The 112,910-nt window shown below is 68.4% G+C and carries 108 protein-coding genes and 1 tRNA gene; 59 read left to right on the top strand and 50 right to left on the bottom strand.

The window, feature by feature from the left end; translation table 11 throughout:
• The first annotated feature begins 165 nt into the window (after positions 1-165).
• Complete coding sequence (locus QP045_RS08365) at positions 166-945, top strand: SDR family oxidoreductase (protein ID WP_422514524.1); 780 nt, start codon at positions 166-168, stop codon at positions 943-945.
• Between the two features lie 173 nt (positions 946-1,118).
• Here QP045_RS08365 and QP045_RS08360 read toward each other — a convergent pair whose 3' ends face one another.
• Both QP045_RS08360 and QP045_RS08355 read right to left on the bottom strand, forming a co-directional pair.
• Positions 1,119-1,871, bottom strand: coding sequence for a prepilin peptidase (locus QP045_RS08360; protein ID WP_422514523.1), 753 nt, complete (start codon positions 1,869-1,871; stop codon positions 1,119-1,121).
• A gap of 18 nt (positions 1,872-1,889) precedes the next feature.
• A complete protein-coding gene (locus tag QP045_RS08355; RefSeq protein WP_422514522.1) occupies positions 1,890-2,378 on the bottom strand; it encodes an SH3 domain-containing protein in 489 nt (162 codons plus the stop codon).
• Positions 2,379-2,533: 155 nt separating this feature from the next.
• Between QP045_RS08355 and QP045_RS08350 the strand changes: the two genes are divergently transcribed.
• A complete protein-coding gene (locus QP045_RS08350; RefSeq protein WP_422514521.1) occupies positions 2,534-2,728 on the top strand; it encodes a hypothetical protein in 195 nt (64 codons plus the stop codon).
• Between the two features lie 66 nt (positions 2,729-2,794).
• On the opposite strand, the gene QP045_RS08345 is transcribed toward QP045_RS08350, so the two are convergent.
• The 3 genes from QP045_RS08345 to QP045_RS08335 all read right to left on the bottom strand — a co-directional run bounded on the left by QP045_RS08345 (position 2,795) and on the right by QP045_RS08335 (position 6,322).
• Entirely contained in the window at positions 2,795-4,198 is a 1,404-nt protein-coding gene (locus tag QP045_RS08345) for an NAD(P)H-dependent flavin oxidoreductase (protein WP_422514520.1), read from the bottom strand.
• Positions 4,199-4,286: 88 nt separating this feature from the next.
• Positions 4,287-5,426, bottom strand: a complete 1,140-nt coding sequence (locus tag QP045_RS08340; RefSeq protein ID WP_422514519.1) for a glycosyltransferase family 4 protein — start codon at positions 5,424-5,426, stop codon at positions 4,287-4,289.
• Positions 5,427-5,437: 11 nt separating this feature from the next.
• Positions 5,438-6,322 (bottom strand): alpha/beta fold hydrolase, encoded by an 885-nt coding sequence (locus QP045_RS08335; RefSeq protein WP_422514518.1) that lies wholly within the window; start codon positions 6,320-6,322, stop codon positions 5,438-5,440.
• Between the two features lie 18 nt (positions 6,323-6,340).
• On the opposite strand from QP045_RS08335, the gene QP045_RS08330 reads away from it, so the two are divergent.
• The 7 genes from QP045_RS08330 to QP045_RS08300 all read left to right on the top strand — a co-directional run bounded on the left by QP045_RS08330 (position 6,341) and on the right by QP045_RS08300 (position 12,557).
• Complete coding sequence (locus QP045_RS08330; protein ID WP_422514517.1) at positions 6,341-7,741, top strand: protein adenylyltransferase SelO family protein; 1,401 nt, start codon at positions 6,341-6,343, stop codon at positions 7,739-7,741.
• A gap of 84 nt (positions 7,742-7,825) precedes the next feature.
• On the top strand, positions 7,826-8,614 hold the full coding sequence (gene cobA / locus QP045_RS08325; RefSeq protein ID WP_422514516.1) for a uroporphyrinogen-III C-methyltransferase: 789 nt from the start codon (positions 7,826-7,828) through the stop codon (positions 8,612-8,614).
• Positions 8,611-8,907 (top strand): DUF2849 domain-containing protein, encoded by a 297-nt coding sequence (locus tag QP045_RS08320; protein ID WP_422514515.1) that lies wholly within the window; start codon positions 8,611-8,613, stop codon positions 8,905-8,907. Before cobA ends, QP045_RS08320 begins: the two co-directional genes overlap by 4 nt.
• A gap of 60 nt (positions 8,908-8,967) precedes the next feature.
• Complete coding sequence (locus QP045_RS08315) at positions 8,968-10,599, top strand: nitrite/sulfite reductase (RefSeq protein ID WP_422514514.1); 1,632 nt, start codon at positions 8,968-8,970, stop codon at positions 10,597-10,599.
• Complete coding sequence (locus tag QP045_RS08310; protein WP_422514513.1) at positions 10,592-11,050, top strand: DUF934 domain-containing protein; 459 nt, start codon at positions 10,592-10,594, stop codon at positions 11,048-11,050. The genes QP045_RS08315 and QP045_RS08310 overlap by 8 nt, the downstream gene beginning before the upstream one ends.
• Complete coding sequence (locus tag QP045_RS08305; protein WP_422514512.1) at positions 11,043-11,810, top strand: phosphoadenylyl-sulfate reductase; 768 nt, start codon at positions 11,043-11,045, stop codon at positions 11,808-11,810. Before QP045_RS08310 ends, QP045_RS08305 begins: the two co-directional genes overlap by 8 nt.
• Before the next feature lie 462 nt (positions 11,811-12,272).
• Positions 12,273-12,557 (top strand): hypothetical protein, encoded by a 285-nt coding sequence (locus QP045_RS08300; protein WP_422514511.1) that lies wholly within the window; start codon positions 12,273-12,275, stop codon positions 12,555-12,557.
• 59 nt (positions 12,558-12,616) lie between these two features.
• Here QP045_RS08300 and QP045_RS08295 read toward each other — a convergent pair whose 3' ends face one another.
• Both QP045_RS08295 and QP045_RS08290 read right to left on the bottom strand, forming a co-directional pair.
• Positions 12,617-12,982: a DUF3088 domain-containing protein gene (locus QP045_RS08295; RefSeq protein WP_422514510.1), complete on the bottom strand. Its 366-nt coding sequence runs from the start codon at positions 12,980-12,982 to the stop codon at positions 12,617-12,619.
• Positions 12,975-14,489, bottom strand: a complete 1,515-nt coding sequence (locus QP045_RS08290; RefSeq protein ID WP_422514509.1) for a replicative DNA helicase — start codon at positions 14,487-14,489, stop codon at positions 12,975-12,977. Before QP045_RS08290 ends, QP045_RS08295 begins: the two co-directional genes overlap by 8 nt.
• Positions 14,490-14,613: 124 nt before the next feature.
• Between QP045_RS08290 and QP045_RS08285 the strand changes: the two genes are divergently transcribed.
• From QP045_RS08285 to QP045_RS08275, 3 genes are read left to right on the top strand one after another with little or no spacing between them, the layout of a single operon-like run.
• A complete protein-coding gene (locus QP045_RS08285) occupies positions 14,614-15,096 on the top strand; it encodes a UPF0262 family protein (RefSeq protein ID WP_422514508.1) in 483 nt (160 codons plus the stop codon).
• A 9-nt stretch (positions 15,097-15,105) separates the two neighbouring features.
• Positions 15,106-15,780 (top strand): GH25 family lysozyme, encoded by a 675-nt coding sequence (locus QP045_RS08280; protein WP_422514507.1) that lies wholly within the window; start codon positions 15,106-15,108, stop codon positions 15,778-15,780.
• Complete coding sequence (locus QP045_RS08275; protein WP_422514506.1) at positions 15,777-16,217, top strand: cytidine deaminase; 441 nt, start codon at positions 15,777-15,779, stop codon at positions 16,215-16,217. The genes QP045_RS08280 and QP045_RS08275 overlap by 4 nt, the downstream gene beginning before the upstream one ends.
• Positions 16,218-16,270: 53 nt before the next feature.
• On the opposite strand, the gene QP045_RS08270 is transcribed toward QP045_RS08275, so the two are convergent.
• From QP045_RS08270 to QP045_RS08250, 5 genes are all read right to left on the bottom strand, one after another.
• Positions 16,271-17,725, bottom strand: coding sequence for an ATP-binding protein (locus tag QP045_RS08270; protein ID WP_422514505.1), 1,455 nt, complete (start codon positions 17,723-17,725; stop codon positions 16,271-16,273).
• Positions 17,726-17,787: 62 nt separating this feature from the next.
• Positions 17,788-18,669 carry a class A beta-lactamase gene (bla, locus tag QP045_RS08265; RefSeq protein WP_422514504.1) on the bottom strand — a complete coding sequence of 294 codons (882 nt, stop codon included), beginning with the start codon at positions 18,667-18,669 and terminating at the stop codon, positions 17,788-17,790.
• Complete coding sequence (locus tag QP045_RS08260; RefSeq protein WP_422514503.1) at positions 18,669-18,998, bottom strand: 2Fe-2S iron-sulfur cluster-binding protein; 330 nt, start codon at positions 18,996-18,998, stop codon at positions 18,669-18,671. Before QP045_RS08260 ends, bla begins: the two co-directional genes overlap by 1 nt.
• A complete protein-coding gene (locus tag QP045_RS08255) occupies positions 18,995-20,086 on the bottom strand; it encodes a cysteine desulfurase family protein (RefSeq protein ID WP_422514502.1) in 1,092 nt (363 codons plus the stop codon). Before QP045_RS08255 ends, QP045_RS08260 begins: the two co-directional genes overlap by 4 nt.
• Complete coding sequence (locus QP045_RS08250) at positions 20,083-21,138, bottom strand: cysteine desulfurase family protein (RefSeq protein WP_422514501.1); 1,056 nt, start codon at positions 21,136-21,138, stop codon at positions 20,083-20,085. Before QP045_RS08250 ends, QP045_RS08255 begins: the two co-directional genes overlap by 4 nt.
• A gap of 94 nt (positions 21,139-21,232) precedes the next feature.
• Here QP045_RS08250 and QP045_RS08245 point away from each other — a divergent pair, with 94 nt between their 5' ends.
• The 6 genes from QP045_RS08245 (at position 21,233) to QP045_RS08220 (ending at position 28,597) form a co-directional block, all read left to right on the top strand.
• Entirely contained in the window at positions 21,233-21,889 is a 657-nt protein-coding gene (locus tag QP045_RS08245) for an alpha/beta hydrolase (RefSeq protein ID WP_422514500.1), read from the top strand.
• A 76-nt stretch (positions 21,890-21,965) separates the two neighbouring features.
• The gene (locus QP045_RS08240; RefSeq protein WP_422514499.1) at positions 21,966-22,742 is read left to right on the top strand and encodes a hypothetical protein; all 777 of its coding nucleotides are present in this window, start codon (positions 21,966-21,968) and stop codon (positions 22,740-22,742) included.
• Positions 22,743-23,000: 258 nt separating this feature from the next.
• On the top strand, positions 23,001-24,107 hold the full coding sequence (locus QP045_RS08235) for a diguanylate cyclase domain-containing protein (protein WP_422514498.1): 1,107 nt from the start codon (positions 23,001-23,003) through the stop codon (positions 24,105-24,107).
• Positions 24,108-24,429: 322 nt separating this feature from the next.
• Complete coding sequence (locus tag QP045_RS08230; RefSeq protein WP_422514497.1) at positions 24,430-27,669, top strand: autotransporter outer membrane beta-barrel domain-containing protein; 3,240 nt, start codon at positions 24,430-24,432, stop codon at positions 27,667-27,669.
• A gap of 152 nt (positions 27,670-27,821) precedes the next feature.
• A complete protein-coding gene (locus QP045_RS08225; protein WP_422514496.1) occupies positions 27,822-28,208 on the top strand; it encodes a hypothetical protein in 387 nt (128 codons plus the stop codon).
• Between the two features lie 104 nt (positions 28,209-28,312).
• Positions 28,313-28,597: a hypothetical protein gene (locus QP045_RS08220; RefSeq protein ID WP_422514495.1), complete on the top strand. Its 285-nt coding sequence runs from the start codon at positions 28,313-28,315 to the stop codon at positions 28,595-28,597.
• A gap of 63 nt (positions 28,598-28,660) precedes the next feature.
• On the opposite strand, the gene QP045_RS08215 is transcribed toward QP045_RS08220, so the two are convergent.
• On the bottom strand, positions 28,661-29,326 hold the full coding sequence (locus tag QP045_RS08215) for a DUF6624 domain-containing protein (protein WP_422514494.1): 666 nt from the start codon (positions 29,324-29,326) through the stop codon (positions 28,661-28,663).
• A gap of 80 nt (positions 29,327-29,406) precedes the next feature.
• Positions 29,407-30,375, bottom strand: coding sequence for a threonine ammonia-lyase (locus QP045_RS08210; RefSeq protein WP_422514493.1), 969 nt, complete (start codon positions 30,373-30,375; stop codon positions 29,407-29,409).
• A gap of 144 nt (positions 30,376-30,519) precedes the next feature.
• Here QP045_RS08210 and QP045_RS08205 point away from each other — a divergent pair, with 144 nt between their 5' ends.
• The 4 genes from QP045_RS08205 to QP045_RS08190 all read left to right on the top strand — a co-directional run bounded on the left by QP045_RS08205 (position 30,520) and on the right by QP045_RS08190 (position 34,317).
• Entirely contained in the window at positions 30,520-31,749 is a 1,230-nt protein-coding gene (locus tag QP045_RS08205; RefSeq protein ID WP_422514492.1) for a type III PLP-dependent enzyme, read from the top strand.
• 108 nt (positions 31,750-31,857) lie between these two features.
• The gene (locus QP045_RS08200) at positions 31,858-32,916 is read left to right on the top strand and encodes a 1,9-bis(guanidino)-5-aza-nonane synthase (RefSeq protein WP_422514491.1); all 1,059 of its coding nucleotides are present in this window, start codon (positions 31,858-31,860) and stop codon (positions 32,914-32,916) included.
• A 107-nt stretch (positions 32,917-33,023) separates the two neighbouring features.
• Positions 33,024-34,007 carry an alpha/beta hydrolase gene (locus tag QP045_RS08195; protein ID WP_422514490.1) on the top strand — a complete coding sequence of 328 codons (984 nt, stop codon included), beginning with the start codon at positions 33,024-33,026 and terminating at the stop codon, positions 34,005-34,007.
• A 121-nt stretch (positions 34,008-34,128) separates the two neighbouring features.
• Entirely contained in the window at positions 34,129-34,317 is a 189-nt protein-coding gene (locus QP045_RS08190; protein WP_422514489.1) for a PEP-CTERM sorting domain-containing protein, read from the top strand.
• 37 nt (positions 34,318-34,354) lie between these two features.
• Here QP045_RS08190 and QP045_RS08185 read toward each other — a convergent pair whose 3' ends face one another.
• The 12 genes from QP045_RS08185 to QP045_RS08130 form a co-directional block, all read right to left on the bottom strand.
• On the bottom strand, positions 34,355-36,241 hold the full coding sequence (locus QP045_RS08185) for an XrtA/PEP-CTERM system amidotransferase (RefSeq protein ID WP_422514488.1): 1,887 nt from the start codon (positions 36,239-36,241) through the stop codon (positions 34,355-34,357).
• Positions 36,241-37,764 carry an exosortase A gene (xrtA, locus tag QP045_RS08180; RefSeq protein ID WP_422514487.1) on the bottom strand — a complete coding sequence of 508 codons (1,524 nt, stop codon included), beginning with the start codon at positions 37,762-37,764 and terminating at the stop codon, positions 36,241-36,243. Before xrtA ends, QP045_RS08185 begins: the two co-directional genes overlap by 1 nt.
• Positions 37,761-38,945 (bottom strand): TIGR03087 family PEP-CTERM/XrtA system glycosyltransferase, encoded by a 1,185-nt coding sequence (locus QP045_RS08175; protein WP_422514486.1) that lies wholly within the window; start codon positions 38,943-38,945, stop codon positions 37,761-37,763. The genes xrtA and QP045_RS08175 overlap by 4 nt, the downstream gene beginning before the upstream one ends.
• Entirely contained in the window at positions 38,945-40,015 is a 1,071-nt protein-coding gene (locus QP045_RS08170; RefSeq protein WP_422514485.1) for a FemAB family XrtA/PEP-CTERM system-associated protein, read from the bottom strand. Before QP045_RS08170 ends, QP045_RS08175 begins: the two co-directional genes overlap by 1 nt.
• Entirely contained in the window at positions 40,012-40,851 is an 840-nt protein-coding gene (locus QP045_RS08165) for an XrtA system polysaccharide deacetylase (protein ID WP_422514484.1), read from the bottom strand. Before QP045_RS08165 ends, QP045_RS08170 begins: the two co-directional genes overlap by 4 nt.
• 8 nt (positions 40,852-40,859) lie before the next feature.
• The gene (locus QP045_RS08160) at positions 40,860-41,951 is read right to left on the bottom strand and encodes an AAA family ATPase (protein ID WP_422514483.1); all 1,092 of its coding nucleotides are present in this window, start codon (positions 41,949-41,951) and stop codon (positions 40,860-40,862) included.
• Positions 41,952-41,964: 13 nt separating this feature from the next.
• Positions 41,965-43,587: a hypothetical protein gene (locus QP045_RS08155; RefSeq protein WP_422514482.1), complete on the bottom strand. Its 1,623-nt coding sequence runs from the start codon at positions 43,585-43,587 to the stop codon at positions 41,965-41,967.
• Positions 43,584-44,459 (bottom strand): exopolysaccharide biosynthesis protein, encoded by an 876-nt coding sequence (locus QP045_RS08150; protein ID WP_422514481.1) that lies wholly within the window; start codon positions 44,457-44,459, stop codon positions 43,584-43,586. Before QP045_RS08150 ends, QP045_RS08155 begins: the two co-directional genes overlap by 4 nt.
• 10 nt (positions 44,460-44,469) lie before the next feature.
• Positions 44,470-45,999, bottom strand: coding sequence for an XrtA system polysaccharide chain length determinant (locus tag QP045_RS08145; RefSeq protein ID WP_422514480.1), 1,530 nt, complete (start codon positions 45,997-45,999; stop codon positions 44,470-44,472).
• Between the two features lie 12 nt (positions 46,000-46,011).
• Positions 46,012-46,626 carry an XrtA/PEP-CTERM system exopolysaccharide export protein gene (locus QP045_RS08140; protein ID WP_422514479.1) on the bottom strand — a complete coding sequence of 205 codons (615 nt, stop codon included), beginning with the start codon at positions 46,624-46,626 and terminating at the stop codon, positions 46,012-46,014.
• A 212-nt stretch (positions 46,627-46,838) separates the two neighbouring features.
• Positions 46,839-48,086 (bottom strand): pyridoxal-dependent decarboxylase, exosortase A system-associated, encoded by a 1,248-nt coding sequence (locus QP045_RS08135; protein ID WP_422514478.1) that lies wholly within the window; start codon positions 48,084-48,086, stop codon positions 46,839-46,841.
• On the bottom strand, positions 48,083-49,618 hold the full coding sequence (locus tag QP045_RS08130) for an acyl-CoA ligase (AMP-forming), exosortase A system-associated (RefSeq protein ID WP_422514477.1): 1,536 nt from the start codon (positions 49,616-49,618) through the stop codon (positions 48,083-48,085). The genes QP045_RS08135 and QP045_RS08130 overlap by 4 nt, the downstream gene beginning before the upstream one ends.
• Before the next feature lie 115 nt (positions 49,619-49,733).
• Here QP045_RS08130 and QP045_RS08125 point away from each other — a divergent pair, with 115 nt between their 5' ends.
• The 3 genes from QP045_RS08125 to QP045_RS08115 are packed head-to-tail and all read left to right on the top strand — an operon-like array spanning position 49,734 to position 51,450.
• A complete protein-coding gene (locus QP045_RS08125) occupies positions 49,734-50,006 on the top strand; it encodes an acyl carrier protein (RefSeq protein ID WP_422514476.1) in 273 nt (90 codons plus the stop codon).
• Positions 50,003-50,671, top strand: coding sequence for a hypothetical protein (locus QP045_RS08120; RefSeq protein WP_422514475.1), 669 nt, complete (start codon positions 50,003-50,005; stop codon positions 50,669-50,671). The genes QP045_RS08125 and QP045_RS08120 overlap by 4 nt, the downstream gene beginning before the upstream one ends.
• Positions 50,656-51,450, top strand: coding sequence for a hydrolase 1, exosortase A system-associated (locus QP045_RS08115; RefSeq protein WP_422514474.1), 795 nt, complete (start codon positions 50,656-50,658; stop codon positions 51,448-51,450). The genes QP045_RS08120 and QP045_RS08115 overlap by 16 nt, the downstream gene beginning before the upstream one ends.
• Positions 51,451-51,468: 18 nt before the next feature.
• On the opposite strand, the gene trxB is transcribed toward QP045_RS08115, so the two are convergent.
• The gene (gene trxB / locus QP045_RS08110) at positions 51,469-52,437 is read right to left on the bottom strand and encodes a thioredoxin-disulfide reductase (protein ID WP_422514473.1); all 969 of its coding nucleotides are present in this window, start codon (positions 52,435-52,437) and stop codon (positions 51,469-51,471) included.
• Between the two features lie 159 nt (positions 52,438-52,596).
• Here trxB and QP045_RS08105 point away from each other — a divergent pair, with 159 nt between their 5' ends.
• From QP045_RS08105 to QP045_RS08055, 11 genes are all read left to right on the top strand, one after another.
• Positions 52,597-53,235: a peptidylprolyl isomerase gene (locus QP045_RS08105; protein ID WP_422514472.1), complete on the top strand. Its 639-nt coding sequence runs from the start codon at positions 52,597-52,599 to the stop codon at positions 53,233-53,235.
• A gap of 216 nt (positions 53,236-53,451) precedes the next feature.
• Positions 53,452-55,992 carry a TonB-dependent receptor gene (locus tag QP045_RS08100; protein WP_422514626.1) on the top strand — a complete coding sequence of 847 codons (2,541 nt, stop codon included), beginning with the start codon at positions 53,452-53,454 and terminating at the stop codon, positions 55,990-55,992.
• 118 nt (positions 55,993-56,110) lie between these two features.
• The gene (locus tag QP045_RS08095; protein ID WP_422514471.1) at positions 56,111-56,872 is read left to right on the top strand and encodes a sulfite exporter TauE/SafE family protein; all 762 of its coding nucleotides are present in this window, start codon (positions 56,111-56,113) and stop codon (positions 56,870-56,872) included.
• Between the two features lie 85 nt (positions 56,873-56,957).
• Entirely contained in the window at positions 56,958-57,680 is a 723-nt protein-coding gene (locus QP045_RS08090; protein WP_422514470.1) for a sugar phosphate nucleotidyltransferase, read from the top strand.
• Positions 57,680-58,804: a hypothetical protein gene (locus tag QP045_RS08085; RefSeq protein ID WP_422514469.1), complete on the top strand. Its 1,125-nt coding sequence runs from the start codon at positions 57,680-57,682 to the stop codon at positions 58,802-58,804. The genes QP045_RS08090 and QP045_RS08085 overlap by 1 nt, the downstream gene beginning before the upstream one ends.
• Positions 58,805-58,850: 46 nt before the next feature.
• Positions 58,851-59,981, top strand: coding sequence for a CDP-alcohol phosphatidyltransferase family protein (locus QP045_RS08080; RefSeq protein WP_422514468.1), 1,131 nt, complete (start codon positions 58,851-58,853; stop codon positions 59,979-59,981).
• On the top strand, positions 59,885-61,321 hold the full coding sequence (locus QP045_RS08075; RefSeq protein ID WP_422514467.1) for a lipopolysaccharide biosynthesis protein: 1,437 nt from the start codon (positions 59,885-59,887) through the stop codon (positions 61,319-61,321). The genes QP045_RS08080 and QP045_RS08075 overlap by 97 nt, the downstream gene beginning before the upstream one ends.
• A 90-nt stretch (positions 61,322-61,411) precedes the next feature.
• The gene (locus tag QP045_RS08070) at positions 61,412-61,888 is read left to right on the top strand and encodes a DUF2141 domain-containing protein (RefSeq protein ID WP_422514466.1); all 477 of its coding nucleotides are present in this window, start codon (positions 61,412-61,414) and stop codon (positions 61,886-61,888) included.
• Between the two features lie 186 nt (positions 61,889-62,074).
• A complete protein-coding gene (locus tag QP045_RS08065) occupies positions 62,075-63,061 on the top strand; it encodes a diacylglycerol/lipid kinase family protein (protein ID WP_422514465.1) in 987 nt (328 codons plus the stop codon).
• A complete protein-coding gene (locus QP045_RS08060; protein WP_422514464.1) occupies positions 63,061-63,978 on the top strand; it encodes a hypothetical protein in 918 nt (305 codons plus the stop codon). The genes QP045_RS08065 and QP045_RS08060 overlap by 1 nt, the downstream gene beginning before the upstream one ends.
• A complete protein-coding gene (locus QP045_RS08055; RefSeq protein ID WP_422514463.1) occupies positions 63,975-64,718 on the top strand; it encodes a nucleotidyltransferase family protein in 744 nt (247 codons plus the stop codon). Before QP045_RS08060 ends, QP045_RS08055 begins: the two co-directional genes overlap by 4 nt.
• Here QP045_RS08055 and QP045_RS08050 read toward each other — a convergent pair.
• The gene (locus tag QP045_RS08050) at positions 64,715-65,752 is read right to left on the bottom strand and encodes a glycosyltransferase family 2 protein (RefSeq protein WP_422514462.1); all 1,038 of its coding nucleotides are present in this window, start codon (positions 65,750-65,752) and stop codon (positions 64,715-64,717) included. The two genes, QP045_RS08055 and QP045_RS08050, sit on opposite strands and share 4 nt — an antisense overlap.
• 76 nt (positions 65,753-65,828) lie before the next feature.
• Between QP045_RS08050 and QP045_RS08045 the strand changes: the two genes are divergently transcribed.
• Entirely contained in the window at positions 65,829-67,655 is a 1,827-nt protein-coding gene (locus QP045_RS08045; protein WP_422514461.1) for a cation:proton antiporter, read from the top strand.
• Complete coding sequence (locus tag QP045_RS08040) at positions 67,652-68,269, top strand: OmpA family protein (protein WP_422514460.1); 618 nt, start codon at positions 67,652-67,654, stop codon at positions 68,267-68,269. The genes QP045_RS08045 and QP045_RS08040 overlap by 4 nt, the downstream gene beginning before the upstream one ends.
• Positions 68,270-68,279: 10 nt before the next feature.
• Here the strand turns inward: QP045_RS08040 and QP045_RS08035 are convergent, their stop codons facing one another.
• The 3 genes from QP045_RS08035 to QP045_RS08025 are packed head-to-tail and all read right to left on the bottom strand — an operon-like array spanning position 68,280 to position 69,916.
• Positions 68,280-68,768, bottom strand: coding sequence for a GAF domain-containing protein (locus QP045_RS08035; protein WP_422514459.1), 489 nt, complete (start codon positions 68,766-68,768; stop codon positions 68,280-68,282).
• 24 nt (positions 68,769-68,792) lie between these two features.
• Positions 68,793-69,218, bottom strand: coding sequence for an alternative ribosome rescue aminoacyl-tRNA hydrolase ArfB (arfB, locus tag QP045_RS08030; protein ID WP_422514458.1), 426 nt, complete (start codon positions 69,216-69,218; stop codon positions 68,793-68,795).
• A 47-nt stretch (positions 69,219-69,265) separates the two neighbouring features.
• The gene (locus QP045_RS08025; protein WP_422514457.1) at positions 69,266-69,916 is read right to left on the bottom strand and encodes an RluA family pseudouridine synthase; all 651 of its coding nucleotides are present in this window, start codon (positions 69,914-69,916) and stop codon (positions 69,266-69,268) included.
• Positions 69,917-70,004: 88 nt separating this feature from the next.
• Here QP045_RS08025 and QP045_RS08020 point away from each other — a divergent pair, with 88 nt between their 5' ends.
• Positions 70,005-70,889 carry a M15 family metallopeptidase gene (locus QP045_RS08020; RefSeq protein WP_422514456.1) on the top strand — a complete coding sequence of 295 codons (885 nt, stop codon included), beginning with the start codon at positions 70,005-70,007 and terminating at the stop codon, positions 70,887-70,889.
• A 34-nt stretch (positions 70,890-70,923) separates the two neighbouring features.
• Here the strand turns inward: QP045_RS08020 and wrbA are convergent, their stop codons facing one another.
• A complete protein-coding gene (gene wrbA / locus QP045_RS08015; protein WP_422514455.1) occupies positions 70,924-71,526 on the bottom strand; it encodes an NAD(P)H:quinone oxidoreductase in 603 nt (200 codons plus the stop codon).
• Between the two features lie 288 nt (positions 71,527-71,814).
• Here wrbA and QP045_RS08010 point away from each other — a divergent pair, with 288 nt between their 5' ends.
• Together QP045_RS08010 and ctrA are read left to right on the top strand one after the other, a co-directional pair.
• Positions 71,815-72,723, top strand: a complete 909-nt coding sequence (locus tag QP045_RS08010; RefSeq protein ID WP_422514454.1) for a LysR family transcriptional regulator — start codon at positions 71,815-71,817, stop codon at positions 72,721-72,723.
• Positions 72,724-72,846: 123 nt separating this feature from the next.
• Complete coding sequence (gene ctrA / locus QP045_RS08005) at positions 72,847-73,548, top strand: response regulator transcription factor CtrA (protein ID WP_422514453.1); 702 nt, start codon at positions 72,847-72,849, stop codon at positions 73,546-73,548.
• A gap of 72 nt (positions 73,549-73,620) precedes the next feature.
• On the opposite strand, the gene QP045_RS08000 is transcribed toward ctrA, so the two are convergent.
• Positions 73,621-73,857, bottom strand: a complete 237-nt coding sequence (locus QP045_RS08000) for a hypothetical protein (RefSeq protein WP_422514452.1) — start codon at positions 73,855-73,857, stop codon at positions 73,621-73,623.
• 118 nt (positions 73,858-73,975) lie between these two features.
• Between QP045_RS08000 and QP045_RS07995 the strand changes: the two genes are divergently transcribed.
• The 6 genes from QP045_RS07995 to QP045_RS07970 all read left to right on the top strand — a co-directional run bounded on the left by QP045_RS07995 (position 73,976) and on the right by QP045_RS07970 (position 80,153).
• On the top strand, positions 73,976-75,793 hold the full coding sequence (locus QP045_RS07995) for an ABCB family ABC transporter ATP-binding protein/permease (protein WP_422514451.1): 1,818 nt from the start codon (positions 73,976-73,978) through the stop codon (positions 75,791-75,793).
• A gap of 91 nt (positions 75,794-75,884) precedes the next feature.
• Positions 75,885-76,538: a peptidylprolyl isomerase gene (locus QP045_RS07990; RefSeq protein WP_422514450.1), complete on the top strand. Its 654-nt coding sequence runs from the start codon at positions 75,885-75,887 to the stop codon at positions 76,536-76,538.
• A gap of 32 nt (positions 76,539-76,570) precedes the next feature.
• Positions 76,571-77,608, top strand: coding sequence for a tRNA preQ1(34) S-adenosylmethionine ribosyltransferase-isomerase QueA (gene queA, locus QP045_RS07985; protein WP_422514449.1), 1,038 nt, complete (start codon positions 76,571-76,573; stop codon positions 77,606-77,608).
• Positions 77,605-78,462 (top strand): HpcH/HpaI aldolase/citrate lyase family protein, encoded by an 858-nt coding sequence (locus QP045_RS07980; protein WP_422514448.1) that lies wholly within the window; start codon positions 77,605-77,607, stop codon positions 78,460-78,462. Before queA ends, QP045_RS07980 begins: the two co-directional genes overlap by 4 nt.
• A 109-nt stretch (positions 78,463-78,571) precedes the next feature.
• The gene (locus tag QP045_RS07975) at positions 78,572-79,912 is read left to right on the top strand and encodes a sugar porter family MFS transporter (protein ID WP_422514447.1); all 1,341 of its coding nucleotides are present in this window, start codon (positions 78,572-78,574) and stop codon (positions 79,910-79,912) included.
• 167 nt (positions 79,913-80,079) lie between these two features.
• Positions 80,080-80,153, top strand: a tRNA-Gly gene (locus tag QP045_RS07970).
• Positions 80,154-80,239: 86 nt separating this feature from the next.
• Here the strand turns inward: QP045_RS07970 and QP045_RS07965 are convergent.
• The 5 genes from QP045_RS07965 to QP045_RS07945 form a co-directional block, all read right to left on the bottom strand.
• Positions 80,240-81,808 carry an alginate export family protein gene (locus tag QP045_RS07965; RefSeq protein WP_422514446.1) on the bottom strand — a complete coding sequence of 523 codons (1,569 nt, stop codon included), beginning with the start codon at positions 81,806-81,808 and terminating at the stop codon, positions 80,240-80,242.
• A gap of 70 nt (positions 81,809-81,878) precedes the next feature.
• Positions 81,879-83,237, bottom strand: coding sequence for an amidohydrolase family protein (locus QP045_RS07960; RefSeq protein ID WP_422514445.1), 1,359 nt, complete (start codon positions 83,235-83,237; stop codon positions 81,879-81,881).
• 71 nt (positions 83,238-83,308) lie between these two features.
• The gene (locus tag QP045_RS07955) at positions 83,309-83,872 is read right to left on the bottom strand and encodes a hypothetical protein (RefSeq protein WP_422514444.1); all 564 of its coding nucleotides are present in this window, start codon (positions 83,870-83,872) and stop codon (positions 83,309-83,311) included.
• Between the two features lie 120 nt (positions 83,873-83,992).
• Positions 83,993-84,148 (bottom strand): hypothetical protein, encoded by a 156-nt coding sequence (locus tag QP045_RS07950; RefSeq protein WP_422514443.1) that lies wholly within the window; start codon positions 84,146-84,148, stop codon positions 83,993-83,995.
• Positions 84,149-84,331: 183 nt separating this feature from the next.
• Positions 84,332-84,478 carry a hypothetical protein gene (locus QP045_RS07945; RefSeq protein ID WP_422514442.1) on the bottom strand — a complete coding sequence of 49 codons (147 nt, stop codon included), beginning with the start codon at positions 84,476-84,478 and terminating at the stop codon, positions 84,332-84,334.
• A 343-nt stretch (positions 84,479-84,821) separates the two neighbouring features.
• Between QP045_RS07945 and QP045_RS07940 the strand changes: the two genes are divergently transcribed.
• Together QP045_RS07940 and QP045_RS07935 are read left to right on the top strand one after the other, a co-directional pair.
• Positions 84,822-85,403, top strand: a complete 582-nt coding sequence (locus QP045_RS07940; RefSeq protein WP_422514441.1) for a hypothetical protein — start codon at positions 84,822-84,824, stop codon at positions 85,401-85,403.
• The gene (locus tag QP045_RS07935) at positions 85,394-86,770 is read left to right on the top strand and encodes an energy transducer TonB (RefSeq protein ID WP_422514440.1); all 1,377 of its coding nucleotides are present in this window, start codon (positions 85,394-85,396) and stop codon (positions 86,768-86,770) included. The genes QP045_RS07940 and QP045_RS07935 overlap by 10 nt, the downstream gene beginning before the upstream one ends.
• A 46-nt stretch (positions 86,771-86,816) precedes the next feature.
• On the opposite strand, the gene QP045_RS07930 is transcribed toward QP045_RS07935, so the two are convergent.
• Entirely contained in the window at positions 86,817-87,572 is a 756-nt protein-coding gene (locus tag QP045_RS07930) for a competence/damage-inducible protein A (RefSeq protein WP_422514439.1), read from the bottom strand.
• A 63-nt stretch (positions 87,573-87,635) separates the two neighbouring features.
• On the opposite strand from QP045_RS07930, the gene map reads away from it, so the two are divergent.
• Together map and QP045_RS07920 are read left to right on the top strand one after the other, a co-directional pair.
• On the top strand, positions 87,636-88,463 hold the full coding sequence (map, locus tag QP045_RS07925; RefSeq protein WP_422514438.1) for a type I methionyl aminopeptidase: 828 nt from the start codon (positions 87,636-87,638) through the stop codon (positions 88,461-88,463).
• 181 nt (positions 88,464-88,644) lie between these two features.
• Positions 88,645-89,214 (top strand): GNAT family N-acetyltransferase, encoded by a 570-nt coding sequence (locus tag QP045_RS07920; RefSeq protein ID WP_422514437.1) that lies wholly within the window; start codon positions 88,645-88,647, stop codon positions 89,212-89,214.
• A 21-nt stretch (positions 89,215-89,235) separates the two neighbouring features.
• Here QP045_RS07920 and QP045_RS07915 read toward each other — a convergent pair whose 3' ends face one another.
• The 3 genes from QP045_RS07915 to QP045_RS07905 form a co-directional block, all read right to left on the bottom strand.
• Complete coding sequence (locus tag QP045_RS07915) at positions 89,236-90,570, bottom strand: ATP-binding protein (protein ID WP_422514625.1); 1,335 nt, start codon at positions 90,568-90,570, stop codon at positions 89,236-89,238.
• 5 nt (positions 90,571-90,575) lie between these two features.
• The gene (locus QP045_RS07910; protein WP_422514436.1) at positions 90,576-91,286 is read right to left on the bottom strand and encodes a response regulator transcription factor; all 711 of its coding nucleotides are present in this window, start codon (positions 91,284-91,286) and stop codon (positions 90,576-90,578) included.
• A gap of 116 nt (positions 91,287-91,402) precedes the next feature.
• Positions 91,403-93,073: an MFS transporter gene (locus QP045_RS07905; protein WP_422514435.1), complete on the bottom strand. Its 1,671-nt coding sequence runs from the start codon at positions 93,071-93,073 to the stop codon at positions 91,403-91,405.
• Positions 93,074-93,419: 346 nt separating this feature from the next.
• Here QP045_RS07905 and acs point away from each other — a divergent pair, with 346 nt between their 5' ends.
• On the top strand, positions 93,420-95,378 hold the full coding sequence (gene acs / locus QP045_RS07900) for an acetate--CoA ligase (RefSeq protein WP_422514434.1): 1,959 nt from the start codon (positions 93,420-93,422) through the stop codon (positions 95,376-95,378).
• Positions 95,379-95,430: 52 nt separating this feature from the next.
• Here the strand turns inward: acs and QP045_RS07895 are convergent, their stop codons facing one another.
• Both QP045_RS07895 and QP045_RS07890 read right to left on the bottom strand, forming a co-directional pair.
• Complete coding sequence (locus tag QP045_RS07895) at positions 95,431-95,946, bottom strand: hypothetical protein (RefSeq protein WP_422514433.1); 516 nt, start codon at positions 95,944-95,946, stop codon at positions 95,431-95,433.
• Between the two features lie 84 nt (positions 95,947-96,030).
• A complete protein-coding gene (locus QP045_RS07890; protein WP_422514432.1) occupies positions 96,031-97,167 on the bottom strand; it encodes a TonB family protein in 1,137 nt (378 codons plus the stop codon).
• A 311-nt stretch (positions 97,168-97,478) separates the two neighbouring features.
• Between QP045_RS07890 and QP045_RS07885 the strand changes: the two genes are divergently transcribed.
• Positions 97,479-97,817 (top strand): P-II family nitrogen regulator, encoded by a 339-nt coding sequence (locus tag QP045_RS07885; RefSeq protein ID WP_422514431.1) that lies wholly within the window; start codon positions 97,479-97,481, stop codon positions 97,815-97,817.
• 100 nt (positions 97,818-97,917) lie between these two features.
• A complete protein-coding gene (gene glnA, locus QP045_RS07880; RefSeq protein WP_422514430.1) occupies positions 97,918-99,330 on the top strand; it encodes a type I glutamate--ammonia ligase in 1,413 nt (470 codons plus the stop codon).
• A gap of 96 nt (positions 99,331-99,426) precedes the next feature.
• On the opposite strand, the gene QP045_RS07875 is transcribed toward glnA, so the two are convergent.
• From QP045_RS07875 to QP045_RS07865, 3 genes are all read right to left on the bottom strand, one after another.
• The gene (locus QP045_RS07875; protein ID WP_422514429.1) at positions 99,427-101,202 is read right to left on the bottom strand and encodes an SLC13 family permease; all 1,776 of its coding nucleotides are present in this window, start codon (positions 101,200-101,202) and stop codon (positions 99,427-99,429) included.
• A 65-nt stretch (positions 101,203-101,267) separates the two neighbouring features.
• Complete coding sequence (locus QP045_RS07870; RefSeq protein WP_422514428.1) at positions 101,268-105,440, bottom strand: translocation/assembly module TamB domain-containing protein; 4,173 nt, start codon at positions 105,438-105,440, stop codon at positions 101,268-101,270.
• Positions 105,437-107,407 (bottom strand): autotransporter assembly complex protein TamA, encoded by a 1,971-nt coding sequence (locus QP045_RS07865; protein WP_422514427.1) that lies wholly within the window; start codon positions 107,405-107,407, stop codon positions 105,437-105,439. Before QP045_RS07865 ends, QP045_RS07870 begins: the two co-directional genes overlap by 4 nt.
• Before the next feature lie 147 nt (positions 107,408-107,554).
• Between QP045_RS07865 and QP045_RS07860 the strand changes: the two genes are divergently transcribed.
• Positions 107,555-107,731, top strand: a complete 177-nt coding sequence (locus QP045_RS07860; protein ID WP_422514426.1) for a hypothetical protein — start codon at positions 107,555-107,557, stop codon at positions 107,729-107,731.
• Positions 107,732-107,734: 3 nt separating this feature from the next.
• On the opposite strand, the gene QP045_RS07855 is transcribed toward QP045_RS07860, so the two are convergent.
• Entirely contained in the window at positions 107,735-108,352 is a 618-nt protein-coding gene (locus QP045_RS07855; RefSeq protein ID WP_422514425.1) for a S24 family peptidase, read from the bottom strand.
• Positions 108,353-108,442: 90 nt separating this feature from the next.
• Here QP045_RS07855 and QP045_RS07850 point away from each other — a divergent pair, with 90 nt between their 5' ends.
• A complete protein-coding gene (locus tag QP045_RS07850; protein WP_422514424.1) occupies positions 108,443-108,625 on the top strand; it encodes a hypothetical protein in 183 nt (60 codons plus the stop codon).
• Entirely contained in the window at positions 108,622-108,936 is a 315-nt protein-coding gene (locus QP045_RS07845; RefSeq protein WP_422514423.1) for a hypothetical protein, read from the top strand. Before QP045_RS07850 ends, QP045_RS07845 begins: the two co-directional genes overlap by 4 nt.
• A gap of 3 nt (positions 108,937-108,939) precedes the next feature.
• Here QP045_RS07845 and QP045_RS07840 read toward each other — a convergent pair whose 3' ends face one another.
• Both QP045_RS07840 and QP045_RS07835 read right to left on the bottom strand, forming a co-directional pair.
• Complete coding sequence (locus QP045_RS07840; RefSeq protein ID WP_422514422.1) at positions 108,940-109,767, bottom strand: hypothetical protein; 828 nt, start codon at positions 109,765-109,767, stop codon at positions 108,940-108,942.
• A complete protein-coding gene (locus QP045_RS07835; protein WP_422514421.1) occupies positions 109,737-110,975 on the bottom strand; it encodes a TIGR04063 family PEP-CTERM/XrtA system glycosyltransferase in 1,239 nt (412 codons plus the stop codon). Before QP045_RS07835 ends, QP045_RS07840 begins: the two co-directional genes overlap by 31 nt.
• 87 nt (positions 110,976-111,062) lie before the next feature.
• On the opposite strand from QP045_RS07835, the gene QP045_RS07830 reads away from it, so the two are divergent.
• Complete coding sequence (locus QP045_RS07830) at positions 111,063-111,209, top strand: hypothetical protein (protein ID WP_422514420.1); 147 nt, start codon at positions 111,063-111,065, stop codon at positions 111,207-111,209.
• The gene (locus tag QP045_RS07825) at positions 111,202-112,578 is read left to right on the top strand and encodes a putative O-glycosylation ligase, exosortase A system-associated (RefSeq protein ID WP_422514419.1); all 1,377 of its coding nucleotides are present in this window, start codon (positions 111,202-111,204) and stop codon (positions 112,576-112,578) included. The genes QP045_RS07830 and QP045_RS07825 overlap by 8 nt, the downstream gene beginning before the upstream one ends.
• Positions 112,579-112,910 lie beyond the last annotated feature (332 nt).

Here is a 112,910-nt window from a genome sequence, read left to right as displayed (position 1 = left end):
TGTTCTTGAGATCGATCGAATAGCGAGAATTGCAGTTCACGCCGCGCTGCCGTAGGACCGTCACGTTCTCGGGAGCTTCACGAAATGATCCAGCGTCACCGCTAAAGCGGAAAGGCATAGGCCAGCGGAGTGATCCGCAGTCTGAACTCTGGTTTCGAGAACATCATGCGAAGACTGAACGACAAGACGTGCGTCGTCACTGGCGCAGCGCGTGGCATCGGCCGCGCCATTGCCGCCCGTTTCCATGACGAAGGCGCCATCGTCATCGTTACCGACATAGACGAAGCGGCAGGGGCGGCTACTGCGGCCGAGATCGGGTGCCGGTTCGAACCGCTCGACGTGCGCGAGGAAGACCATTGGTCGCGGTTGGCCGGCGTCGTTCCGGTGGCCGACGTGGTGGTGAACAATGCCGGCGTCACCGGTTTCGAAGACGGCATGGCGCCCCACGACCCGGAACACGCCAGCCTTGCAGACTGGCGCGAGGTCCACCGCGTCAACCTCGACGGCACGTTCCTGGGCTGTCGTTATGCGATCGGCGCGATGAAGCGCGCGGGAACAGGCTCGATCATCAACATATCGTCGCGGTCGGGACTGGTCGGGATTCCCGGCGCGGCGGCCTATGCTTCGTCCAAGGCGGCGATCCGCAACCACAGCAAGACGGTCGCGCTCTACTGTGCGCAGCAGGGCTGGAAGATACGCTGCAACTCGATCCACCCCGCCGCCATCCTGACACCGATCTGGGAGCCGATGCTGGGCGACGGTCCGGACCGGAATGCCAAGATGCAGGCACTTGTCGCGGACACGCCGTTGAAGCGTTTCGGAATGCCTGGGGAAGTCGCGGCCGTGGCGGCGATGCTGGCTTCGGACGAAGCGACCTATGTCACCGGGACGGAGATCAACATCGACGGCGGTCTGCTTGCCGGCTCTGCCGCGTCACCTGGCTGACGAGTGTGGTGGGCGTGGCCGATCACGCCCTCCCCCCTTTCCGAAGACGGCCCCGTAGCGGGACAGACGCGTTCCCGGAATCCATTGCCGATTGCTCTTTGCGAAACCGTCGCTCGGAGATGAAGGAACAGGAATGATTGCGCTGAGCGATCGGCTGCCTTCGCGGCCAGGCCTCACGCGCTGGCCTGTGCGAGCAGCCACAGGAGGAAGGCGGCTGGTGCGAGGAGGGTGCCGAGCGGGAGGCGGTCGGTTGCGGTCAGCGGGCGCCTGCGGAAGCGGCTGGCGATCACCGCCGCCAGCCCAATGAGGCAGGCGAGGAGCAGCGCCTGGGGAAGCGCGTGCCAGCCGAGCCACAGGCCGATCGCGCCGAACAGCTTGGGGTCCCCGCCTCCCAGACCCACGCGTCCGCGCAGGCGGTGGTAGAGGGTGGCGACGAGCCATAGGGCGGCAAAACCCGCGACCCCGCCGATGAGCCGGTCGGTGAGCGGCGGCGCGAGACCCAGGAGCCCGCCGAGGAGCCCCAAGAGGGCGAGTGTCGCCGTCAGCGGATCGGGGAGCCAGAAGGCGCGCAGGTCGATCGCGGCGAGCGTCAGCAGCAGCCAGCCGAACACGGCGCCCGCGACACCCGCCCAGCCCGGCGCGACCAGGCCGCTCGCGACGCCGATCGCGAGCGCCAGCAGCTCGACGACGAGGTGGCTGGGGGCGATGCGGGCGGCGCAGCTGCGACAGCGACCGCGCTGGATGACATAGCTCAGCACAGGCACCAGCTCGATCGCGCGCAGCGTGCGGCCGCAGCCGTCACAGGCGGAGCGGCCGGCGAGGCTCGACCGCCCCTCCGGCCAGCGGATCGCCAGCGTGGCGATGAAGCTGCCGAAAACCAGCCCGAGCAGCCCCAGCGCGCCGGGCCAGATCCAGGGATCAACCACGAGCGGTTCCCCCGGGCGCTACATGTCCTCGCCGGGATCGACTCCCCACAGGCGCGCCTGTTCGACATAGCCGCCGCGGCCGCGCACATCGAAATAGCACCAGCCCGACGAGCAGCGGCTGAGCCGGCCGACGACGCCGGCAGCCGCGCGCCATTCGACCCGGGCGGCGCTGTTGGGCGCCGAGCGCAACTCGACCAGGCCGCCGTTCACATAGCCGGTGCGCTGATCGGAAAGCAGGCCGACCTGCATCCACCCCTGGGTGCCGTCGGGATCCTCGACCTTGCGCCAGTCCTGATAGATGTCGACGACCTTGATCGGCAGGTCGGCGCGGCGGAAGGTCCAGCTGACCGGGTAGTTCTTCCCCGGGCCGGTGCGCATCCGCGCCTCCCCCGCCGCGATCGAGGCGTAATAGGGCGGCTTGCGCTTTTGCGCGGCCGCTTCGCCGGCGGGAAGTACCGCGGCCGCCAGCACTGCCGCTCCGCCTAGCCAAACCACCGAATGCCGCATGCGTCGTCCTCTGTTGTCCCCCGCGGGGCACCGTATCGCGTTCGGCCCCTCCCCTTCAACCGCCGCGCGCAGCCGGATCGCGATCCCCCGCCGAGGGGAACCGCACCTCGCCTGGTGCTTTGGTTGGGTATCCAACCCCGAACGGAGACGATGTCGTGAAGAAGTTGCTTACGCCTGCCCTGCTCCTGGCCTGCGCCGTGCCGCTGAGCGCCTGTTCCACCCTGACCGGCGCCGGGATCGGCGCGGCGAGCGGTGCCGGCGTGGCAGCCGCGACGAACGGCAATGTGGAAAAGGGTGCCGCCGTCGGCGGCGTCGGCGGGGCGGTGGTCGGCACGGTCGTCGGCGACTGAGCCGGCAGACCCTGCACCGCCCGGCAAAAGGGGCACGGTCGCCACTGGCGCCGTGCCCTTTTTGGATCAGTCGCCGGTGAGGATGCGGTCGACCAGCTGCTTCACGGTCGGCACGAAGCCGTTCGAGTAGAACGGGTCGCGCTTGAAGTTATAGGCCGCGTGGCCGGCGAACATCAGGTTGTTGTCGACCGGACCGCCATGGGCGATGTCCTGAAGCGTCTTCTGGATGCAGAAGCTGCGCGGATCGGCGAGACGGCCGGTGGAGTTGGTCTCCGTATCCGCCCAGGACGAGAAGCTGCACTGGCTGAGGCAGCCCATGCAATCCGCCTGATCCTTGCGGATCATCTGCTTTTCCTCGGGCGTCACGAACACCAGCGTGTTGTCCGGCGTCTTGAGCGCGTCGGTGAAGCCGGCGCCGAACCATTCGCGGGCGCGCAGCAGGTCGTTGCGCGTGACCCAGAAGTTCTTGCCCTTCACGCCGACGTCGAGCTGGAACGCGTGGTCCCCGGCCTCTTGCATGGTGAAGGCGATCTGGCGCTCGGAGCGTGCCTCGAGGCTGCGCAGGAACGGCGTGCGCACGGCCGACGAATAGAAGCCGGTCGGCGAGAAGCGATGGAGGAGCACGTCGCCCTCCTCGATCTGCATCAGGCGCTGCTTCCACTCTTCCGGGATCGGGCTTTCCTGCGTGAGCAGCGGCCGTGTCCCGAACTGGAACGCGATCTTGCCCAGTTCCGGATTATCGATCCAGTCGCTCCAGTCGCGCAGGTACCAGACGCCGCCCGCCATCACGATCGGCACGTCGTCGGAAATGCCGCCCTCGCGCATGGTGTCGCGCAGCGCCTTCACGCGCGGATAGGGATCCTGCGGTGCGAGCGGATCCTCGGCATTGGACAGGCCATTGTGGCCGCCGGCGAGCCAGGGATCTTCATACACGACCGCGGCGAGCCACTCGGCGGCCTTGGAATAGGCGCGCTTCCACAGGGCGCGGAACGCACGACCCGAGCTTACGATCGGCAGGTAATGGACGTTGTAGGAAGCCGCGATCTCGCTGAGCTTGTACGGCATGCCAGCGCCGCAGGTCACGCCCGCGACCATGCCGCGGGTACGGTCCAGCACGCCGTTGAGGATGCGCTGCGCACCGCCCATTTCCCACAGCACGTTGATGTTGATGGCGCCCTGGCCGCCCGAGATCTCCCAGGCGCGCTCGACCTGCTGGACGGCGCCTTCGATCGCGTACTGGATCAGCTCCTCATGCCGCTCGCGGCGCGTCAGTGCGTGATAGACCTGCGGGATGATCTTGCCCTCGGCGTCATAGCTGTCGGCGTTGACCGCGGACACCGTGCCGATGCCCCCGGCTGCCGCCCATGCGCCCGCCGATGCGTGATTGGTGGCGGCAACGCCCTTCCCTCCTTCGACCAGCGGCCAGACCTCGCGGCCGTTGTAGCTGATGGGGGACAGACCTTTGAACAAACCAACCTCCGATTGATGCCCGACGAACCGGCTGGGCGGACCCGTGATGGGGCGCCTTTACTAACCAATCCCGCCGCATGCGAGGAAATTACGAACGCAGCAATAGCGCGCCCGGCTTGCCCATGGCCTGTTCGTACAGCGCGGCATAGGCGGCAATCATCTTGTCCTCGTCGAACAACGCGCGGGCGCGCGCCTGGTTCGCGGCCCCCACCCGGCCGCGCGCGGCGAAGTCCTGGGCGAGGACCTGCAGGCGATCGCGCAGGTGCACTTCGTGGCGGTCGATGCCCATGTACGGGGCGTTCTCCTCGGACACCATCTGCGGGATGTCGCCGATCGGGGGCGCGACCACCGGCAGGCCGGCGGCCATCGCCTCCATCACCGAGATCGGCTGCTGCTCGCTGCGCGACGAGAGGGCGAAGATGTCGAACAGGCCCATGTAGCGGTGCGGCTCCGGCAGGAAGCCCGGCAGGTGGACGCGGTCCTCGATCCCCATCGCCTCTGCCGCGTCGAGAATCGCCTGGCGCTCCGGCCCTTCGCCGACGAGCACGAGCTGCACGTCCTCGACGATGCCGCCGACCGCGCGCACCAGCAGCGGCAGGTCCTTTACCTCGCGGAAGCCGGCGAGCGAGCCGATCACGACCTCCCCTGTCTTGCGCCGGAAGCCCGGGATGGCGTCGGGCGCGCAGCCCTGCGCATATTTGGCGACCGGGATGCCGTTGCCGATGCGGTGGACGCGCCCGCGCGGCTGGCGCCAGGTGTTGAGCGCGATCTCCTCCAGCACGTGCGAGGGCACCACCAGCGCATGGGCGGCGCCGAGCGCGAAGCGGCGGTAGATGTTGCGTACCGGGCTGAGGCGGGCGGATTCGTCCTCGTTGAAGCCGTCCTCGTGGTGGACGACGGGCGGCGCGCCCTTGCCGAACACGCGGCGCGCCATCACCCCGTCGATGGCGCCCCAGTTATAGGTAAGCACCAGGTCGAAACGGGACGCATAGCGGGCGATCGCCTCGAACCGCTTGACCGACGGGTTGCCGGTGAGCGGCGGCGGGTTCTGCGCGATCTCGTAGCGGATGCCCTTGGCGATCCAATCGCGCGCGCCGGTCTGGTCCGGCACGCCCGAGACGATGGTGTGGACGGCGCGGTCGCCCCACGCGTTCATCAGCCGGACGGCGCGCTGCTCCTTGCCGCCAGGCGCGAAGCTGGAATGGAGATGGAGGATACGGACGGGCATCGGGGGGACCTTCAGGCGAAGCGGGCGAGCAGCCGGTCGACGGCGGCGGCCGCCACCGGCTCCTCCAGCGTCGGCGCGTGGCCGGTGTTCGGAACGGTGACGAGTTCGGCGCCCGGCAGCCGCTGGACCATGCGCTCGGCGACCTCGGCTGAGAGAATGTCGGACCGATCGCCGCGCACCACCGTCACCGGCTTTCCGGCGAGCGCATCGAGGGCGGGCCACATGTCGGGAGCGGCTTCGTTGCCGGGCACGCGGAAGGGCTCGGCGATCTTCATGTCGTAATCGAGCAGGATTCGGCCGGAGCTGTTGAGGCGGTAGAGGCGCTTGGCCATCACCAGCCAGTCGGCCACGCCATAGCCGGGATAGGTCTCGCCATGCGCCTCTGCCACGGCGCGGGCGGCATGCATCCAGGTGGGGTGCCACATCTGGCGGCCGACATAGCTGCGGATGCGGCCGAGGCCGGCTGGCGTGATCTCCGGCCCGATGTCGTTGAGGAGCGCACCCGCGATGCGATCGCGCTGGCTGGCGGCAAGCAGCATCGCGAGGATGCCGCCCATCGAGGTGCCGATCACGATCACCGGCCCGACCCCGAGCTGCGCCAGCAGCGCGTCGAGGTCCTGCAGGTAGGTGAGCGGGACATAGGTCATGGGGTCGCGGGCATAGGCGCTTTCGCCGCGGCCGCGCATTTCCGGTACCACCAGCCGCCAGTCGCCCGCCAGGCGCGCGGCCAGCCCCTCGAAATCGCGGGCGTTGCGGGTGAGGCCGTGGAGGCAGAGGATCGGCGGCCGGTCGTCCCGCCCGGCATAATCCCGATAGTGCAGCCGTAGCCCGTCGCTGGACCACCAGAAGTCATCCTGCCAGGCGCCGGCACGGGGCGGGTTGCGTCTGTCGGTCATCGCTCCCCATATCGCCGTATGGCCATTTCGTCGCAACCCAGTCTCTCGCAGCCCTTGTCCGGCACTTCCTACACGGCCGAACAGGCGATCCTCGAGCTGGGAGCGGAATTCTACGATCCGGTCGCGGCCGCCGATTTTCCCAAGACGATCCTGCGCTTCCGCAACGATCGCGCGGCCGGATCGGTGGGGCTGGACGGCCTGAACGACGAGGCCTGGCTTGCGCATTTCGGGCGGTTCGAGCCGCTTCCCCGGAACCTCCAGACGCCGCTGGCGCTGCGCTATCACGGGCACCAGTTCCGGACGTACAACCCGGACCTTGGCGACGGGCGCGGGTTTCTGTTCGCACAGCTGCGCGACGATCAGGGCCGGCTGATGGACCTGGGCACCAAAGGATCGGGCCAGACGCCGTGGAGCCGGTTCGGCGACGGGCGCCTGACCCTGAAGGGCGCGGTGCGCGAGATCCTGGCGACCGAGATGCTGGAGGCGCTGGGCGTCGAGACCAGCCGCACCTTCTCCGTCATCGAGACGGGCGAGGAACTGACCCGCGGCGACGAGCCCTCCCCCACCCGGTCGGCGGTGATGGTGCGGCTGAGCCACGGCCATATCCGCATCGGCACGTTCCAGCGGCTCGCCTATCACCAGGACTCGGAGTCGATGGAGCGGCTGGTCGGCTATGTGCTGCGCCACTTCTATGGCGAGGAGCCGGGCGAGGACGGGCCGGTGCGGCTGCTCGACCTTGTGGTAAGCCGCACCGCGCGGCTCGCCGGGCAGTATATGGCCGCAGGATTCGTCCATGGCGTGCTCAACACCGACAACATCAACGTGACCGGCGAAAGCTTCGACTATGGTCCGTGGCGCTTTGCCCAGACCTGGGACCCGGGGTTCACGGCGGCCTATTTCGACCATGCCGGGCTCTATGCGTTCGGGCGGCAGCCAGAGGCGATCTATTGGGATGCGATGCAGCTGGCGGTGGCGCTGCGCACCTTGGTCGATTCCGAGCCGCTGATCGCCGTGCTCGAGCAGTTCGCGCCGCGTTACCAGGAGGCGGTGCGCGCGGCGATGCTGTGGCGCCTGGGCGTGGTGCCGCGCGGAGAGGCCGAGGATCGCACTTTGGTGGGGCAGATGGAGCTGGCCCTGCGCGAGACGAGCGCGCCGGTCGACGCCTTTTTCCACGATGCGTTCGGCGGCACGCTGCCGGACCAGCCGCTCTATGGCGAGGCGTTCGCCGCGGTCCGCGAGGCGCTCGACGGCTATGCCCCGCGCAAGCCGCGCGACCATCCGCATTGGGAGGACGCGCCCTGCAAGCTTTCCATCGAGGAGGTGGAGGCGATCTGGGCACCGATCGCGAGCGACGACGACTGGTCGGCTCTCCACGCCAAGGTCGCCCAGATCCGGACACTGGGCGACGCGCTGCGCTGAAGCGGGGCTGCCAAAGTTTCGCTTCGGTGTCGCGAAGCAAGCGTGGCGTTGCTGCTTTGCGCGGGAGAGGCCATCTCCTGCGCCATGGCGACACTTCTAGATCCTCACGCGCGCGGGCGCGTTATTCTGGTCGGTGCGGGTCCGGGGGACCCGGGCCTGCTCACCGTTCGGGCCGTAGAGGCGTTGAAGAGCGCTGATGTTGTGGTGCACGACGGGCTGGTCGACGAGCGCGTGCTCGCGATCGCGCCGGCCGCCGCGCAGCGCATCTCGGTCGCCAAGCGGCGGTCGCGCCACACGCTGCCGCAGGAATCGATCAACACCCTGATCATCGCGCATGTGAAGACGGGCGCCATCGTCGTTCGCCTGAAGGGCGGCGACCCCTTCATCTTCGGGCGCGGCGGCGAGGAAGTCGAGGCGGTGCGCGCCGCGGGGCTTCCGGTCGAAGTGATCCCGGGCGTTTCGGCAGCGCTGGGCTGTGCGGCGGGCGCGATGCTGCCGCTCACCCACCGCGACTGGTCTTCGGCGGTGAGCTTCGTCGCCGGCCAGTGCAAGGGGCTGACCGACCAGGACTGGTCCGGGCTTGCCGGCAAGGGACGCACGCTGGTGATCTACATGGGCGTGGCGACGGCCGAGGCGATCGCGGACAAGCTGATGGCGGACGGCGTCGCCCCGGACATGCCGGTGGCGGTACTGGAGCGCGGCACGCTTCCGGGTGCGCGGGCGCTGCGCACGCTGCTCGCCGACCTTGGCCCGATGGTCGGGCGCGAGCAGGTGCAGAGCCCGGCGGTGATCGTGGTGGGCGATGTCGTCCAGCTGGCGGATGCAGAGGACAAGCTGGGCGCCTGGGCGACCGCAGCGGAGGCAATGGCGTGAAGATCCTGACGGGCAATGATCTGGCGAGCGGCGACGTGGTGTGGTGGACCGGCAGCGGCTGGTCCCGGCACCTGGCGGACGCGGTCGACGTCGGCAGCAACGGCGAGGCGATCGCCCATGTCGAGGAAGCCGCGCTGCGCGTGAACGTGCCCTATGTGATCGACGCCGAGGCGACCGCCGAGGGGCCCCGCCCCGCCCATATCAAGGACCGCATCCGGGCGCTGGGCCCGACGGTGCGGCCCGACCTGACGCTGAAGCCCGCCGATCCGAACGCCGGAAGCTGGGTAATCTGAACGACCGCCGCTGCGCCATCCGGCGCGCGATCCCGGCTGCTGCCGGTGTAAGAGGGTAGCATGTACAAGTACGACGAATATGACCGCTCCATCGTCGAGAGCCGGATCGCCGAATTCAGCGACCAGGTCGCGCGGCGCCTGTCGGGCCAGATCACCGAGGACCAGTTCAAGCCGCTGCGGCTGATGAACGGGCTCTACCTGCAGCTGCACGCCTATATGCTGCGCGTCGCCGTCCCCTATGGCACGATGGACAGCCGCCAGATGCGGATGCTGGGCCATATCGCGCGGACCTATGATCGCGGTTACGGCCACTTCACCACGCGCCAGAACCTGCAGTTCAACTGGATCAAGCTGGAGGATACGCCCGCGATCCTGCGCGAGCTGGCGACGGTCGAGATGCATGCCATCCAGACCAGCGGCAATTGCATCCGCAACATCTCGTCCGACCAATATGCCGGCGCCGCCGCCGACGAGGTGACGGACCCGCGCCCCTGGGCGGAGCTGCTGCGCCAGTGGTCGACCTTCCACCCCGAGTTCACCTACCTTCCGCGCAAGTTCAAGATCGCGGTGATCGCGGCCGACGAGGATCGCGCGGCGATGCGGCTGCACGACATCGGGCTGCAGATCATCGAGCGCGACGGCAGGCTGGGCGCGGCGGTCTATGTCGGCGGCGGCATGGGACGGACGCCGATGATCGCCTCGCTGATCCGCGACTTCGTGCCGTTCGAGGACTTCGTCAGCTATCTGGAAGCATGCCTGCGCGTCTACAATCGCTATGGCCGGCGCGACAACATCTACAAGGCGCGGATCAAGATCCTGCTCCACGAGATCGGGGCCGACGAATATCGCCGCCAGGTCGAGGAAGAGTTCGTGGCGGTAAAGGCGCTGGGGATCGATCCGCCGCAGGCCGAGTTCGACCGCATCGCCGCCCATTTCGCGCCGCCGCCGTTCGAGGAGGGCCTGTCGGACGCGCTCGATCGCAGCGACCCCGATTTCGCGGTGTGGCTGGACCAGAACGTCAAGCCGCACAAGCAGCCGGGCTATGCGATCGTCAACATCAGCCTGAAGCCGACCAAGGGCATTCCGGGCGACGCATCGGCGGACCAGATCGACCGCATGGCCGAGCTTGCCGAGCGCTACAGCTTTGACGAGCTGCGCGTGACCCATGCCCAGAACATCGTGCTGCCGCATGTCCGCAAGGCGGACCTGTGCGCGGTGTGGCAGCAGCTGGTCGAAGCCGGGCTTGCGGAGGCGAACCTGGACCTGATCGGCGACATCATCGCCTGCCCGGGGCTCGATTATTGCAGCCTTGCCAATGCGCGCTCGATCCCGCTGGCGCAAAAGATCGCGGGACGCTTTGCCGACCCCGACCGGCAGCGCGACCTGGGCGAGCTGAAGCTCAAGATCTCCGGCTGCATCAACGCGTGCGGCCACCATCATGCCGGGCACATCGGCATCCTGGGCGTGGACCGGAAGGGCACGGAGAATTTCCAGCTGCTCCTGGGCGGATCGGGTGCCGAGGACGTGAGCCTGGGCAAGATCACGGGCCCGGGCTTTTCCGAAGACGGGGTGGTCGACGCGATCGAGCGTGTGACCGACCGCTATCTTGCCGAACGGCAGGAGGGCGAGCGCTTCGTCGACACATACCGGCGCATCGGCATGGAGCCGTTCAAGGAGGCGATCTATGGCTGAGCTGACCACCAACCCGGCCGAGGCCGACGCGAGCTTCCTGCGGTTTCGCGACGATGCGCCGCATGACGAGCCGGCGGTGACGCTGGATGCGTTCCTGGGCCAGTCCAACGCCACCGCCGTTCGGCTGGAGGCAGGTGACGATGCGCGGGCGCTGCTGCCCTTTCTGGACCGGATCGCGCTGGTCGAGGTGAGCTTTCCCAAGTTTCGCGACGGTCGCGGCTATTCCTCGGCACGGATCCTGCGGGAAGCCGGATATGAAGGCGAGTTGCGGGCGCAGGGCGATGTGCTGGTCGACCAGCTGCTGCCGATGCGGCGCTGCGGGTTCGACAGCTTCGCGCCGGAGGCCCCGATCGACCGGGCGACGGCCGAGGCGGCGCTGAGCCGGTACGCGCACTTCTACCAGCGGGCGGCCGACCCGGTGCAACCGGTGTGGAAGCTCCGTCATGGGTAATGCGGCCCTGCGCGCGATCGACCGGCTCGACCTGACGCCCCGCTTCACGCTGGTGGATGCGGCGCGGCTGAACGAGCGGTTCCGCGGCGTCGACACGCAGGAGATGCTGCGGGTGGCGCTGGGCGAAGGGCTGCTGGGCGAAGTGGCGGTAGTGTCCTCGTTCGGGGCGGAATCGGCGGCGCTGCTGCACCTGGTGGCGAGCGTCGACCGGTCGGTGCCGGTGCTGTTCCTGGACACGGGCAAGCATTTTCCCGAGACGATCGCCTATCGGGACGAGCTCGTGCGCTTCCTGGGGCTGACCGACCTGCGCATCGTGCTGCCCGACGCCGAGCGGCTGGCGGCGCGCGACGAGAGCGGGTTGCGCTGGTCCTATGATCCGGACGGCTGCTGCGAGATCCGCAAGGTCGAGCCGCTGGTGCGTGGCCTCGCCGGGTTCGACGCGAGCTTTACCGGGCGCAAGGCGTTCCAGGCGGCGACGCGCGCGAACCTGCCGCGCTTCGAGCTCGACGGCGACCGGCTGAAGGTGAACCCGCTCATCACCTGGTCCAAGGAAGAGCTGGACGCCTATTTCACCACGCACGACCTGCCGGTGAACCCGCTGGTGGCGATGGGATATCCGTCTATCGGCTGCCAGCCGTGCACCAACAAGGTGGCGCCGGGCGAAGACCCGCGCTCTGGCCGCTGGAGCGGCTGGAACAAGACCGAATGCGGGATCCACACGCCCATTCCCGACGGCGACCCCAACCAGCCCGTCTTCTGACCGGCGCGGCTGCGGCCGCCCTCTCTCCCGACATGGCCCTCAGTGCTCCCGCGGAAGCGGGGCGCTGAGGGCGTTCGCGTATCGCGGTTCGACGCGCGCTGAGCCGGCGCGGCTGTGTGCAAGCCTGTGGATAAGTTGTTGGCAGGCGGTGGATCGCGCGTTGATGGGGCGTGGATCAGCGGTGGGTTTCGTGCGCAAAGGCACGTTGGCAGCGCGTGGAGAAGCTGTGCAGAGGCCTGTGGATAACCTGTTTGCAAGTTGTGGATCGGCTGTGCGCAAGACGTGCAAGGAACCGTGCAGCGATCCGTGGATGGTCGCCGCACAAGCTGTGGATAAGTTGTCGACGACCGGCCGCTGCTGCAGGTCCGGCAGACGAGCCGGTTGCGGACGGGGGCGCAGAGGCGCATCCTTCGTCAGAGACTTCTGAGGGTGTGGCGAGGCGTGCGGCGGGACTGGCGAGGCTTGGGGTGCGCTGCCCTGATCGGCGCCGCGGTCGCGTTTCCGGCGGGCGTCATGCTCGCCGGGCGTGAGCCGGTTGCGGAACGAGCGGCCCCCACTCCGGGGAGCGGCGGTTGGGGTGCTCCGCCGGGAGCACGGAACCCCTATTCGCCCGGCCTCTCGAAGGACCCGTACATCCTCGACCAGCAACGCAGGATGGTAGAGGCGCTGGAGGCGCAGTGCCGTGACCGGGGCGTGCTGTGCGCGCAGGCCCGACAGGCTCGAGACCGGTTCGATCGGTCGAACTAAAGGAACGCTTCAGTCCCTCGCGGCGAACCCGCAACGAGGGACTGTTCTCCCGCGGCCGGTTACGGGTGGCGGCGGGGGATACCGTGGCGGGCGGCGAGCGCCTCAAGGATGGCGTCGCGGGTGTCGGCGAAGCGCAGGCCGTTGGCCTCTCCGGTGGCGAGCGCGGCCGGTGCATCCTCGGCCAGGATCAGCAGGGGAAGCGACTGGTGCGCCTCCCCCACCAGGGCGACCACCCGCTCGCGCGGGCGGGCCCAGGCGACGTGCTCGACGTCGAGCCGCTCCCGCAACTGTGGATAGGCCGCGAGCACCCCTTCGAGGACGATGCAGTCGAAGCAGAAATAATGGGCGTCTGGATAGGCCGGGTCGGTGGTCGCCGGATCGATCAGGATCAGGCGGTCGCGCGTGCCCTGCCCTGCCTCACTCATTGTCGAAGCTGCCATAACCCTCGCCGACATAGTCGCTGAAGCGCGTGATCGTCGGCTCGAACTTCATCGTGACCTTGCCGGTGGCGCCGTGACGCTGTTTGGCGATAATGAGTTCGGCGAGGCCATAGACGCGCTCCATCTCCACCGCCCATTTGGCGTGATCCTCGAACACGCGGGCGTCGTCGCCGTCGCGCGGGCGCTTGGGCTCCTTGGCCGCGACGTAATAATCCTCGCGGTACACGAACCAGACCATGTCGGCGTCCTGCTCGATCGAGCCGGATTCGCGAAGATCCGAGAGCTGCGGCCGCTTGTCCTCGCGCTGCTCCACCGCACGGCTGAGCTGCGACAGCGCGATCACCGGCACGCCGATGTCCTTGGCGAGCGTCTTGAGGCCGCGGCTGATCTCGGAGATTTCGTTCACGCGGTTGTCGGAACGGCCGGTGCCCTGCAGCAGCTGGAGATAGTCGACCACCACCAGGCCGAGCTGGTCATCGAGGCGGCGGTGAAGGCGGCGGACGCGGGTGTGCAGGCCGCTGATCGAGAGGCCGGCGGTGTCGTCGATGTAGAGCGGCAGCGATTCGAGGTCGGCGGCGGCGTCCGCCAGCTTCACGAACTCCGCCTTGCTGATCTTGCCCATGCGCAGTGCTTCGGAGCTGATGCCGGACTGTTCGGCGAGCACGCGGGTGGCGAGCTGGTCGGCCGACATTTCGAGGCTGAAGAAAGCGACCTTGGCGCCGACCGACTTGCCCTTTTCCACGCCGGCGCGCTGGTCGTCCATGAAGCGGCGCGCAGCGTTGAACGCGATGTTGGTGGCAAGCGAGGTCTTGCCCATGCCGGGACGGCCCGCGAGGATGATCAAGTCGGAATGGTGGAGACCACCGATCCGCGAGTTGATGCTGTTGAGGCCGGTGGTGACGCCCGAAAGGCCGCCGCCCGAGTTGAGCGCGCGATCGGCCATCGCGACGGCCATGGTCGTCGCCTGGGCAAAGCTCTTGACCGTATTGGCGGTCGTCCCCTCGGCCGCAACGCGGAACAGCGCCTCTTCGGCCTGCTCGATCTGCTTGCGCGGGTCGATCGCCTGGCTGGTGTCGAGCGCGTTTTCGACCAGTGTCGTGCCGACCGTGATCAGCGCGCGCAGCTGGGCGAGGTCGTAGATCTGCTCGGCGAACTGCTTGGCGCCGAGCAGGCCCGCGCCGCTGCCGGTCAGCTGGGCGAGGTAGCCCGGCCCGCCCAGTTCGCGCATGCCGGTGTCGTCCTCGAACAACGGGCGCAGCGTCACCGGGTTGGCGAGCATGTTCTGGCGGCGCACGTCGCGGATCTTTTCAAAGATGCGGGCGTGGACGGGTTCGAAGAAGTGATCCGGCTCGAGTCGCTCGACGACGTCGTCGGCAAGCCGGTTGTCGATCATCATCGCGCCCAGGAGCGCCGCTTCGGCCTCCACGTTCTGGGGAAGGCGCGCAGCCGGGGACGGAGCGGACGAACCGCCGATTTGTGCAAGTGTGGCCATGGGCCGCTTTTCCCAGACGCGAGGGCCAAGCTCAAGCGAGACACGCGAAACATCTGTGGACAGACGCGTTTCACCGGCTTGCCCGTTGCCAACGCGCGCCAAACAGCTAAGCGCTGCCTCCACCATGGCCGATCCACGGATCATCGACGTCTCGCTCGACGAGCGCACCATTCTCTGGCGCAACGCGGACGTCGAGCAGGAACGGCGAATCGCGATCTATGACCTGTTGGAGGGCAATTACTTCGCGCCCCAGCGGGTACATCCCGACGGCTATGCCGGACCGTACCGGGTGCGATTGCGCGTGGAGGACGGGCGGCTGGCGATCGACATCCGGCGTGCCGACGACACGCCGCTGGAGACGCTGGTGCTGGGCCTTGCCCGGTTCCGACGGCCGATCCGCGACTATTTCGCCATCTGCGACAGCTATTACCAGGCGATCCGCCAGGCGACGCCCCAGCAGATCGAAACCATCGACATGGCGCGACGCGCCACCCACAACGACGCGGCGGAGCTGCTGATCGAGCGGCTCAAGGGCAAGATCGAGATCGACTTCGATACGGCCCGCCGCCTCTTCACGCTTATCTGCGTGTTGCACATCAGAGGTTGAATTCAGGGAATGCGGGTTTTCAAGGCGGTGCTGGCCATCGCGGCGGCGCTGTGCCTCGCGGGGGTTGCGGGCTGGCATTATGCGACCGACTGGCGCCCTTCCACCGGCGAATACCCGATCCAGGGCATCGACGTGTCGGAGGAGACGGGGCCCGTCGACTGGCTGACGGCGCGCGCCCGCGGGGTCGATTTCGCCTATGCCCGCGCGATCCGCGCCGGAACGCGTCGTGACCGCCTGTTCCAGTCCAACTGGGCGGCGCTGGGCGAAGCGGGCATCCGCCGCGGGGTGATCCACCAGTTCTCGCTGTGCCGGTCGGCCGAGGCGCAGGCGGACGCGTTCATCACCTTTGTGCCGCGCTTCCTCGACGCGCTGCCGGCGGTGGTGGAACTGGACTTCGACGAGGGCTGCGCGCGGCGTCCGGAACGCGCCGAGCTGCTGGGTTCGATCCAGGCGTTCCTGAAGGTGGTGGAGCACCACACGGGATCGCCGATGCTGCTCAAGATCTCCGAACCGTTCGAGAAGCAGTATCAGGTGAGCGGCGCGGTCGCGCGGCCGCTGTGGGCCACGCAGGACTTCTTCGAGCCCCTGTATCTGGCACGTCCGTGGCGGATGTGGCAGGCGAGCACCATCCGGCGGATCGACGGCGTCGACCGCCCCGTCCATTGGAATGTCGTAGCACCATGACCGATACCCAGGCCCTGATCGCGGCGGCCCGCGCCGCAGCGCGCAACGCCCACGCCCCCTATTCGCGCTTTGCGGTGGGTGCGGCGCTGCGCATGACCGATGGCAGCATCATCACCGGCGCCAATTTCGAGAATGCGAGCTACGGCCTGTCGCTGTGCGCGGAGACGGTCGCCGTCGCCACCGCCAGCGCGCAGGGCCGGCTGGCCGAGATCGCCGAAGTGGCGGTGATCGGCGGGATGATGGCGGACGGCGTGCCGACCGGGGACAAGCCGGTGCGGCCGTGCGGACGCTGCCGCCAGGTACTGAACGAGGCGGCGCAGATCGGGCGCCGCGACCTCACGGTCTTCTGTGCAGGTGCCGAGGGCGATGCGGTCGAGGAGCACCGGCTGTCGGAACTGCTGCCCCACGCGTTCGGACCGGCCGACCTGGGGCTGTAGGGCCGCACCGCCGCCTGCCCCCGGCCTTCGCGGGGTAGCAAAGCGGCGGCTGGCTAGGCGGCGACTTCCGAGGCTTCGGTCGTCCAGCCGAGGTGCGGCAGGGTGATCGAGCGGCGGCCGGACAGGTCGGTGCGGCACACGAACAGGTCGCGGCTCTCGATATAGGCGACCAGCCGCTTCACCCGGCCCATCGAGCTGGTGCCATAGGTGCGGGCGATTTCCTCGTCGCTGGGACAGGGCTCCCCCGCGCGGGCGGCGCGGGCGATCAGCAGGAACGGCCCAAGCATGTCGTCGGGCAGCGAGGCGGCGAGCTGGAGCGCGTCGCTCCACTCCACTTCGGGCGATTCGAAGATGCCGGCGCGCGCGCACGACAGGCGGCGGGTGAACGCCGGCAGGTCAAGCGGCGGCCGCGACAGCCCCGCCATGCGACAGCGCACGCCGAAGTCCTGGTAGAGCATCGCCGCCGGACGCTGATGCGCGTCATCGTCGGACAGGATCACGCGCAGCACGTCGGCGATAATCGTGTCGGTTTCCTCCTCCGAACGCTCGGGCAGCGCCGGGGTCGCGAGCGGGCCGCTCGGACGCTCGATCGCTGCCATCACCTCTTCGGGAGGCGGCGCCGGCCGCGCGGGCATCGGCAGCGGCAGCATTTCCTCGACCGGAGCCAGCAGCAGGTCCTTGATGCCGGCGACATGCCCGGACGGGAGCGGCGTCAGCTTGGGGCTGCCGCTGCGCGCCGACGTCTCGACCGTACCGATCCGCACCGCCACCGGCCGCCGCGAGACGGCCGGGCCGAGCGCCAGGAAGGTGCCGCGCTGGAGATCGCGGATCTGTTCGGCCTGGCGGCGCTCCATGCCGAGCAGGTCGGCTGCGCGGGCCATGTCGATATCGAGGAAGGTGCGGCCCATCAGGAAGTTCGACGCCTCTGCCGCCACGTTCTTGGCAAGCTTGGCGAGGCGCTGGGTGGCGATCACCCCGGCCAGGCCACGCTTGCGGCCGCGGCACATGAGGTTGGTCATCGCCGAGAGCGACGCGCGGCGCACCTCCTCGGCGACTTCGCCACCGGTGGTCGGGGCGAACAGCTGCGCCTCGTCCACCACGACCAGCGCGGGATACCAATGCTCGCGCGGCGCATCGAACAAGGCGGACAGGAAGGCCGCGGCGCAGCGCATCTGCCCCTCTGCCTCCAGCCCTTCCAGGCTGAGCACGACGGAGGCGCGATGCTCCCGCGCGCGAGTCGCGAACTTCGCCACTTCCCGTTCGCTGTGGTCGACCGCATCGATGACGATATGGCCATAGGCAGCGGACAGGGTGACGAAGTCCCCTTCCGGATCAATGACGACCTGCTGGACGTGGCGTGCGCTGCGTTCGAGCAGGCGGCGCAGCAGGTGCGACTTGCCCGAGCCCGAATTGCCCTGAACCAGCAGGCGGGTGGCGAGAAGTTCTTCGAGATCAATCGGAACCGGCTTGCCGGCCGGATCGGTTCCCATGTCGACGGCAACGGTCATGCGGGGCGTTTGGACGATGGCAGCCCCCCCCGGCAAGGGGGAAGCGTCCTGTCGCCGCAAGTTCAGGCGAACAGCTGTCCCACAAGCGCCCCGACCGCGGCGATCGCCTGGTCCGCCTTGTCCGGCGCGATGCCGGGCGCATCCAGGTAGCAGGCGATCAGGATCGGCTTGCGGTTTGGCGGCCAGGCGATGGCGATGTCATTGGCCTGTCCCTTGCCGCTGGTGCCGGTCTTGTCGCCGACTCGCCACGTCTTGGGGAGGCCGGCGCGCAGGCGGGCGTCGCCGGTGCGGCAGCCGATCATCCAGTCGATGAGCTGCTGGCGCGACGCGGGCTGGAGCACATTGCCGGTGAGGAGCGCCGTCAGCTGGGTCGTCATCGCCATGGGCGTGGTGGTGTCGCGCACCTCGCCCGGCGTGTACTCGTTGAGCTCCGGCTCCACGCGATCGAGGCGGCTGATGTCGTCGCCGGCCGAGCGCATGAACCGCGTGAGCCCCGAGGGGCCGCCCAGCTGCGGCAGCAGGAGATTGGCGGCGGCGTTGTCGCTCCACTCGACCGCGGCGGCACAGAGTTCGGCGAGCGTCATCTGCCCACGCGGCAGGTTCTTGGCCACCACCGGCGCATAGTCGAGGAGATCGCCCTGGGTGAAGCGGATCGGGCGCTGGAGATCGAGCTCCCCGCGGTCGGCGCGCGCCAGGATGGCGGCGGCGAGCGGCACCTTGAACGTCGAGCAGAAGGGATAGCGCGCAAGCGGATCGAGCCACAGGCGACGTCCGCTGCCGGTGTCGAACACCGAGACGCCGAGACGCCCGCCCGTGCCCTTCGCGATCTCCGCAAGCGGATCGGGCGCAGCGGTGGCGGCCCAGGCGGACCCGCCCAGCGCCTCAACCCAGGCGGGCAGCAGCATGGCGGCCGCAGCGCCCGCGACGAATTCCCGCCGACGCATCAACGCCGCCGCGCGTCGGACTGCTGGCCGGGCATGCGGACGGTGAACCCGTCGAGCGCGTCGGTCAGCGTGATCTGGCAGGCAAGCCGGCTGGTGCGGGTCGCGCCGGGCGCGAAATCGAGCATGTCTTCCTCTTCCTCGGACGGCGGCGGCAGCAGCTCGGCAAACTCGGGCGCGACGATGACGTGGCAGGTCGAACAAGCCATCTGCCCATCGCACGTCCCCTCCAGCGGCTGGCCATAGGCCTGGGCCAGGTCGAGCAGCCGGTCGCCGGCGGCGCCGGTCGCTTCCTCGACCGTGCCGTCGACCCCGATGAAGCGCACGATCATGCCGCCACCTTCTGCGCGCGCGCTGCCGCGTCGATACGGTTGATGGCGGTCACCAATTCCTCCTCAGTCGTCGTGCGGCCGAAGCCGATGCGGATGCTCGAGCGCGCCTCCGCGTCCGAAAGGCCGATCGCGCGGAGCACATGGCTCGTCCGGCCCGACCCGCTCGCACAGGCGGAGCCCGCGGAAAAGGCGATGTCGCGCAGATCGCTCATCAGCCGCGCCACGTCGAGCCCCGGGCGCCGCAGGTTGAGGTTGCCGCGATAGCGTTGCTCGGTGGCGCCGTTGACCAGCCAGTCCGGACCAAGCGCGGCGAGCGCTGCTCCGGCGAGCTGGGCGACATGGGCGGTATCCTCTGCATTCCGCGCGGCGGCGAGCCTGACGGCGACACCGAAGCCGGCGCAGAGCGCGGGAGAGAGGGTGCCAGAGCGCCCCGGCGCCTCCTGCCCGCCCCCGTGCAGCAGCGGCGCAAGCGTGGCGCCGTCGCGCACCCACAGCGCGCCGATCCCCTTGGGGCCGTGGATCTTGTGGGCGGAGACGGCGATGAAGTCGCAACCCTCGGGGATCGGCACCCGGCCATAGCCCTGCACCGCATCGCAGAGGAAGCGCGCGCCGGCAGCATGGGCGAGCGCGGCGAGTTCGGCGATCGGCTGGATCACGCCGATCTCGTTGTTGACGAGCATCGCCGCGACCAGGCCGGTGCCGGGCCGGATGGCCCGCGCCGCCTCGTCCAGGTCCACGCGGCCGTTGCTGCCGACCGGCAGGATGGTGACCGGGCGGCCCTTGCGCGCTTCGGCAGCCACGGTGTCGAGCACGGCGGCATGTTCGGTCGCGAGCGTCACGATCGGGCCTTCGGTACCCTGGATCGCCCAGTTGAGCGCCTCGGTCGCGCCGGAGGTGAAGGCGACGCGGCCGCCCTGCGGCAGCAGTGCGGCCACCTGATCGCGCGCGACCTCGACCGCGGCGCGGGCGGCGCGGCCCTCGCGATGCGGCGAATGCGGGTTGGCGTGCTGGCGCTCCAGCCAGGGGAGCATGGCCGCGAGCGCTTCCGGGGCGAGCGGCGTCGTTGCCTGATAGTCGAGATAGCTCATGCGGCGCGGCTGCGGGCTTCGCGGGCGATCGCGGTCCAGGCCTCGGCGAACCGGCGGACGTCCTCGCCACGGGTGTTCCAGCCGAAGCTGACGCGCACCACTTCGCGGGCAGCGCGGGCGTACCAGCCCATCGCCTCCAGCACATGGCTGGGCTTGAGGCTGCCGGATGAGCAGGCACTGCCGGCGGAGACCCCGATGCCGCCGCCGTCGAAGCGGATCAGCTGCGCCGCCGAGGCGACCCCGGGCATGCGGTAGGCGGCGATGGTCGGGATACGCGGCGCGGCGGCGGCGACCACCTCCCCACCCTCGGCCAGGATCGCGGCGTCCAGCATCGCGCGCCACTCGGCGGCGTCCTCGATCCAGTCGCGCGGAGCCTCCAGAGCGGCGGCGAAACCCAGGACGCCCGGCAGATTCTCGGTCCCGCCGCGATAGCCCTGTTCCTGCCCGCCGCTGGGTTCGAGCGTCGCGAAATCGCGCACCAGCAGCGCGCCGATGCCGGGGGGGCCGCCGAGCTTGTGCGCCGACACCGCGATCAGGTCGGCGTCGGGCAGCGGGAGCTTGCCGGCGGACTGGGCGCAGTCGGCGAACAACAAGTCGCCGGCGGCGCGGATCGCGTCGCCGATGCGGTCGAGCGGTTGGAGCACGCCCGTTTCGGAATTGGCGGCCTGGATCGCAAAGAGCCGGCGCTCGCCCGAAGGCTCGGGCAGCGTCACGCGCCCGGAAGCATCGACCGGCAGCCGCTCCGCGTCCCCGGCGGCGCGCAGCACCGCATCATGTTCGGTCGGCGAGACGGCGATGCGCACGCCCTTGGCGCGGCCGAGCGCGAGGGCGATCGCCTCGCTCGCGCCGCTGGTGAGGATCACCTCGTGCTTCCAGCCGAGGGCTGCGGCGATGCGGGCGCGGGCGTCCTCCAGCGCGCGGCGGGCGGCGCGCCCTTCCGCATGCGGGGACGAGGGATTCGCCCAACGCGCCATACCGTCCGCGACCGCGGCAATCGCCTCCGGTCGCATCGGGGTTGTCGCAGCATGATCCAGGTAGAGTCGTTCAGCCAAGAATCGTTCCGATTGCGCGGGTAAGGTCCCCGCCTATATAGCGCCCAGCTTGCTGCGCCCAACCGCGCGCCCCATTTCTCTCGGCAGGAAGCCCATGCCCGAAGTCATCTTTCCCGGCCCTGAAGGGCGTCTCGAAGGTCGTTTTGCTCCCGCCCCGCGCCCGCGCGCACCCGTGGCGATGATCCTGCACCCGCATCCGTCCTCGGGCGGCACGATGAACAACCGCATCGTGCAGGAGCTCTACAAGACCTTCCAGCGCCGCGGTTTTGCGACCCTGCGCTTCAATTTCCGCGGCGTCGGCAAGAGCCAGGGCACGTTCGACAACGGGATCGGCGAACTGTCCGACGCCGCCTCGGCGCTTGACTGGGTGCAGAGCTTCCACCCGGAAGCGCAGACGACCTGGGTGGCCGGATTCGGCTTTGGCGCGTGGATCGCGATGCAGCTGCTGATGCGCCGCCCGGAGATTCGCGGCTTCATCTCGATCGCGCCACCGGCCAATATGTTCGACTTCACCTTCCTGGCACCGTGCCCGTCGTCGGGCATCATCATCCAGGGCGAAGCGGACGAGGTGGTAACGCCGGCCGCGACGCAGAAGCTGGTCGACAAGCTGCGTACGCAAAAGCACATCACCATCCACCATGACGTGATCCCGGGCGCCAACCACTTCTTCGAGCACGAGATGCCCGAGCTGATGGGCAGCGTGGACCGCTATCTCGACATGCGGCTCGACCCGAACTCGCCGATCCGCTGACCAACCGCGCCCGGGGCCCAGCCTCCGGGCGCGAAGACATTGCGGCGCCGACAGCCGCGGTGTAGGCGCGCCTGCAATGCGCGCGGCGTCCGATCCCATCTCGTCGTACCGCGCGTCCCGCCGGCCCCGGACCATCGCGATGGCGCTGGCGGTCGGGATCAACGTCCTGATCCTGATCATGCTGCTGACGCTGGCACCCAAGCTGATGCCGCCGCCGCCCAAGGTAGCGCCCCCCGTCTTCGACATCACCCCCGATCCGTCCCGGACGCAGTCCGCGGGCGACCCGGAGGTCGCCAAGACCGGCGGCGGCGCGGCGGCGCGCAGCCGCCCCAAGGACACGCTGAAGGCGCCCCCGCCCCCGCCCAGCGCGCCTCCGGCGGTGCAGCCCACGCCCAACATGCTGGTGATCAGCCGCGAGGACTTTGCCGCGTCCGACATCGGCGCGATCCGCTCCCAGCGCGGCGAGGAAGTTGCCGACAGCGGCAGTGCGGGCGATGGCGGCGACGGTGCCGACAGCGGATCGGCCTATGGTCCGGGTGACGGACCGGGCGGCGAGCGCCTGTACCGGGCCGAATGGTATCGGCGCCCGACCGACCGCGAGCTGAGCACGTACCTGCCGGCACAGGGCGTGCCGGCCGGGGCCTGGGCCGAGATCGCGTGCCGTACCATCGCGGACAACCGGGTGGAGGATTGCCGCGAGCTGGCGGACTATCCGCGGGGATCGCGCCTGGCCGGTTCGATTCGGCAGGCCGCCTGGCAGTTCCGGGTCCGCCCGCCGCGTATCGGCGGAAAGCCTGTGATCGGTGCATGGGTGCGCATCCGCATCGACTTCACCGAACGGAAACGGGACTAGCGCCAGACCGGCCAAGGCGACGGCCCCGCGCGCGGTGACGACGCGTGGACCCTGCCTCGCGGAATGATGATCTTCGTCAAATCCTGCGTCCGGAACCTTGTGTTAACAGGGCCAGGCTATAGGAGAAGACACGATGCACCGGGGGGTGCACAGGTTGCGAGCCTTTCTATGAGTGCACGATCCGGCTTCGGGGGAGAGTTTCCCCGGTGGTCATTAACGCGTTGGTTAATCGAGCCCGGCGGCGAAGTCCCCGACAGCATGCGCAGAACACTTCTGCACAGCCTCTATGCCAGCCTGCCGATATTTGCCGGCGGGGTGCTCAACACCATTGCAGTCTCTGCGCTGGTTGCAGTCCGCATGCAGTCCACCGCCGCCTTTATCTGGGTGGCGATGGAAGTGTTGCTTGCCGCGGCCAGACTGCCGGCGCTGATGCTTGGCCGCAGGGCGATTGCGCGAGGTCGGCGGGGGCCGACTGATCTCTACATCCTGCTGGCGGTGCTCTGGGCGGCGAGCGTGGGCTATGGGACGTTCATGTGCGTCGCCAGCGGGGACTGGATCGCCGCGACGCTCGCCTGCCTGTCGGCCGCGGCGATGGTGGGCGGGATCTGCTTCCGCAATTTCGGCGCGCCGCGACTGGTCGCGGTGATGATCGGCCTCAGCCTGGGGCCGTGCGCAGTGGCGGCCGCCCTGTCGGGCGAGGCCATCCTGCTGCTCGTGATGTTCCAGATCCCCTTCTATCTCGTCAGCATGAGTGCGGGCGCCTTCCAGATCAACCGGCTGCTGCTGCGCACGATGCATGCCGAGATGATCAACGACCACAACGCGCGGCACGACCCGCTGACGGGCGTGCTCAACCGGGGCGGACTTGCCCGCTGGGCAGAGGAGCGCGCCGGTCGGAGCGCGGGACGCCTGGCCGTGTTCTACCTCGACCTGGACTGGTTCAAGAGCATCAATGACACGCTCGGCCACAAGGCCGGCGACGCGGTGCTGGTGGCGGTCGCCGAACGCCTGCAGGCGATCGCCGAGGGGCCCGCAGAAGTCGCGCGGATCGGCGGCGACGAGTTCGTCCTGCTGATGGAGGATATCGACCCCGACGAGGCACAGCGGCTGAAGGAGCGCATCTGCAACGCGATCGCCGGCCGGGGCTATTTCGTCGCCGGCGAGCGGGTCCATGTGGGCGCCAGCATCGGCATCGCGCTGTCGGAGGATCATGGCAACAACCTGGCCGAGCTTCTGGAAGCGGCGGACATGGCCCTGCACCGCGCCAAGGCAGACGGCCGCACCGCGCCGGACGGCAGCGAGGACCGAAGGCAGCGTCTGACCGCGGCGGTGGGCGAGGAGATGCCGACGGCGGCGGTGGACTAGGCTCGCCTATGTCTTCCTCCGATCAACGAGCGGCAGCTAACCACCCGCAGTGCGACGCACCGAGCCGGCAAAGCGGCCCCATGCAAGATCCTCGTGCCCGCAGACAACATCTTCGTACTTGGGAACACTCGGGACCGGTCCGCAGGTCGCCGGCGCCCGCCGATCTAGCGTGAGTCGGTATGGTCCCACTGGCCGCCACCATCGGCAGTCCCATGTATATCCCATTGAAACAGCAAACGAAAAAAAAGGTCTGCCCAAGACTCGATCGGCGATGCGGCGTCGCGTCATAGCACGCGACTTAGATTTTATGCTTGCCGAGCATATGCGCGACGTTACCCTTGAGACGAAATATGGGGGGAACATCTTGCTTAGCGCGTTCAAGTATCGTCGAATTGCACTCTTTACCTCTGTCGCATTTCTTTCCGGCGCGCCGGCTTTGGCCGAGGATTACATCGTCCCACCTGAGAGCGCGTCCGCAACGCAGGTCACCGTGGGCGGGACCGATACGGTTACAGTCGCCCCGGGTGGAACCCTGTCCGTCCGCGACACCGCAATCCGGTGGGGCAGCGCCTCCACCGATCTGCGGATCACCAACAGCGGCACCATCGAATCAACCGCGAGCGGCGGGCGCGCCATCGACGCCGGAGGAAGCGCCACTGAGCCTCGCGTGATCACGCTGACGAATGGTGAAGGCGCCGTGATCACCTCGGAGAATGACGCAGTACGGATCAACGTCGATATCACGGCGGGCAGTGTCACGCTCAGCAACGCGGGAACGATCGTATCCACCGTCGAGGGACAGGCCCTCGACTTCGACGCGGTGGCGAGCATCGGGGTTGGCGCAATCTCGATCACGAACGAGGCTACCGGCGTGATTCGCTCGACAGACGCGGACGGCGTCCGGCCGGGCGCGGGAGCGGTCGTGCGCAATTTCGGCCTGATCGCAGCCGGAGGCGCCACGAGCAGGTCGTCCGACGGCATAGACTGGCAGGGCCATTCTGGCACGGTGATCAACGAGGTCGGAGGCACGATCGAGGGCGCACGGCACGCGATCACCACCGATATAGACGTTCTCGTCAGGAACTACGGAACGATCATCGGTCGCAATGGATCAGGCGTCGGCTCGGACGGCATCGGAACTGTCTACAACTACGGCACGATCATCGGCAGCTACAACGGGTCGGGCCTGGGGGACGGCGACGGCGTCGACATCGACTATTATGGCATCGTCTATAACAACGGCCTCATCGAAGGCGTAGGCGCGGCCGGTGGCCCCCTTGACGACCCCAATTCCAGTGAAGGGCTCGCCCTGACGGACGGCGGCATCGTCTATAACGATGTGAACGGCGTGATCAGAGGCGCGGACGTCGGCGTCTCAGCCTATCAGGTCTTCTCTCCCACCGCCGCATACGAGATCACCAACAAGGGGATCATCTACGGCGGCAACCACGGCGTGGGAGGGAACGGCGAGGCTACCCTTGTCAATTATGGTTCGATCACGGGTGGCGTGGCAGGGATGAACATCCTGAACTCCATTCACGGCGCCACGGACTGGTTCATCGACAACCACGGAACGATCGGAAGCAGTAACAGGTCGTTCTTCATCCAGTCGAACGCCAGCTTGACCGTCCGGACCCAAAGCGGATCCGCCTTGTCTGGCGCGATCGGCCTAGACGGCAGGCTCAACCTCGACACCCCCAGCGACTTTACCTTCTCCGACACCATTTCCGGCGCCGGTCAGCTGGTGAAGTCTGGCGACGCATCCCTGACCCTTACCGGCACGAACACCTACACGGGTGGCACCATCGTCAACGGCGGCACGCTCAAAGGCTCGACCACTGCGCTGCAAGGTGCGATCCTCAACAATGCCACGGTCGAGTTCGATCAGGCGACGGACGGCACGTATCGCGGCACCATGTCGGGCAGCGGCGTGCTGATCAAGTCGGGGGCAGGCACTCTGAACTTGACCGGGACCCATGCGGTCGGGGCCACCACCGTGGCGGCGGGCACTCTGGGCGTCCGGGGCAGCCTCTCGACGGATCGGCTTGCGGTGACGAGCGGCGGCATTCTGGGCGGCACCGGCAGGGTCATCGGCGCCGTTACGGTTGCGGATGGCGGCACCCTTTCACCTGGGAACTCCATCGGCACGTTGACGGTGGATGGCAGCGTGACGCTGGCCCCAGGCGCCAGCACGATCGTCGAGATCGACAATTCGGCCGCCGGGGCCCCCGGGAGCCACGACCAGATCCTGGTCAACGGCACTTTCACCGCCGGCGGCACGCTCAGGACCAGCTTCAACGGCACCGATGCAGCAAGCAGCACGCACGGCGCCCTGGGACGGCGGTATGGCGTCGTGACGGCAGACGCGGTGAGCGGCAGGTTCGCCACGATTGCGACAAGCGGTTTGAGCGACGTTCTGCGCGCCGATGCGCTCTATTTCCCCACTGAGGTGCAACTGGTGCTTACGCCCGCCAGCTTCGCGGCCCTCGGAACGGCGAGCGGATGGAACGGCAACACGCTCGCCGCCGCCAGCGCACTAGACCTGATCAGGGATGACGCTGCCGCCGCCCCGCTGTTCAGCAACCTCTACGGCCTGGACGCTGGGGGCTATGGATCGAGCATTCGCTCCCTGGCAGGGCAGATCTACGCCGACGGCCTGCAGAGCGCCGCCAGTGCAGCGCGCGCAACGCTCGGCGTGGTTCGAGATCAGGCGCTCCATCTCGGCATCCATCCCGACGATGGCGTGCAAATATGGGGCCGTTACGTTCACTCCGCGGAGAGTCCCGACGCAAGCGCCGTCGCTGCGGCATACAAGGCCAACACGAACGGTTTCGTCGCCGGCCTCACGCTCATCAACGAGCGCGGGCTGCGCTTCGGCCTTGCCGGCGGCTACACCGAAACCAGGGTGAACTCTGCAACGGGTGCATCCGCCGACGGCTCGACCGGAGCCGGTTATGTCTATAGCGCGTACAGCCCGAGCGCGAAGCTCAATGTCACCGGTGTGCTGGCCTATGCTCGCACCAAGCTGGACATAACGCGTGCAGGCATTGCCTCGACCGGGGATTTCTCCGCGCAAGGGCGAGCAAAGATGCGCGCGATCCAGTTCTCCGTTGATGCTCGCTACCAAGCCGTCCAAGCAGGCGAGCTTGCACTGAACGCGCTGGCCGGCGTCGAAGGGGGGCTCACCCGCTCCGCGCGGATCACCGAGACGGCCGGCAACAGTGCCTTCGCGCTGAATCTTCCCAGGAATGACTGGAACACGGTCGATGCGCGGCTAGGCGGCGAGTTGGTCCAGGGTTTCAAAGACGTGCGCCTCTCGGCCTACGGCAACTGGTTGGTAAAGATCGGGGATTCTCCCACCGCGTCACGTGAGGTTGAACTGGCAGGGGGACGCTGGAGCGTACGCAGCACGGGGCTGGCAAAGTCGGGCATTGGATATGGCGCGGCGATCACGGGGCGGGTGCTACCCCGCTTGTCGCTACAGGCCAGCTACGACGGCGCGGATCGCGGCAAGGGGTTCCACAATGACCGCTTCTCCGCCGGAGCCAGCCTCGCATTCTAAAGACTAGCGACGGTTCATAGCCGGAGGCTCTGTCCTCGCCAGCCCATCAAAGGGTCTAGCGAGGACAGACATCTCCTTAGAAGCCGCTCGGCAGCTTTCGCCCAATAGCGGACGCCTCGCGCAAGCGTTATGTCCCGGCGAGCGAGGGACCAATGCGCAACGTAATTGTTTCAGCGATTTTTGCGCTCGGCCTCGCAAGATGCGGCGCCAGCCCAGCTTCGATCACTATTAATGAATTGGCGGGAGACTACCGGGCGCCCGGCTGCCCTGTCATTCAGGTTCGCGATAGCGCTATGCTCATCGGCGAGCAGCGCATCAGGCTAAACCTCATACGCATCAAGCTGGAGGATGTGATTGTTGCTTATCCGCATCCTCGCGTAGTAGAGGATAAAGGCTGCGGCTTTGTAATTGTAAACGAGCCAATTTACATGCCGGTGCAGCGAAGAAACAGCGGCTTGGCAATCGGGATCCAGAACGCTGACGGGGAAGCCATTGTCGCCTTCAAGAAGGTCGGGAGCGCTCCGACGGAAGGCAACTAACCACCCACTTCGAGCCGTTCCGGCGCTGAATGAGCGCGACGAAAGCGGACCGGCCACAATCGACCCCATTGCGGACAAGCTTTGGTAGCCGCTAGTTTCAGCGGATGAGAACTTACATTCTATCGGCGCTCGGATGCGTTTTCTGGCTGGTGCCGCTAATTCTCGCAACATCACTGTTCTGGCATTGTGGGTTCTACGAAGACGGCTTTGGCTTCTACTATGATAGCCTACCGCTCCTAGGAATTCCTGTTTCAATGACCGGTTTGACGTTGCTCCTCGCCCGCTTTGCGAGACAACGTCCTTTGCCCGGCATCGTCCCCGTCGGGGCATCATTGCTGGCATTCTGCGCGGCGCTCTTCTGGCTCGCGACTTGGGGTAAAGGCGTTTAGCCGAAGGGCGACTTCCCACCCACTTGCTGCCGGTCGCCTGCCAAACCGGGTCCCGATGCAACCTTACTGGACGCAGGGCTTCCCGATTTGATTGTCACCCTTTGTCTCCGCCAACGTCTGCGACCAGCCGATCTTTTCCCTCTCGACATCCACCGCTGCCTCGTCCTCGATCGGCATTAGCGAGAGGCGGCCGTTGCGACAGTAGAACTGGCTTCCGTACCGTTGCGCTTGACCATCTCGAATGCGGACGCGGTCGTAGGTCAGCGCGTAATCGCGGGCATCTACGCCGCCGCTCCTCACCCGCTTCTCCATTTGCGCGAGCGCATACTTCCTGAACTCCGGATCGGGAGAGTGCTGCGCTATCAACCACGCCCCGTGCGTCACCTGTCTTCCATGGGTTTGGTTATCGAACCAGCCGGACTTTGGGAGCAATGTTTTGAGGATGCGTGTGTTCTGCTCGTCTATCGCGTTCATTTCGGCGCCGATGATCAGGCCGGCTCGCTGCTGCTGATCTGGCGTCAGCTTTGGATCGTCAATCATCCAGAGGTGCTGGCGAGTGACCTCATCGAGGAGGATAAGGTGTCGCATCCGCTCCTTATCAGACGTCGCCTTATCGGGGATTGGGCTACGCACGCTTTGGACAGCGTTCCGCCACGCATCGACCGCCGAGGAGACAGCGACATCATGGCTGCTGGTAGCAACGACCAAGGCGAGCGCGAACGCGATCATTCCCACCTCCAGACTACAGCCTTACCTACGCTTCGCCATGCTACGGACGCAGTGAAGGACCAGCAATACGTCCCAGAACCTCACCCCTCCCCTGCCAGAACCGCGGCATAGGCCTGCGGGTCGGCGTTACCGCCGGAGAGCAGCACCAGCATACCGTCTGCGGGCGGGACCTTGCCCGCGAGCAGTGCCGCCAGCGCCACGGCGCCGCCGGGCTCCACGACGAGGCGGAGGTGGCGGGCGGCCCAGCGCTGGGCGTCGCGGACCTCGGCTTCGCTGACCGCGACCCCGGTCGCGCCGCGCCGGGCGATCACCTCGAACGTGAGGGGGGACACGCGCTGGGTCTGGAGTGCGTCGCAGGCGGTTTCGGGCGCATCGTCGGCGACGGGCTGGATCCAGCCGGCTTCCAGCGAGGCGCGCATGTCGTCCCAGCCTTCCGGCTCGACCACCGTCACCTCGGCATCGGGGAGCGCGAGCGTGAGACCGGCCGCGAGGCCGCCGCCGCCGCATGGGCTGACGACGTGCCCGACCGGGCCGAGCCCCTGCGCAAGCATCTGGGTCGCGGCCTCGATGCCGGCACTCCCCTGCCCCTCGATCACCCAGGGATCGTCGAAACTGGGGACGAGCGTCGCGCCGCGCGCGGCGGCCAGTTCGGCGGCGATTCGCTCCCGGCTTTCGGTCCGGCGATCGTAGGAGACGATTTCGGCGCCCAGCGCGAGCGTCGCCTCTCGCTTCACCGCGGGCGCATCGGCGGGCATGACGATGGTGGCGGGGATCCGCAGCCGCCGGGCCGCCCAGGCGACGCCCTGGGCGTGGTTTCCGGACGAAAAGGCGACGACCCCGCGCGCACGGGCGGCCTCGTCCAGCGCGGTCAGCCGGTGCCAGGCGCCGCGAATTTTGAAAGCGCCGACCGGCTGGAGCGATTCGGCCTTGAACGCGATCGGGTGCCCGCGAATCTCTGCGACCAGGAGCGGCGTGGGCGGCAAAATCTGCGCGATCTTGGCAGCCGCGTCGCGCACTCCGGCACGGGTGGGCTGTCGTACGATGGTCACATTTCGTCTCCCCAGGGGCCCCAACGCGAGTCAACCGCTTTACACGCCGGTCCACCGATCCTATGTGCGCCATCCGCTGCCCCATGGGACTTCCAACCGCAAGGCAGCTCTTGTGTCGAACTACACCGTTGGAGGTCCCTTGAATTGGACGAACACCATAGCGCGCTGGGGCTAGCAATCGCCCACTCTGATGCCGTACGCGGCGTCACCATCGCCCAGCGTGCTCCGGTTCAGCCGGTAACGCTTGTCCGTCCGCACGCAGCGCGTCGGGCCGCCCGCTTCTTTGTCGAGAAGTTTCCGGGGCGCTCGATGTATGCCGTGAAGGCGAACCCGTCCCCTGATCTTCTCGAGATCCTGTGGGATAGCGGCATCACGCATTTCGACGTCGCCTCGATTGCCGAGGTGCGGCTGGTCGCGCGCACGCTTCCGGAAGCGACCCTGTGCTTCATGCACCCGGTCAAGGCCGAGGAAGCGATCACCGAAGCGTATTTCACGCACGGTGTCCGCGTGTTCTCGCTCGACACGCTCGAGGAGCTGGAAAAGATCGTCCGCGCGACCCGCGGCGCTGAGGACCTGACGCTGTGCGTCCGGCTGCGGGTGTCGTCGGATCACTCGAAGCTGAGCCTCGCGTCGAAGTTCGGCGCAGCCCCGCACGAGGCCAAGGAACTGCTGTTCGCAGCCCGCCAGGCCGCCGATGCGCTGGGCATCTGCTTCCACGTGGGCAGCCAGGCGATGTCGCCCGAGGCCTATGCCAATGCGATGGAGCGCGTGCGCGCCGCCATCGTTGAGGCGGCCGTGACGGTGGACGTGATCGACGTAGGCGGCGGGTTCCCGTCGAGCTATCCGGGCATGGAGCCGCCGCCGCTGGAGCGCTATTTCGAGACGATCCACCGCGCGTTCGAAAGCCTGCCGGTGTCCTATTCGGCCGAATTGTGGGCCGAGCCGGGCCGCGCGCTGTGCGCCGAGTACAGCTCGCTGGTGGTGCGCGTCGAAAAGCGTCGCGGAGCCGAGCTCTACATCAACGACGGTGCCTATGGCGCGTTGTTCGATGCGGCGCACATCGGCTGGCGCTTTCCGGTGCAACTGCTGCGCGAGCCGGAGTCGGATGCCAAGGACGTGGGCTTCAGCTTCTATGGTCCGACCTGCGACGACATGGACCATATGGCGGGTCCGTTCGACCTGCCGGCGGACATCCGGGCGGGCGACTATGTCGAGATCGGCATGCTCGGCGCCTATGGCTGTGCGATGCGGACGGCGTTCAACGGCTTTGGATCGGAAGAAAAGGTGATCGTCGAGGACGAGCCGATGGCATCGCTCTACGTCACCTTGGAAGCGGCCGAACGCGCCACGCGCTCGAACGTCATCAAGCTGTAAAGGCCGCGAGGCCTACCTATATGGGCGGCGGGCGCTGACGGCCTCCGCCGCCCCTGACGGGTTACGTGCGTCCCCTTGAACGACGCCGGTCCTGAAACTGGGAATACCATGACCGACACCAAGACCAACGACAACCGCAAGGCTGAGCTGCTCTCGTCTGTCGTCGAGCACATCGACATCAAGAGCTTCGACGCGCGTCCGATCATCGATTCGATGAAGAAGATGAGCTTCACCAGCCGCGACCTGGCGCGGGCCACCGGCATCTACAATCAGATGCTGGAAGACCCGAACTGCTCGATCTTCCTGGTGATCGCGGGTTCGACCTCGGCTGCCGGCTGTATGGACCTCTATGCCGAGCTGGTGCGCAACAACATGGTCGACGGCATCGTCGCCACCGGCGCCACGATCGTCGACATGGACTTCTTCGAGGGCCTTGGTCACAAGCATTATCAGGCGCTTGAGATCCCCGACGACGACACGCTGCGTTCGCTCTACATCGACCGCATCTATGACACCTACATCGACGAGGAAGACCTCCAGAACGTCGACCACACGATCTTTGAGATTGCCGAGACGCTGGAGCCCAAGGCCTATTCGAGCCGCGCGTTCATCCGCGAGATGGGCAAGTATCTGGTCGAGCACGGCAAGAAGGAGAACAGCCTCGTCAAGCTCGCCTATGAGCATGACGTGCCGATCTTCTGCCCGGCGTTCACGGACTCCTCGGCAGGCTTTGGCCTGGTGAAGCATCAGGTCGATGCGATGAAGGCGGGCAAGCCCTACCTCACCATCGATTCGATCGCGGACTTCCGCGAGCTGACCGACATCAAGATCGCAGCCGGCACCACCGGCCTGCTGATGATCGGCGGCGGCGTGCCCAAGAACTTCATCCAGGACACGGTCGTCTGCGCCGAGATCCTGGGCCACGAGGACGTCGAGGTGCACAAGTACGCGGTGCAGATCACCGTTGCCGACGTACGCGACGGCGCCTGCTCGTCCTCGACGCTGCAGGAAGCGGCGAGCTGGGGCAAGGTGAACACCGGCATCGAGCAGATGGTGTTCGCGGAAGCGGGCTCGGTCATGCCGCTGCTGGCATCCGACGCCTATCACCGTGGCCATTGGAAGACCCGTGCGAAGCGCGGCTGGGCCAAGCTGTTCGGCGACAAGTAAGCTCGTCGGAAGCAAGCAATGAACGAACCCGCCCGGGCAATGGTCCGGGCGGGTTTTTCTTTGCCCGCCGGCGCGGTAGCTGTCGTTCCCAAAACAGGGAGAGGCATATGACGATCAACCGCCGCACGTTGCTGGGCACCGCACTTGCGCTGCCTGTTGCCGCCGCCGCAAGCCAGGGCGCGGGCGCGCAATCGCTGCCGGGTGTCGCGACCTGGCCGCCTGCCGAACATTTCCGCCTGTGGCCCGGCAAGGCGCCCGGCGCCCCCGCGAAGCTCCCGACGCCCAGGCCCGAGAAGGGCGGCAACCCGGCCAGCCCGGAACTGTGGATGCGCGGCACCGCCGATCCGATCGTCGCCGTGTACCGGCCCGAGCGGCCGGACGGCCGCGCCGTGCTCTCGATCCCGGGGGGCGGCTATGGCTTCGTCTCGCTGGAGAACGAGGGGATCGACGTCGCGAGCGTGCTGAACCCGCTCGGCATCACCGTGTTCGTGCTGAGCTATCGCCTGCCGGGCGACGGCTGGGCCAACCGCGCGGACGTGCCGCTGCAGGATGCGCAGCGCGCGATGCGGCTGATCCGCGCCAATGCGGGCCGCTATGGCATCGATCCGGCGAAGCTGGGGGTGCTCGGCTTCTCCGCGGGCGGGCACCTGGCGGCGTCGCTGACGGTCGGCCATGACGACCGGGTTTATTCCCCGCTCGACGCAGCGGACAGCCAGTCCGCCCGTCCCGCTTATTCCGGCCTCGTCTATCCGGTGACGAGCCTGTCGTCGAAGACTGCGCACAGCGGCTCGGCCAAGACCCTGCTGGGGCCCAACCCCACCGACGCGACCGTCCGCCGCTACGACACGCCGCCGCGCATTACCGCGGCCACCCCGCCGCTGTTCATCGTCCACGCGATCGACGATCCGATCGTGCCGCTGGAGCAGAGCCTCGACGTGCTGGCCGCGGCGCGCGCCGCCAAGGTGCCGGTGGAAGTCCATTTCTATGAAAAGGGCGGCCACGGCTTTGGCGCGAAGCATTTGCCGGAGGCGGCACCGGGCCGTGGCTGGCTCGCGCTGTTCGACCTGTGGACCCTGACGCACCTGAACTGAAGGGCAACGCCGGCCCGGTCCCAAGCTGGCACAGCTGGGGCCGGGAACAAGTAAAGGCCAAGTTTACTTTGTTTTACTGCAGCGGGTATTTCAGCAGGACAGAGTCGACAGGGGATTTACGATGAAGCTTTCCAACCTTGTTTGTGCGGCGCTGCTGGCCGCGGCGGCGAGCGCGCCCGCCTTCGCCACCGGCGGCCACGGCTCCAGCGGTGGCGGCACGCCGAAGCCGGTGCCGGAGCCGGCGACCATGTTGCTCCTTGGGGGAGGTGCGGCGGCACTGGCGTTCGCGCGGAAGCGCCGCGCCAAGTGAGAGGCAGGACGGCGCCGGGGGCGGCGCCGTCCTGACCTTAGCCGAACAACCGACGCATCGACCGCTCGAGCATGACCAGCTGCCACAAGGTGCGGCCATGCTCGGCGCGGCCGGCGCGGTGATCGGCGGCAAGCCGTTCGATCGCGGCGGGTTCGAACCAGCTCGCCAGGACCGGTGAGCGTGCGAGCAGCGCCGCCTCGCCCGCCAGGGCATCGCGGAACCACGCGCTGACGGGGGTCACGAACCCCATTTTGGGCCGATAGAGGATCTCCTTCGGCAACCAGGGCTCCAGCGCCTTTTTCATCAGCCATTTGCCCTGCCCGCCGCGCAGCCGCAGCGCGGGCGGCAACGTCGCGGCGAACTCCACCAGGCGATGGTCGAGCAGCGGCTCGCGCGCCTCCAGGCTCACCGCCATGCTGGTGCGATCGACCTTGGTAAGGATGTCGCCGGGCAGCCAGTGCTGGATGTCCGCATATTGGGCGGCGTCGAGCAGATCGCGTGCCGGTGCGGTGCGCATCGTGGCGATGTAGCGGGTCTCGCCGCGATGGCCGGCGAGGGCCGCGCGGGTCGCCGCCGTATAGAGCCGGTCACGCGTGGCGGGCGGCGTCACCCCGACGGCGCGGGCGTATGCAGTCGCGCCATCCTCGGCGAGCGCCAGCAGCGTGGTCTTGGCGCGCAACGGCCTGGGCGCCCAGTCCGCCTTGGGATAGGCCGCACCCAGCGCCCCGAAGACGCGGCTGCGCCAATGCGCCGGAAGCAGCCCGCGGACGCGTTCCTCCGCGACATGGAAGCGATAGCGGCGATAGCCGGCGAACGCCTCGTCCGCGCCATCGCCGGACAGGGCGACGGTGACGGTTTCGCGGGCAAGGGCGCAGACCTGATAGGTGGCGAGCGCCGAAGCATCCGCGAACGGTTCGTCGAAGGCGTCGACGAGCGTGTCGATCAGGCCGAAGTCGTCCGAGGCGACGGCGCGCGTGCGATGTTCGGTGGCGAAGCGGCGGGCGATCAGGTCGGCATGGGCGCGCTCATCATAGGCCGCTTCCTCGAAGCCGATGGTGCAGGTCTTGACCGGCTGGCGGCTCGCCTCCGCCATCAGCGCGACCACGGCGGAACTGTCGACGCCGCCCGAGAGGAAGGCGCCGAGCGGCACGTCGGCGACCATGCGCGAGCGGACGGCTTCGCGCAGGTGGTGGGTGAGCTCCGCCGTCAGGTCGCGGGTCGACCCCTTGGCGCGGCGCGAGAAGTCGACGTCCCACCAGCGCACCGGCTGCGGGACCGGGCGGCCGCGCTCGAGCAACAGGAAGTGGCCGGCAGGGAGCTTGCGAACGCCCGCCACCATGCTCGCGTCATCGGGCACATAGCCGAGCGCCATATAGTCCTCGACCGCCGCCAGATCGGGCGCGCGGCGGAGCAGCGGATGGGCGAGCAGGCCCTTGAGCTCGGAAGCAAAGGCAACGGCGCCGTCGGAAAGCTCGACATAATGGAGCGGCTTCACCCCCAGCCGGTCGCGCGCCAGGAACAGGCTGCGTGCCTCCGCATCATAGATGGCGAAGGCGAACATGCCGTTGAGCCGTTCCAGCAGCCCCGGCCCCCAGGCGCGCCAGGCGTGGAGCAGCACCTCGGTATCGCCATCGGTGACGAAGCGGGCGCCGAGCTCGATCAGTTCGGCGCGGATCTCACGATAGTTGTAGATCTCGCCGTTGAAGACGACGACGTGGCTCTCGCCGGGCGTGGCCATCGGCTGCGGGCTGCCGGCGACGTCGATGATCGAGAGGCGGCGGTGCCCCAGCCCTACCCCCGGCGCGGTCCAGATGCCGGAGCCGTCGGGCCCGCGATGGGCGAGCGCGTTGGTCATCGCCGTGATCCGCAGCGGCTCGATCGGCTTGGGAAGCGCAGGGTAATAGAGGCCGGCGATGCCGCACATCAGCGCGATCCCCCCGCGATACGGTCTGCGAGTTGCTCGACCGGGCCGGCCGCGCGCACGAAGTCCTCTGCCGCGGCGCGGGCGGCGGGGCCGCCCTGCGCGGAGACGAGCACCGCCACTGCGAGCGGGGAGCCGCCGAGCAGCTTGGTGCGCAACGTCTCCAGCTTCACGCGACGCGGATTGCCGGTGAGGGTGCCGCCGAGGCGATACCAGGTGAAGGTCTGGCGCTCGACGGGGCCGGCCGCGGTCATGCGCACGCCGGAGCCGCCGGCGAGCGGCGGCAGGTCCTGCACGCGCACCCAGCGATCATTCTCGCGCAGCGCGCCCTGGCCGAAGCCGACCAGCTCCTTGCCCTCATGCTGCCCGGCATAGACGGCGATCGCGAGGTCGACGCGCCGGCCCCGCGCATCGGTATAATGGCCGAGCAGCTGGTGATCGGCGCCGGGATAGTTGGGCGCCCAGGCCGATGCGCGATCGGGCGCCACCGACCGCCAGCCGGGCACCTGCGGCAGGTGGATACGGGGCGGCGGGGGCGCGGCGCGGCTCTCCATCGACCAGCCCCAGCCGGCGAACGCGAGCGCGATGGCGACGAAAAGCCCGGTGGCGGCCGGCAGCGGAAGCCGGTGCCCGACGGGGCCGCTCAGCGCCGCCGGATCGAACCAGGGAGCGTCGGGATCGCGATCGAACCAGTGCCAGCCGATCGCCATCACCGCCGCCATCACCACTGCGAAGAACACCCAGCCATAAACGATGTGGTCGAAGCCGGTCGCCGCCTCTACCGAGGTCAGATGCGCGGCATAGATGGTTCCGGCGGCGCGCACGCCATTGGCGAGCACCGGCACCACCAGCGCCATTGCCAGAAAGGCGAGCCGGCGCGGCCAGCTGACGTAGCAGACGTTGGCGACAAGCACGCCATAGGCGGCCATCGCGATCACGAACTTCGTGCCGGAACAGGCCTCTGCCACTTCGAAATAGCCGGTGGGCGTGGTGATCAGCACCCCGACGACGATCGCCGGCACCCCCAGCAGGTGCAGGAGGCCGATGGTCTGGCGGACGGTGATCGCCTGGAGCGGCGCCTCCAGAAAATCGCCGAAGGGGACGAGGAACGCCATGTAGCCGAGCGGGAAGGCGATGCCGCGCGCAACATTGGGACCGAGCAGCGCGACGACCGCGCCGGCAAGCATCGTCACCAGCCCCGCGTGGCGGAACAGCGCCACGGCAGCTGCATCGCCGACCAGCCACGTCGCGCCGCCGACGGCGACCGGCAGCAGGCCGGGCCACCACGCCTGCGGCGTCAGCTGCGCCAGCTCGCGCCGGCGTTGCCAGACCAGCCAGGCGATGATCGGCGGAACGAACAGGCAATGGCCATAGGTGGTGGAGTTCCACCAGATCCCGAGCATGTCCGCGACATCGCCGCGGAACAGCAGCAGCAGCGCCACCCAGCTGCCGCCGAGCCAGGCGAGCGACCGGAGCCAGCGCGACTGGATGGCGGCGGCCGGCTGCGCGGGGAGCACAATGCTCATGCGGCCTCCGCCGCCAGCAGGGCGTCAAGGGGCAAGAGTTGCGCGTCCCAGCCGTATCGGCGCTGCACCTGCGCGCGCGCTGCCTGGCCCAGGCGTACCGCCTCGGCCGGGTTGGCGAGGTGCGCGCAGACGGCGTCCGCAAATTCGGTGGCATCGCCGGCGACGGTGAGGCAGTCGGCGTGGTCGATCCCTTCCGCCGCGGCTGTCGAGGCGACCACCGGCCGTGCCATCGCCATCGCCTCCAGCACCTTGTTCTGGACGCCACGCGCGATGCGGAGTGGCGCCACCACCACCTCGGCCGCGGCAAGCCAGCCGCGGACGTCGGCGACCTCCCCCGTCACCAGCACGCCCGGCTGGGTCGCGAGCACCCGCACCGCCTCGTCCGGGGAACGCCCGACGATGGCGAAGCGCGCGTCCGGATGCTGCGCCCGGACGGTCGGCAGCACGGCCCCCGCGAACCAGGTCACGGCGTCGATGTTGGGGCGGTAATCCATCTGCCCGGTGAAGACGATCAGCGGCCCGGCTTCCGACACGGCCGAACAGGCGGCGGGATCGTAGAAGTCGGTGTCGATGCCGTTCCCGACCGCCTGCACGCGCGGCGCGGTGGTCGCGGTGCGGAACAGCGTCGCCTCCGCCTCACTGACGAACAGGCTGGCGTCGACGCGGGCTGCGACCTGTGCCTCGAACGCCTGGAGCAGCCGTGCCTCGCGGGCGAGCATCCAGCGCATCGGTCCCCGCCCCTCTGCGGCATATTGCGCGAATTTCGCCGAATCCATGTCGACGAAATCCATGACGATCCGGGCGGGGGTGTCTGCGGGTAGATACTGCGCCATCTGGCCCGAGAAGACATAGATCGTGTCGACCGCCTCGCGCGCCAGCACGGCCGCGACCCCGCGGCGCATGGCGCGGCTGTCGAAGGCGGCAAGCGAGAGCGGGCGGCCGCTCGCCAGCGCCTCGGCCGCTGCGCGTGCGCGACCCTTGCCGCGCCACAGGATCGTGCGGCTGGCCGTGGCCTCGACCAGCGGCGGGCGGGGCCGGAGGTCGCGGCGGTCGTCGGCAAAGGCGCAGAGATGCACGCGGTGGGTGCGCGCGAGATGGCGCAGGATGTGCCATCCGCGCATCTTGTCCCCGCGATCGGGCGGGAACGGCACGCGATGGGCGAGGAACAGCAGCGACCCCATCAACCGAGCCCGCGCGCGATCCACGGGCCGATCCGGTTGGCGACGGCCAGCGGCAGCCGCTGCCACGCGGCGATCTTGAGCCGGTACTTGGGGTTGAGCGGGCTGGCGTCGCGGGGGGCGGCGCCGTCGCGGGTCCAGGTGGCGTAGGAAAGCGGCTCGGGCGTGAAGCCCCAGTTCTTTTTGAAGGCGGCGGGGCCGGTGCCCGCCTTGGACCGGCCGAAATCGAAGGCGGTGCAGCCGCGCCCGCGCGCGTGGCGCATCAGCGCGAAATACAGGGCGTCGTTCGCGCGCAGGCCCCGGGCCGCACGCGTGCCGCCGCCCCAATAGGGGTAGACGGTGCCGCGCCAATAGAGGCTCAGCACGCTGGCGACCGGGCGGCCGGCGTGACGGACGGTGAGGATGTCGGCTCCCTCAGCCCCGAAGGCGTCGAGCACTTCGGAAAAGAGCGCGGGCGGGAAGACCGGCGTGCCGAGGTTGCGGACGGATTCGCCATAGACGGCGAAATGCTCGGCACGATCGCGCGGGCTGCGGCCGGTGACCACTTCGAGGTCGGCGGCGAGCGCCTTGCGGACTTCGGCGCGCTGCTTGCGGGGGATGGCGGCGAGCTCGGCGGCATCGTCGGCGGCGATCGGGCGGACGAAGCCGAGGTAGCGGCCGCTGTCGAGGCTCCACCCCGCGCCCTCCGGCGCCGGGCCGCCGCGCAGCTCGATCGTCGGTGCGCCTTCGGCGTCCGCGATCGCCAGTGCGCGGTCGATGAGTGCCGCTTGTGCGGCCGGGTCATGCCCAAGCGGACCGCCGCCGACGCCGAAGCCCGTCGAGACGAGCGCGGTGCCGAACAGGCGCGAGCGGACAGTGGTGAGGGGCAGGATGCCCGCCAGTTCCCCGCCCCGCTCGGCCAGCAGCAGCGTGAAGGCCTGGCCGGTCGCCCGCGCCGTCGCTTGCCCCCAGGCAGGGAGATGGAACGGCGTGCCGCCCGGCTGCGCGGCGACAAAGGCGGCGATTCGCGCGAGCTCCAGTCGATCGCCGAGGTCGGCAGCACGGACGGAGGCGCCCGCGGGGAGCTTCGTCACGCCCGCGCCGCCTCTGTCTCGACGATCGCGTCGACCCGGCCCCAGCTGTGCCGGCGGAGCAGCCCGCGCAGCTTGCCCTCCATCGCGCCCAGCCGCGAATAATGACGGATGCGCGAGCGCAGCGGCGCGGCGGATACGCGCGGCTGGTCGGGATCGACCTCCCACGGATGGAAGTAGAACATCGCCGGGCGCGCCGCGACGCGGTTTGCCTCTGCCACCGCCGTCCGGGTGATGCGGCCGGGGAGCAGGCGGAAGAAGCCGCCACCCACCGGCACCTGCCGCCCGAGCACCCGCGCCGTGGTGATCGGCCATTCGATCAGCGGCGCGTCGGCAAGCGGGCGAAACGGGTGCGGTGGCGCATCGGGCCAGCCGTAATGATCGTGGCGGACCGGCGCGACGCTGGAGGAATAGCGATACCCCGCCTCTGCCAGGATCGCGTGCGCCCAGGGGGTGCGCGTGTCGATCGAGAAGCTGGGCGCGCGATAGCCGGTCACCGCGACGCCGCCGGCATCTTCGAGCGCGGCGCGGGCGCGGGCGATGTCGGCGCGGAACTGATCGGGCGTGAAGGTGAAGACGCGCTGGTGATCCCAGCCGTGGCTGGCGATTTCATGCCCCGCATCCGCGATCCGGCGGATCAGGCGCGGCGCGCGCTCCGCAACCCAGCCGAGCGTGAAGAAGGTCGCGAGCGTGCCGGTTTCCGCGAACAGCGCGAGGACGCGGTCGGCATTCGCCTCCACCCGGCTTTCCAGGCGCGGCCAGTCGGCGCGGTCGATGACCCTTTCAAAGGCGCCGACCTGGAACCATTCCTCGACGTCGACCGACATGGCGTTGCGCATGGGGCGGCTCAGGCAGCGGTGCCGTGGAGCCGGTCGATGTTGGGGCGGCGATCGTCGCCCTCCACCCAATCGACCAGCAGCATCAGCACGCGGCGCAGCGTCTCGTCCTGCTCCGCGACCCGGCTCTCCAGCCTGGCGATCCGCTCCAGCAGGGGGGCGAGGTCCGCAGGCTGCACACCGCCGCCCGGCGTCGGGACCGCGTGGAGCACGCCGCGAACCGGCCGGACGCCGTCGGTGCCGGTCGTGTCGGCAGTCGAGGCAAGTGCCTCTGGCTCATCAAGCTGGCCGACGTCCTCGTCCAGCTCGCCCGCCACCGAATCGATGTCGGCTGCGTCGAAGCGCTCCATCTCCTCGACGCCGCCCAGCAGCAGGACGCGGCCCATCAGCAGGTTCAGCCGCCGCGGCACGCCGCCCGACCAGCGGTACAGCGCCTCGATCGCCTCGGGCGTGAAGTCGGGGCGGCCGTTCCAGCCGACCAACGACAGCCGATGGACGATATAGGGTTCGACCTCATGCGCCTCCATCGGATCGAGGTGGTGCATCGCGATCACGCGCTGGCGCAGCTGTTCGACCCGGCCCGATCCCTGCAGCCGCTCACGAAACTCCGGCTGGCCGAGGAGGAAGATCTGGAGCAGCGCATGGCCGCCCGCCTGGAAGTTGGAGAGCATCCGCAGCTCTTCGAGCGCGGACAGCGGCAGCGACTGCGCCTCGTCCACCACCAGCAGGGTGCGGCGCCCGGCCCGGGCGGTGGCATGGAGGCCGCGCTCGATCGCCGAGAGCAGCTGCGCCTTGGACAGCCCGGCGGGATCGACGCCGAGGCCGGAGGCGATCACCTGCAGCAGGTCCTCCGGCTCCAGCTGGGTCGTGACGAGGCGGATGACGTTGAGGCGGCCGGGATCGATCGTCGAGAGGACATGACCGAGCAGCGTCGTCTTGCCCGCACCCGGCTCGCCGGTGATGACGATGAAGCCCTCACCCTCGCTGAGGCCATAGGTCAGATATGCCATCGCCTTGCGATGGGCGCTCGTATCGTACCAGAACGCCGGGTCGGGCGTCAGCTGGAACGGCTTTCCGGTCAGGCCGTAGAAGTCGTCGTACATCGTCCCGGCCTCCTTAGAAGCGGTAGCCGAAGGCGAGCAACGCCTGGGCGATCCAGGCGCTTTGGCTCCGTTCGGCATCGTAAGTGTACAGCCCGGCAGAGGCGGTGCCATAGGCACGGCCAAAGCTGCGATAATAGGCACCCTGCACGCCCCCGCCCCAGCTGTCGAGCGAGCCCTGGAGCCCGCTGCCGAAGTAGTTGGCATAGACGTCCGCGGTGATGCCCGAGCGGGAATCGAGCGCACGCTGCGCAAATGCCTGCGCGTAATAGGTCTCGTCATTGCTGCGATAGAGCGCGGCACCGGGCACATCGGGCAGGAAATAACGGCGGTTGGTATAGCCCGCCCCCACGCCCAGCCGCGTGTTGCCGCGACTGACCGCATAGACCGCGTCGACGCCGCGCGCGCGATAAACCGCGGTGGAGATCGACTGGAACACCGGCGTCAGGCAGGCGCCGGGCTGGGGCACGCCCTGTCCCGCGGTGCCACCTCCAAAGACGCAGCCGCTGTAGCGATTGCCGAACGGATCGGTCCCGCCGTTGTAGAAGCTGGTGGGGAGCGACGAGAGACCGCCAGTCAGCTGCTGCCCGAAGGTGGTGACGGTGTCGTAGACGCGCACCTGCAACCCGGCGTTGGGCGCCATCTGCCACGACAGCGAACCCGTGTAGATCATGCTGCCGTAACGCTGGCCCACCCGACCCTCCAGCGTGAAGCGGGGCGAGGGACGCCAGACGACGCCCGCGTCCCAGATGACGCCGTCGACGTCATAGGCCAGCCGGATCGGCGAGGCGGGATCGGTTACGTAGCGGCCGGAGCGATCCAGCACGGGGGCGCCGTTGGCTTCCAGCAACGGATCGCGCTGGCCAACCTCGATCTTTTCCCAGCCGATGCCGCCGACCACGGCGAGATCACGCCTGACCGGCATGAGCCCGTCGAGGCGGAGGAACTTGCCCTCGTAGAACTGGTCGAGCTGGCTGGTGTCCTCGCGCACCAGCCCGCCCGACAGGGTCAGGCCGACCGGAAGCAGCGTGCCGGGACGAGTCGCCAGGCTGGCGGTCAGCTGATGGTTGGTGGAGTCATTGTAATAGTCGAGGCCGTTGCCAGCACTGTCGCGAAAGGCGTCGGGGAACTCGACCTTGGTATAGCCAAGGCGATAGGCGGCGTTGACGGCGACCGGACCGGCACGGGTCGAAAAGGCGGGGCCGCCGTAGAGCGAATAGATCTGGCTGCTGCTGCCGCCCAGCCCGGCGAGGAAGCCCGGTCCCGCGGCGCCCAGGCCGCTGCGCGTGCGGGTGGCGAGCGCCCCCGCTTCGAGCGCGACCGTGCGGGTCAGCTGCGCATTGGCGCGCGCGAGGCCGGAATGGACGTCGATGTCGGAGACGCCTTCCTCCCAAGCGATGTAGCGCTGGTACTGGTAGCTCATCTGCACCTGCACGCGGCTGCTGCGCACGACCGCATCCACCCCGGCGGAGAGCTGGGTATAGGTGAGCACGTCGTCGTTGGTGAGATCGGCCGACACGATCTGGCCGATTTGGATATAGGGCGAGACTTCGGCGCGGCGGCCCTGCGCCCCGGCCGGGGCGGCGGCGGTCGTTACGAGGATCAGCGCGGCGCCCGCCAGCCAGGCGGCTCGGCTCACGCCTCCTCCTCCGCCTCATAATAGCTGCCGAAGCGCCGGCCGCGCGGCTGGAGCGAAACCGCATTCAGCAGCAGCTGAATAGTGTCGCAGCCGTCGAGCAGGCCGACCGCCTCGCGCAGGTCGCTCTCACTGGTGCGGTCGGCGCGCACCACCATCAGCACCTGGCCGACATGTTCGGCGAGGGCGGCGGCGGTCGAGGCGGCGAGTACCGGTGCCGAATCGAACACCATCAGGCGGCGGGGGTTTGCCTGTTCGAGCCGGTCGAGCAGTGCCCGCGCACGATCGCTTGCGAGCAGTTCGGTGTCATTGTCGCTGCGCGTGCCGGCGGGGAGCACCGACAGGTGGGGCACGTCGGTCGGGATCACGCAGCTCTCGACGTCGACGGTCGGGTCCGCGAGCGCATCGAGCAGCCCGGGCCCGGTCGGCAGCCCGAGCGTGTCGGGCACGTCGGGCTTGGCGAAATCCGCGTCGACCAGCAGCACTTCCAAGTCGCGCTCGGCCGCCAGCGACAGCGCCAGGTTGACGGCGCAAAAGGTCTTGCCCTCGTTGGGCTGCGCGGAACAGACGAGCACGCTGCGCGGCCGCGCTTCGCCCTCACGCGCGGCGGTCAGCAGCTGGCGCTTCACCAGCCGGAATTCCTCGGCGAGCGCGGACACCGGCCCATTCGGGACCAGCATGCCGCGTTCCGCCAGCCGCTCCCGGTCGATCGGCTCCGGCGCGCGGGCGGGTGCGGGCACCGGATCGGGCACGGGCGGGCCCGCCGTGGCCTGGCCCACCGGCCGCAGCCCGACGCCGGGCTGAAACCCGTAGCGCTCGACGGCGCGTTCGAGCAGCGAGCCGCGACGGCGCGGAGGCGGTGGAGCGCTGTTCATCGGTACATCCTCACGCCGCCGCGAGCCCGCGCATCAGGAACTCCAGCCCCATCAGCGCGACAAAGGCGACGCCCAGTGCGGCGGCAGCGCCGGTGAACAGCTTCAGGCGACGGCGGCGAAGCTGGAGCTGCGTCTCCGTCAGCACTTCGCCGATCGAGCCGATCACCGGCAGGCCGCTCGCGCGCTCCAGCCGGGCGGCGGTGGAGAAGCCGGAACCCAGCTTGCCGAGCGCAAAGGCGCTGGCGACGCCACCGCCAAGACCCACCACCAGCACCGCCAGCAGCAGCAGCGGGCGGTTGGGCGAGGCCGGGACGCTCGACTGGCTGGGCGGATCGATGAGGCTGAACTTGACCGCGTCGGTCTCATTCTGGACCTGGCGGCGCAGGCGGACCTGCTCGCGGTCGGTGAGCAGCTGGTCATACTGCGTCTTCATGGCGGCGATATCCTGGTCGAGCTGCGCCTGTGCGGCGGCCGCCGCGGGATCGCGTGCCATCTTTGCCTGGAGCCCGCCGAGCTGTGCCTCGAGCTGGCTCTTGCGCTGGGCGAGTTCGGCCACGCGCGCGGCGCGTTCGGTGCGCATCGACTGGAGCTGGAAATAGAGCGGATTGGCCTGTCCGGCCGAACCGCCGCTGCGCGTCACCGGTTCGTTGCGCGCGGCAGCGCGGGCGACGGCGAGCTGGCGCCGAAGCGCGATCATGTCGGGGTGCTGGTCCGTCCAGCCGCGGCCGCGGCCCTCGGCAAGCTGCCCCTCGATCAAGGCGACGCGCGCACGCGCCGGCCCGGCGGCGGTGGCGCCCGCCTCCCCCGCGACCGTCGCCGCGGTGGCGGCGAGCTGGTTGTTGACGGCCGACAGGCTGCTGTTAGCCGAGGCGAGTTCGCCGTCGATCTGGGCAAGCTGCTCGCGCGCCTGGCTCATGCGCTCGTCCATCGAGCCGGTGCCCGGCAGGATGCCGACATATTGCGCCTGGAATTCCTGGCGCCGGGCCTCCGCCTGGGCAAGCTGCTGCTGACGAACGGCCAGCTGCTGATCCAGGAACCGCAGCGACTGGGTCGTGGCATCGCGGCCGCTGGCGAGGTTATCCTCGACGAACAGGTCGACCATCTTCTGCACGACCTCCCGCGCGACCCGCGGGTCGCCCAGCGTCGCGGTAATCTCGAACAGGTTTTCCTGCTGGGCGATGACGCGGATCGCCTTTTGCAGCGTGCCGATGCGGTCGGCGACGTCCCGGTCGGTGGTGACGGTGTTCGCAATGCTGGTCCCGCGAACGACCTTTTCCAAATTATAGGCGGAGGTCAGCGTCTGGCGGACGCGGTCGATGTCCTCTGCCTGACGATCCTGGATGCCGCCGGTGGCGGTGCTTGCCGGCAGGATCGAGCGGAGCTCGACCGACACGCGGGCGGTGGAGGTGTAGCGGTTCGGGATCTGCGACACGGCCAGCCAGCCGACCAGGCAGATCGCCCAGGCGACGCCAAGCGCGACCCAGCGCCGGAGCCACACCGTGTGCGCCGCGACCCGCAGCTCGTCAAAGAGACCGTCCACCCCACCTGCCCTTTAGAACATGGATTCCGGGATGATGATCACATCCCCGGGGGCGAGCCGCACGTTCGCGCTGGTGTCGCCATCCTTGAGCAGGCTGGAGATGCGCAGGCCAAATTCCTGCTGCTTGCCGGTTTCCCGGTCGAAGCGCACCAGCCGGGCACGGTTGCCGGCAGCAAATTCGTTCACGCCGCCGACCGCGATCAAGGCGTCGAGCAGCGTCATGTTGGCGCGGAACGGCAGCGACGCCGGCTTTTCGGTGGCACCGACGATGCGCACCTGCTGGCTGTAGGTGCCGGAGAAATTCTCCACGATCACCGAAACCAGCGGGTCGCTGATATATTCGCCGAGCGCGAGCTTCATGTCCTGAGCGAGCATCGCCGGGGTCTTGCCGACGGCGGGCATGTCGCTGATCAGCGGCGTGGTGATGCGGCCGTCCGGGCGTACCTGGACCTTGGCCGACAGCTCCGGATTGCGCCAGACAAAGACGTTGAGCTGATCGAGCGGGCCGATCACATAGTCCTCGCCTGGGGTCTCCTGCGCGGTGACGAACGGCGCGGGCGGCAGTTCAGGCCGGGTCGCGGCGCAACCGCCGACCAGGATCGCCGCAATCGCTGCGAAACCGGCCATTCCCGGGAACCTGTGCACGCGCATATCAAACCTCTTGCTCAGTCATCCGCCACCTTTTGCGGGCGCAGGATCGTTGGTGCCCTATACCCGGCCGGGTAAAGATAGGGTTAGATGGAAACGGGCGATTGCCGCGCTGCGGCGTGCCATATCGGGAAGTCAGCCGGACATGCGTTCGCGCGCCCGCACCCTCCCCCATGGCATTCGGAGGCGCGTTAACGGCCGCTGGCGGCGCCGGTTCCCCGGATCACCAGTTCGGCCGCCGGCGGGTGGCCCAGGAACGCTGAGGGACTCGCGGTCGCGCCATAGGCGCCGGCCAGGAAGATCGCGATCAGGTCCCCCTCCGCGACCTCCGGCAGCGCCACCTTGTCGGCAAGCCGGTCGAGCGGGGTACACAGGCAGCCCACGACCGAGGCGACGTGCGTCGCCGGCGCCGACATCCGCTCCGCAACCGCGAGCGGATAGTTGCGGCGCACCACGGTCCCGAAGTTGCCGCTGGCGGCAAGCTGGTGGTGCAGCCCGCCATCGACGACCACGAAACGCTCGCCGCCGCTTTCCTTCACGTCGATGACGCGGGTGAGGTAGACGCCCGCCTCCCCCACCAGCCAGCGGCCGAGCTCGATCGCGAAGCCGCTGTCGGCCAGCACCGGCGCGCGGCCCGCCAGCGCCTCGCCCAGCGCGGATCCGATCGCGGCAACGTCCACGGGCGTGTCGCCGGCAAAATAGGGAATGCCGAAGCCGCCGCCGAGGTTGACGAGCGGCGGCGCCGCGCCGGCTTCCTCCGCCAGTCGCGCTGCCAGGGTCACGGTGGCGGCCTGCGTCTCGATGATCGCGGCGCTGTCGAGGGCCTGCGAGCCCGCAAAGATATGGAAGCCGCGCCAGTCCGCCCCGGCGGCGAGGATGGTGCGGACGAGCGCCGGCACGCGCGCAGCATCGACGCCGAACGGCGAGGCGCGGCCGCCCATGCGCATGCCGGATCCCCGAAGCTCGAAGTCCGGGTTCACCCGCACCGCGAGCCGCGGCGCGGTGCCGAGGCGGTCGCCGGTCGCGAGCGCGCGCGCGACTTCCCCCTCGGACTCGGCGTTGAGGGTCGCGCCCGCCCGGATCGCGGCTTGGAGTTCGTCGTCGCGCTTGCCGGGACCGGCGAAGCTGATCTCGGCGGGAGCCTTCACCGCCAGCGAGCTTGCCAATTCGCCACCTGAGGCGACGTCGAGCCCGTCCACCAGCGGCGCGATGCCGCCAAGCAGGTCCGGGTGCGGGTTCGCCTTGATCGCATAGTGGATGCCGACGGCGGCGGGCAGCGCCCGGCGCAACAGGGCGACGCGGTCTGCGATCATGCCCAGGTCGTAGACGAAGGCGGGGGTGTCGCCGGCGCGGGCGACCAGCGCCTCGGCATCGAGACCGGCGATCATCAGGCGGTCCTGCCCCGCAAAGGGGGCCGGGATCGGACCCATCGGCTTCATCGTGCAGGCTCCTGGAATTCGGCGAGGACGGCCGCGCGCAGGCCGCTACGGTCGAGCTTGCCATTGGCGTTGCGCGGCAACGTGTCGCGCCAGCGATAGTGGGCGGGCTGCTGGAAGGCGGGCAGTTCCCGCCGCAGCCGTTCGCGCAGGCGTGCCTCCGCCTCTGCGGGATCGCCGTTCGCGCGGGCGACCACGAGCACGGCCTGTCCCAGCCGAGCGTCCGGCACGCCGAAGGCGGCCGCCTCAGCCACCTCCCCGCCGGCGAGCAGCGCCTCCTCGACCTCGGTCGGGCTGATGCGGTTGCCCGCGCTCTTGATCATCTCGTCATCGCGGCCGACGAAACGGAGCAGGCCGTCGGCGCCCTCGACGACCGTGTCGCCGGACCAGACGGCGGTGCCGCCACTTGCGGCAAAGGCCGGCGCGGGGCGGAAGCGCTGGGCGGTGCGCTCCGGGTCGTGCCAATAGCCCTGCGCCACCAACGGCCCGGCGTGGACGAGTTCGCCGGGCTCGCCGGGATCGGCGCGGCTGCCGTCCGGACGCACGACCATGATCTCGGCAAAGGGAATGGCGCGGCCGATCGCGTCGGGGGCGGAGTCCACCAGCGCGGGATCGAGATAGGTCGAACGAAACGCCTCGGTCAGGCCGTACATCGGGTAGAGGTCTGCGTTGGGGAAACGCGTTCGCAGGGCGCGCACCATCCGCGGGGTGAGCGCCCCGCCGGAGTTGGTGAGCCGCTGCAGCCGGCCGGCGGTTTCTTCCGGCCAGTTCGCCTCCAGCAGCTGGGTCCAGAGCGGCGGCACGCCCGCAAGGCTGGCGATGCGTTGCCGGTCGACCGCCTTCACCACGTCGCGCGGGGTAAGGTAATCGAGCGGCACGACGCAGGCACCGGCGGCCCAGCTCGAGAACAGCTGGTTCTGGCCATAGTCGAAGCTGAGCGGGAGGACGCCGAGCACGCGGTCTGCGGGCGTGAGCCGGAGATAATGGGCGACCGAGATCGCCCCCAGCCACAGATTGGCATGGCTGAGCATCACCCCCTTGGGCCGGCCGGTGGAGCCGGAGGTGTAGAGGATCGCGGCAAGCGCCTCCGGCGTCGCGGCGGAGGGCGGCAGCGCATCGGCGTGATGGGCGAGCGCGTCCTGCTCGGCGGCGACAGTGCAGCCGTTGGGCACGTCCGCAGGCTCCAGTAGTTCGGCGCGCTGCGGCTGGGTGAGGAGGAGCGCGGCGCCGCTGTCGGAGAGGATGTGCGCCACCTGCGCGCGCTTCAGCACGGGGTTGACCGGCACATGCACCAGCCCGGCGCGGGGCGCGGCCAGCGGCATCAGGCACGCGGCGCGGGATTTGGGCAGCCAGCTTGCGACCCGGCTGCCGGGCGCCAGCCGCTGCGCGGCGAGCCAGTGCGCGAGCCGTCCGACCGCCTGTTCCAGATCGGCATAGGAAAGCGGCCCTTCCCGGCCGTCGAGCGCCGGGGCGGCGGGATCGCCACGCAGGGATAGCGCGTCGATGGGCTGGGGAACGGGATCGAGCGGGACCATCGCCGACCGCATAGCCGATGCCGACGCCAAAGCCACGCCTGCATCGGCGTGCGCAGCTTGGCTTTCGATGCACCGGACACTAACAGCTAAGGCGATTTGGCAAGAGGAAAAGCCCTTGGTTCCTGAACGTGCGAGCGAGATCGAAAACACCGTGCGCGCCGTGCTGCGCGACGTCCTGGGCCTGTCGGCCGATCGCGTAGCCGCATTCCACGACGAGACCGCGTTGTTCGGCGCCGTCCCGGAGCTGGATTCCATGGCGGTGGCCGGGGTCCTGACCGAACTGGAAGACCGGCTGGGCATCATGATCGAAGACGACGACATCGACGGCGAGACGCTGGAGACGTTCGGATCGCTGACCCGCTTCGCCATCGGCAAGGCGGTGGTTTGATCGACCGATACGACTGGGCGGGCGGGACCGAGGCGATGCTCCGCTTCGGTCCTGCCACGCATCCGGTCGTCGTGGCGGTATTGCCGCCGTTCGAAGAAGCGAACCGCACCCGCACACTGTTGGTGACGGTGCTGCGCCGGCTGGCCGAGCAAGGCATTGCGGGCGCCCTGCCCGCCCTGCCCGGACAGGGCGAAAGCCTGCTCCCGACCGAGGACGCGACGCTGGCCGACTGGCGCGCCGCCTTTGCCGCCGCAGTGACGGCGCTTCCCCAGCCCTGTTTTTCCCTGAGCGTGCGTGCCGGCGCGCTGATCGACGCGGAGGCCCCCGTCACCGCCCGCTGGTCGCTGTCGCCCCAGAGCGGTGCGGAGCTGCGGCGCGAGCTCCAGCGGGTCCGCCGGGCAGCCGGCGGACCGGATCCGGCAGCGGGAGAAGTCACCGAAGTCGCCGGCAACCGCATCTCGGCGGCGCTGTGGGAGGAACTCGCACACGCCGAAACCGGTACGATCGACCGCATCGTGCGGCTTGAGGGCGACGCGCGTCCGGCCGATGCGCGCCTGCCGCAGCCGCCGCCGTGGCGACGTTCAGAGCCCAAGTGCGACCCGGCGCTGGTCGAAGCACTGGTCGCGGACATCACGAGATGGGTTCGGGCATGGCGCGGCGCCTGATTTCCTTCCCCTGCGCGGGAGAGACGCTTGCCGGCACGCTCGACGAAGCGCCGGGCAGCACCGGGCTGCTGATCGTGTCGGGCGGCAACGAGATCCGAGCGGGTGCGCATCGCGGCATGACAATGCTCGCCGCGCGGATCGCTGCCGACGGCTATCCCGTGTTCCGCTACGACCGGCGCGGGATCGGCGATTCGACGGGGGTAAATCGCGGCTTTGCCGACAGCGGCCCGGATCTGGTCGCAGCGGCAGCGGCGTTCCGCGCGGAAGCACCGGCAGTCGGCCGCGTGCTCGGCTTCGGCAATTGCGATGCAGCGACGACGCTGGCGCTGTTCCACCGGGAGGCCGGGCTGGACGCATTGCTGCTCGCCAACCCGTGGCTGGTTGAGAGCGCGGGCGACACGCCGCCGGCCGCCGCAGTGCGCGCGCGCTATGCCGCGCGGCTGGCGGATCCCGCCCAGTGGCTGCGGCTGCTGCGCGGTCAGGTCGACCTGCGCAAGTTCGGGCGCGGACTGCGCACGCTGGCGACGCCCGCGCCGATGGGCCTTGCGGATCAGGTCGCCGCCGCGCTTGCCGCCAGCGCCGTGCCGGCGACGTTATTGCTGGCGCGCGAGGACAATACCGCTATCGCCTGTGCCGACGCATGGCGCCGGCCCGCGTTTGACGCGGTGCGCGAGCGGGTGCCGGTGCGGATACTGGACACGGCCAGCCACAGCTTCGCCCGCGAAACGGACGCGGCGTGGCTGCACGCCCGGGTGGCGGAAGCGCTGGCGGCTCTTTAGCGCGCCAGCGCCTGCGGCTTACTCGGCGGCTTCGGCGATCTTTTCGAAGTCCGCTTCCGCCAGGAAGCGCTCGGCATCGAGCGCTGCCATGCAGCCGGTGCCCGCCGCCGTCACCGCCTGGCGATAGACCTTGTCGGTGACGTCGCCGCACGCGAATACGCCTGGCACGTTGGTGCGGGTCGAGCCCTTTTCGACGACGATATAGCCGTCCTCGTCGAGCTCGACATGGCCGCGGAACAGCTCGGTCGCGGGGTGATGGCCGATCGCGACGAAGCCGCCGTCGACATCGATCCGGGAAAGCTCGCCGGTAACCGTGTCCTTGAGCTCGATCCCGACGAGGCCGGCGGTGCCGCCGCCGTCGATGAAGCGCTCGACCTTCTTGTTCCACAGCACGCTGACCGCCTCGTGCGCGAACAGCCGCTCCTGCAGGATCTTTTCCGCGCGGAAGCTGTCGCGGCGGTGGATGATCGTCACGTCGGGCGAGTGGTTTGTGAGGTAGAGCGCCTCCTCGACCGCGGTGTTGCCGCCGCCGATCACCGCCACCTTCTTGCCGCGGTAGAAGAAGCCGTCGCAGGTCGCGCAGGCGCTGACGCCCTTGCCCTTCAACGCTTCCTCGCTCTCAAGGCCGAGCCAACGGGCCTGGGCACCGGTCGCGATCACCAGCACGTCGCCTTCATAGACGTCGCCGCCGTCGCCGATCAGGCGGAACGGGCGCTTGCTCACGTCCACCTCGACGATGGTGTCGTACATCATCCGGGTGCCGACATGCTCGGCCTGGGCCTGCATCTGCTCCATCAGCCACGGTCCCTGGATCACCTCGGCAAAGCCGGGGTAATTCTCGACATCGGTGGTGGTGGTCAGCTGGCCGCCGGGCTGGATGCCCTGCACCACGATCGGGTTCAGGCCGGCGCGCGCGCCATAAATGGCGGCGGAGAGCCCGGCCGGGCCGGAGCCGAGAATCAGCATGCGGGTCGTGTGGATGGTCATCGTTTTTCCGTCTCGAAACTGTTGCGCCATTAACGGCACGGCGGGTGCGACCGCAACATGGGGATGCGCATGGCCCCGTCCCAGCAAAGAAAAGCTCCGGCATTATCAAGCCACCGCCCCCGCTGGCGCCGTGCGGGCCGAGCGCATAGTCTGCCGCCCATGTTGAAACGCCTGCTCCTGATCGTCGTGGCGCTGTGCGCCGTCCCTGCCCTGGCCCGGACGCCCGTCGCGCCGGCGCCCGCTGCGCCGCCTGCCGCGGCAGGAACCGTCCGGGTGAAGGTGGATACGAGCGAAGGCAGCTTCGTGCTGGAGCTGGAGAAGACCCGGGCGCCGATCACCACCGCCAATTTCCTGCGCTATGTCGACGAGAAGCGGCTGGACGGTACGGTTTTCTATCGCACGGTGCGCGTCACCCCGACCTTCGGCTTCGTCCAGTTCGGCGTGCAGAACGCGCCCAAGCGGGTGCTGCCGCCGATCGCGCATGAGCCGACCACGCAGACCGGCGTCCGCCACGTCGACGGCGCGATCTCGATCGCGCGGCTGGCGCCAGGCACCGCGCAGGGCGACTTCACCATCAGCGTCGGCGACCAGCCCTCGCTCGACGCGGACCCGAGCAAGCCGGGCGACAACCTAGGCTATGCCGCCTTTGGCCGGGTGGTGGAGGGCATGGACGTCGTCCACCGCATCCTGAACGCCCCGGTCAGCGAAGGCGGGCATTTCAAGGGCGAGATGATCGCCCAGCCGATCCGCATCCTTTCCGCTCGCCAGATGGCAGCGGCTCCCAGCCCGCAACCCTGATCGAGCGCGAGCGCGCGCCCGCAAGCAATAATCAAACGGTTCCGGACGTCCGAAACGGCGCGGGTAGCCGGCGGGAAAGCCGTGCTTCGCGCTGGTAAAGCAACATGCGTGTTGATATCCCATCCACTTAGTAGAGATTGGCGGCAGATGTAGGGGAGATCGAATGTGCCGACCATGTTTTCGGAAGCGCCGAACAGGAACTCGCTCGTGCCGGGCATGTCCGGGCATGGGGCGGCCGACGCGCTCCGACAGGGCCGTTCGACGCTCCGGTCGGTTCTGGTCGCCGGGACCGCGCTTGCCACCTTTCTGGCCGGGGGTTCCGCCTTTGCGCAGACCGTCGATCCGGTTTCGGCCATCGAGCCCCCAGCCGCCGAAGTCACTGCCCCCGACGTTGAAGAGGAGCAGGCCGCCGGCGCTGTACGGTCTGGCGATATCGTCGTCACCGCGCGGCGCCGGGTGGAGAACGTCCAGGACGTGCCGATCGCGATGTCCGTCATCGGCGGCGACACGCTCGATGCGCAGGGTGCGTACAACATCAGCCGGCTCACCCAACTCCAGCCAACGCTCCAGTTCTTTTCCACGAACCCGCGCAACACGTTCATCAACATCCGCGGCATCGGCGCACCGTTCGGCCTGACGAACGACGGGTTCGAGCAGGGCGTCGGCATCTATGTCGACCAGGTCTATTACAACCGCATCGCCTCTGCGACGCTGGACTTCGTCGATGTCGAGCGGATCGAGGTGCTGCGCGGGCCGCAGGGGACGCTGTACGGCAAGAACACGACGGCCGGCGCCATCAACATCACCACGCGCGCGCCGAGCTTTGAATTCGAGGGCCGGGCCGAAGTTTCGGCGGGCAACTATAACTTCAAGCAGGGCAAGGTGTCGGTGTCCGGGCCGCTGTCCGACACGGTGGCGGCGCGGCTGAGCCTGTCCACCACGGACCGCCGCGGCACGATCTACAACGTCACCAGCGGCAACTGGATCAACTCGCAGGACACGCTGGGCGTGCGCGGCGCGGTGCTGTGGAAGCCGAGCGACGACCTGCGCGTCACCCTGGCGGGCGACTTCAACGTCCAGGATCCGATCTGCTGCGGCCAGATCTATGCGCGCGTTGGCACGACCCAGCGTGCGCTCAACCGCCAATATGCCGCGCTGACCGCGCTGTTCCCCGGCTATCAGGTCCCGAGCACCAATCCGTTCGATCGGCTGACCGACCTCGACGCAGAGCTTGCCGCGCGCAACGAGCTGGGCGGCGCGTCGATGCGGGTGGAATGGGACCTCGGCCCCGGCACGCTGACCTCCGTCACGGCATGGCGCTATTGGGACTGGGGGCCGAAGAACGACCGCGATTTCACCGGGCTGCCGATCTACACCAAGGTCAACAACCCGACGCACCAGGACCAGTACACCCAGGAGCTGCGCTACGCCTATGACGCGGGCAAGCTGGACTTCGTCGTGGGCGCCTTTGCCTTTTACCAGAAGAACCACACCACCGGCATCCAGGAGACCGGCCCGGCCGCCAGCGCCTGGCTGCTGGCACCCAGCAGCGCTCTTTCCCGCAACCCGGCGGTGCTGAACGGCATCACCGCCGAGAACGATATCCTGCTCAAGAACCTGAGCCTGGCCGCGTTCGGCAAGCTCAACTGGCACGCGACGGAGCGGCTGACGATCTCGCCCGGCCTTCGCGTCAACTATGACAAGAAGGATGGGCGGTATAACTCGGTCGTGACGGGGACGGCATCGGACGGCACCCGCCAGCTGATCACCAACGACACCACCAATCCCTATTACAACGATCCCTGGACGGCGGCGCAGCGCGGCACCCAGTCGTCGCAGTTCTTCGAGCCGAAGTTCAGCGACTGGAACGTGTCCTACGACCTCAACCTGTCGTACGACGTCGCCCCGGACGTCATGACCTATGCGACCTATGCGCGTTCGTTCAAGACCGGCGGGATCAACCTGAACGGCGTGCCGAGCCGCCCCGACGGGACCCCGGCCCTTGAGGTCGCGCAGATCAAGCCGGAAAAGGTCGACCATTTCGAGCTGGGCCTGAAGACGCAGTTCTGGGATCGCCGGGCGACGTTCAACGTCACGGGCTTCTGGACGCAGATCAAGGACTTCCAGGCGAGCGTCATCAGCAACATCAGCGGCAGCAACGTGCTGCGCGGCTATCTCGCCAACGCCGGGAAGGTGCGGGTGCGCGGTGTCGAGGCCGACTTCTCGGTGCGTCCGTCGGAGCGGCTGTCCGCCTATCTCAACGGCGCCTTCACCGACCATGAATTCGTGAAGTTCGTCGACGCCCCCTGCCCGCCGGAACTGGCGGGTGGCGGCACCGGCACCCCGATCGGCGCGCCGGCAACGCCCGGCACCAACAGCCCGGCGAACTGCGACGTTTCGGGGCAATGGCTGCCCGGCATCTCGAAATGGGCGTTCTCCTGGGGAGCGGAATACAACCTGCCCGCCAACGTCCTCGGCCGCGAGGGGCAGGCCTATGTCGGCTATGACGCGAGCTATCGTTCGAAGTTCTCGTCCAACGCCTCGCGCTCGATCTACACGGATATCTCGGGCTATTCGCTGCACAATTTCCGCGCCGGCTTCCGCACCGAGGGCTTTGACATCTTTGGCTGGGTTCGCAACGCGTTCGACCAGGATTACTTCGAATCCCTGGCAGTCACGCCCGGCAACACCGGGCTGATTTCCGCACAGCTGGCAGACCCCCGGACCTGGGGCGGGACGGTAAGCTTCTCGTTCTGATCCTCGACCGGCGTCCCGGCAGCAACCGTCGCTGCCGGGACGCCGCTAAACCAGAACTATGTTGTTGGTGACGCCCCGCCACGGCATGACGGAAGCGGTCACAACAGGGAAGATGCCGGTGGATCTGTCGTTCAGCGTAGAAGCGTTGTTGCCGTTCATTGCCGTTGGGTTCGGTGCCCAGATCATCGATGGAGCGCTTGGCATGGCGTTCGGCGTCATCTGCAATACGCTGCTGGTCGCGGTGCTCGGCGTCTCCCCGGCACGCGCTTCCGCGAACGTCCATGTGGTCGAGACCTTTACGACGGCCGTGTCGGGCATCAGCCACTTCCTGTCGGGAAATATCGACAAGAAGCTGTTCCTGCGGCTGCTGGTCCCCGGGATCATCGGCGGCGTCTGCGGCGCCTATCTGCTCACCAATCTCGATGGTGACACGGTAAAGCCCTGGGTTCTGGGGTACCTGGTCGCGATTGGCATCTACCTCCTGATCCGCGGCATTCTGTTCCCGCCCAAGATCGCCAAGCCCCGCGTCGTCGAGCCCCTGGGCCTGGTCGGCGGCTTCCTCGATGCGGCCGGCGGCGGCGGCTGGGGCCCGATCGTCACCTCGAACCTGCTGGTGCAGGGCGTCGAGCCGCGCAAGGTCGTGGGCACCGTCAACAGCGTCGAGTTCTTTTTGACGCTCACCGTCTCGGCGACCTTCATCTACAACCTGGGCATGCGGGACTTCGCGACCGCGACCGTCGGCCTGCTGATCGGCGGCATCATGGCCGCGCCGTTCGGGGCGATCATGGCCAAGCGCATCCCGACCAAGACGATGCTGATCCTGGTGGGAACGGTGCTGACGATCACCAGCAGCTATGGCTTCATCCGGGCGCTCGGCTGACGTCGGGGGGCGGTCCGACCCTGCGACCGCCCCGTCCGAAGCCGGCAAAGCTGACAAGCCTGCCCCCACAAGCTACAGCGGCGCCATGAAAGCGGTCATCCTGAGCGCGGGCTATGGCTCCCGTCTGCTCCCCCTCACGATGGAAATTCCCAAGTGCCTGGTGAAGGTGGAGGGGCGCGAGATCCTGCTCCAGCAGCTCACCGCGCTCGCCGAGGCCGGTGTCCGCGAAGCCGCGATCGTGGTCGGCTATCGCCACCGCCAAGTCCGCGAGTTCGTCGCCGAGCGGGCGCTGCCGCTGCGGGTTTCCACCGTGTTCAATCCCTTCTGGTCGGTGAGCAACAGCATCGGCAGCGTGTGGGTGGCGCGCGAGCATCTGCTCGCCCCGTTCTGCCTGCTGAACGGCGACACCATCTTTGACGAGACGGTGCTGACGGAGGCGCTGCGCCAGCCGCCGCCCGGCATCGGCCTGCTGGTAGAGGCGACGCGCGGCCACATCCTGGACGACATGCGGGTGGCGGTGTCGGACGGCCGGGTGACGGCAGTCGCCAAGGACCTGAACCCCGCCCGCACGACCCACCGCTCGCTGGGCGTCATCACCAGCACCGGAAGCGACGGCGCCTATGCCCATGCGCTCCAGACCGTGATCGAGCGCGACAGCGGCCACGCCGCCTATCATCACGCGATCGTCGCCGAGCTTGCCGCGACCGTCGGCGTCTCCGCGATCGAGCATCAGGCCGGCAAGTGGCAGGAGATCGACCGGCCCGAGGACATCGACGCCTGGGGACAGGCGCAGCGGACGTCGGCCTGATGCGCGACAGGGTCGCCTTCCTGTTCCTGGGCGAGACGCTGCTGATCCCGCACCTCTTCCCGATCGTCGAGGCGCTCGCAGACCTTGCCCCGGACCTGCCGCAGGACCTGTGGGTCAGCACCTCGATGCACGAGGCGCTGATCGGCGGGTGGCTAGCCGAGCGATCGGGCGCCCACATCCGCACCCGCCGCGCGCCCGGGTTCCGCCGGGTGGCGGTGGACGCCGGCACCAACCCGGAACTGCCGCCCAAGCTGCCGATGCTGGCAGGGCTTGCGCCGCGACTGCTGCGGGTGCCGGTCGCGGTGTGCGCCGAACAGACGAGCCTCTGGCTGCCGCGGCTGCTGCCCCTCCCCACCCGGTTCGTGAAAACCTCCCACGGTGTCGGATCGATGAGCGCGCGCGACGATCGTCGACGCCGGGCGGCGTGGCGGACGCTGGTGCCGAGCGAGCGGGAGCGCCGGACCTATCTGGAGCGCGGCATGCCGCCCGAACGGATCGTCGCCACCGGCTATGTGAAGGCGGGGTTTCGCCAGCGCAGCTATGCCCGGCCGGATTTCGCGGAGCAGCGGCCGGTCATCCTCTACAACCCGCATTGGCAGCAGCACCGCTCGTCCTGGTGGCGCTGGGGGGCCGAGGTCGTCCGGCGGGTGCTGGCCGAGGGCAAGTGGAACCTGATCTTCGCGCCGCATCAGCGGCTGGTCGAACGCGCTCCCGAGGTTCGCGCCTTGTGCGAGGAACTGCGTGGCCGCAGCGACGTGCACTGCGATTACGAGAGCTTCGCCGCGGTCGATGGCAGTTACACGGCCGCAGCCGACCTGTATCTGGGCGACACGTCGAGCCAGGTGCTCGAGTTCCTGGTCCGCCCGCGCCCGTGCGTGTTCCTGAACGCCGGCGAGGCCGCCTGGCAGGAGGACCCGTCCTACGGCATGTGGGTCGCAGGCGAGGTCGTCGACACGCTCGAAGCGCTGCTCCCCGCGCTGGCGCGTGCGTCGGCCGAACATTCGCGGTTCGCGGCGGCGCAGGCAGCGCTGGCGAGCGAGTCGCTGGGTGACACCAGCGGCGCGGCACCGGCGCGCGCGGCGGCAGAAATCCTCGACGTGCTAAGGGCGGGCGGCCGGGGATGACGGCTTTCCGCTCGCAATCGTCGCCTGATCGGCTATCGGCGCGGGTATGACATCCAAGGACGCCCAGCCCCGGCCGGCAGTCACGCCCGTCGGCAGCAACCCGACGCTGCTGTGGGGGATGACCAACGAAGAGCGCGTGCGGCGGATCGCCGCATCGCGCGATCTGGCATTCACGACGCAGCCGACCACGCCCACGATCCTCGTGAACCTGCGCTTCGCATTCGACCCGGTGTGGATCACCCACCTGACCGGCAAGCCGGGCACGCTGGTGACGCGCAACGGCGTTCCCGCGCTCGCCCATGTCGCAACCGATGCCGAGCGCGACGCGGTGCTGGCGGCAATGGCGGCGCAGGCGCCGCTCGCCCCGGGCACCGGCATGGTCGAGATCCCCGCCGAGGCCGAGGAAGGCATCTTCAACGAGGCACTGCGCAAGCGCGAACGCCCGTTCGTCGAACTGCTGGTGCCCGAGGCGGTGCCCGCGATCGAACGCGCGAGCTACACCGGCGCCTACAAGGGCGTGACCGACCTCCTCACCAAATATCTGTGGCCGGAATGGGCGTTCGCGCTCACCCGCATCGCCGCGCGGCTGGGGATCACCCCCAACCAGGTGACGGCGGCGGGCACCGTCCTGTGCATTATCGCCACCATCGCCTTCTGGCACGGCTGGTTCTGGACAGGGCTGGTCACGGGCCTGGTCTTCATGGTGTTCGACACCGTCGACGGAAAGCTCGCGCGCTGCACGATCACCGCGTCCAAGCTGGGCGATGCCTGGGATCATGGCGTCGACCTGGTTCACCCGCCCTTCTGGTGGTGGGCCTGGGCGGCGGGATGCGCGGCGTACGGCCGGCCGCTCACCGACCAGATGTTCTGGCTGGTCATCGGGACGATGTTGTTCGGCTATGTCGCGCAGCGGCTGATCGAGGGCGCGTTCATCGTCCGCTTTGGCATGCACATCCATGTGTGGGAGCGGTTCGACAGCTGGTTCCGGCTCATCACCGCGCGGCGTAATCCGAACATGGTGATCCTGTTTTTCATGCTGCTGATACAGCGGCCCGATTGGGGTATCATCGGCGTGGCGGCGTGGACCGCGATCTCGCTGGTGGTCCACCTGGTGCGGCTGCTGCAGGCGATGCTGGCCGCCCGGCGCGGCGAAAGGGTTACAAGCTGGCTCGCCTGAACCCGTTCGCGTCGAACGCTGCCAAGCCGCGCAAGGGGTTTGGCAGCGTCGCGCGCAACCTGGGTTGGCTGCTGGCCGGACGCGGCGTGACCGCGGTGCTGTCGCTCTTCTACCTCGCGATCCTGACACGGACGCTGGGCGTCACCGACTTCGGCCGCTTCTCGATCATCGTCGGCGCCTCCCAGGTGCTGGTGGCGCTGGTCGGGTTCCAGACCTGGCAGATCATCGTCCGGTTCGGCACCGCCCATCGCTCCGCTGGCGATCTCGACCGCCTGGGCCGGCTGTTCCGCGCCTGCACCGCACTCGACGCGACCAGCGCGGTGATCGGCGTGGGCGTTGCGGCCACCATCCTCAGCCTGTGGGGCGAGATGCTGGGCATCGGCCCGACGTTGTGGCGGGCGACCTTCATCTTCACGATCATCCAGCTGCTGTCGCTTCGCTCGACGCCGCTGGGCATCCTGCGGCTGAACGACAATTTCTCGCTGGCGACACTCGCCGACAGTGCGACCCCGGTGGTGCGGCTCGTCGGCGCGGCCCTGGTCGCGCTGATCCACCCGACGCTGCAGGGGTTCCTGGTGGCCTGGATGGCCGCCGAACTGCTGACCGCTGCCGCCTATTGGCTGATGGTCGCGCGCACCGGGCAGCTGCGGCTGATGCGGCGCCACGGCCGCGGCCTGCGCGCGGTCGTCGCCGACAATCCGGGCATCGTCCAGTTCGCGATCAGCACCAACGCCAATGCGACCTTCACCCTGTCGAGCAAGCAGTTCCCGCTGCTGCTGGTCGGTGGCATCGCCGGGACCACGGCGGCGGGCGAGTTCCGGCTGGCCGTCCAGCTTGCCCAGGCGATGACCAAGCTTTCGCAACTGCTCGCCCGTGCCGCTTTTCCGGAAATCGTGCGCTCGATCGATGCCGGCGGCTTGCGCAAGATCGGCCGCCTGCTGGTGCGCTCCGTATCGGTCGCGACGCTGGTGGCGGTACTGGTGTTCGGCACGCTGCTCCTGGCTGGCGAGCACGTGCTGGCGCTCGTCGGCGGGCCGGAGTTCACCAGCGCCTATTCCAGCCTGTTGTGGCTGACGGCGGCGGGCTGCGTCGACCTGTGCACGGTCGGGTTCGAGCCGGTGCTGATGGCGGCGAACCGCGCCGGAAGCGCGTTTCTGGTGCGGTTGCTCGCGACCGGCACGATGTTCGCGTCGGCGTTCCTGCTCGCGCCGACCATGGGGGCGAACGGGATCGCCGCCGGAGTGCTCATCGCATCGGTAGTGACGGCGGTGCTGCTCGCGGTGATGCTGGCACGCGCGATCCGGCGCGACCGGCTACGGACGGAGGGGACGAGCTTCTGATCAGGGCCGGCGCCTGATCGGGGCCGCCCATCTCCGGTTCATCCGGGCTGGTGCACAAGGGGACCCATATTGTTGCAACGAGGGTCTTCGATGACGCGTCCGCTCTTTTCCGTCCTGGGCCTGATCGCCAGCACTGCCGTGTTCGCCGCGAGCCCCGCGCAGGCGGCGCCTATCTGCGTCGGCACGCCCGGCAACGGCACTGTGAAGCTGGAGGTGACGGCCACCAGCCTGCGCAACGCCGATGGTGAAGTCGCCTTCACCGTCTATCCCGACGACAGCAGCCGTTTCCTGAAGCCGGGCACCAAGCTCGCCCGCGCACGGGTCAAGGCGAGCGCGCCGACCACCCGCGCCTGTTTCTGGCTGCCGCCGGGACATTATGCGCTGGCGACCTATCACGACGAGAACGGCGACCGGAAGTTCAACCGCACCGCCCTGGCGCCCAAGGAGGGCTTCGGCTTTTCGAACGATGCGCCGACGACGCTTGGCATTCCGACGTTCAAGGCGACGCGCTTTGCCGTGCCGGCGGGCGGCGGGAGCATCTCGATCAAGACGCGCTACGGACGCTAGGTCGCCGAAACAGGGCAGTTCCCCGGTGAAATCCGAGGAAAGCGCCGCCAAGGGGTAGCGCTGCCACAAAAGTGACACGATATGGGCGCGGACGGGCTAATGGCGCGGTGCATGCGCCCGCCTCCTGTTCCGCTTCATGGCCCGGGGGCGCGTTTGAAGAAGATTAGCTCAGAACCGATAGAGCAGATGGCGTCCGCACCCCTTCCTGACACAATCGCCCGCGATCGCAGCATCCGCCGCGCCGGCCCGCCGCGCGTCGGCATCATCAGCAACAGCCGCAGCCATCGCAACCGCGTGCGCGGTGCCGAGGCTGCGGTCGTGCCGGCCGATACGCCGAACCTGCTGTACCGCGGCCCGCGCACCCTGCCCGCGCTCGCCCATGCCCTTCGCGAGTTCCGCGACGCCGGGGTCGAACTGCTGATCGTCGACGGCGGCGACGGGACCGTGCGCGACGTGCTGACCTGCGCCCACAGCATCTTCGAAGGCGCGATGCCGCGGCTTGCGGTGGTGCCCTCAGGCAAGACCAACGCGCTGGCGCTGGACCTGGGCATTCCCCCCGAATGGACGGTGCAGGACGCGCTGCACGCCAGCGCATCCGGCACGGTTCGCACCCGCGCTTCGGTCGAGATCCTGCGCGGCGATGCGGAGGAGCCGGAACTGTGCGGCTTCCTGTTCGGCGCGGGCGCCTTTGTGCGTGCGACCGAGCTTGCCCAGCGCACGCACAAGGCCGGCGCGTTCAACAGCTTTGCGGTCGGCATCTCGCTCTTCTGGGGCGTGGCGCAGACGCTGTTCGGCGGCCGCGACAACGACTGGCGCGCGGGCGAACCGGTGCGGCTGCAGCTCGACCAGGGCCCGGCGGTCGACAAGACCCTCTATATCCTGTTCAGCTCCACGCTTGAGCGGCTTCCGCTCAAGGTGAAGCCGTTCGGCAGGGTGCGCCCCGGCCTCAAGATGCTGACGGTCGACGCGCCGCCGTTGAAGATGGCGCGGGCGGTGCCGGCACTGCTGCGCGGATCCGAGGCTGCGTGGCTGAAGAAGGCGGGCTATCACCGCGACGACGTCAGCTCCTTCACCATCACCCTGGACGGCGGCTTCATCCTTGACGGCGAGCTGTACGAGGGCGGCACCGTGACGGTGCGCCAGGGAGCCCCGCTCGAGTTCGTGACGCCCTGATGAGCCCGTTGCGCAGCGCCATTGCCGAAATGCTGGCCGCCGAGGTCCGGCCGGAGATCGTCGAGGCTGCCGCCGTCGTAGCCGGGCGGCTCGGCGGGTCGGCGGTGCTGTTCTATGGATCGGTGTTGCGGACCGGCGACCTCGACGGCCTGCTCGATTTCTATGTGCTGACCGAGGGCCCGCCCGCACCGGGTCTGCGCGGCGTCGCATCGCGCACGCTGTGGCCGGACATCAGCTTTGAGGAAGTGCAGGTCGGCGACCTCCAGCTGCGCGCCAAGGTCGCGACCATGAACTTGTCCGTGTTTGCGAAGGCCGCCACCGGCGCGCTTGCCGACACCACCATCTGGACGCGCTTCGTCCAGCCGAGCGCGCTGCTGTGGATCGCCGGAGCCGCACAGGCCGAGGCCGTGGTCGATGCAATCCAGGCGGCCGCGATCACCGCCGCGCGGTTTGCAGCGGTGCTGGGGCCGCCGGAGGGCGCACCCGCAGAATATTGGAAGGCGCTGTTCCGCGAAACCTATCGCTCGGAACTGCGTGTCGAGCAGCCGGGGCGCGAGGACCAGATCCTCGCCTATGACCCGGATCGCTATGCGGCACTGCTGCGGCTGGCCTGGGATGTCGACGGCATCCCCTATCGGGAGACGCCGTCCGGCGTGGCGCCGATGCTGTCGGCCGACGCGCGTGCGCAGTTGCTGCGCAGCTGGCGATCGCGGCGCCGGACGGGCAAGCCGCTCAACGCACTGCGGCTGGTGAAGGCGGCGTTCCTCCTCGACGGCGCGGCCCGTTATGGGGCGTGGAAGGTCGAGCGGCACACCGGCGTGCCGGTCAAGTTGACGCCCTGGGCAGAACGGCATCCGCTGCTCGCGGCGCCGGGCGTGCTGTGGAAAGTCTGGCGCGCGCGGACCCCGGCGCGATGAGCTTCCATGCCCTCATCCTCGCGGGATCGCGCGGTGGTGCCGACCCGGTCGCGGACTATGCCGGGGTGCCGGCCAAGGCCCTGATCACGATCGGCACCTCGACCATGCTCGCGCGCGTGGTGGAGGCGCTGCGGGCGGCAGGCGCGGCGCGGATCGGCGTGTCGGTGTCCGACCCCGCGGTTGCCGAGCATGCCGCGACGCTGGGAGTCGAAGTGCTCACCGCAGAGGCGGGACCCAGTGCGAGCGCCCGCAGCGGCCTCGCGGCGCTCGGCACACCCCTGCTGGTGACGACCGCCGACCACGCGCTGCTCGAGCCTGAGTGGATCACCGCGTTCCTGGAGGCGACGCCCGCGGGGGCGGACGTCACCGCCCTGCTCGCCCGGCGCGACGTGATCGAGGCCGCGGTTCCGGACACACAGCGCACCTATCTTCGCTTTGCGGACGGCAGCTGGTCGGGCTGCAACCTCTTCTATCTCGCCACCGCAAAGGCGAACGCGGCCCTGGACCTCTGGTCGCAGGTGGAGGCGGACCGGAAGCGGCCGTGGCGGATCGTCCGTCGGCTGGGGACCGGTACGCTGCTGCGCTACCTCATGGGGTGGCTGACGCTCGACCAGGCGCTGACCCGGCTGGGGGCGGCAGCGGGCATTTCGGCGCGCGCGGTCGCCAGCCCCTTTGGACTTGCCGCCGTCGACGTCGACAAGCCTGCCGACCTGGACCTCGTGCGGCGCCTGACGGACTAGCGGCGCAGGCCCAGCAGGACCGGAGCGCTTTTCACCAGCCAGCGACGCGACGGCGCCGCGGCGAGGCTGGCGGCCAGGGGTGAGCGCAGATAGGCGCGGACCGCCGCCGCACGTCCGATCGTCGGCGCCGCCACCCGACAGGCGAGCAGCCAGAACCAGCCGGTCGCAAGCGTCATGCCGTCCTGCGGGACATAGCGGCTCTGCGCATTGCGATCCCGCAGCTCCCGCAGCCAGCAGTCCGCCCAGCCGAGGAAATCCGCCGGCAGTTCGACGCCAGTTAGCTTGGTTTTGCCGAGCAGCGTGTGGCGATGAAGGTCTTCGGCATCATAGGTCATGCCGATCTGCGCGAGCGGCTCGGCATAGAGCCCCGTCTTGCACTCGCGGATACGGTCCTGCCGCTGGAACACGGTCTGGCCGGGATGCACGCGCCGGTCGATCAGGACCCGCGGCAGGTTCGCCAGTTCGTGGCTGCGCGCCAGCCGTACGAACAGGTCGAGGTCCTCGCACACGTCGTAGCTCGCCTGGTAGGGAAAGGCCTTGAGCACCTCCGCGCGGCCCATGATGGACGATTGCTGGAACGCGGACCGGAACAACAGCCAGGCGGCGATGTCCGGGGCGTCGAGCGGCGGCATCCGCAGGCCCGAGGTATGGCGCCCGCCCGGGTCGATCTTGCCGGCGCAGCTGCCGACCATCGCGACCCGCGGGTTGCGCTGCAGGAAACCGACCTGTGTGCCGAGCCGTTCGGGCCGCGCCAGGTCGTCGCTGTCGAGCCATGCGATCAGCTGGCCCCGTGCCGCGTCCAGCCCGGTGTTGCGCGCGGTCGGGATGCCGAGGTTTCGGGCGTGCCGCACCAGGCGGATGCGGGAATCGCCGAATGCCTCGATGACGGCGACCGAATGGTCGGTCGATCCGTCGTCCACCGCCACCAGCTCGAAATCGCCGAAGCGCTGCGCCAGGATGCTGCGGATCGCATCCCCGACCATGTGCGCCCGGTTGTAGACCGGGATGACGACAGAGACGGCCGGACGCGACATGACGACGCGATAGACGCACCGGCGGGGAAATGCAGCCGCATTTGCGACGATGGCCCCCGGTCGGTAACGGGGTCCGATGGAACAACAGGCTCTCATTATCGCGCTGATCGGTGTTCTGGGGATCGGCGCGCAGTGGATCGCCTGGCGCACGGGGTGGCCGGCGATCGCGCTGATGCTGGTGGCGGGCATCTTTGCCGGGCCAGTCACGGGTTTGATCGACCCGCACGCAGCGTTCGGCTCGTTGCTGGAACCGGCGATCTCGATCGCGGTCGCGGTGATCCTGTTCGAAGGCGGCCTCAGCCTCAATTTCCGCGAGCTGCGCAAGACCGAGGGCGCGGTCACCCGCCTGGCGATGATCGGCATTCCGGTCGGCTGGGTGCTGGGCGCGATCGCCTGCTATTATATCGCGGGACTGGTGTGGCCGGTCGCGATCCTGTTCGCAGGCATCATGGTCGTGACCGGGCCGACGGTGGTGCTGCCGCTGCTGCGCCAGAGCAATGTCGCGGCGCGTCCGCGGGCGATCCTGAAATGGGAAGCGATCGTCAACGATCCGTTCGGCGCGCTGTGCGCCGTCATCACCTATGAATATCTCCGTCGGTCGGAGGCGGGCGCGTCACTGGGCGGCGTGATCCTCTCCCTGCTCGCGGCCGCGGTGCTCGCCGGCCTGATCGGCTATGCGATGGCGCGCGCGATCGCCTGGGCCTTCCCGCGCGGGCATGTCCCCGAATATCTGAAGGCACCGGTGCTGCTGGTGGCGGTGATCGGGACCTTCGTGCTGTCGAACCTGATCCAGCAGGAGACCGGGCTGCTTGCCGTCACGGTGATGGGCATCGCCCTTGCCAACATGCGGCTCGATTCGCTGCGCGACGTGCACCCGTTCAAGGAGAACATCACCGTCCTCCTGATCTCGGGCGTGTTCGTGCTCCTCTCCGCCCAGCTGGATATCGAGGTGCTGCGCCGGTTCGAATGGCGCTTTGCCGGGTTCCTGATCGCCCTGCTGCTGCTCGTGCGGCCGGCGACGGTGCTCATCAGCCTCGCCTTCAGCCGGGTGCCGTGGAACGAGCGCCTGCTGATCGCGTGGATCGCCCCGCGCGGTGTCGTCGCGGTGGCGGTCTCCGGCCTGTTCGCGCTACGGCTCGACCGGCTCGGCTACAGCGACGGCGACATCCTGGTCACGCTGTCCTTTGCCGTAGTGGTGACGACCATCATCGCGCACGGCTTCAGCATCCGGACCGTGGCGCGCTGGCTGAAGGTCACGGGCGCCAGCGAGCGCGGGTTGCTGATCGTGGGAAGCACCGACTGGAGCCTGGCGCTGGCGGATCACATGCGCTCGCTCGACGTGCCGGTGCTGGTGAGCGACAGCAGCTGGCAGCGGCTTGCGCCCGCCCGCCAGCGCGGCATCCCGACCTATCACGGCGAGATCCTGGCCGAGACGACCGAGGAGCAGCTGGATTTCAGCCAGTTCCAGGTGCTGGCGGCAACTTCGGAGAACGAGGCCTATAACGCGCTGGTCTGCAGCGAGTTCGCGCCGCGGATCGGGCGGGACGCGGTGTACCAGCTGGGCGACGCCAGCGGCGACCCCCGTGGCCTGCCGGAGACGCTGCGCGGCCGCGCGCTGTTCACCTCTGGCCTGGGCGTGGAGGAAATCACCCAGCGCGAGCGCGCCGGCTGGTCGTTCCGCAAGACGCGGATCAGCGAGCAGTTCGACTTCGAACATGCAAAGGCCGTGCTGCCCGACGAGGCCGACATGCTGTTGCTGTTGCGCAAGAACGGCACGCTGCGCTTCTTCACCCATGCGACGCGGCCGACGCCGCAGCCGGGCGACCTGATCGTTTCCTATGCCCCGCCGCGCGTGCGGGAGCCGGATGCCAAGCACCAGAAACAAAATGGGGAGGAACGATGACACGGACCCTGTGCCACGCGATGGCGACGACCGCATTGGCAGCACTGCTGACGGGATGCGGCCCTTCCGGTGAAAAGCGTGCAGACGCTCCCGTTGCCGACAATATGGCAGAGGCGGAGGTCCCGACCAATCTGCAGATGCCGGCGCCCGAACCGACCGTGGAGGGCAAGTCGATCATCCGGCCGGAAGCGGAGGTCAGCGAGCCTACCCCCCCGCCGCTCGAGCCGATCGAAACCGTCGTGCAGTTTCCCAAGGGCATCGCGCTGGATGACGAGGCCAAGGCTGCGCTCGACAAGCTCCTGACCGAGCCGGCGTTCCAGGCCGGCGGCGCCATCCGCCTGGGCGGGCACAGCGATTCCAAGGGATCCGACGCGGACAATCTGCGCGCGTCCCGCCGCCGCGCGGAGGCCGTGCGCGACTATCTGGTCGACAAGGGCGTCGGGGAGGACCGCATCACCGTGATCGCGCTGGGCGAAAACCGCCCGGTCGTTCCCAACGCGCATCCGGATGGGACCGACGACGAGGCGGGCCGCGCCCGCAACCGTCGGGTAGAGATCGCGGTCGCGCTGCCCGAGCCGCAGCCGACCCCGTCGCCGGAGCCGACCGCGAACTGAGGCAGGCCGATCAGGCGCCGGCGATCCGGGGCCCGAGCCGCTGCATCAGCGCCTCGCACCCGGCGGCATCCTCGGCATCGAAGCGCGCCGGGGACGGGCTGTCGAGGTCGAGCACGCCGATCAGGCGCCCTTCATGGACGATCGGCACCACGAGTTCGGAGCGGCTCGCGGCGTCACAGGCGATGTGCCCGGGGAATGCGTGGACGTCCTCGACCCGCTGCGTCTCCCGCGTGGCTGCGGCCGTGCCGCACACGCCCTTGCCGAACGGGATCCGGATGCAGGCGGCCTTGCCCTGGAACGGGCCGAGCACGAGCTCGTCGGAGACGTTGCGGTAAAAGCCGGACCAGTTGAGGCCGGGCAGATATTCCCACAGCAACGCCGCCGCATTCGCCATGTTGGCGATGGCGTCGGGCTCATCGGCGGTGAGCGCATCGAGCGCCAGGCCAAGTTCGCGATACAGCTCCTGCTTGGAGCCGGCGGCGATATCGAATGCGTACATGACGTTCCTTTCCTGGCGGCGCGGTCAGTCGTAGCGGACCTTGCCGCGCCCGGCCTTGACCGCACTGCGGCCTTTCTTCTCGTCGACCCGGCGTGCCTTGGCAGCACGGCTGGGCTTGGTTGGCTTGCGCTTGCGCGGCACGAAGGTCGCCTCGCGGATCAGCGCGATGAGCCGCTCGCGCACCTCCTCGCGGTTTAGAAGCTGGGAACGCGCCCCCTCGCTTCGCAAGACCAGCACCCCTTCCCGCGTCATCCGCGACCCCGCCAGCTCGGCGAGACGGTTCTTCACCATTTCGGGCAGGTTGGGCGATGCCGCCACGTCGAAGCGCAGCAGCACCGCACTGTCGGTGGTGTTGACGTGCTGACCCCCCGGCCCGCTCGCACGGGTGAAGCTCTCGACGAGTTCGTCGCTGTCGATGCTGATCGAGCGGGTGATGGGGATCGCGGCCATTTCAGCGGCGCCTCTAGCGCAAGCCCGGGCCGGCGGGAACGCGAAGTTCAGCTATCGCCGAAGCCCGCGGCGGCAAAACTCGGCGGCAGCGGCGCGGTGGCCTCGATCGGAGGCTTGTTGCCGCGCGGCACGGTGAGCTGGGCCGCGTGGAGCAGCATCGCATGGCCGCCGTTGCCATAGACCGGATCGCCCAGGACCGGGGTGCCCAGCCCTTCGGCGGCATGGACGCGGATCTGGTGGGTGCGGCCGGTTTCCGGGAAGAAGGCGACCAGCGCCCGATCGCCGTCGGTGCGCAGCAGCTTCCAGTTCGTGCGCGCCGCCTTGCCCTTGGGATCGCCGACCATGCGCCAGCCCTCCTCGATGGTGCTCACCTTGCCGAGCGGCAGGTCGATCGTGCCCGAGGTCTCGGCGGGGATGCCGTCCAGCACCGCCACATAGCGTTTCTGCACCAGCCCCGCTTCGAACGCCTGCTGGAAGCGTGCGTGCGCCTTGGGATTGCGGGCGAGCAGCAGGCAGCCGCTGGTGTCGCGGTCGAGCCGGTGGACCGCGGTCGGGAAACGCTGGAACCCGAAGGTCAGTTCGTCCAGCCGCCCAGCGATGCTGGGGCTGCGGTCGCGCGGCCGATCGACCGGCAGTCCGGCGGGTTTGTCGATTACGATCGCTTCGCCATCGATGAAGAGCACAAGGTCATCCAGCATGGAGGTCCCTTGCCACCGCAGCCGCCCACATGCCAGAGCGCAGGCGCCGAAAGGCGGCGGTCCTGCGCCGCATATTTCAGGAGGTTGGATGCGTAAGTTCCTGCGGATGTCCGCTGCGCTGGTGCTGGCGCTTGCTGCCTGCTCCGCACCGAAGCCGACAGTGGTGGAGCCGCCCGCGCCGCCAACGCCCGCCCCCGCGCCGACGCCCGCGCCGCCGCCAGCCGTCGCCGTCAACCGCGCGCCCGTGGCGCTGTGCGATCGCGGGATCGTGCAGCCGGGCCCGGACGGCCGCTTGTTCAATCACTTTCCCTATCCGGATACGGTGGAGACCGCCCTGATCCCGGCTCCGGAAGAATTCTCGCCGGGCGGGAGCTGCCGCATCCATCCCGCGATGCTCGCCGACCTTCAGGCATTGCTCGCGCGCGCCAACCAGAACCCGGCGATCGCGGGCAAGCTGCGCGCCGTATCCTGCCACCGCTCGGTCCGCCTGCAGCGCCAGACCTTTTGCGGCGGGATCAACGCCAACGGCAGCAGCAGCTTTCAGGAGCGTGCCTGGGCATCGGCACCGCCGGGCTTCAGCGAGCATTCGACGGGCTATGTCGTGGATTTCGGGACCCGCGACCGCGGCGGCTGCCCCGATGCGGAGGCGTGCTTTGCCGCCACCCCGGCGGGCCGCTGGCTGATCGCGCACGCGGCCGAGTTCGGCTTCGAACAGTCCTTCCCCGCCGGCAACAAGCAGCAGGTGAAGTGGGAGCCGTGGCACTGGCGCTGGGTGGGCCGCACGCCGAACGCGCCCGGCGCAGCGGCGGCACGCGCCATCTTTGCGCCAGCGTCGCGGCGCTTCCCGGCCTATCCGCACCGGCCCGAGGACCAGCGCCTGCTGGCCCCGGCGCGTCCCCCGGCGCCGGCACCGGTGCGACCCGTCGTGGCGCCGACAACGCCGCAGCCGGCCGCGACGACGCCCCAGAACTGACGCCCGCCGCCCATCGGGCAGCGGGCGCGGAAGGTCAGGCGGTCAGCTTGGCCGCGGTCGCCGCGATGCGGCGGCCCTGGTAGCGTGCGCCCTCGAGTTCTTCCTCGTGAGGCTGGCGGCTGCCGTCGCCGCCGGCGATGGTCGTCGCGCCATAGGGCGATCCGCCGCGGACTTCGTCCACGCCCATCTGCCCCTGGAAGCCATAGTCGAGGCCGACGATGGTGAGGCCGTGGTGCAGCAGGTTGGTGAGGATCGAGAACAACGTCGTCTCCTGCCCGCCATGCTGGCTGGCAGTGGAGGTAAAGGCACCGCCGACCTTGCCGATCAGCCCGCCGCGTGCCCAGACGCCGCCGGTCTTGTCCCAGAACGCCGCCATCTGGCTGGTCATGCGGCCATAGCGGGTGCCGGTGCCGACAATGATGGCATCGTACTTCTCAAGCTCGTTGACGTCTTCCAGCACCGGATAGGGCTGGTCGAGCAGGTAATGCGATGCGCGGGCGAGATCTTCCGGCACCGTTTCCGCCACGCGGCGGATGTCGACTTCGGCCCCGGCGCTGCGGGCACCTTCGGCGACCGCTTCGGCCATCTTCATGATGTGGCCGTAAGAAGAATAATAGAGCACCAGAACCTTGGCCATCGCGCGTCTCCTGTCAGTCTGCCCGCCCCGTCGGGCCGTTTCGCCGGGGCCTGCCCGGGGAGGGAGAGTTCGGCAGGCCCCGTCCCGGGGCCACATGATGCTGCGGCCTGGGAATTCCGATATTCCTGTCAACGAGATCGACGAAGCAGGCTTCGCGATCCCTGAAATCTTTTCCCGGCTTAGCCTTGCCCGGATGTGCCATAGGTAGGGAATTCGATTGCGACGTAAACGGAAACGTTGGAAACGGATCGTTGCAGCGCAATGCATACGAAGGGGAGGATCGCCGCGATGTTGCTACCGGATTTTGAGGCCTGGGCGATCTTTGCGTCGGTCGTCGAGAACCGATCGTTCAGCGGCGCGGCCCAGGCGCTCGGCACGTCCAAGGCGACCGTGTCCAAGGCGATCAGCCGGCTGGAGACCCGGTTGGGCGCGACCCTGTTCCACCGCACCTCGCGCCGCCTGACCCTGACGGAGAGCGGCCAGGCGCTTTCGGAGCGTGCCGCCCGGATCCTGTCCGAAGCACGCGAGGCAGAGGAGATCGCCCGCGACGCCAACAGCACGCCGACCGGGCGCGTGCGGCTGGCCGCGCCGATGAACTTCGGCCTCAACCGAGTAGCACCTGCGCTTGCCGATTTCCTGACCCAGTATCCCGGGATCGAGGTGGACCTGACGCTGTCGGATGCCCCCACCGATATCGTCGCCCAGGGCATCGACGTGGCCCTGCGCATCGCCGACCTGCCCGACAGCAGCCTTCGGGTGCGGCGGCTTGCGCCGATCGCCATCCATCTGGTGGCGGCACCGGCCTATCTGGAGAAGCACGGCCGGCCGGAGCACCCCGCCGACCTCGCCCAGCACGCCTGCCTCCCCTACACCAACGTCACCCGCCCCTTTGTCTGGCACTTCCGGCGCGGCAACGAGGAAGTCACGGTCCGCCCGACGGGGCCGCTGTCCACCGACAGCGGCGAGGCGATGCTGCCGGCCCTGCGCGCCGGGCTTGGCATCACGCGGTTGCCCGATTTCATCGTCGACGACGACCTGGCCGACGGAACGTTGGTGGAATTGCTGAGCGACTGGCAGGAGACCGGCATGGCCCTCCACCTGTTGACGCCCCCGGGCACCTTGCGGCCCGCGCGCGTAGAGGCCCTGATCGAGTTTTTGGCCGAGCGCTTTCGCCAGCTGTGCGCAGAACGAAAATAGCGGTGATTGCGTATTTAACCGGGCTTAGCGCGTCGTTAACCTTTTGCCTTCACATCCGTTTAGGTTAATGACTGTCCTAGGTGCGTGCTCCTTCGGGTTCCCGTGCCAAAAAGGGGGACTGCGATGCGCGTTCTATTGATCGAAGACGAGCCGACCACGGCCAAGGCAATCGAGTTGATGCTCGAGGCCGAGGGGCTGAACGTCTACACCACCGACCTTGGCGAAGAGGGGCTCGATCTCGCCAAGCTCTATGATTACGACATCATCCTGCTCGACCTCAACCTGCCGGACATGCACGGCTATGAGGTGCTGAAGAAGGTCCGCGTCGCCCGGGTGCAGACGCCGGTCCTGATCCTGTCGGGCATCAGCGAGATGGATACCAAGGTGCGGTCGTTCGGCTTCGGCGCCGACGATTATGTCACCAAGCCGTTCCATCGCGAGGAGCTGGTCGCCCGCATCCACGCCGTGGTGCGCCGTTCGAAGGGCCATTCCCAGTCGGTCATCAAGACCGGCAAGCTGGCGGTGAACCTGGATGCCAAGACGGTCGAGGTCGACGGCAATCGCGTCCACCTGACCGGCAAGGAATATGCGATGCTGGAGCTGTTGTCGCTCCGCAAGGGCACGACCCTGACCAAGGAGATGTTCCTGAACCATCTCTATGGCGGCATGGACGAGCCCGAGCTCAAGATCATCGACGTGTTCATCTGCAAGCTGCGCAAGAAGCTCAGCTCGGCGTGCGACGGCGAAAACTATATCGAGACCGTCTGGGGACGCGGCTATGTGCTGCGCGATCCCAACGAAGTGCCCGAGGCGCAGGTCGCCTGATTTTCCTGCGGAAAGGGCCGCGGCTTCCAACGAAGCCGCGGCCCTTTTCCGACATGAGCAGGATGTAAAGTGTCAGCCCCCGCGGGTGGGGCGCTGTGCTTCGTTGCGCGCCATCTGGGCGCCCTGCTGCTGGCACGCGGCGGCGATGGTCGGGAAGCTCAGGTCCGTATTGCGGACCAGTGCGGCGGGCATTGCGGCCTGACACGACTGGATGCTGGTATAGGTTGCCGGCTCGACCCGCGCACTGCGGCATTCGTTCGAATCATCGGCGCAGCCCATGATCGCGATGACGTACAAAATCGAGCTCATTCGACTTCCTTTCGAAGTGTCAAGCGATTGACGCGGCTTCGAGTTCCGACGTCGCCCCGCAGCAACGATCTGTCGCATCCGTTGCGTCCGGCGCCGCGACATCCCAAATCAGCAGCCGATGCCTCCTGACACCTCTGCGCCTGCCGCTTCCCAGCGGCCGATGATGGCGACGCTCCGCCGCTTCCTCCCCTACCTCTGGCCGCACGGCCATCGTGGGTTGAAAGTGCGCGTGGTCGCCGCGCTGGCGCTCGTCGTCCTTTCGAAGCTGGTGCAGGTCTATGGCGCGCCGTTCGCGCTCCAGAACGCCATCGACACGATGAGCGCCGGGAGTCGCGACGCCCTGTGGCTCGTGATCGCGCTGATCGTCGGCTATGCGGCCGCGCGGTTCGGCGCGACCCTGTTCGACAATTTGCGCAACATGGTGTTCGAACGCGTCGGCCAGGAAGCCGCCCAGCGCCTGTCCGGAACGGTATTCCGCCACCTCCACGGCCTTTCGCTGCGTTTCCACCTGGAGCGGCGCACGGGTGCGGTCACCAAGGTTGTGGAGCGCGGCACCAAGAGCATCGACACGATGCTCTACTTCCTGCTGTTCAACATCGCCCCGACGATCCTGGAGCTTGCGCTCGTCCTCGGCATCTTCGGCGTCCGCTTTGGCGGGTGGCTGGTGGTGGGAACGGTCGTGATGGTCGCGGCGTATATCGTCTTCACCCGCTGGGTCACGGACTGGCGCAACGCCCTGCGCCAGCGGATGAACGACCTCGACACCGGCGCGGTCGCGCATGCGGTCGATTCGCTGCTCAACTTTGAGACGGTGAAATATTTCGGCGCCGAGGCACGTGAGGCGGAGCGTTACGAACGCGCGGTCGCGGCCTATGCGACGGCGGCGGTGCGCAGCGAGAACAGCCTGGCGCTCCTCAACATCGGCCAGGCGCTGATCACCGGGGTAATGCTGGCCGGCGGCATGGCGCTGGTGGTGTTCGGCTGGGCGAGCGGCCGGCTCACCCCCGGCGACGTGGTGCTGGTGTCGACGCTTCTGACCCAGCTGTTCCGGCCGCTCGACCTTCTCGGCATGGTCTATCGGACGATCCGCCAGGGCGTCACGGACATGGCCGCGATGTTCGACCTCATCGACACGCCGGAGGAAGTTCGCGACATTCCCGACGCCCCGGCGCTGGCCGTCACGCGCGGCCATGTCCGGTTCGAGGAGGTGTTCTTCGGCTATGACCCGGAGCGCCCGATCCTGAAGGGTGTCGATCTGGACGTGCCCCCCGGCACGACCCTTGCGGTGGTCGGCCCATCGGGCGCCGGCAAGTCCACGCTCGCGCGGCTGTTGTTCCGCTTCTACGATCCGACCGGCGGGCGTATTACCATCGACGGGCAGGACATCGCGCAGGTGCGGCAGGATTCGCTGCGCGCCGCGATCGGCATCGTTCCCCAGGACACGGTGCTGTTCAACGACACGGTCGGGTACAACATCGCCTATGGCCGGGCCGGTGCGACGGCCGAGGAGATCGCCGGCGCCGCGCGGGGTGCCGCGATCGAGCCGTTCATCGAAAGCCTTCCCGACGGCTATGACACCCGCGTCGGCGAACGCGGCCTGAAGCTGTCGGGCGGCGAGAAACAGCGGGTCGCGATCGCGCGCACGCTGCTCAAGAACCCGCCGGTGCTGATCCTGGACGAGGCGACCAGCGCGCTCGACAGCCGGACCGAGGCCGAGATCCTGGCGACGCTGGAGGCGATCGAGCAAGGCCGCACGACCATCGTCATCGCCCATCGCCTGTCCACCGTGGTCCACGCCGACCGCATCGTCGTGCTGGAAGCCGGCGAAGTGGTCGAAAGCGGCACCCATGCCGAGCTGTTGCGCAAGGGCGGCGTCTATGCCGAGATGTGGGCCCGCCAGGCGGCCGAGCGCGAGGAGGCGCTCGCCGTCGCCTGACCGTGCCGGAGGGGGCGGTGCAAACGCGCCCTACCCCCGCATCCGGAAATCCTTTAAGCCGCTTGTCGAGACTTCTTTGCCCGGGGTGGAAATGCGCCTGTTTGCCGTTGTGTTCGCGTTGTTCGCGTCCTTGTTTGCCCTCCCTGCTGCAGCCCAGCTGATCGACGTGCCGGGCCGCGCTGCGCCGCCCGCGACGACCGACAAGGAGAACCTGTGGCTGCTCGACCTTTCGAGCGGTGGCCGCGTGACCGTGTGGCTGCGCCCGGACGTGGCGCCCAAGACCGTGGAGCGCGTGAAGACGCTGACGCGGCGGAAATTCTATGACGGCCTGCCTTTTCACCGCGTGATCGAGGGCTTCATGGCGCAGGGCGGCGATCCCAAGGGCGACGGCACGGGCGGGTCGGACCTTCCCGACGTGGAAAAGGAGTTCAACTACCTTCCCCACGTCCGCGGCGCGGTTGCCGCGGCCCGTGCGCAGGACGAAAACAGCGCCAACAGCCAGTTCTACATCATGCTCGCACCGCGCCTGGCGCTGGACAAGAAGTACACCGTGTTCGGCCGCGTGCTTGAAGGCATGGAATATGTCGACGCGATCCAGCGCGGCGAGCCGCCGGCGAACCCGACCCGCGTCCTGCGTGCCTATATGGCATCCGACAATCCCCCGCCCTACCAGCCGGCCCCTGCCGCTGCGGTCCCCGCCGAGGACAAGGACCTGACGCTGCCGTCGCTCCCGGCCAAGCGCTGACCCCAACGCCGGGCATCCGGCGGATATTCGAGATGAATGTAGACGATTTCGACTTTGAGCTGCCGGCGGAGCGGATCGCGCTTCGCCCGGCAGCGCCGCGCGACGCCGCGCGGATGCTGGTGCTCGACGGCGCTTCCACCCGCGACGCGATCGTGAGCGACCTGCCCGACGCACTGCGCCCGGGCGACCTGCTGGTCTTCAACGACACGCGCGTGATCCCCGCCCAGCTGGAGGGCCGCCGCGGCGAGGCGCGGATCGGCGCCACCCTCCACAAGCGCGAGGGGCCGCGCGCCTGGCGCGCCTTTGTCCGCAACGCCCGGCGGCTGCGCGACGGCGACGTCATCGACTTTGGCGCAGGCGTTTCGGCCACCGCCGGTGAACGCGGCGAAGACGGCAGCGTGCTGCTGGAATTCGGCGGCGACGAGCCGGTCGAACTGCTGCTGGAGCGCGCGGGGCGGATGCCGCTGCCGCCCTATATCGCGTCCAAGCGCCCGACCGACGCACGCGATGCCGAGGATTACCAGACGCTGTTCGCGCGCGAGGCGGGTGCCGTCGCCGCTCCCACCGCCGCACTGCATTTCACGCCCGAACTGATGACGGCGCTGGAAGCACGCGGGATCGGCCATGCGACGCTGACGCTGCATGTGGGCGCGGGCACTTTCCTGCCCGTAAAGGCCGCGGACACCAGCGAGCACCGCATGCACGCCGAGTGGGGTCGGCTGGATGCCGACACTGCCGAGCGGCTGAACCGGGTGCGCCGCGACGGCGGCCGGGTGATTGCGGTCGGCACCACCAGCCTGCGCCTGATCGAAAGCTCCGCGGGTGAGGATGGCATCATCCGCCCGTTCGAGGGGGACACGGCGATCTTCATCACGCCGGGCTACCGGTTCCGCGGCATCGACGGGCTGATGACGAACTTCCACCTGCCCCGCTCGACCCTGTTCATGCTGGTATCGGCGCTCATGGGGCTGGAGCGGATGCAGGCGGCCTATGCCCATGCGATCGCGAACGGCTACCGCTTCTACAGCTATGGCGACTCCTCGCTGCTGCTGCCGGAGCGGGCCGCATGAGCGCACCCCGCCCCCGCCGCAGCGCGCTGTTCCTGCCGGCGTCCAACGCCCGCGCGATCGAGAAGGCGCGGACGCTTCCCAGCGATGTCGTGATCCTCGACCTGGAGGATGCGGTGGCGCCCGAGCAGAAGCAGGCGGCGCGGGCAGCCGCGATCGCCGCGGCACAGGCCGGCGGCTTCGGCGAGCGCGAACTGGTGCTGCGCATCAACGGGCTCGACAGCGAATGGGCGGCGGACGACCTGGCGGCGCTCGATGGCGCACCGTTCGACGCGGTACTGGTCCCCAAGGTGTCGTCGGTCGCCGACATCGAGACGGTCGAACGCGATACGCACGACCTGCCGATCTGGGCGATGATCGAGACCTGCCGCGCAATCCCGGCGATCGGCGCGATCGCGGCGCTCACCGAGCACACCCGGCTTGCCGCATTCGTGATCGGCACCAACGACCTTGCCAAGGAAATGCGCTGCCGGCTTTCGCCGGATCGCGCGGAATTGCTGCCGCTGATGAGCCTGGTGCTGGCCGCCGGGCGCGGCTGGGGCCTGACGGTGCTGGATGGCGTGCACAATGCGATCGATGACGACGCCGGGCTGGAAGCGGTGTGCCGCCAGGGTGCGGCCATGGGCTTCGATGGCAAGACGCTGATCCACCCGCGCCAGATCGCGACGTGCAACGCGGCCTTTTCGCCGAGCCCCCAGGATATCGCGCGCGCGCAGGCAATCGTCGACGCCTTTGCCGCGCCCGAGGCGGCCGGCCGCGGCGCGATCCGCCTGGACGGGGCGATGGTCGAGCGGCTGCACCTGGACGATGCGCGCCGCGTGCTGGCGATTGCCGAACGCGCCGGTCGCCCCGACTGACACCCACCGGCGGCTGCCCGGTTGGACAGCATGCCCGCCAGCCGATAGCCATGCATCCGCGCGCTTTGCGTCGGCACGCCCAACGCGGCCGGTCTGTGGAAAGGATGTCATGGCTCAGCCCGATTACGCCCCTGTCGAAGCCGCCGGCGTAAGCCCGGCGATCATTCTCAGCGCCCTTGGCGCCGCGCTTGGGGGGTTGTTGTTCGGGTTCGACACGGCGGTGATCTCGGGCGCGACCGAAGCCCTGCAGAGCCATTTCGCCCTTTCCGATCCGGCGCTGGGCTTCACGGTTGCGTCCGCGCTGATCGGCACGGTGATTGGGTCGCTGACCGCGGGCGCGCCTGCCGATCGCTATGGTCGCAAGCGGATGCTGCTGGCGATCGCGATCGCCTATGTGGTCTCGTCCCTGGGCGCGGGGCTGGCGACGAGTTGGCCGATGCTGCTCGCCTTCCGCACGCTGGGCGGGCTGGCGATCGGCGCTGCCTCGGTGGTGACGCCGGTCTATATCGCCGAAGTCTCCCCCACCCGCTTTCGCGGTCGGCTCGTGGCGCTCAACCAGCTCAACATCGTGCTGGGGATCCTGATCGCCTTCCTCTCCAACTACCTCATCGCGCAGAATGCGGCGCCCGATACCGCGTGGCGGTGGATGCTCGGCATCGTGGCGGCGCCGTCGGCGGTCTTTCTGCTGGTGACGCTGCTGCTGCCCGAAAGCCCACGCTGGTATGTCGTGACGGGGCGTTCGGGCGACGCATTGCGGGTGTTGCAGCAGCTTGGCTTTGCCAGCCCGGAACGGGAGATCGCCGGGATGCAGGGCGCGCGCGTGCGAGAGGCGACGCCACGGCTGTTCCAGCGCCGCTATGCGACGCCGGTGGGCTGCGCGATCGCGATCGCGATGTTCAACCAGCTCTCCGGCATCAACGCGCTGCTCTATTACGCGCCGCGCATCTTTGCCCTGGGCGGCGCCGGCACGGACAGCGCGATGCTGCAATCGGTAGCGGTCGGCGGCATCAACCTGATCTTCACCGTGCTCGCGCTGTTCCTGATCGACCGGTTCGGGCGAAAGCCGTTGCTCTATTTCGGGTCGATCGCCTGCGCGCTGGCGCTGTTCCTGGTCGGGTTCCAGATGGAACGGCCGGTGGCCGACGGCACGCTGATCCTTGCGGGAATGCTCGGGTTCATTGCCGCCTTCGCGGTCAGCCAGGGGGCCGTGATCTGGGTGTTCCTGTCGGAAGTGTTCCCGAGCGAAGTGCGCGGCAAGGGCCAGGCGCTCGGCTCCACGACCCACTGGATTATGGCCGCCGCCATCACATGGACCTTTCCGATCGTGGCGGGCCGCGTCGGCGGCTGGGTCTTCCTGTTCTTTGGCGCGATGATGCTGCTGCAGTTCGTCTGGGTCTGGCGCTTCATGCCCGAAACCAACGGCGTGCCACTGGAGAAGATGCGCCTGTAGGGGCGCGCGACCCAGGCACGGGATCGTGGCGGCGTCCAGAGGATCGACGCTATCCGATGGCAGTTGACGGAGCCGCCCGAACCATGGCAGGTGCCGGCGCATCGTAGAGGATGCCCGGCCTGCCGCCGCCGCTCCGATGCGATCGAGCCGGGCGCCAGTCCGGCTTTGCGGGTGTAGCTCAATGGTAGAGCAGAAGCTTCCCAAGCTTACGACGAGGGTTCGATTCCCTTCACCCGCTCCAGCTTCTAAATCAAGGACTTAGCGCCTCATCTGCGCGCTCGCATCGGCAGTGTTTGCCGTGAAGCGATCCTGCAAGCCGCGCGCAGCCTAGTAGTTCACCACGACGTTGACGAAGGCACCCGTCCAGACCGGCGCGGTTCCGGGGAAGGATGCCTTGATCCCCGCGCCCGGGAACGACGCGCTCACCCCGGCCGTCAGGAACACGTCCGGGCCGAAGATGTGGTTGTATTCCAGGAAGAGGTCGTCCGAGAGGTGCCGCTTCGTCACCCCGGCGATCAGGTTGAAGCCGCTGGGCGTGGAGACGAGGCGCGTGGCCTGGCCGAACTGGATCGGACTCGCGAGCTTGTCCGCGTCGATCCGGCCATAGCGCAGCGTCAGCGCGTCCTTCTTGGACGGGTGGACCGCAAAGGCGATTTCGAGCACGCGCAAGTTCGAGTTGATGAACACCATCGAAGATTTCGAGCCGCTGGCCCAGGCGCCGGGAGACCCCTCGTAATAAAGCGGATCGAAGCGTTCGAGCTTGGGCGTGGTGGGATCATCGCCGGAGAAGACCTTGACCGTGCCGGTCAGAGTCGGGGTCCAGGTGGTCTCGGTGAACCGGTAGCCGAGCTGCGCCCGGCCGGCCCAGGCGGACATGTCGACGCGGTTGTTCCATTCATAGGCGAGGTCGCCGGTCACGAACCAGTTTCGGAACGCACCCTCATAGCCGATGCTGCGGAAATAGAGGTTGACCGCGTTCGTCTTGTCCCGCCCGTCGGGAATGATCGTCGGCTCGCCCAGCCCGCCCGGGGCCGCACGGATATAGGGGGAATTTGATCGCAACACGTTGATGTACGTGAAGCCGATATAGTCCCCGCCGGCGGAATCGTAGCGGAAGTCCGCGCCGGCCAGCTGGTTGTGGCCGTTATTCGACTTCAGCTCGCGCGGCTCGATGAAATAGCCCGTGAAGGTCCGCCGGCCGTTGTAGATCCGCCCGATCGCGGCCTGTTTCCACGCCTTGCGGGGCCCGAACTTGAGCGCGCCGCGCTCGAACCCGCTGGTTCCGCCGTTGGCGATCAGCATGCCGCTGCCCAGTTGCAGTTCCCGGGGACCCAGCGACACGTCGAAGTCGAACGGATGGTTGGTGGTCTTGAATCCGAGATAGCCTTCTTCCAACGTGACGGCGCCCTGGTCCTTTGCGTCGAACGCGTCCCTGCCCAGCGTCTTCGATCCGACGCCTGAGAGCTTGCCGTACAAGACGTTGCCATTAGCCATGGTCTTGTCGAAGCCCAGGCCCGGCTTGATGTAGAGTTCCACCCAGTCCTGGTCGGAATTGAACTTGGCACCCGGCGCGTAGACCGACGCGAAGTCCCAGAAGAGGTTCGTCTCGCTGACAAGGTTGACACCGCCCTGGAAATACCAGCGCAGGTTGAGGCCGTCCTTGTCGTAGATCGTCGTCTTCGGCGTCTTGCCCGGCGAGTTGTCCTTCAGATCCTCGGACGTGATCGAGGAAGGCCCGCCTTCGGGCAGGCTGGTCTTGCCCGTCCGGCGAACGGTGCCGTCGGTGACCTGCAACCCGCTGTCACGGCCGGCGGGGATGTCGCAGCTCTCCTCCCCGCGACAATCCTGATCCTGCGCGACGGGCGCGGTCTGCACGACGACGGGAGGGGGCGGCATATCAAGCATCGTTCGTGCCTCTGCAGGTGCGCGATGCCCGGACCAGTCGCATCGCAGGTGTCCGGTTCGGTCAGCCCTGGCCGCTCTGGTCCTTGTAGATCACCCCATCCTTCATGATGATCGCGAGGTTATCGTGCGGGTCGGAAAGCAGGTTGATGTCCGCGATCGGATCGCCATTGATGAGCAGCAGGTCGGCAAGCGCACCGGCCTGCACGCGGCCCAATACGCCCTTGTACGGAGAGCGCGGGCCGGACAGCGCCAGCAGATCGGCATTGTCCGCCGTCGCCATCTTCAGCACCTGCGCCGGGGGATACCATCGGACCAGCTTGGGCAGATAATAGGCCTGGCGCACCCCGGCATTGGGATTGAGCTGGATATCGGTGCCGAACGCCACCTTCAGGCCCAGCCGGTGTGCAGTCTCGTAGATGCGGGCGGTACCCGCGGCGACCTCTTCATATTTCGCGCGGTTGGCCGACCCGGGGGCCGTGGGGATGGCATCCTCGTCCTGGAGGAAGGGCTGGGTGCTCAGCCACACGCCCATGTCCTTGATCCGCCGCAGCGTCGGCTCGTCCAGGAGATGGCCGTGCTCGATCGAGACGACGCCGCAATCGAGCGCCCGGTTGATCGCGCGCGGCGTATAGCCGTGCACCATGACATAGGTGCCCCAGTCCTGGGCGCAGCCGACCGCGGCCCGGATTTCCTCCTCGCTATATTCGGTGACGTCGAGCGGATCGAAATTGGAGCTGACGCCGCCGCCGACGGAGATCTTCACCTGGCTCGCGCCCTGGAACAACTGCTCGCGCACGCGTTCGAGGACCTGCGGCACCCCGTCCGCGACCATGACATAGCCCGCCTTTTCATGCGGCGTCAGGGGGCGTGCCAAGGGAGAAGGCAGGTCATTGATGGGGCGAGACTCCCCGTGTCCGGAGGTCTGCGAAATGAGCGCTCCCGACGGCCAGATCCGCGGGCCTTCCACGAAGCCCTGGTCGATCGCCTTCTTCAAGCCGAAGGTCGGCCCTCCCGCATCCCGCGCAGAGGTGAACCCGTCCATCAGAAAGTCGCGCGCGCCAGGCACTTGCCGGACCTGCAGGAAATCCGGGATGTCGTTCGCGAACTCCTGGACGGGCAGGTTGAAGAATTCCAGATGGCAATGGGCGTCGATCAGGCCGGGCATCAGCGTCCTGCCGGCACCCTCGACCACGCGCGCCGTGGATGTGGCCCCCCGCCCCACGCCGGCGATCTGGTTGCCCCGCACCAAGACGTCGGTCGGCGCGCTGAGGCGGGGGCTTACGCCATCAAAGACGCGAACGTTGCGGAACAAGATCTCGGACGTTTGCCCGGCCGGGGTTTGAGCACCGACACCGCGCGCCAGGCCAAGGAGAGCGGCCATGCCCCCGCCGACCAGAACTTCCCGACGATCAAGTTTCATGGCCTACTCTCCCGCCCTTCAAGGAGTAGGTGGTGAACGCTGATCGCGTCATTGGTAGTTGTACTTACGGCTTATCTTCGGCCGAGAAGACGCCCTTGCATCGACACTTGAAGAGCGCCTTGCCTGATCAACGTTTCGACAAATAGTTGGCGACCGCGCGGTAGGCCGGCAGCGACGTCGGATCGTTGTAGTCGTTGGCAGCCTGCGGCAGAGACGCGAACCGAACGAGGACCATGTCCGCGTCGAAATCGACGTAGATCGTCTGGCCGTGAACGCCCCGCGCCGCGATGATGCTGCCGTTGCCGGAATATCCACCACAGGCCGGTGTAGCTGCCGCCGATCAGCGCCGGATGCTCCGTCCCGAACTTCTTGGGATCGTCCCCTGCCCGCAGCGCCTGTACGGCGGCGGACGGGAAGAGACGCTTGCCGTCGATCACCCCTTCCTGGAGCACCAGAATGCCCAGCCGCCCCATGTCACGCAGCCCTGCGCTGAGCCCACCGCCGGCGAATGGCACGCCGGTCCCGTCGACCGTCATATAGGCATCCTGCTCGGCGCCCATCGGCTGCCACAGGCGTTCCGAGGCGAGGTTGCTCACCGACTTGTTGCTAACCCGGGTGACGATCCATCCGAGCATGTCGGCATTGGGCGGCGTTGTTGCTCAGGCCAAAGCCCACCGCAAACCGCGGCAATTCGCCGCGGCTGCGGCGGGGCCCGTGAGCAGCGGGAGCCGCTAGAAGGCTGTCAGGCGGGTCGGCTATTCTTCGAGCCAGCACTCGTGGCACTTGGTGCGTCCGATCTCGGCCTCTGCGCCGCAGACGCACTGGCCGGGCTCCGGCGGGCGCATCGCCAGTTCAAAGTAACGGCGAGGCGCATCGAATACCGCACGCGCGACACGAAGAAGCGTATCCATCCCCTATCTCCTTTTTTTATTGCGCCTAACTTGCCGACAGTTTGCGCTCATGTCGAGTGGGGACTTTGATGCTCTTTCGGACGGCCGCCGGAGAGTCCGATAAGGGCGGAGATGTACGGGCGCGAAGGGCTGTGCTTGGCCGGCCGCATTGCCGAAGACGGCGCGCGTGCAGGAGCTGCCGCGTCAGCGCTCTCGCGTGCAGCGGGCGACCAGTTCGGCCGCGCTCGCCTTGTCCAGCCCGCGCCGGGTCGCAGCGCAGGGCCGTCCATCCGTGGCGATGGCAACGCTGTAGGGCAGACCGGCAGTGCCGGAGAGCAGGTCGGTCTGCATCCGTGCCCATGCGGCGCCGGCCGCCAGCGTTGTGCCACCGGGACGCTCGCCAACATGCGTTCGACACGCCGGCCGCGGTCGACCGGTACCACCAGCACCCGGAACGGTCGCGCCGCGGCGCTGATCTGCGGCAGCTGCTGCAGTTCGGCCTGGCAGGGCGCGCACCATCCCGCGACGAACAGCAGCACCGTCCCTGCCGGGTAGGCAGGCGCCTGCGCTGTGGTGGGAGCGTCGGAAAGCATTGTTGCGGCAGTCATGGCCGCCGCCACGCCGATTCCGCTAAAAAGACCTGTCGACACGGTGGTTTATCCCATGCTTGTGAGCGCCCCGGGGAGTATCATCAATGTTGACGCACATTCTGCACCTGCTGCTCGCTGGTCAAGCGGCCGCGACACCTACGCCGGCACTTGGCGCGCAACAGTTATTCGATCGCGCGAGCCAGTCGGCCGCGGACGGCAAATGTGCGGAAGCGCTCAAAGACTTCGCGGCATTGGAGCGCCGCACGAACTCCAAGCCGAACCGGCTGCTGGGTGCCGCCATCGACGTCCGGAAGGGCGGATGCCTGATACGATCCGAGCGCGTTGAGGAAGGCGAAGCGGCGCTTCGGCGCGGACTTCCCGTGCTTGCCGCGCAACCGAAGGAATTTGCGGCCGACCTGCGCGACGGGCACATCTTGCTTGGCCAGGCACGGGTCCGGCAACTGGATTATGCAGGTGCGGCCGAGGAATATCGCCATGCGCTGGATGGGGCGACCGGTACCTTTCGCATCCGTCCCCTGATGGGATTGGCCAGCGTGCTCGCTTCGATCATGACGGCCAGGCCGTTCGATACGCAGGCGAAGCGCGGACCATCGCGCTTGCCGATCCCGCCCTGCCGAAACAGTCCAAGGCAGCGGTCCAGACGCTGTACGCCCGCATGCTCCTGAACGGGGGGCAGCAGAAGGAAGCCTATTCCGAACTGAAATCGGTTCTGCAGCAGCAAGGCGGACTGACGAATCGCGTCGGCATCGACGACATCGCGACGCGATCCGACCTCGCCATCGCCGCGTTGCTGAACGCAGACAGGACGAACGCCCAGAAATACCTCGCCTACACAGGGGCGGGCCGCACGGCGAACAAGCCCTTCGAACGCGCAGCCTGGCTGCAGCCGCCGCTGTGCGGCGCAACCACCGGCCTGACGCCGGAAGATTTCGCGGTCGTCGAGTTTTCGGTCCGTGAGGACGGCTCCGTATCCGGTGTGCAGCCGATCTATACGACGGGAGACCGGGAGGTGGCGCTCGCCTTTGCGCGCGCCGTGTCCGAATGGTCGTGGGACCCCGAGGCCATCAAGGATATTCCGCCCTTGTTCCGCTACACCACGCGGGTCGAACTGCGCTGCACGCGCGTGGGCGAGCGTCCGGACCTTACCGATCCCCTGGCGGAGCGGTTCCACGGCTGGCTCGCCGAGGCCGGACCGGGCGACGCTGCCTGGGCGGACCAGCCCGACGCGCGTGCGGTCGGCCTGATCCGACCGGCAGCGGAGGCCGCGCGGCGTTCGGGCAACCGTCCGGCATTGGTCCAGGCGCTCGCCGCACTCGGCACGAACCGGGTGGTACCGTGGAATCAGCGAGTCGCGGCGTTCGATGAGGCCATCCAGGCCGCGAACGACGCCAATGCTCCGGTCGCGGTGCACAGCTACCTCGCGATCAAGCGCATCGACCTTGCCGGGAAATCGGGACGCTTAAAGCGCGCCGACTTCCGCACGTTGCTTGCCGACCGGAGGGTCGCAGCCGACCCGTTGAGTTCGGCCACGCTGCGGTTGCTGATTGCGGTTCCGGCCGATCGGCAGTCGAGGCCCGACGACGCCATGGCCCTGCTCGACGGAGTCGTACAGGCGGGAGAACTGCCGGCGCAGCATCCGCTCAAGGTCAACGCCTTGTTGCAGCAGGCGACCGTGCTGGCCGACAAGGGGGACCTGACCGCGGCGCGACAGCTGTTTGACCGTACCGGTCTGGACGAGGGACAATGTGCCTTGATCGGACTGACGCCTGCGTTCCGCGGCATCGGTGGCACCGACTATCCGGACGAAGCCAGACGAATGGGCTTTGAGGGCTGGGCGCGAACCGAGTTCGACGTGGCCGCTGATGGCCGCACCATCACACCGCGGGTCATCGCCGCGTATCCGCCCTTCGTCTTCAACGAGGCTGCGACCAGCGCCTTTCGCGGAGCCCGCTATCGGAGCAGCTATCGCCCGATCGGGGGCCTCGCCTGCACGGCGGAACAGGGTTCCATCAGTTTCCGGCTGCAGAATTGATCCTGCCGCAGCCGGAGCAGGAACCTGCTTGCTCCGGCTGCCGCGGTCAGATGCCCCCCGGGACCCCGGGATAGCCCGCCGCTGCCAGGCGGCGCTCTAGGTCGGCCATACAAGTGTCCAGCAATTGCTGGTCGGTCGCCCGGACGACGAAGTTCGCGCCGACGCGACCTTCGCGGAAGAACGGGTAGCTTCCGATCGACACGCCGGCATGGGCCCGCTCGGTATCGCGCAGCAGTTCGGCGACCTCGCTCTCTCCTACCCAGCAGCCGAGCGTAGCGGAAAGTACCGGGAGGCCGCCTTCCAGCGTGCCGGTCAGCGCGTCGAGCATTGCGGCGGCGATGTGGGGCACACCGGCCAGGATGAAGAGATTGCCGATGCGAATGCCCGGGGCGCCCGACTGCCGGTTGGCGATCAGGCTGGCGCCCTGCGGCACGCGCGCCATCCGCAGGCGCGCTTCGTTTACCCCGCCGCGGCCGGCGTAGTGCGCCTCCAGCATGGCCTGTGCCTCGGGATGGACGACGACGGGAACGTCCAGCGCCGCCGCCACCGCGTCCACCGTGATGTCGTCATGAGTGGGGCCGATCCCGCCGGTGGTGAAGCAATAATCGTTGCGCGCTCTCAGCGCATTCAGTGCCTCGACGATCGCAGGCTGCTGGTCGGGGACGATCCGCACTTCCGCGAGGCGAATACCCTGCACGTTGAGCCAGGATGCGAGTTGCGCGACATTTCGGTCCTGCGTCCGTCCCGAAAGGATCTCATCGCCGATGACGAGGAGGGCGGCGGTCCAGGTGCGCGCGGTCATGTCCGGACCATAGCGCCCCCACGCACCCTCGCAAAGGCGCCGCGCAGCCGTTATATCGACCGCATGACCGAATATGTAACCGTCTCCGCCGATACTCCCCTGGCGCGCACCGGCGCGATCAAGCTGCACGGGCCCGAAGCGTTCGAGGGCATGCGCAAGGCGGGGCGCCTGGCCGCCGAGATCCTCGACGCCGTGACCCCGCATGTGGTGCCGGGCGTTACCACGGGCGAACTCGACGCGATGATCTTTCGCCTGATCGACGAGGCTGGCGCGGTGCCGGCGACGCTCGGCTATCGGGGCTATACCCATTCGACCTGCATCTCGATCAACCATGTCGTGTGCCACGGCATCCCGTCCGACCGTGCGCTCAAGGACGGGGACATCGCCAACATCGACGTCACCCCGCTGCTCGACGGCTGGCACGGCGATACCAGCCGCACCTATCTGGTCGGAAACGTGCCGATCAAGGCGCGCCGCCTGGTCGATGTGACCTATGAATGCCTGATGCTCGGCATCGAGCAGGCGCGACCCGGCAACCGGCTGGGCGACGTCGCGCACGCGATCCAGCAGCATGCCGAGGCGCACCGCTATGGTGTGGTCCGCGATTTCTGCGGCCACGGCGTAGGCCGCCTGTTCCATGACGCGCCGGAAGTGGTGCACGCCGGCCGCCCCGGCACCGGGCCCGAGTTCAAGCCCGGCATGATCCTGACGATCGAGCCGATGATCAACATCGGCAAGCCCGATGTGAAGGTGCTGGACGATGGCTGGACGGCGGTCACCCGCGACCGTTCGCTCTCCGCCCAGTTCGAGCATTCCATCGGCATCACCGAGGACGGCTGCGAGATCTTTACGCTAAGCCCGGCCGGCTACACCAAGCCGCCTTATATCTGATCCGAACCGGCCGCCCGGGCGTTGTCGTTGCGCCAGGACAAGGGCGGTGGCGGGCGACCCGCCTATCGTGCGCCGGCTGCCGGTCGCCGCATCGCCTAGCGTTTGCGGGTCGGCATCCCCCCGTGCTTGGGGCATGGTGACAGGATACCCGGCGAGTACGCCGCAATAAGGGAGAGCCAGGATGAGCGATCAGAACAGCGAAGCAATGCAGGCAACGGGCGTCGGGAAGCCCGTGACGGATGCCGACCGCTGGTCCGGCCCGCTGACCACACGCAGCGGCTTCACCTTCCACGTTCGCCCCGCCCGGCCGGACGATGCAGAGCGGCTCGCCGAGTTCTTCCGCCATGTGTCGGAGGACGATATCCGGTTCCGCTTCCTGATCGCGCTCGACAAGGTGGGACATGATCGGCTGGTCGCGATGACATCGGTGGACCATGATCGCACCGAGAATTTCCTCGCCCTGGACGACGACGGGCGAATCCTCGCGACCGGTATGCTGGCCGCCGATCCGCAGCTGGAGCGGGGCGAAGTCGCGATCTCCATCCGCACCGACCACAAGCGCCGCGGCATCAGCTGGACGCTGCTGGAGCATATCGCCGCCTATGCCGAGGCGCGCGGGATCAAGACGCTGGAATCGATCGAGGCGCGCGAGAACCGGGCGGCGATCGAACTGGAGCAGGAGATGGGCTTTACCGCCCACCCGCTGGAGGACGATCCGACGCTGGTGCTGGTCCGCCGTACGCTCGGCTGATCGCGCCTGCCCTGCTCCGCGTCAGGCGGTGCAGGGCAACGGCAGGCGGATTTCCGCACACAGCCCGCCGGTGGGACGGTTCGAGAGGCGGAACTCCCCGCCCTCCGCCTCCACCGCGCGGACGACGATCGACAGGCCGAGCCCGAAGCCGATCGTGTCGCGCTTGCGCGCGGTATCCAGCCGCACAAAGGGTTCGAGCACCAGCGGCAGGTCTTCCTCGGGGATGCCGGGGCCGTCGTCCTCGACCGACAACACCACGGCATCGTCCAGCACCTTCAGCCGGATGCGGACGGTGTCGGCGTGGTGGACCGCATTCTCGACGAGATTAACCAGCGCCCGCTTCATCCCCGACGGCCGCAGCCGGCAGTCGAAATGGTCCGGCCCTTCATAGGTGACATCGTGCCCGAGATCGGAGGCGTCGTCGGCGACGGTCGCCGTCAGCACCGCCAGGTCGATCAGGACGGGCTGTTCGGGCTCCCCCTCGCCCCCCAGGAACGCGAGCAGGGACGCGATCATCGCCTCCATTTCGGCGAGGTCGGAGTCCAGCGTTTCGCGCAATTCGTCGTCGGACACGCGCTCGGCGCGCAACCGCAGCCGCGCGAGCGGGGTGCGCAGATCGTGGCCGACAGCGGCCAGGGCGCGGGTGCGGTCCTCGATCAGGCGGTGGATACGCGCCTGCATGCTGTTGAACGCGGCGACCACCCGGCGCACCTCCCCCGGCCCCGCCTCCGACACCGCGATCGGCGCGCCCTCCGGGCCGCTGCGCCCCACCCGGTCGGCGGCTCTCGCAAGGTGGCGCATCGGCAGCAGCGTCTGGCGGACGAGTAGGCCGCCGATCACGATCAGGCCGATCGCCGGGATCAGGGCCAGCAGCACGCGTTCCCAGGCGAGGTTGATCGTCCGGAGCGACTCAAGTGTGCGGAAGTACAGCCAGCTGCCATCGGGTAGCCGCAGCCCCCCGCTCACCACCGAGCTTCGTCCGGGCGAACTCAGCCGCAGCCGCAGGTCCGACGTTCGCAGCGTCGGCTCCCATTCGAGCACCTGCTGGAGCATGCCGTCGAGCAGCGGCGAGATCGGCGGCGGCGGTGGCAGCTCGGGGCTCCAGCGCAGTTCGTAGCGGTCGGTGGTCAGTTCCTCGGCCATCGCCTCGCGCCGGTCGGGCGGGCTTTCGGCCACCAGCCGGCGCGCGATGACGAGGTGTTCGGCAAGGCGCCGGGCTTCGTCGTCGCGTACCGAAAACTGGCTCGCGCGCTCGTAAAGCAGCGTGCTGACGCCGAACTCCAGCGCCGTCGTCAGCAACAGGATGGCGACGATACGGCCGAGCAGCCCGAAGGAGGGCCGCACGAAACGCGTCAGCCGCTTCAAGCGCGCTCGACCGGTACGTTGAGCATGTAGCCGACGCCGCGCACGGTGATGATCGGCGCGGTGCCGCCGGCGCCGGAGAGCTTGCGCCGCAGCCGGCTGACCAGCACGTCGATGCTCCGGTCCGAGCTGTCACCCAACCGGGTACGCGAAAGCTCGATCAGCCGCTCGCGCGCGATCACGCGCTGGGAATGGTCTAGCAGCACCGCCAGCAGATCGAACTCCGCGCCGGTCAGGTCGACGACTGCGCCGCTCGGCGAGCGGGTCTCCCGCCGGCGCAGGTCGATCGTCCAGCCGTCGAAGCGGCGGATGCCCTCTTCGCGGGTGCCGGTCGACACCTCGCGTCCGCCGCGCCGGAGCACCGCGCGGACGCGGGCGAGCAGTTCGCGCGTGCTGAAGGGCTTGGGCAGATAGTCGTCGGCACCGAGTTCCAGCCCGGCCACCCGGTCTGCCTCGCTGCCCTTGGCGCTGATGAAGATGATGGCGACGTTGCTGCGTTCGCGCAGCTGGCGGCACAATTCGATGCCGCTGGGGCCGGGAAGCATGATGTCGAGCAGGACCAGGTCCGCAGGCAGGGCGTCGAGCGCCTCCCACATCTCGTCCGCAGCCGAGGCGGTGCGGACCAGATAGCCGTTCTCCTGCAGCGCGCGCGCGGTCAGCGTTCGAAGCGCCGCATCGTCTTCAACGACCACGATCGAAGGGGCCGTCATGCGGTTCGTCCAACGGGAAGAATTCGGTTCATCGCAGACTGACGTAGGCAGCGCTCCCCCGCAGGTCAACGCGCGCCGGATACGGGCGGGGGGCGGCGCCACCCCGCCCGCCTCGATCAATCGTCGATGCTGCGTCGGAACGTCTCCGGCAGGAACAGCAGCGCCACCACCAGGGTGATCGCCGCGATCACGATCGGGTACCACAGGCCGTAGTAGATGTTGCCGGTAGCCGCGACCATCGCGAACGCAGTCGTGGGCAGGAAGCCGCCGAACCAGCCGTTGCCGATGTGATAGGGCAGCGACATCGCGGTGTAGCGGATGCGGGTGGGGAACAGCTCGACCAGCAATGCCGCGATCGGGCCATAGGCCATCGTCACCAGCAGCACGAGCACGACCAGGATCGCGACCACCATCGGCTTGTTGATGCGCGCCGGATCGGCGGCGCCCGCGGGATAGCCCGCATCGGTCAGCGCCGCCTGCACCTGGGCTCCATAGGCCTGGATGGCATCCGCGCGTGCGGCGCCGGTCACGGTTGCAGGGTCCACCGCCGGCAGCGTCTTGCCCGCGACCTGGATGCTGGCGATCGTGCCGGCGGGGGCCGCGACGTTAGTGTAGGAGACGCCCGCCTTTGCCAGATAGGCCTTGGCGATGTCGCAGGACGTGCTGTCGAACCTGTTCTTGCCGATGGGGTCGAACTGGACCGAGCACTCCTTCGGATCGGCGACGACCGAGACCGGCGTGGTCTGCTGCGCCTCATACAGGGCCGGGTTGGCGGCGTGCGACATTGCCTGGAACAGCGGATAGTAGAGCAGCGCCGAGAGCAGGAAGCCGGTGAGCAGCACGGGCTTGCGACCGATCTTGTCCGACAGCCAGCCGAAGAAGACGAACGCCGGCGTGCCGATCAGCAGCGCGATCGCCACCAGGATGTTGGTGGTGGCGCCATCGACCCGCAGCGTCTTTTCCAGGAAGAACAGCGCGTAGAACTGGCTGGTGTAGAAGATCACCCCCTGCCCCATCGCGGCGCCCAGGAGCGCGACCAGCACGACCTTGAGGTTGCTCCAGTTGGCGAACGCCTCCGTCAGGGGGGCCTTCGACGTCTTGCCCTCCGCCTTCATCTTCTGGAAGACCGGGCTTTCGCTCATCTGCAAGCGGATCCACATGGACACGCCCAGCAGCAGGATCGAGATCAGGAACGGCACGCGCCAGCCCCAGCTCGCGAACGCTTCCTCGCCGACCGCATAGCGCGTGCCGATCACGATCAGCAGCGCCGCGAACAGCCCGAAGGTGGCGGTGGTCTGGATGAAGCTGGTGTAGAGCCCGCGCTTGTTGTTGGGGGCGTGCTCCGCGACATAGGTGGCAGCGCCGCCATATTCGCCGCCCAGCGCCAGCCCCTGAAGGAGGCGCAGCACGACCAGCGCGATCGGCGCGGCGACGCCGGCGGTGGCGTAGCTTGGCAGCAGGCCGACCACGAAGGTGGACAGGCCCATGATGCCCATGGTCACGAGGAAGGTGTTCTTGCGGCCGACCATGTCGCCGATACGCCCAAACACCAGCGCCCCGAACGGACGCACCGCAAAGCCAGCCGCAAAGGCCGCCAGCGCGAAGATGAAGCCGGTCGTCTCGTTCACGCCCGAAAAGAACTGGGCGGTGATGATGGTGGCGAGCAGGCCGTAGAGATAGAAATCATACCACTCGAACACGGTGCCGAGCGAGGACGCGGCAATGACGAGCTTCTCGTTCTGGGTAACAGGATGATGCTTTGGGGTTTCCCCCGAAATTGTCGCCATTAAGCCCCTCTCCTTCAATTGCATGCGCAGCGTGGCCCTTCGTGCGGGACCATCACCAGCCGGTCTTCGGAGAACGCCATGCGCTCCGCGACCCATTTTTCCTATGGTGGCGGCAATCCAATTCGCGGTCGAGATGCTTGATCGGCCGGGACACGGAAAATTGCAGATCTTCCCGTCCGCAAGGAGACACTGATCGACCGATCCGCTCCCCTTATCCGATTTGGGTCTTGCGCCCGGGGTGGGGAGCGCGGGAGAATGGCGGGGACAACCGGGCTCGCGCCGGAACCGGGAAAGGGGTGGCAACATCCTTGGAGGCGCGATCGCACCGTATAGAATGGAGAGGTTGATGACCCAGTCCTGCTACCCCGTGCCGGCCGAATGGGCCGAAAACGCACTGATCGACCAGGACCGCTACGAGGCCATGTACCAGGAGGCTGCGACCGACCCGGACGGCTTCTGGGCGCGGGAGGCCGAGCGGCTCGACTGGGTGCGCTTTCCCAAGCGGATCAAGGACACCTCGTTCGAGGAAGCCGACTTCCACATCCGCTGGTATGAGGACGGCATCCTCAACGTGGCGGAGAATTGCGTCGACCGGCACGCCGCCAAGGACCCCGACCGGATCGCCATCCTGTGGGAAGGGGACACGCCGGGCGAGGAACGCAAGATCAGCTATGCCGAGCTGAAGGACGAGGTCAGCCGCCTCGCCAACGCGTTCAAGACGGCCGGCGTCAAGAAGGGTGATCGGGTTACCATCTACCTGCCGATGATCCCGGAAGCGGCCTTTGCGATGCTGGCCTGCGCGCGCATCGGGGCGGTCCACTCGATCGTGTTCGCGGGCTTCTCCCCGGACAGCCTTGCCAACCGCATCGAGGATTGCGGGTCGAAGCTGGTCATCACCGCCGACGAAGGGCTGCGCGGGGGCAAGCGGGTGCCGCTGAAGGCCAATGTCGACGCGGCACTAAACGAAGACGCCGGCAAGATCGTCGAGACGGTGATCGTCGTCCGCCGGACCGGCGCGGACGTGCCGATGCAGGCGGGCCGCGACCGTTGGTATGAGGATGCCGTCCAGGCGGAATCCACCGACTGTCCGCCCGAGCCGATGGGCGCGGAAAAGCCGCTGTTCATCCTCTATACCTCGGGCTCCACCGGCAAGCCCAAGGGGGTGCTGCACACCACCGGCGGCTATCTCGTCTGGGCGGCGATGACCCACCAGTACGTCTTCGACTATCGCCCCGGCGAAGTGTTCTGGTGCGCGGCCGACGTGGGCTGGGTCACGGGACACAGCTACATCGTCTATGGCGCGCTTGCGAACGGCGCGACCACGCTGATGTTCGAGGGCGTGCCCAACTACCCGGATTTCTCGCGCTTCTGGCAGATCGTCGACAAATACCAGGTCACGAGCTTCTATGCGGCGCCGACTGCGCTGCGCGCGCTGATGCGCGAGGGCGACGAGTGGGTGAAGAAGACCAGCCGCGCGTCGCTGCGCGTGCTCGGCTCGGTGGGCGAGCCGATCAACCCCGAAGCGTGGGAGTGGTATTACAGGGTGGTGGGCGACAGCCGCTGCCCGATCGTGGACACCTGGTGGCAGACGGAGACGGGCGGCCACATGATCACCCCCCTGCCCGGCGCGACGGCGCTGAAGCCCGGTTCGGCCAGCAAGCCGCTGTTCGGGGTCCAGCCGCAGCTGGTGGATTCCGAGGGCGTCGTGCTGGAGGGTGCGACCGAGGGCAATCTGGTGATCGCGGACAGCTGGCCCGGCCAGATGCGCACCGTCTGGAACGACGCCGACCGCTTCTTTCAGACCTATTTCACGACCTATCCGGGAAAGTACTTCACCGGCGACGGCTGCCGCCGCGATGCCGATGGCTATTACTGGATCACGGGCCGGGTGGACGACGTCATCAACGTATCCGGCCACCGCATGGGCACCGCCGAAGTCGAGAGCGCGCTGGTGTCGCACCCCAAGGTGGCGGAGGCCGCGGTCGTCGGCATGCCCCATGACGTGAAGGGCCAGGGCATCTACGCCTATGTGACGCTGAATGCCGGTGAAGAAGGCGATGTCGCCCTGCGCAAGGAGCTGATCCAGTGGGTCCGGCGCGAGATCGGGCCGATCGCGACGCCGGATGCGCTGCAATTCACTCCGTCGCTGCCCAAGACGCGGTCCGGCAAGATCATGCGCCGCATCCTGCGCAAGATCGCGGAGAACGACTTCGGCAGCCTGGGCGACACCTCGACCCTCGCCGACCCGAGCGTGGTGGATGCGCTGATCGAGGGTCGGGACGACGCGACCAGGCTGGCCGCCTAACCCCGACGGATGGCGGCGGGAGCGCCCTGCCGCCGTCCGGAAGCGCCGCTCTTTAGGGAACGGAGATCGGCTGGCGGTTCGGGAACTGCCGCATCAGCGCGGACGCGAGCTTCGTTGCGACGGCGGCGGGAGCATCAGGGCCGCTTCCCTCGACCTGCACGGTGGACGCGCGGCCGCTCCAGACGGGTTGGTCGCTGCCCCGCAGCAGGATGTCGATCACCAGATCCGTCGCGACGAGGCCGCGGATCTGGTTTTTTCCGGAAGGGAGCGGGACGAAGACCTGCCCCATGGCCGCCATCGGCGGCGGATTCTTGCCCTTTGCCGGGACCGCCCCGCTGACCGTCCGCGTGACGGTCACCCGGGCGATATAGCGGCTGCGGCTTTCGAGGGGCAGCGGCACGAACCGCGCGTCGGACAGCGCGACGGTCACGGCGTCCGTGAACAGGCGCTCGGACGCGGGCGCATCGTCCGCGACGTCCACCGCAATCGTGCCCGGCACGACCGGAGCTGGCGCGGTCGCCTGCGGCAGCAGCGCGAGCGCCAGGAACGCGGTCGTCGGGATGCCCATCATGTCTCGTCACCAGCAACTATTGCGATGCTGGTCGCACGAACCGCCGCATAAGAACAGGGCTTCCCGGGCATTTCGCCGGGGTCAGACGGATCCGTCGTCCGGCGACAAACCCGCCGCGGCAATCCGGAAGAACACCCGCTCGACGCAGCCTGAAAGCCCCGTGGCAGACGCCGGCTTTCGGGCGGAACGAAGAACCCCGATTGCCTGCACTCCGAAGTCGGAGGTCGGTTCGCTCGCCAGGACGCGCAGGTTGCCCAGCTCTCCCCAGGGCGCCACGTCGAATGCCACGACCGCCCATCCCTCGATCGAGCGCCGCTGATAGGCCTGCGGATAGCGCAGCGCCGGAGGCCTGGTCCAATCGTCCGAATGCGAGCAATTGCTGCCCGCCGGCCGCAGCGCATCTTCGGCCGGCGCCTCGGGCGCCGCGAGAGTCGCGGCGTTGCGCCAATAGGGGTACATGCATCCCGCGCGTGCTCCGCCCGTGAAGCGCGACTTTCGGAATGCCTCAACGCCGGCGCGGTCGAGCGCGGCGTTTCCGGTGCCATAGGCGGTGCGGACGTGGACCGGATCGCCCCGCTTGTCCTGATCATAGGCGATCATGGTCCAATCCCGCGCTCCAGGGGTGCCCGGCAGCGTACTGAAGTCCGGGAAGGCCGCCATCAGCGGACTCGGCCGGGGCTCCTTCAGGCATGTGCTCTCGGGCGAAAAGATCCTAGCCCAGCCGTCGGCCGGCAATTTTCCGGAAAGCGGCGTCAGCGTATAAGAAATCAGGTCCCCAACGGGCGTCTCCGCGGGGGACGTCGCCCGGAGCGTGTAGGTGATGGAGCAGTCCGGCTGCGCAACACCGGCCGCAAACACGCTCGCGGCCAGCGACGGCGCGACATCCTCCGTCCATAGCCCAGGGACGGGCCCGGGCGCGGGATCGGGCCGGATCGACAGAGGCCGGCCTGTGGCATCGATGCGAAAACGATAGGTCATCGCTTCTGCAGAGCGACCCCCGCTGCTCCATCGAATCGCGGTCAGCGGACGCCGCATCGCTGTCGCGGCGACCACCGTACTTCCGCAGCGAACCTCTCCCGGCATCCACGCGGTCAGCTGCCACGACGGGGGCGCGGCCTGAGCCGGTGGCCCGCCCTCCATCCCTGGCCCAGGATAGGACTGCGACGATGCGGCGTTGAGGGGCAACAACACCATCGCGAACATGACAATGTTCTTCATGCAACACAGTCTGCGCAGAGGATCTATTTGTACGCAAGTAGTGGAGTTAAGGGCATTACTGACGCTTCTCGAAGCGTGGATTTATTTCGGCGGCACTCCTGAGGAGTAGCGGGAGCGCTACCGGTGGCCGCCCATTTTGACGCACCTGCTCAAAAACCGGGCACTTCTCCCGGTTCTGCCGAAAAGGCGGGCAGGATCGACAGGAGCGGCTGGATAGGGGATGCTCACCCCCATGATTCGTGCCTTGGCACGGTTCTTGATTGGCAAGGTGCGTGTCGAGGCCAGGTCTGGCCGGGGGGATTAGTCGAGGCATGAAGAAGATCGAGGCCATCATCAAGCCGTTCAAGCTGGATGAGGTGAAGGAAGCGCTTCACGAGGTCGGAGTGAGCGGCATCACCGTCACCGAAGCCAAGGGTTTCGGCCGGCAGAAGGGCCATACCGAGCTGTATCGCGGCGCGGAATATGTGGTCGACTTCCTGCCCAAGGTGAAGCTGGAAGTCGTCGTCGAGGACAGCCTGGCCGAGCGCGTGGTCGAGGCGATCGCCGGCGCCGCCCAGACCGGTCGCATCGGCGACGGCAAGATCTTCGTCATCCCCGTCGAGACCGCACTTCGCATCCGCACCGGGGAGCGGAACGAAGACGCGATCTGATCCCATCGACGCATTGCAGCAAGGGTTCAACCGCGGGTAATCGCAATATGGTTGCGCGATTCGCGAGGCAGTTGTTTTTTCCAGAAAGGGCTTAGTTCCGATGGCCAATACCGCCAGCACGATCCTGAAGATGATCAAGGATCAGGAGATCGAGTGGATCGATCTTCGTTTCACTGATCCCAAGGGCAAGTGGCAGCACCTCTCGATGGTCGCATCGATCCTGACCGAGGACGAGCTGACCGACGGCCTGATGTTCGACGGTTCCTCGATCGAGGGCTGGAAGGCCATCAACGAGTCCGACATGGTCCTGAAGCCGGACCTGGACGCGGTGTACGTCGATCCGTTCTCGGCAACGCCGATGCTGATCCTGTTCTGCGACGTGGTCGAGCCGTCGACCGGTGAGCTCTATGCCCGCGACCCGCGCTCGACCGCGAAGCGCGCCGAGGCCTACCTCAAGACCACGGGCATCGGCGACACCGTCTATGTCGGCCCCGAGGCCGAGTTCTTCATGTTCGACGACGTGCGGTTCGAGAACAGCTATTCGACCAGCTATTACAAGCTGGACGACATCGAGCTGCCGACCAACACCGGTCGCGAATATGAGTCCGGCAACATGGCCCACCGCCCGCGCGCCAAGGGCGGCTATTTCCCGGTCGCGCCGGTCGACAGCGCCGTCGACATCCGCGGCGAGATGGTTTCGACCATGCTCGAAATGGGCCTGCCCTGCGACAAGCACCACCACGAGGTGGCTGCGGCACAGCATGAGCTGGGCCTGACCTATGGCACGCTCACCACCACTGCCGACCGCATGCAGATCTACAAGTATGTCGTGCACCAGGTGGCACATGCGTACGGCAAGACCGCGACCTTCATGCCCAAGCCGATCAAGGAAGATAACGGCTCCGGCATGCACACCCACTTCTCGATCTGGAACGAGGGCAATCCCCTGTTCGCGGGCGAGGGCTATGCGGGCCTGTCCGACACCTGCCTGTATTTCATCGGCGGCATCATCAAGCATGCCAAGTCGCTGAACGCCTTCACCAACCCGTCGACCAACAGCTACAAGCGGCTGGTCCCGGGCTATGAGGCGCCGGTGCTGCTCGCCTATTCGGCGCGCAACCGCTCGGCGTCGTGCCGCATCCCGTACGGCACGGGCCCGAAGTCCAAGCGCGTCGAGGTCCGCTTCCCGGATGCGATGGCCAACCCCTATCTCGCCTATGCGGCGCTGATGATGGCGGGCCTGGACGGCATCCAGAACAAGATCCACCCGGGCGAGGCGATGGACAAGAACCTGTACGACCTGCCGCCGGCAGAGCTCGCCCAGGTCCCGACCGTCTGCGGCTCGCTGCGCGAAGCGCTCGACAGCCTCGAGGGCGATCACGACTTCCTGCTGAAGGGCGACGTGTTCTCGAAGGATCAGATCGAGGCCTATGTCGAGATCAAGCGCGCCGAGGTCGCCCGTTGGGAAATGACCCCGAGCCCGGTCGAGTTCGACATGTATTATTCGGCCTGATCCCGAAAGGATCGGTCAACAGGAAGGGCGTCCGGAGCGTTCCGGGCGCCCTTCTTGCGTCCAGGATCGGTGAGACCCGGCACCCAAGCCGCCGCGTCAGTGGACCGGCCAGACCCAAAGGATGAGCGGCGTGCCGACCAGCAGCACCAGCAACGAGAGCGGCGCCCCCAGCCGCGCATAGTCGCCAAAGCGATAGCCGCCGGGGCCCATCACCAGCGTGTTGCACTGGTGGCCGATGGGCGTGAGGAAGTCGCACCCTGCCCCGACCGCCGTCGCCATCAGGAACGCCTCCGGCCGATAGCCGAGGTCCGTCGCAAAGGTCGCGGCGATCGGGGCCATCACCAGAACGGTCGCGGCATTGTTGAGAAACGGTGTCACCGCCATTGCCGCCATCAGGATCAGCGCCACGGCGCCCCAGGCCGGCATCGAGGCCGCCGCCTGCGACAGCCAGATGCCGATGACATCGCTCATGCCGGTGGTGCGCAGCGTGTCGCTGACCGGGATCAGCGCGCCGAGCATCACCAGGATCGGCCATTCGATGTGGGTGTAGGCGTCGCGCACCGGCAGGGCACCGGTGAGGATCACCACCGCCGCCGCGGCGAAAAAGGCGACCGCGACCGGCACCAGTCCGGTGGCAGTGGCGGCCATGGCGATGCCAAGCACCGCGAGCGGCAGCAGCCCCTTGCGCGCATTGCCCAGCCGCAGCGAACGTTCGGCGAGCGGCAGGCAGCCCAGCGTCCGCAACCGCTCCGGCAACAGGCCCAGCGGCCCCTGCAGCACGATGACGTCGCCGGGGCACAGGACCGTGTTCGCGAGTCTTCGGGTCAGGCGCTCTCCACGACGGGAAATCGCGATCAGGTTCACGCCATAGCGCGCCTGGAGCAGCAGGCGCCCCGCGGTCTGGCCGACCAGGATGGAATCGGCCCCGACCACCGCCTCGATCACGCCGGTTTCGTCCCGCTCGCTCCCGATCGGCTTGGCGCGATCATGGCCCTCAAGCTCCAGCGCGTCGCCGGCGATAACCTCCTCCAGCGTGTCGGGCGCGCCGCCGAGGATCAGCACGTCACCCGCGCGCAGCTCCAGCTCTGGCCAGGGGGTCGTGCGGATGCCGGCGCGCAGCACCTGGGTTACGGTGACGTCATGCCCGTGGCGGGCGACAAAGGCCGCGATCGTCTCTCCGACCGCTTCCGATCGCTCGGAGACGCCGGCTTCGGTCACATAGTCCTGGACGTCGAGCGCCTCGCCCATGGTCGGCGCTGCGCGACGGTCCGCGGGCAGCAGCCGATAGCCGAAGCGCAGGAAGATAAGCCCCATGACGGTGAGGCCGAGCCCAACGGGCAGATAGTCGAACATGCGGAACGGCGTGCCGGTCATCTCCTCGCGCACGCGGCTGACGATGATGTTGGGGGACGTGCCCACAAGGGTCATCAGGCCGCCGAGCAGCGACGCGAAGGACATCGGCATCAGCAGCGCGGAAGGCGAACCCTTCGAACGCTTCGCCATCTGGAACGCGGCCGGCATCAGCATCGCCAGCGCGCCAATATTCTTGACGAGCGCGGAGGCGAAACCGACCGAGGCGCACAACACCATCAGCTGAGACGGCAGGCGGGTGACGTATTTCTGGACGACCCGCAGCAACCGTTCGATGACGCCCGATCGCTGCACCGCCCCACTGATGACGAGGGCGGATGCGACGATGACGACGATGTCGTCGGAAAAGCCGCTGAAGGCGTCCTCCGGCTTCACCAGTCCGAGGGCGATCGCCGTCAACAGCGCGATCACGGCCGTCATATCGTAGCGGAATTTGCCCCAGACGAAGAGCAGCATCATGCCCGTCAGCACGCAGACGGACAGGATTTGCGGCATTGTCATGCGACCGCGAGACCCCCAGCAACCAACACGGCATCGCAACGCCCGAGCGGGCCCCGCGTTGCCGATCAATAATCGCGGGAGGCGCGGAGATTGGCGCTTTGGCGGCCGATCGTCGAAACCGAAGCCAGCAGCGACAGCCAGCGGGTCACGCGGAACTCGACATTGGTGGCGGAATAGCCCTGCCCGTCGGTCACGATTTCCGCATAGAGCCGGCGCGTGAGATATTTGCCGGCGGCGACCGACGTCCCCTGCCCCGTCTGCGGATCGGCCGGGAGGATGCGCAAGCGATCGAGCCCGGTCGCCCGCCGCACCGCGTTGATCGGGTCGAGGCCTGAGTCGCCGTCCTGCAGTGCCGCAACCGCGGACGCCAGCTGCAGCGCCTCGGGTGCCGACAGGTTGGTGATGGAGGTACCGAACAACAGCCGCGAAAGCAGCTCGTCCTGCGGCAGCGCCGGTGTGCTGGTGAAATCAATCTCCGGCTTCTCCGCCGTGCCCGTGACCCGGATCGTCGCGTTCAACCCTTCCGCATCTCCGTCGGCGGAGATGTCGAGCGCCGGGTTGGCGGGAACCGACCCGTCGAACTGGATGACGCCGCGCTTCAATTCGAACTCGCGGCCCGCGAATTCGACGTCGCCCTGCACCAGGTCCGCGCGGCCGCGGATCGAGGGGTTGGTCGGCTCCCCGCGAATATCGAGGTCGGCGGACCATTCGCTCCGGAGACCCAGGCCGGTCACCACCAGCCCCTTGGTCGCGCGGGCGTGGATGTTCATCCGCCACGGACGGCGCGGCGCTTCCTCAATCTCGTCTCCGCCGGGCAGATTGATCTCGCGGACATTGATCCGGGGCAGCGGCGTGCTCGAGGAAGCCTTGCCCAGCTGGTAGCGCCCTTCGTTGATGCGAACCTCTCCGCCGATCACGCCGCCCGAACCATCGGAGCGGAAGGTGATCGGGCCGGTGACGGTGGCGGCCAGCGTGTCGGTGTTGATCAGGCGCGCGCTTTTGGCGTTCAACGTCAGGTCGATGCCGAAGCCGCGCACGGCCGCGAGATCGAAGGCGCCGGTTCCGCTCACCTGACCCGAGCGCCCGTCGCTCGCGGAGAACTGGTCGATCACCAGGCGGGAGCCGCCGAACCGGCCCTGCGCGTTGACCTGGGTCAGCACGGTGCCGGTCGCGGCGCTTTCGATACGTGCGTTGGTGGCGCGCAGCAATCCGCGGATCTGCGGGTCCGCCAGCCGGCCGCTCACGTCGGCGCCGATCGCGAGCGGACCCGAAAGGTCGAACAATTCGATGCCGGTCATCCGCCAGAGCGTATCGGCGGGTCCGTCGTAGCGCAGCTGGCCGACCAGCGGCGCGTTGGCGATCCGGCTTGCAAGCGTGCCGCCGCTGCCGAGCGGCGCCAGCCGCGCCTGCGCGCGGCCGATGATCTTGCCGCCGCTCGCGAGCAGCGCGCGGGCGCCGACCTTGCCGGAGTCGAGCACCGCCGCCACGCCGATGTCGATCGGCCGCGAGTCCAGCACCAGTCCGGCCCGCGACAATCCACGGACGGTCATGTTGACGCGCCCGCTGGGGATGCCATCGCGCAAGGTATAGTCGAGCTTGCCCGAAGCATTGCCGCTCAAGCCAAGACCCGGATAGCCGATGTCGAGCACCGACAGGGGCATGCGCGTCAGCTGCAGCGCCACCTCGGTTTCGCCAGCGCCGAAGCGGCCCGACGCCTCCGCCTCTCCACCGGCAAAGGTGAAGCGCGTCGGCGCGATCCGCCAGCCGCCGTCCTCCTCGTGCCGGATCACCGCCGGCGTCTCCAGCTTGAGCGGCCGGCCGTCGAGCGTGCCCTGCGCCTGGACGCGATATTCGTCGGCAGTCACCTGGGTGATCGACTGGATGTTGAACGCCCGCCCCTGCGAACCGGCGATAGACGCGCGAACTTCGCCCTCGCCCCCGCGCAGCTTGGCATTGGCGGCGACCCGGCCGATCGAGAGGGCGCCGCGGCGCACCCCTTGTGCCGACAGGGTGGCATCGATCGCGGTGCCCTCCGGGTCGAGCAGCACGCTCGCTTCCAGCCGGCCGCTGCGGACCCGGCCCTGCTCGCCAAGTTGCGCGTTGCGGGCGTCCGCGGTGATGTCGATGCGCTGGATGTCGCCTTGCGGCACGAAGCGCACTTCGCCGGAAAGGCCGCCGCCGCCGAACGCCAGGCGACCGTCGAAGCCGCCCTCGACGATCGCGATCGCGCCGCTTGCGCGGGTACCGCTGACGTCGAGCCGGTCGACGGCGATGCTGGCGTCCTGGCCGCGCGGCAGCAGGATGCGCCCGGCCCCGGTGAACGGCCCCAGCCGCGACTCGCCCTCAGCGGTGAAGGCGTAGCCCTCCGCCACAGGGTCGAGGTGTGCGGTCACGTCGGCCAGCCCGAGCGTGTCGTTCGGCCGCTGGAACTGGAGATCGAGCGTCGGCTTTTCGATGCGTCCGTCGAGCACCAGCGTGACCGGACCATAGGTGCGCTGGCGGCCCTGGCCGATGAAGCGGAACGTACCGTCCCGCCGCCGGAAGCCGTTGCCGCTGAGCGTCAGCCCCGGCGACGTCAGTACCAGATTGCGGAAATAGAGGACGCCGTCCGTCCCCCGCTCCAGCCCGGTGGTGATGCGCGGCAGCCCTTCGGTGAGCGAGCGGAAGAAGCCGTTGTCGAGCCGTACCATCTGCGCGGCGCCGCGCCCGACGATGCGTGTGCCGCGCCCGTTCGGGCCCGGCACCGCCGTCAGCTGCGACTGCACGTCGACCACGCCGAGACCGGGGATCAGATAACGGCGCAGGCCGCCGTTCAGCCCCACTTCGTAGCGCCCGGTGCGCAGGTCGAGCACCAGCATGATCGTGCCGTTGAGCTTGTCCGAACGCAACCGCAGATTGCTGCCGGTGAGCGTCGTGGACGTGACCTTCAGCACGCCATCGACGGACAGGTTGCGCAGGATGCCCCCGGCGACGTCGCCGACGCCGGTAACGCGCTGGGCGGTGACCCGGATCGGCACGTCTACCGGCGCTTTCGACAGCCGTCCCTTGCCGCTGGCGCGGGCGCCCTCGAAGCCGGTGTTGTCGAACGCCAGCCGGTCGGCCGTGAGGCGATAGTCGAAGGCGGCGGTGGCAAAGGGGCCCTCCAGGATCGCGCGCAGTTCGATGTTGCGGCCGCTCATGTTGCCGAACAGGGCGGCCGGGCGCAGCAGCCGGGCGCGAATGCGCACGTCGCGATAGGCGCTTTGGGCGAGGTCGAGCGCGCCCTCCGCCTCCACCGCGAGGGCGGCGGAGCGCAGGCCCAGCCGCCCCTCCAGGCGGCGGTTCGCCAGCGTCGCGCCGCCGCTCACCAGGATCCGCGGTGCGGACAGTCGCTGCAGCTTGCCCTTGAGCAGCGAGGAAGGCGCGAGCGTGCCGCCCAGCGTATAGGTGCCGGCGCGGTTGCCGAGGTTGAGGTCGATGACGCGGGTATCGCCCGCAATGCCGAGCGCGCTTCCCTGCCAGTTGCTCCAGGTGCCGTCCCCCGCGACCCGGAGCGACAAGGGCCGGCGGATGCCGGACAGGCGCGCGAGCACGCCGTCGGAACGGCCGATCGCGCGCGCCGCCACGTCGAAGCGATCCCGATCCGGTTCCGCGTCGAGGTGGATGCGCAGCAGATCGCTGCCGTCCACCCGCGCAGCAAGATCCACGAGCGCGCGGCCGGCGCGGATATCGGCGCGGCCCTGCAGCTTGCCGACGCGGGCGACGCCCGTCACCGTCGGCGCGATTTCCAATCGGTCGACACGGAGCGCGCCGATACGGATGTCGAAGCCTGGGAGGATCGGCCCCTTGCGGCCGGTCGGCCGGGGCTGTGGCAGCTTTGACAGCACCGCGCGGGGGATGACCAGGCGGGTGATGTCGAGCCGGTTCGAGACCCAGGCGAACGGGTTCCAGTCGAGGTTGGCCACCGGCGCGCGCAGGACCAGCCCCTTGGGATCATAGATGCGGACGTCGACCAGCCGGGCGCGGCCGTAGATCGAACCCTCGATGCGGCCGATGCGATAGCGCATGCCGTCCGCGGGATGCAGCGCGGCGATGCGGTTGGCGATCAGGCGATGGCCCGGACCGGTGTCGAGGAGCAGCAGCAGCGCGCCGATCGCGAAGACCAGCAGCACGATGGCGCTGGCGATGCGGCGCGGCCAGCGGCGGCGGCGACGGACGACCACCTCGGGCGCGTCGTCGGGGACGGCATCCTCGTTCAAAACGCCTGTCCCAGCGACACATAGACGGCGACGCGGGCGTCCCCCTTCTGCGGGTTGAGCGGCGTGCCCACGTCGACGCGGATCGGACCGAAGCTGGAGTAATAGCGCACGCCCAGACCGGCGCCGTACCGGAAGCCCGAGAAGTCGGGCAAGGTGGACGTGTAGATGTTGCCGCCATCGAGGAAGGGCACCACGCCGAAGTTTCCGAACGCGCGGATGCGCGCCTCCAGCCCGAATTCGGCGAGGCTGCGACCGCCGATCGGATCGTTGTTCGGATCGCGCGGGCCGATGTCCTGATAGCCGTAGCCGCGTACCGAGGCGCCGCCGCCGGCATAGAAGCGACGGGAGGGCGCAATGGCGTCGCGCGGCGCACCCAGGATGGAACCGAGCCGGACCCGACCGGCAAGCACGACACGGCTGCTCACGGGGCGATAGGTGCTCGCGTCGATCTGCGCGCGGGCATAGCCGAATGCCTGGCCGGACATGGAAAGTTCAGGGCTCAGCCGGCCGCCGAGCCGGAAGCCGCGGGTCGGGTTCAGCAGGTCGTCGGAACCGTCGTAGATGAGCGACGAGGGCAGCGCGGCGATGAAATAGGTCCGCCGCCGCGGTTCACCGGTCGACACGATCACGTCGCGTTCGTCGGTAGCGATCAGCTCGGCACCGACCGACCACACCCACTTCTTTTGAAAGAAGATGTTGGTCTGCCGTTCGAGCGTGCCGGAGATGGAGAAGGTATCCGCCTCATAGGCGTCACGTTCGAGGTGCGAGGCCGAGATCTGGCCGGTCAGCACCCGGTCGCGGCCCTGGAAGTTGTTGCGGCGGAAGGTGAGCGCGCCCAATTGCTCGCGCGTGCCCGCCACGCCCCGCACGGTGAGCGCGCCTTCGGGCGGGAAAAGGTTGCGGTGGGTCCAGCTGAGCTCGGCACGCGCGCCTTCGCCGGTGCCATAGCCGAGCTCACCCGAGATGGTGCGCGGCGGCGCCGGCTCCATGGCGACCGCCAGGTCGACGGTGCCCGGGACCACGCCCTCGGTCTCGCGGATGCGCACCGAGGAGACGAGCCCGGTCTGCACGATCGCGCGGCGCAGGTCGTCCACCTCGGCGGCATCGAACTGGTCACCCGGGTGGAAGCGCGCGATTTCCTGCACGTGCTTGCCGTTGAAGACGCGGTTGTCGGGGGTGGTGATCCGACCAAAGCGGCGCTCGCCGCCGGGAGCGACGGGCATCTCCAGCGTCGCGGTGCGGGTGGCGTGGTCCACCACCACCACCGGCGGCTGGACCCGGGCAAAGGGAAAGCCCTCGCGCCCGACGGCGGTGCGCACGCGCTCCTCGCCCGCCGCCACCGCGTCGCCGTTGACGGGATCCTCCGGCTTCACGCCAAGCGCGCTCTGGATCGCCGGTGCCTTTGCCCCCGCCTCGGCGCTCCCCGGCAAGGTTACCTGATCGAAGCGATAGAGCGGCCCCGGCTCCACCTGCAGCGTGACGAGCACCTTGCCGTCCGCAGCGCTGGTCGCGGTGGCCACCCGCGCGTCGTAATAGCCTTCGTTGCGCAGCAGCTCGTTGAGCAGCGTCGCGTCCGCGCGCGCGCGGCGCTCGATCTGGGCGGCGTTCGCCGGATGGGATTCATTGGCGCGCAGGGTCGAGAGTTCATCGAAGCGCTGGCGGAACAGGTCGCCGCCGATGCCGTCGATCCCGGTGATGCGATAGCCGTAGCGCCGCTCGATCGTGGCGAGGTCGACGCCCTGTTCCGTCACGGAAGACGCCTCTGACGGGTCCGGTGACAGATCGGGCCAGTCCACGCCGATGTCCGGCATCGGCGACAGCGGGGAGGCCGGATCGAGCGAGGAGTCGGTGTCGGGACCGAGCGGATCCGCGACGGGAGCCTGTTGCGCACGCGCGCCCGCGGGCGCCAGTGCGGCGGCGCACCCGGCGGCAGCGAACAGAACGAGCCGGCGGGAAGGCCACGACATGGGCCTTCCCTAGACCGAGTTCACGGCCGTAGCCAATCGTTTAGGCGCAGCGATCGGCCACGCACCGCACGGCGCGGGCGGTCCGTTGCAATCAGGCCGCAGCCGGCGCGGCTGGCGTCCCCGCGCAGACCGTGGCACAGGAAAGACATGCAATCGCGCCCTTCCCGAAATTCCGCCGCCGGCGGCATCGCCATTGCGGCCGGTGCACTGGGCGGCACGTTCATCGGCGCCGTCGGTTTTCACCAGCCGACGCTGGGGTTCCTGATCGGGGTCTCGGCGGGCGTGGTGATTGCGCTCGGCGTATGGATCGTCGACCGCCGCTGACCCTCAGCGCAGACGCCGCGCCAGCCAGACGACGCGGCCGACGATCTCCAGCGGCTCTCCAGAAGCGACGACGATCGGCGGATAGGCCGGATTGTCGCTGACCAGCTCGACCACCCTCCCCGCCCGGCGCCGTCGCTTGACCAGCAACACGCCGTCATGCCGCACCACCTGGATGCCCTCGCCGCCGTCCCGGGCGCGCGTGTCGACCAGAATGGCATCGCCGTCCGCCAGCGTAGGCACCATCGAGTCCCCGCGCACGGTGATCATCGAAAGTGCTTCGGGCCGGACGCCCAGGCCGCGCACGAACTCGGCATCGAGCCGCAGCGGTGCGGCGACCTCCTCCTCGACAAGCGAGCCCGGGCCCGCCGAGGCGGAGACGTCCAGCCGGGGGATCGCGACGATCCCCGTCGCAACGGGACCGCCAAGCTGCGCTTCCGGCACACCGAGATAACGGGCCAGCTTCTCCCGATCCTCCTCTCGCAACATCCGCGGACTGCCGCGCTCGATATATTGCTGAAGATAGGCGGCATTGCGTCCGAGCAGCCGCGAGAGCCCGGCCAGGCTCTCGCCTCGCGCTGCTGCCAGAGCGGCGAGCGCCGCACGCTGATCGTCGGGTTCCACACCGCCTTGTACCCGCAGGAAAATTCCTAGACAAGTTGGATTTGGCAGAACAGAACAGGAACATGCAAGCGCGAATCAGGAGTTTGTCGGGTGACAATTCTGCAGAAGATCGACCAGTTCCTCCGCACCAGCGGCATGCCGCCGACGGTGTTCGGGCGGGAGGCGGTCCACGACCCGCGGCTGGTCGGCGACCTGCGCAACGGCCGCGAACCGCGGCCGGAAACGGTGGCGCGGATCGAGACCTATATCGAAGCACAGGAGCATCGCGCGTGAGACGTGGACCCGACGCCGCGACCCTGGTCGAACGCCGCCTGATCCTCGCCGCCGATGCGGCCGGTCACCGCCTCAGCATCGACGGTGCCGAGAGCGTTCCCTGGGCGAGCGCGACCTTTACCGGCGCACGCCACCGGATGCAGTTGGTGGGGGCACTATCGCCGAGCCTGCTGCAATGGCTGGAGGCGCTACCGGAAGCCGACCTGCCGGTGCGTGGGCATCTGGTCGCCGACCTGGCGTTGTTGTCGGCTGCTTCGAAAGGGGACGTGCTGCGCGCCACGATCGAGATCCTGACCGTGGAGGAGGGCTGATCTTCAGCCGGTGGTCGCCCAGCGCCGGAGCGACGCGAGCGTCGCCTGAAGATTGTCTTCCCCATCGGTACGGCGGGAAGGCAGCGGCGCGCCGGTGCTCTGCTCGCGGCGCGCGATCCCGCGTTCGAGCCGGACCAGCAAGGCCCGGGTCGACGCCTCTTCGACCGGCGTCTGGTCGGGCTCCGGCTCCGGCGGCACGGCGAAACCGGCGCGGATCTGGGGGGTCAGCAGCACTGCATCCCCCTCTCCGCCCGTGGCCGGGTCGACACTGAACAGCGGGCGGACGGGCTCGACCACGGGCGGTATCGCCTGTGGGTCAAACGCGGCGAGCGGCAGGTCGAGGTCGGCGGGCAGCGGCTGCTCCACCGGCTCGGCGACGACCACGTCGACGCTGCTTGTGGCGGTGATTTCCAGGAACGGCGTGCCGAGATCACGCATCGCGAGCACCGGCGCCCGCGCCGGCGCATCGGGATGCGCATCGCCGCGGCGCAGTACCGGAATGGCAGCGACCTCATCCCGGTCGGCGCGGGGCCGCTGCATCCGGGGAAGCCGCACCACCACCGGCAGGCGCCCGAAGACCATCCGGCCCAGCCCCCACATCAGCATGGCAGCGGCGGCGCCCATCACCAGCATCAACGCGATTCGCGCGGTGAGCCCCAGCGGCGGCGATGCCGCGGCGATCAGGCCGGGCAGACCGCTGGCGGCGACCTGCGCCTCGATCCAGGCGGTGGGAAGGAGCAGCACGACCAGGCCCGCCATCGCGCCACCCAGGGCAGCGGCAGCGGTGGCTGCGGGCAGGATCATGCGTCGGGGAGCGACTGTGGCGTCCATGGTGCGTCCGTTGCGAGGCCTTTGACAAGCGCGTGGTACACGGGTTCGTAGCGCGAAACATTTGACGACCAGTTACGCTCACGCTCGACAAAGGCGCGGGCGCGGCTGCGCATCGCCTCCCAATCCGAGCGGTTTGCGAGCAACCCGCCGACACGTTCCGCCAGCGCCTGCGGATCGTCCGCCGGAAACAGGGTGCCGGTATCGCCGTCGCGGATCAACTCACGATGGCCGCCGACGTCGGATGCGGCGACCAGCCGTCGCTGCGCCATCGCCTCCAGCGGCTTGAGCGGCGTGACGAGATCGGTGAGCCGCATGTGCTTGCGCGGATAGACCAGCACGTCGGCCAGCCCGTAATAGCGCTCCACCGCCTCGTGCGGGACTCGCCCGACGAAGCGGATCGCGTCGGCCGCGGGCGATGCCGCCGCCTGGGCACGCAGGCTGGCCTCCATCGGACCGCCGCCTACCAGCAGCAGCTTTACGCCGGGACGCCGCGCAACCAGCGCCGGCATCGCCGCGATCAGGTCATCCAGCCCTTCATAATCGTAGAAGCTGCCGATGAAGCCGATCGTCTCCCCCGTCAGCCCCAGTTCGCGGGCGAGTGCCGCGTCGGGGGGCGGCGGATCGCCGAACAGGGTCATGTCGACGCCGTTGGGCGACACGAAGACCTTGCTGGAGGCAATGCCGCGCGCAACCAGGTCGCGCTTCAGGCCGTCGCAGATCACCGCCACCGCATCGGCCCGGCGGACCAGCCAGGTTTCGAGCGCGCGAGTCGCGCGGTAGCGCGGCGAACCCTCCCGCCCCGTCCCGTTACCGACCGCCGCATCCTCCCAGAAGGCGCGGATTTCGTAGACCAGCGGCAGCTTGCGTCGGCGCGCAACGATCAGCGCGGCCAGCCCGTCGAGAAGCGGGGAATGCGCATGCAGCACGTCCGGCCGGAACGCCTCGACTGCCTGTTCAACCCGGCGGGCGAGCGCCGCCACCTCCCGCAGTTCCCCCAGCGGGGCGCGGGCCGGCCGTGGCGCCTCGGTCCGGTAGAAGTGCAGGCCGTCGATCGTCTCTTCCGACGCGGCATGGCCGCCCTGGCGCGCGCCGGTGACCCCTGCGACGCTCCATCCGCGGGCGATCTGCGCCTTCAGGATGGCACGCGTGCGAAAGGTGTAACCGCTATGGAGCGGCAGGCTATGATCGAGGACGTGCAGGATGCGCATGCTGGTATCCTGCCTTGAAAGCATTTAACGCGGCGTCAACCGTCCTTGTGCAGTCTTCCGGGAGCCAGGGGGTAGGAAAGCGGCACAATGATCGACAATTTCTCGCTCGCCCTGTCCCACGGGCTGATGCTGCTGGCGGCGTGGCTGCTGATGCGCCGGCCCGACCTGGACCGGGAAGCGGACGATTCCCAAAAGGGCGCAAAGCCGCGCCGCGGAAAGCGCTTCGGTGCGTGATTTTTTCTTTGTCGGCTTCCTGGCAACGCTGTTCGCTTTCGGTTTCCGCCGGCCGTTCATGTTCGTGTTGGCCTATGCCTATATCGATATCGTCTCGCCCCAGCGGCTGACCTACCTGCTCCTGAACACCGTGCCGATCTCGGCCATCGCGGCCGCATTCGCGGTGGGCGGGTGGCTGATTGCCGACGACAAGCGCGGCACACGGGTGGCGCCGCGGCAGCTGCTGCTGGTGCTGCTGCTTGGCTGGTGCTGGTACACCACCACCCATGCCGATTTCCCGCTGGAGGCCGCCGCCAAATGGGACTGGGTCTGGAAGGCGGTGGCCTTTGCGATCTTCCTGCCGCTGACCCTGCGCACGCGCCTGAGGATCGAGGCGCTGCTGCTGTTCATGATGCTGTCGGCCGGGTCGATCATCGTGGTGGGGGGCATCAAGACGCTGGTGACCGGCGGCGGCTATGGCGAGCTCAACCTGATGGTTTCCAACAACGCTGGCTTGTACGAGAGCAGCACCATCTCGGCCGTGGCGGTCGCGATCGTTCCGATCATCCTGTGGTTCACCCGCTTCGGGACGGTCTTTCCGCCGGACTGGCGCGTGCGGACCTATTGCTATGCGCTGAGTTTTTCCTGCCTGCTGATCCCGATCGGGACGTCGGCACGCACCGGCCTGTTGTGCGTCGGACTGCTCGCCGTGCTGATGCTGCGTGAGGTCAAGCGCCGGGTGCTCTACATCGCCGCACTCGGAGTCGCGGGCCTGATCGCGGTCCCGCTGCTGCCCTCCACCTTCACCGAGCGCATGGACACGATCCGCACCTACCAGGCGGACGCTTCCGCATCGACCCGGCTGGCGGTGTGGAAGTGGACGCTCGATTATGTGGCGGACCATCCGATGGGGGGCGGGTTCGACGCCTATCGCCAGAACCGCATCCGCTATGACACGGTCGCGACGGTCGGCGACGGCAACAACGCCACGGTCGAGCGTGCGCTGCAGGTCGACCAGGCGCGCGCCTACCACAGCGCTTATTTCGAAATGCTCGGCGAACAGGGCTATTTCGGCCTGGCACTATGGCTGACGATCCACCTGGGCGGGCTGTTCCGCATGGAGGTGGTGCGCCGCCGCTATGCCAAGGCGCCGCCGGACCTTGCCTGGGCGGCGCCGCTGGCGACCGCGCTTCAGCACGCGCATCTCATCTACCTCCTGGGCGCGGCCTTTGTGGCCATCGCGTTCAACCCCTTCGTCTTCATGCTGCTGGGCGCGCAAATGGGCCTCGACGGCTACCTCTCCCGCAAGCGCGCCGAAGGCCAATGGCGCCCCATCCGCACCGGACGCAGCAAGGCCGCACCGGCGACGTTGGAACCGGCGCAGGGATAGCCGATCCGTGGGAGGTCTGTTTCTTGCGCGGACTGCCGATGACGCCCTTTGCGAACGGGGGCAGGTGGCGGCGCGCGCACAGGCAGCAAGGGCCGATCTGGGCGCAGCGTCCGGTCACACCTTCCCCGGTTGGTCGCTGCTGCATTTCCCGACCGCGACCGGCCCGGACAGCCTGCTGGTGGAGGGCGGCGACCTAGGGTCCAAACCCAATCAGCGGCTTGAAGGAGTGAGACTTTCCTGATTCACCGGTGGTGTGGATCAAGGGAGGTGCGTGATGGCGCTGTTCTGGTTGTCTGATGAGGCATGGGCGGCGATCGAGCCGCATCTGCCGA

It is taken from the genome of Sphingomonas sp. 3-13AW (assembly GCF_049311085.1).
Lineage (GTDB): Bacteria > Pseudomonadota > Alphaproteobacteria > Sphingomonadales > Sphingomonadaceae > Sphingomonas.
This window is presented reverse-complemented; position numbering and strand designations above follow the sequence as displayed.

Bases quoted from the DNA above. Each gene is read 5' to 3' on its own strand.
- QP045_RS08365 (WP_422514524.1), top strand. From the start codon at position 166: ATGCGAAGACTGAACGACAAGACGTGCGTCGTCACTGGCGCAGCGCGT.
- QP045_RS08355 (WP_422514522.1), bottom strand. From the start codon at position 2,378: ATGCGGCATTCGGTGGTTTGGCTAGGCGGAGCGGCAGTGCTGGCGGCC.
- QP045_RS08340 (WP_422514519.1), bottom strand. From the start codon at position 5,426: ATGCCCGTCCGTATCCTCCATCTCCATTCCAGCTTCGCGCCTGGCGGC.
- QP045_RS08335 (WP_422514518.1), bottom strand. From the start codon at position 6,322: ATGACCGACAGACGCAACCCGCCCCGTGCCGGCGCCTGGCAGGATGAC.
- QP045_RS08330 (WP_422514517.1), top strand. From the start codon at position 6,341: ATGGCCATTTCGTCGCAACCCAGTCTCTCGCAGCCCTTGTCCGGCACT.
- cobA (WP_422514516.1), top strand. From the start codon at position 7,826: ATGGCGACACTTCTAGATCCTCACGCGCGCGGGCGCGTTATTCTGGTC.
- QP045_RS08315 (WP_422514514.1), top strand. From the start codon at position 8,968: ATGTACAAGTACGACGAATATGACCGCTCCATCGTCGAGAGCCGGATC.
- QP045_RS08310 (WP_422514513.1), top strand. From the start codon at position 10,592: ATGGCTGAGCTGACCACCAACCCGGCCGAGGCCGACGCGAGCTTCCTG.
- QP045_RS08305 (WP_422514512.1), top strand. From the start codon at position 11,043: ATGGGTAATGCGGCCCTGCGCGCGATCGACCGGCTCGACCTGACGCCC.
- QP045_RS08295 (WP_422514510.1), bottom strand. From the start codon at position 12,982: ATGAGTGAGGCAGGGCAGGGCACGCGCGACCGCCTGATCCTGATCGAT.
- QP045_RS08290 (WP_422514509.1), bottom strand. From the start codon at position 14,489: ATGGCCACACTTGCACAAATCGGCGGTTCGTCCGCTCCGTCCCCGGCT.
- QP045_RS08285 (WP_422514508.1), top strand. From the start codon at position 14,614: ATGGCCGATCCACGGATCATCGACGTCTCGCTCGACGAGCGCACCATT.
- QP045_RS08280 (WP_422514507.1), top strand. From the start codon at position 15,106: ATGCGGGTTTTCAAGGCGGTGCTGGCCATCGCGGCGGCGCTGTGCCTC.
- QP045_RS08275 (WP_422514506.1), top strand. From the start codon at position 15,777: ATGACCGATACCCAGGCCCTGATCGCGGCGGCCCGCGCCGCAGCGCGC.
- QP045_RS08270 (WP_422514505.1), bottom strand. From the start codon at position 17,725: ATGACCGTTGCCGTCGACATGGGAACCGATCCGGCCGGCAAGCCGGTT.
- bla (WP_422514504.1), bottom strand. From the start codon at position 18,669: ATGCGTCGGCGGGAATTCGTCGCGGGCGCTGCGGCCGCCATGCTGCTG.
- QP045_RS08260 (WP_422514503.1), bottom strand. From the start codon at position 18,998: ATGATCGTGCGCTTCATCGGGGTCGACGGCACGGTCGAGGAAGCGACC.
- QP045_RS08255 (WP_422514502.1), bottom strand. From the start codon at position 20,086: ATGAGCTATCTCGACTATCAGGCAACGACGCCGCTCGCCCCGGAAGCG.
- QP045_RS08245 (WP_422514500.1), top strand. From the start codon at position 21,233: ATGCCCGAAGTCATCTTTCCCGGCCCTGAAGGGCGTCTCGAAGGTCGT.
- QP045_RS08240 (WP_422514499.1), top strand. From the start codon at position 21,966: ATGCGCGCGGCGTCCGATCCCATCTCGTCGTACCGCGCGTCCCGCCGG.
- QP045_RS08235 (WP_422514498.1), top strand. From the start codon at position 23,001: ATGCGCAGAACACTTCTGCACAGCCTCTATGCCAGCCTGCCGATATTT.
- QP045_RS08230 (WP_422514497.1), top strand. From the start codon at position 24,430: ATGCGCGACGTTACCCTTGAGACGAAATATGGGGGGAACATCTTGCTT.
- QP045_RS08225 (WP_422514496.1), top strand. From the start codon at position 27,822: ATGCGCAACGTAATTGTTTCAGCGATTTTTGCGCTCGGCCTCGCAAGA.
- QP045_RS08220 (WP_422514495.1), top strand. From the start codon at position 28,313: ATGAGAACTTACATTCTATCGGCGCTCGGATGCGTTTTCTGGCTGGTG.
- QP045_RS08215 (WP_422514494.1), bottom strand. From the start codon at position 29,326: ATGATCGCGTTCGCGCTCGCCTTGGTCGTTGCTACCAGCAGCCATGAT.
- QP045_RS08200 (WP_422514491.1), top strand. From the start codon at position 31,858: ATGACCGACACCAAGACCAACGACAACCGCAAGGCTGAGCTGCTCTCG.
- QP045_RS08195 (WP_422514490.1), top strand. From the start codon at position 33,024: ATGACGATCAACCGCCGCACGTTGCTGGGCACCGCACTTGCGCTGCCT.
- QP045_RS08190 (WP_422514489.1), top strand. From the start codon at position 34,129: ATGAAGCTTTCCAACCTTGTTTGTGCGGCGCTGCTGGCCGCGGCGGCG.
- QP045_RS08185 (WP_422514488.1), bottom strand. From the start codon at position 36,241: ATGTGCGGCATCGCCGGCCTCTATTACCCTGCGCTTCCCAAGCCGATC.
- xrtA (WP_422514487.1), bottom strand. From the start codon at position 37,764: ATGAGCATTGTGCTCCCCGCGCAGCCGGCCGCCGCCATCCAGTCGCGC.
- QP045_RS08175 (WP_422514486.1), bottom strand. From the start codon at position 38,945: ATGGGGTCGCTGCTGTTCCTCGCCCATCGCGTGCCGTTCCCGCCCGAT.
- QP045_RS08165 (WP_422514484.1), bottom strand. From the start codon at position 40,851: ATGCGCAACGCCATGTCGGTCGACGTCGAGGAATGGTTCCAGGTCGGC.
- QP045_RS08160 (WP_422514483.1), bottom strand. From the start codon at position 41,951: ATGTACGACGACTTCTACGGCCTGACCGGAAAGCCGTTCCAGCTGACG.
- QP045_RS08150 (WP_422514481.1), bottom strand. From the start codon at position 44,459: ATGAACAGCGCTCCACCGCCTCCGCGCCGTCGCGGCTCGCTGCTCGAA.
- QP045_RS08140 (WP_422514479.1), bottom strand. From the start codon at position 46,626: ATGGCCGGTTTCGCAGCGATTGCGGCGATCCTGGTCGGCGGTTGCGCC.
- QP045_RS08135 (WP_422514478.1), bottom strand. From the start codon at position 48,086: ATGAAGCCGATGGGTCCGATCCCGGCCCCCTTTGCGGGGCAGGACCGC.
- QP045_RS08130 (WP_422514477.1), bottom strand. From the start codon at position 49,618: ATGGTCCCGCTCGATCCCGTTCCCCAGCCCATCGACGCGCTATCCCTG.
- QP045_RS08115 (WP_422514474.1), top strand. From the start codon at position 50,656: ATGGCGCGGCGCCTGATTTCCTTCCCCTGCGCGGGAGAGACGCTTGCC.
- trxB (WP_422514473.1), bottom strand. From the start codon at position 52,437: ATGACCATCCACACGACCCGCATGCTGATTCTCGGCTCCGGCCCGGCC.
- QP045_RS08105 (WP_422514472.1), top strand. From the start codon at position 52,597: ATGTTGAAACGCCTGCTCCTGATCGTCGTGGCGCTGTGCGCCGTCCCT.
- QP045_RS08100 (WP_422514626.1), top strand. From the start codon at position 53,452: ATGTCCGGGCATGGGGCGGCCGACGCGCTCCGACAGGGCCGTTCGACG.
- QP045_RS08090 (WP_422514470.1), top strand. From the start codon at position 56,958: ATGAAAGCGGTCATCCTGAGCGCGGGCTATGGCTCCCGTCTGCTCCCC.
- QP045_RS08085 (WP_422514469.1), top strand. From the start codon at position 57,680: ATGCGCGACAGGGTCGCCTTCCTGTTCCTGGGCGAGACGCTGCTGATC.
- QP045_RS08080 (WP_422514468.1), top strand. From the start codon at position 58,851: ATGACATCCAAGGACGCCCAGCCCCGGCCGGCAGTCACGCCCGTCGGC.
- QP045_RS08070 (WP_422514466.1), top strand. From the start codon at position 61,412: ATGACGCGTCCGCTCTTTTCCGTCCTGGGCCTGATCGCCAGCACTGCC.
- QP045_RS08065 (WP_422514465.1), top strand. From the start codon at position 62,075: ATGGCGTCCGCACCCCTTCCTGACACAATCGCCCGCGATCGCAGCATC.
- QP045_RS08060 (WP_422514464.1), top strand. From the start codon at position 63,061: ATGAGCCCGTTGCGCAGCGCCATTGCCGAAATGCTGGCCGCCGAGGTC.
- QP045_RS08055 (WP_422514463.1), top strand. From the start codon at position 63,975: ATGAGCTTCCATGCCCTCATCCTCGCGGGATCGCGCGGTGGTGCCGAC.
- QP045_RS08050 (WP_422514462.1), bottom strand. From the start codon at position 65,752: ATGTCGCGTCCGGCCGTCTCTGTCGTCATCCCGGTCTACAACCGGGCG.
- QP045_RS08045 (WP_422514461.1), top strand. From the start codon at position 65,829: ATGGAACAACAGGCTCTCATTATCGCGCTGATCGGTGTTCTGGGGATC.
- QP045_RS08040 (WP_422514460.1), top strand. From the start codon at position 67,652: ATGACACGGACCCTGTGCCACGCGATGGCGACGACCGCATTGGCAGCA.
- QP045_RS08035 (WP_422514459.1), bottom strand. From the start codon at position 68,768: ATGTACGCATTCGATATCGCCGCCGGCTCCAAGCAGGAGCTGTATCGC.
- arfB (WP_422514458.1), bottom strand. From the start codon at position 69,218: ATGGCCGCGATCCCCATCACCCGCTCGATCAGCATCGACAGCGACGAA.
- QP045_RS08025 (WP_422514457.1), bottom strand. From the start codon at position 69,916: ATGCTGGATGACCTTGTGCTCTTCATCGATGGCGAAGCGATCGTAATC.
- QP045_RS08020 (WP_422514456.1), top strand. From the start codon at position 70,005: ATGCGTAAGTTCCTGCGGATGTCCGCTGCGCTGGTGCTGGCGCTTGCT.
- wrbA (WP_422514455.1), bottom strand. From the start codon at position 71,526: ATGGCCAAGGTTCTGGTGCTCTATTATTCTTCTTACGGCCACATCATG.
- QP045_RS08010 (WP_422514454.1), top strand. From the start codon at position 71,815: ATGTTGCTACCGGATTTTGAGGCCTGGGCGATCTTTGCGTCGGTCGTC.
- ctrA (WP_422514453.1), top strand. From the start codon at position 72,847: ATGCGCGTTCTATTGATCGAAGACGAGCCGACCACGGCCAAGGCAATC.
- QP045_RS08000 (WP_422514452.1), bottom strand. From the start codon at position 73,857: ATGAGCTCGATTTTGTACGTCATCGCGATCATGGGCTGCGCCGATGAT.
- QP045_RS07995 (WP_422514451.1), top strand. From the start codon at position 73,976: ATGCCTCCTGACACCTCTGCGCCTGCCGCTTCCCAGCGGCCGATGATG.
- QP045_RS07990 (WP_422514450.1), top strand. From the start codon at position 75,885: ATGCGCCTGTTTGCCGTTGTGTTCGCGTTGTTCGCGTCCTTGTTTGCC.
- queA (WP_422514449.1), top strand. From the start codon at position 76,571: ATGAATGTAGACGATTTCGACTTTGAGCTGCCGGCGGAGCGGATCGCG.
- QP045_RS07980 (WP_422514448.1), top strand. From the start codon at position 77,605: ATGAGCGCACCCCGCCCCCGCCGCAGCGCGCTGTTCCTGCCGGCGTCC.
- QP045_RS07975 (WP_422514447.1), top strand. From the start codon at position 78,572: ATGGCTCAGCCCGATTACGCCCCTGTCGAAGCCGCCGGCGTAAGCCCG.
- QP045_RS07965 (WP_422514446.1), bottom strand. From the start codon at position 81,808: ATGCCGCCCCCTCCCGTCGTCGTGCAGACCGCGCCCGTCGCGCAGGAT.
- QP045_RS07960 (WP_422514445.1), bottom strand. From the start codon at position 83,237: ATGAAACTTGATCGTCGGGAAGTTCTGGTCGGCGGGGGCATGGCCGCT.
- QP045_RS07955 (WP_422514444.1), bottom strand. From the start codon at position 83,872: ATGCTCGGATGGATCGTCACCCGGGTTAGCAACAAGTCGGTGAGCAAC.
- QP045_RS07950 (WP_422514443.1), bottom strand. From the start codon at position 84,148: ATGGATACGCTTCTTCGTGTCGCGCGTGCGGTATTCGATGCGCCTCGC.
- QP045_RS07945 (WP_422514442.1), bottom strand. From the start codon at position 84,478: ATGCAGACCGACCTGCTCTCCGGCACTGCCGGTCTGCCCTACAGCGTT.
- QP045_RS07940 (WP_422514441.1), top strand. From the start codon at position 84,822: ATGTTGACGCACATTCTGCACCTGCTGCTCGCTGGTCAAGCGGCCGCG.
- QP045_RS07935 (WP_422514440.1), top strand. From the start codon at position 85,394: ATGCTCCTGAACGGGGGGCAGCAGAAGGAAGCCTATTCCGAACTGAAA.
- QP045_RS07930 (WP_422514439.1), bottom strand. From the start codon at position 87,572: ATGACCGCGCGCACCTGGACCGCCGCCCTCCTCGTCATCGGCGATGAG.
- map (WP_422514438.1), top strand. From the start codon at position 87,636: ATGACCGAATATGTAACCGTCTCCGCCGATACTCCCCTGGCGCGCACC.
- QP045_RS07920 (WP_422514437.1), top strand. From the start codon at position 88,645: ATGAGCGATCAGAACAGCGAAGCAATGCAGGCAACGGGCGTCGGGAAG.
- QP045_RS07910 (WP_422514436.1), bottom strand. From the start codon at position 91,286: ATGACGGCCCCTTCGATCGTGGTCGTTGAAGACGATGCGGCGCTTCGA.
- QP045_RS07905 (WP_422514435.1), bottom strand. From the start codon at position 93,073: ATGGCGACAATTTCGGGGGAAACCCCAAAGCATCATCCTGTTACCCAG.
- acs (WP_422514434.1), top strand. From the start codon at position 93,420: ATGACCCAGTCCTGCTACCCCGTGCCGGCCGAATGGGCCGAAAACGCA.
- QP045_RS07895 (WP_422514433.1), bottom strand. From the start codon at position 95,946: ATGGGCATCCCGACGACCGCGTTCCTGGCGCTCGCGCTGCTGCCGCAG.
- QP045_RS07890 (WP_422514432.1), bottom strand. From the start codon at position 97,167: ATGAAGAACATTGTCATGTTCGCGATGGTGTTGTTGCCCCTCAACGCC.
- QP045_RS07885 (WP_422514431.1), top strand. From the start codon at position 97,479: ATGAAGAAGATCGAGGCCATCATCAAGCCGTTCAAGCTGGATGAGGTG.
- glnA (WP_422514430.1), top strand. From the start codon at position 97,918: ATGGCCAATACCGCCAGCACGATCCTGAAGATGATCAAGGATCAGGAG.
- QP045_RS07875 (WP_422514429.1), bottom strand. From the start codon at position 101,202: ATGACAATGCCGCAAATCCTGTCCGTCTGCGTGCTGACGGGCATGATG.
- QP045_RS07865 (WP_422514427.1), bottom strand. From the start codon at position 107,407: ATGTCGTGGCCTTCCCGCCGGCTCGTTCTGTTCGCTGCCGCCGGGTGC.
- QP045_RS07860 (WP_422514426.1), top strand. From the start codon at position 107,555: ATGCAATCGCGCCCTTCCCGAAATTCCGCCGCCGGCGGCATCGCCATT.
- QP045_RS07840 (WP_422514422.1), bottom strand. From the start codon at position 109,767: ATGGACGCCACAGTCGCTCCCCGACGCATGATCCTGCCCGCAGCCACC.
- QP045_RS07835 (WP_422514421.1), bottom strand. From the start codon at position 110,975: ATGCGCATCCTGCACGTCCTCGATCATAGCCTGCCGCTCCATAGCGGT.
- QP045_RS07830 (WP_422514420.1), top strand. From the start codon at position 111,063: ATGATCGACAATTTCTCGCTCGCCCTGTCCCACGGGCTGATGCTGCTG.